This is a genomic window from Flavobacterium lindanitolerans (assembly GCF_002846575.1).
Lineage (GTDB): Bacteria > Bacteroidota > Bacteroidia > Flavobacteriales > Flavobacteriaceae > Flavobacterium > Flavobacterium lindanitolerans.
Window position 1 is genome coordinate 346029 of record NZ_PJND01000008.1, and the last position, 115343, is coordinate 461371.

General features: G+C 38.9%; 101 protein-coding genes and 1 other RNA gene (2 of these 102 cut by a window edge). 61 read left to right on the top strand and 41 right to left on the bottom strand.

The features are described 5' to 3' along the window. Positions 1 to 3706: the 3' portion of a choice-of-anchor I family protein gene (locus tag B0G92_RS11450; RefSeq protein WP_245867829.1), read on the top strand. It extends 242 nt beyond the left edge of the window; 3706 of the gene's 3948 nt are visible here — the last part of the coding sequence; the start codon falls outside the window, past its left edge; it ends in the stop codon at positions 3704 to 3706. Positions 3707 to 3971: 265 nt separating this feature from the next. On the opposite strand, the gene B0G92_RS11455 is transcribed toward B0G92_RS11450, so the two are convergent. Beyond that, the gene (locus B0G92_RS11455; RefSeq protein ID WP_101472289.1) at positions 3972 to 5189 is read right to left on the bottom strand and encodes a porin; all 1218 of its coding nucleotides are present in this window, start codon (positions 5187 to 5189) and stop codon (positions 3972 to 3974) included. A 178-nt stretch (positions 5190 to 5367) separates the two neighbouring features. Here B0G92_RS11455 and prmA point away from each other — a divergent pair, with 178 nt between their 5' ends. The 3 genes from prmA to B0G92_RS11470 are packed head-to-tail and all read left to right on the top strand — an operon-like array spanning position 5368 to position 6989. Then, entirely contained in the window at positions 5368 to 6201 is an 834-nt protein-coding gene (gene prmA / locus B0G92_RS11460) for a 50S ribosomal protein L11 methyltransferase (protein ID WP_101472290.1), read from the top strand. Positions 6202 to 6215: 14 nt separating this feature from the next. Then, positions 6216 to 6491, top strand: a complete 276-nt coding sequence (locus tag B0G92_RS11465) for an ATP-dependent Clp protease adaptor ClpS (protein ID WP_056065742.1) — start codon at positions 6216 to 6218, stop codon at positions 6489 to 6491. A 21-nt stretch (positions 6492 to 6512) separates the two neighbouring features. Further along, positions 6513 to 6989 carry a DUF1572 family protein gene (locus B0G92_RS11470; protein ID WP_101472291.1) on the top strand — a complete coding sequence of 159 codons (477 nt, stop codon included), beginning with the start codon at positions 6513 to 6515 and terminating at the stop codon, positions 6987 to 6989. 54 nt (positions 6990 to 7043) lie between these two features. Here the strand turns inward: B0G92_RS11470 and B0G92_RS11475 are convergent, their stop codons facing one another. Further along, a complete protein-coding gene (locus B0G92_RS11475) occupies positions 7044 to 7475 on the bottom strand; it encodes a lipocalin family protein (protein WP_143395025.1) in 432 nt (143 codons plus the stop codon). 135 nt (positions 7476 to 7610) lie between these two features. Here B0G92_RS11475 and B0G92_RS11480 point away from each other — a divergent pair, with 135 nt between their 5' ends. The 13 genes from B0G92_RS11480 (at position 7611) to B0G92_RS11540 (ending at position 31236) form a co-directional block, all read left to right on the top strand. Further along, positions 7611 to 10412 carry a triple tyrosine motif-containing protein gene (locus B0G92_RS11480; RefSeq protein WP_281254383.1) on the top strand — a complete coding sequence of 934 codons (2802 nt, stop codon included), beginning with the start codon at positions 7611 to 7613 and terminating at the stop codon, positions 10410 to 10412. 253 nt (positions 10413 to 10665) lie between these two features. Next, positions 10666 to 13731, top strand: a complete 3066-nt coding sequence (locus B0G92_RS11485; protein WP_056065734.1) for a SusC/RagA family TonB-linked outer membrane protein — start codon at positions 10666 to 10668, stop codon at positions 13729 to 13731. 12 nt (positions 13732 to 13743) lie between these two features. Continuing rightward, positions 13744 to 15219, top strand: coding sequence for a RagB/SusD family nutrient uptake outer membrane protein (locus B0G92_RS11490; protein WP_101472474.1), 1476 nt, complete (start codon positions 13744 to 13746; stop codon positions 15217 to 15219). A gap of 12 nt (positions 15220 to 15231) precedes the next feature. Continuing rightward, on the top strand, positions 15232 to 16788 hold the full coding sequence (locus B0G92_RS11495) for a PKD domain-containing protein (RefSeq protein ID WP_101472293.1): 1557 nt from the start codon (positions 15232 to 15234) through the stop codon (positions 16786 to 16788). A gap of 5 nt (positions 16789 to 16793) precedes the next feature. Beyond that, positions 16794 to 18443, top strand: coding sequence for a glycoside hydrolase family 16 protein (locus tag B0G92_RS11500; RefSeq protein ID WP_101472294.1), 1650 nt, complete (start codon positions 16794 to 16796; stop codon positions 18441 to 18443). A gap of 85 nt (positions 18444 to 18528) precedes the next feature. Then, positions 18529 to 20823: a beta-glucosidase BglX gene (gene bglX / locus B0G92_RS11505; RefSeq protein ID WP_101472295.1), complete on the top strand. Its 2295-nt coding sequence runs from the start codon at positions 18529 to 18531 to the stop codon at positions 20821 to 20823. Between the two features lie 10 nt (positions 20824 to 20833). Then, positions 20834 to 21601, top strand: a complete 768-nt coding sequence (locus tag B0G92_RS11510) for a glycoside hydrolase family 16 protein (protein ID WP_101472296.1) — start codon at positions 20834 to 20836, stop codon at positions 21599 to 21601. Positions 21602 to 21844: 243 nt separating this feature from the next. Next, positions 21845 to 22387 carry a helix-turn-helix domain-containing protein gene (locus B0G92_RS11515; protein ID WP_101472297.1) on the top strand — a complete coding sequence of 181 codons (543 nt, stop codon included), beginning with the start codon at positions 21845 to 21847 and terminating at the stop codon, positions 22385 to 22387. Between the two features lie 116 nt (positions 22388 to 22503). Further along, entirely contained in the window at positions 22504 to 23106 is a 603-nt protein-coding gene (locus tag B0G92_RS11520; protein WP_056065716.1) for a TetR/AcrR family transcriptional regulator, read from the top strand. Positions 23107 to 23524: 418 nt separating this feature from the next. Beyond that, on the top strand, positions 23525 to 24667 hold the full coding sequence (locus B0G92_RS11525) for an efflux RND transporter periplasmic adaptor subunit (protein ID WP_082482133.1): 1143 nt from the start codon (positions 23525 to 23527) through the stop codon (positions 24665 to 24667). Between the two features lie 12 nt (positions 24668 to 24679). Further along, entirely contained in the window at positions 24680 to 27844 is a 3165-nt protein-coding gene (locus B0G92_RS11530) for an efflux RND transporter permease subunit (RefSeq protein WP_101472298.1), read from the top strand. Between the two features lie 2 nt (positions 27845 to 27846). Beyond that, positions 27847 to 29262, top strand: coding sequence for an efflux transporter outer membrane subunit (locus B0G92_RS11535; protein WP_101472299.1), 1416 nt, complete (start codon positions 27847 to 27849; stop codon positions 29260 to 29262). Between the two features lie 114 nt (positions 29263 to 29376). After that, positions 29377 to 31236 (top strand): monovalent cation:proton antiporter-2 (CPA2) family protein, encoded by a 1860-nt coding sequence (locus tag B0G92_RS11540; protein ID WP_218971858.1) that lies wholly within the window; start codon positions 29377 to 29379, stop codon positions 31234 to 31236. A gap of 49 nt (positions 31237 to 31285) precedes the next feature. Here the strand turns inward: B0G92_RS11540 and B0G92_RS11545 are convergent, their stop codons facing one another. Then, positions 31286 to 31699, bottom strand: coding sequence for a DUF6691 family protein (locus B0G92_RS11545; protein WP_056065705.1), 414 nt, complete (start codon positions 31697 to 31699; stop codon positions 31286 to 31288). 77 nt (positions 31700 to 31776) lie between these two features. Next, positions 31777 to 32334 carry a YeeE/YedE family protein gene (locus B0G92_RS11550; protein WP_101472300.1) on the bottom strand — a complete coding sequence of 186 codons (558 nt, stop codon included), beginning with the start codon at positions 32332 to 32334 and terminating at the stop codon, positions 31777 to 31779. A gap of 119 nt (positions 32335 to 32453) precedes the next feature. On the opposite strand from B0G92_RS11550, the gene B0G92_RS11555 reads away from it, so the two are divergent. The 10 genes from B0G92_RS11555 (at position 32454) to creD (ending at position 39018) form a co-directional block, all read left to right on the top strand. Then, positions 32454 to 32927: a DUF4199 domain-containing protein gene (locus tag B0G92_RS11555; RefSeq protein ID WP_056065697.1), complete on the top strand. Its 474-nt coding sequence runs from the start codon at positions 32454 to 32456 to the stop codon at positions 32925 to 32927. Next, a complete protein-coding gene (locus B0G92_RS11560) occupies positions 32924 to 33385 on the top strand; it encodes a 2-dehydro-3-deoxyphosphooctonate aldolase (protein WP_101472301.1) in 462 nt (153 codons plus the stop codon). The genes B0G92_RS11555 and B0G92_RS11560 overlap by 4 nt, the downstream gene beginning before the upstream one ends. Positions 33386 to 33559: 174 nt before the next feature. Continuing rightward, the gene (gene kdsA / locus B0G92_RS11565) at positions 33560 to 34378 is read left to right on the top strand and encodes a 3-deoxy-8-phosphooctulonate synthase (protein WP_101472302.1); all 819 of its coding nucleotides are present in this window, start codon (positions 33560 to 33562) and stop codon (positions 34376 to 34378) included. 42 nt (positions 34379 to 34420) lie between these two features. Further along, positions 34421 to 35284: a hypothetical protein gene (locus B0G92_RS11570; RefSeq protein WP_101472303.1), complete on the top strand. Its 864-nt coding sequence runs from the start codon at positions 34421 to 34423 to the stop codon at positions 35282 to 35284. A 99-nt stretch (positions 35285 to 35383) separates the two neighbouring features. After that, positions 35384 to 36007: a hypothetical protein gene (locus tag B0G92_RS11575; RefSeq protein WP_101472304.1), complete on the top strand. Its 624-nt coding sequence runs from the start codon at positions 35384 to 35386 to the stop codon at positions 36005 to 36007. 118 nt (positions 36008 to 36125) lie between these two features. Next, positions 36126 to 36413 carry a hypothetical protein gene (locus B0G92_RS11580; protein WP_143395026.1) on the top strand — a complete coding sequence of 96 codons (288 nt, stop codon included), beginning with the start codon at positions 36126 to 36128 and terminating at the stop codon, positions 36411 to 36413. A gap of 1 nt (position 36414) precedes the next feature. After that, complete coding sequence (locus B0G92_RS11585) at positions 36415 to 36711, top strand: winged helix-turn-helix domain-containing protein (RefSeq protein ID WP_056065667.1); 297 nt, start codon at positions 36415 to 36417, stop codon at positions 36709 to 36711. Positions 36712 to 36761: 50 nt separating this feature from the next. Further along, positions 36762 to 37217 carry a hypothetical protein gene (locus B0G92_RS11590; protein ID WP_101472306.1) on the top strand — a complete coding sequence of 152 codons (456 nt, stop codon included), beginning with the start codon at positions 36762 to 36764 and terminating at the stop codon, positions 37215 to 37217. A 2-nt stretch (positions 37218 to 37219) separates the two neighbouring features. After that, on the top strand, positions 37220 to 37648 hold the full coding sequence (locus B0G92_RS11595) for a cytochrome c oxidase assembly factor Coa1 family protein (protein ID WP_101472307.1): 429 nt from the start codon (positions 37220 to 37222) through the stop codon (positions 37646 to 37648). 44 nt (positions 37649 to 37692) lie between these two features. Next, complete coding sequence (gene creD / locus B0G92_RS11600) at positions 37693 to 39018, top strand: cell envelope integrity protein CreD (protein WP_101472308.1); 1326 nt, start codon at positions 37693 to 37695, stop codon at positions 39016 to 39018. Between the two features lie 95 nt (positions 39019 to 39113). On the opposite strand, the gene B0G92_RS11605 is transcribed toward creD, so the two are convergent. Beyond that, on the bottom strand, positions 39114 to 39494 hold the full coding sequence (locus B0G92_RS11605) for a hypothetical protein (protein WP_101472309.1): 381 nt from the start codon (positions 39492 to 39494) through the stop codon (positions 39114 to 39116). A 91-nt stretch (positions 39495 to 39585) separates the two neighbouring features. Further along, entirely contained in the window at positions 39586 to 40788 is a 1203-nt protein-coding gene (locus B0G92_RS11610; RefSeq protein WP_101472310.1) for an NAD(P)-dependent oxidoreductase, read from the bottom strand. 310 nt (positions 40789 to 41098) lie between these two features. Between B0G92_RS11610 and B0G92_RS11615 the strand changes: the two genes are divergently transcribed. Further along, positions 41099 to 42295, top strand: a complete 1197-nt coding sequence (locus B0G92_RS11615) for a serine hydrolase domain-containing protein (protein ID WP_101472311.1) — start codon at positions 41099 to 41101, stop codon at positions 42293 to 42295. 188 nt (positions 42296 to 42483) lie between these two features. Then, positions 42484 to 42702 carry a hypothetical protein gene (locus B0G92_RS11620; RefSeq protein ID WP_101472312.1) on the top strand — a complete coding sequence of 73 codons (219 nt, stop codon included), beginning with the start codon at positions 42484 to 42486 and terminating at the stop codon, positions 42700 to 42702. A gap of 86 nt (positions 42703 to 42788) precedes the next feature. Here B0G92_RS11620 and B0G92_RS11625 read toward each other — a convergent pair whose 3' ends face one another. Further along, entirely contained in the window at positions 42789 to 43160 is a 372-nt protein-coding gene (locus tag B0G92_RS11625; protein WP_310793701.1) for a DUF4260 domain-containing protein, read from the bottom strand. A gap of 244 nt (positions 43161 to 43404) precedes the next feature. Between B0G92_RS11625 and ssrA the strand changes: the two genes are divergently transcribed. Further along, positions 43405 to 43801: a transfer-messenger RNA gene (gene ssrA / locus B0G92_RS11635) on the top strand. A 760-nt stretch (positions 43802 to 44561) separates the two neighbouring features. Here the strand turns inward: ssrA and B0G92_RS11640 are convergent. Next, positions 44562 to 45308, bottom strand: a complete 747-nt coding sequence (locus B0G92_RS11640; protein WP_101472314.1) for an SDR family oxidoreductase — start codon at positions 45306 to 45308, stop codon at positions 44562 to 44564. A gap of 137 nt (positions 45309 to 45445) precedes the next feature. After that, positions 45446 to 46345, bottom strand: coding sequence for an AraC family transcriptional regulator (locus B0G92_RS11645; RefSeq protein WP_101472315.1), 900 nt, complete (start codon positions 46343 to 46345; stop codon positions 45446 to 45448). A 234-nt stretch (positions 46346 to 46579) separates the two neighbouring features. Here B0G92_RS11645 and B0G92_RS11650 point away from each other — a divergent pair, with 234 nt between their 5' ends. The 6 genes from B0G92_RS11650 to B0G92_RS11675 all read left to right on the top strand — a co-directional run bounded on the left by B0G92_RS11650 (position 46580) and on the right by B0G92_RS11675 (position 55296). Next, positions 46580 to 47575 (top strand): IS3 family transposase, encoded by a 996-nt coding sequence (locus B0G92_RS11650; protein WP_101472316.1) that lies wholly within the window; start codon positions 46580 to 46582, stop codon positions 47573 to 47575. Further along, positions 47550 to 47732 (top strand): IS3 family transposase, encoded by a 183-nt coding sequence (locus B0G92_RS16860; protein WP_425432915.1) that lies wholly within the window; start codon positions 47550 to 47552, stop codon positions 47730 to 47732. The genes B0G92_RS11650 and B0G92_RS16860 overlap by 26 nt, the downstream gene beginning before the upstream one ends. Positions 47733 to 48199: 467 nt before the next feature. Beyond that, complete coding sequence (locus tag B0G92_RS11660) at positions 48200 to 50932, top strand: tetratricopeptide repeat protein (protein WP_101472318.1); 2733 nt, start codon at positions 48200 to 48202, stop codon at positions 50930 to 50932. A gap of 281 nt (positions 50933 to 51213) precedes the next feature. Continuing rightward, a complete protein-coding gene (locus tag B0G92_RS11665) occupies positions 51214 to 52380 on the top strand; it encodes an anti-phage 6A-MBL system MBL-fold protein (protein ID WP_101472477.1) in 1167 nt (388 codons plus the stop codon). Further along, positions 52367 to 54646 (top strand): anti-phage 6A-MBL system cap2_3 protein, encoded by a 2280-nt coding sequence (locus B0G92_RS11670; protein WP_180326433.1) that lies wholly within the window; start codon positions 52367 to 52369, stop codon positions 54644 to 54646. Before B0G92_RS11665 ends, B0G92_RS11670 begins: the two co-directional genes overlap by 14 nt. A gap of 11 nt (positions 54647 to 54657) precedes the next feature. Beyond that, entirely contained in the window at positions 54658 to 55296 is a 639-nt protein-coding gene (locus B0G92_RS11675; RefSeq protein WP_101472320.1) for a hypothetical protein, read from the top strand. Positions 55297 to 55903: 607 nt separating this feature from the next. On the opposite strand, the gene B0G92_RS11685 is transcribed toward B0G92_RS11675, so the two are convergent. From B0G92_RS11685 to B0G92_RS11695, 3 genes are all read right to left on the bottom strand, one after another. Then, positions 55904 to 56494: a hypothetical protein gene (locus B0G92_RS11685; protein ID WP_143395028.1), complete on the bottom strand. Its 591-nt coding sequence runs from the start codon at positions 56492 to 56494 to the stop codon at positions 55904 to 55906. 33 nt (positions 56495 to 56527) lie between these two features. Continuing rightward, entirely contained in the window at positions 56528 to 56725 is a 198-nt protein-coding gene (locus B0G92_RS11690; protein WP_143395029.1) for a hypothetical protein, read from the bottom strand. A 254-nt stretch (positions 56726 to 56979) separates the two neighbouring features. Continuing rightward, on the bottom strand, positions 56980 to 58014 hold the full coding sequence (locus B0G92_RS11695; RefSeq protein ID WP_101472324.1) for a hypothetical protein: 1035 nt from the start codon (positions 58012 to 58014) through the stop codon (positions 56980 to 56982). Between the two features lie 647 nt (positions 58015 to 58661). Here B0G92_RS11695 and B0G92_RS11700 point away from each other — a divergent pair. Genes B0G92_RS11700 through B0G92_RS11720 form a run of 5 tightly spaced genes read left to right on the top strand, consistent with a single transcriptional unit; the run spans position 58662 to position 61375 of the window. After that, positions 58662 to 59450 (top strand): SDR family oxidoreductase, encoded by a 789-nt coding sequence (locus B0G92_RS11700; RefSeq protein WP_101472325.1) that lies wholly within the window; start codon positions 58662 to 58664, stop codon positions 59448 to 59450. A gap of 2 nt (positions 59451 to 59452) precedes the next feature. After that, positions 59453 to 59887, top strand: coding sequence for a DUF2147 domain-containing protein (locus B0G92_RS11705; protein ID WP_101472326.1), 435 nt, complete (start codon positions 59453 to 59455; stop codon positions 59885 to 59887). Between the two features lie 5 nt (positions 59888 to 59892). After that, entirely contained in the window at positions 59893 to 60093 is a 201-nt protein-coding gene (locus tag B0G92_RS11710) for a hypothetical protein (RefSeq protein ID WP_101472327.1), read from the top strand. A gap of 6 nt (positions 60094 to 60099) precedes the next feature. Continuing rightward, positions 60100 to 60453: a DoxX family protein gene (locus B0G92_RS11715; protein ID WP_101472328.1), complete on the top strand. Its 354-nt coding sequence runs from the start codon at positions 60100 to 60102 to the stop codon at positions 60451 to 60453. 13 nt (positions 60454 to 60466) lie between these two features. Next, positions 60467 to 61375: a helix-turn-helix domain-containing protein gene (locus B0G92_RS11720; protein WP_056065612.1), complete on the top strand. Its 909-nt coding sequence runs from the start codon at positions 60467 to 60469 to the stop codon at positions 61373 to 61375. Between the two features lie 185 nt (positions 61376 to 61560). Here the strand turns inward: B0G92_RS11720 and B0G92_RS11725 are convergent, their stop codons facing one another. Further along, positions 61561 to 61911, bottom strand: coding sequence for a winged helix-turn-helix transcriptional regulator (locus B0G92_RS11725; protein ID WP_056065610.1), 351 nt, complete (start codon positions 61909 to 61911; stop codon positions 61561 to 61563). Positions 61912 to 61996: 85 nt separating this feature from the next. On the opposite strand from B0G92_RS11725, the gene B0G92_RS11730 reads away from it, so the two are divergent. Then, positions 61997 to 62755: an SDR family oxidoreductase gene (locus tag B0G92_RS11730; protein ID WP_101472329.1), complete on the top strand. Its 759-nt coding sequence runs from the start codon at positions 61997 to 61999 to the stop codon at positions 62753 to 62755. Positions 62756 to 62991: 236 nt separating this feature from the next. On the opposite strand, the gene B0G92_RS11735 is transcribed toward B0G92_RS11730, so the two are convergent. After that, on the bottom strand, positions 62992 to 64965 hold the full coding sequence (locus B0G92_RS11735; RefSeq protein ID WP_180326434.1) for a sensor histidine kinase: 1974 nt from the start codon (positions 64963 to 64965) through the stop codon (positions 62992 to 62994). 465 nt (positions 64966 to 65430) lie between these two features. Between B0G92_RS11735 and B0G92_RS11740 the strand changes: the two genes are divergently transcribed. Continuing rightward, positions 65431 to 65874: an SDR family NAD(P)-dependent oxidoreductase gene (locus tag B0G92_RS11740; RefSeq protein ID WP_101472331.1), complete on the top strand. Its 444-nt coding sequence runs from the start codon at positions 65431 to 65433 to the stop codon at positions 65872 to 65874. 6 nt (positions 65875 to 65880) lie between these two features. Here B0G92_RS11740 and B0G92_RS11745 read toward each other — a convergent pair whose 3' ends face one another. Further along, positions 65881 to 66954: an alpha/beta hydrolase gene (locus B0G92_RS11745; RefSeq protein WP_101472478.1), complete on the bottom strand. Its 1074-nt coding sequence runs from the start codon at positions 66952 to 66954 to the stop codon at positions 65881 to 65883. A gap of 302 nt (positions 66955 to 67256) precedes the next feature. Then, a complete protein-coding gene (locus B0G92_RS11750; protein ID WP_245867834.1) occupies positions 67257 to 67817 on the bottom strand; it encodes a YoaK family protein in 561 nt (186 codons plus the stop codon). Positions 67818 to 68123: 306 nt separating this feature from the next. Here B0G92_RS11750 and B0G92_RS11755 point away from each other — a divergent pair, with 306 nt between their 5' ends. From B0G92_RS11755 to B0G92_RS16625, 3 genes are all read left to right on the top strand, one after another. Then, positions 68124 to 68954: an AraC family transcriptional regulator gene (locus B0G92_RS11755; RefSeq protein ID WP_056065596.1), complete on the top strand. Its 831-nt coding sequence runs from the start codon at positions 68124 to 68126 to the stop codon at positions 68952 to 68954. A gap of 79 nt (positions 68955 to 69033) precedes the next feature. After that, positions 69034 to 69396, top strand: coding sequence for a hypothetical protein (locus tag B0G92_RS11760; protein WP_101472332.1), 363 nt, complete (start codon positions 69034 to 69036; stop codon positions 69394 to 69396). Between the two features lie 362 nt (positions 69397 to 69758). Beyond that, positions 69759 to 70157, top strand: coding sequence for a hypothetical protein (locus tag B0G92_RS16625; RefSeq protein WP_143395030.1), 399 nt, complete (start codon positions 69759 to 69761; stop codon positions 70155 to 70157). Between the two features lie 276 nt (positions 70158 to 70433). On the opposite strand, the gene B0G92_RS11770 is transcribed toward B0G92_RS16625, so the two are convergent. After that, a complete protein-coding gene (locus B0G92_RS11770) occupies positions 70434 to 71933 on the bottom strand; it encodes a T9SS type A sorting domain-containing protein (protein WP_101472334.1) in 1500 nt (499 codons plus the stop codon). Between the two features lie 221 nt (positions 71934 to 72154). Here B0G92_RS11770 and B0G92_RS11775 point away from each other — a divergent pair, with 221 nt between their 5' ends. Both B0G92_RS11775 and B0G92_RS11780 read left to right on the top strand, forming a co-directional pair. Continuing rightward, on the top strand, positions 72155 to 72667 hold the full coding sequence (locus B0G92_RS11775; protein ID WP_101472335.1) for a low affinity iron permease family protein: 513 nt from the start codon (positions 72155 to 72157) through the stop codon (positions 72665 to 72667). A gap of 10 nt (positions 72668 to 72677) precedes the next feature. Further along, positions 72678 to 73166: a CinA family protein gene (locus B0G92_RS11780; RefSeq protein ID WP_101472336.1), complete on the top strand. Its 489-nt coding sequence runs from the start codon at positions 72678 to 72680 to the stop codon at positions 73164 to 73166. A 19-nt stretch (positions 73167 to 73185) separates the two neighbouring features. Here the strand turns inward: B0G92_RS11780 and B0G92_RS11785 are convergent, their stop codons facing one another. Next, the gene (locus B0G92_RS11785) at positions 73186 to 74754 is read right to left on the bottom strand and encodes an FAD-dependent oxidoreductase (RefSeq protein WP_101472337.1); all 1569 of its coding nucleotides are present in this window, start codon (positions 74752 to 74754) and stop codon (positions 73186 to 73188) included. A gap of 41 nt (positions 74755 to 74795) precedes the next feature. Next, positions 74796 to 75098 (bottom strand): hypothetical protein, encoded by a 303-nt coding sequence (locus tag B0G92_RS11790; protein ID WP_101472338.1) that lies wholly within the window; start codon positions 75096 to 75098, stop codon positions 74796 to 74798. Positions 75099 to 75327: 229 nt separating this feature from the next. On the opposite strand from B0G92_RS11790, the gene B0G92_RS11795 reads away from it, so the two are divergent. Further along, a complete protein-coding gene (locus B0G92_RS11795) occupies positions 75328 to 75873 on the top strand; it encodes a 2'-5' RNA ligase family protein (protein ID WP_101472339.1) in 546 nt (181 codons plus the stop codon). 16 nt (positions 75874 to 75889) lie between these two features. On the opposite strand, the gene B0G92_RS16710 is transcribed toward B0G92_RS11795, so the two are convergent. From B0G92_RS16710 to B0G92_RS11805, 3 genes are all read right to left on the bottom strand, one after another. Further along, a complete protein-coding gene (locus tag B0G92_RS16710) occupies positions 75890 to 76051 on the bottom strand; it encodes a hypothetical protein (protein WP_180326435.1) in 162 nt (53 codons plus the stop codon). 96 nt (positions 76052 to 76147) lie between these two features. After that, positions 76148 to 76888, bottom strand: coding sequence for a DUF72 domain-containing protein (locus B0G92_RS11800; RefSeq protein WP_101472340.1), 741 nt, complete (start codon positions 76886 to 76888; stop codon positions 76148 to 76150). Further along, the gene (locus B0G92_RS11805) at positions 76885 to 77616 is read right to left on the bottom strand and encodes an endonuclease (protein WP_101472341.1); all 732 of its coding nucleotides are present in this window, start codon (positions 77614 to 77616) and stop codon (positions 76885 to 76887) included. The genes B0G92_RS11800 and B0G92_RS11805 overlap by 4 nt, the downstream gene beginning before the upstream one ends. A gap of 294 nt (positions 77617 to 77910) precedes the next feature. On the opposite strand from B0G92_RS11805, the gene B0G92_RS11810 reads away from it, so the two are divergent. Then, complete coding sequence (locus B0G92_RS11810; protein ID WP_101472342.1) at positions 77911 to 78216, top strand: SemiSWEET family sugar transporter; 306 nt, start codon at positions 77911 to 77913, stop codon at positions 78214 to 78216. Positions 78217 to 78237: 21 nt separating this feature from the next. Here B0G92_RS11810 and B0G92_RS11815 read toward each other — a convergent pair whose 3' ends face one another. Next, the gene (locus tag B0G92_RS11815; RefSeq protein ID WP_245867840.1) at positions 78238 to 78687 is read right to left on the bottom strand and encodes a response regulator; all 450 of its coding nucleotides are present in this window, start codon (positions 78685 to 78687) and stop codon (positions 78238 to 78240) included. 716 nt (positions 78688 to 79403) lie between these two features. Here B0G92_RS11815 and B0G92_RS11820 point away from each other — a divergent pair. Beyond that, positions 79404 to 80582, top strand: coding sequence for a sensor histidine kinase (locus B0G92_RS11820; RefSeq protein WP_101472343.1), 1179 nt, complete (start codon positions 79404 to 79406; stop codon positions 80580 to 80582). Positions 80583 to 80647: 65 nt separating this feature from the next. Here B0G92_RS11820 and B0G92_RS11825 read toward each other — a convergent pair whose 3' ends face one another. From B0G92_RS11825 to B0G92_RS11840, 4 genes are all read right to left on the bottom strand, one after another. After that, positions 80648 to 80896: a hypothetical protein gene (locus B0G92_RS11825; protein ID WP_101472344.1), complete on the bottom strand. Its 249-nt coding sequence runs from the start codon at positions 80894 to 80896 to the stop codon at positions 80648 to 80650. 2 nt (positions 80897 to 80898) lie between these two features. Further along, positions 80899 to 81495: a DUF4142 domain-containing protein gene (locus tag B0G92_RS11830; protein WP_101472345.1), complete on the bottom strand. Its 597-nt coding sequence runs from the start codon at positions 81493 to 81495 to the stop codon at positions 80899 to 80901. A gap of 132 nt (positions 81496 to 81627) precedes the next feature. Beyond that, positions 81628 to 81858: a hypothetical protein gene (locus tag B0G92_RS11835; protein WP_245867842.1), complete on the bottom strand. Its 231-nt coding sequence runs from the start codon at positions 81856 to 81858 to the stop codon at positions 81628 to 81630. 6 nt (positions 81859 to 81864) lie between these two features. Then, complete coding sequence (locus B0G92_RS11840; RefSeq protein ID WP_101472347.1) at positions 81865 to 84042, bottom strand: hypothetical protein; 2178 nt, start codon at positions 84040 to 84042, stop codon at positions 81865 to 81867. A gap of 200 nt (positions 84043 to 84242) precedes the next feature. Here B0G92_RS11840 and B0G92_RS11845 point away from each other — a divergent pair, with 200 nt between their 5' ends. The 3 genes from B0G92_RS11845 to B0G92_RS11855 all read left to right on the top strand — a co-directional run bounded on the left by B0G92_RS11845 (position 84243) and on the right by B0G92_RS11855 (position 85479). Next, positions 84243 to 84494, top strand: coding sequence for a hypothetical protein (locus B0G92_RS11845; RefSeq protein WP_101472348.1), 252 nt, complete (start codon positions 84243 to 84245; stop codon positions 84492 to 84494). A gap of 77 nt (positions 84495 to 84571) precedes the next feature. Next, on the top strand, positions 84572 to 84823 hold the full coding sequence (locus tag B0G92_RS11850; protein ID WP_101472349.1) for a hypothetical protein: 252 nt from the start codon (positions 84572 to 84574) through the stop codon (positions 84821 to 84823). After that, positions 84820 to 85479 (top strand): MgtC/SapB family protein, encoded by a 660-nt coding sequence (locus tag B0G92_RS11855; RefSeq protein ID WP_101472350.1) that lies wholly within the window; start codon positions 84820 to 84822, stop codon positions 85477 to 85479. Before B0G92_RS11850 ends, B0G92_RS11855 begins: the two co-directional genes overlap by 4 nt. 22 nt (positions 85480 to 85501) lie before the next feature. Here B0G92_RS11855 and B0G92_RS11860 read toward each other — a convergent pair whose 3' ends face one another. After that, positions 85502 to 86341, bottom strand: coding sequence for a mechanosensitive ion channel family protein (locus B0G92_RS11860; RefSeq protein ID WP_101472351.1), 840 nt, complete (start codon positions 86339 to 86341; stop codon positions 85502 to 85504). 110 nt (positions 86342 to 86451) lie between these two features. Then, a complete protein-coding gene (locus B0G92_RS11865) occupies positions 86452 to 87207 on the bottom strand; it encodes an SDR family oxidoreductase (protein WP_101472352.1) in 756 nt (251 codons plus the stop codon). 191 nt (positions 87208 to 87398) lie between these two features. On the opposite strand from B0G92_RS11865, the gene B0G92_RS11870 reads away from it, so the two are divergent. The 4 genes from B0G92_RS11870 (at position 87399) to B0G92_RS11885 (ending at position 89867) form a co-directional block, all read left to right on the top strand. Beyond that, positions 87399 to 87632, top strand: a complete 234-nt coding sequence (locus tag B0G92_RS11870) for a hypothetical protein (RefSeq protein ID WP_143395031.1) — start codon at positions 87399 to 87401, stop codon at positions 87630 to 87632. Then, positions 87616 to 87894 carry a hypothetical protein gene (locus tag B0G92_RS11875; RefSeq protein ID WP_101472354.1) on the top strand — a complete coding sequence of 93 codons (279 nt, stop codon included), beginning with the start codon at positions 87616 to 87618 and terminating at the stop codon, positions 87892 to 87894. The genes B0G92_RS11870 and B0G92_RS11875 overlap by 17 nt, the downstream gene beginning before the upstream one ends. 251 nt (positions 87895 to 88145) lie before the next feature. Further along, positions 88146 to 88595 carry a response regulator gene (locus tag B0G92_RS11880; RefSeq protein ID WP_101472355.1) on the top strand — a complete coding sequence of 150 codons (450 nt, stop codon included), beginning with the start codon at positions 88146 to 88148 and terminating at the stop codon, positions 88593 to 88595. Between the two features lie 213 nt (positions 88596 to 88808). After that, positions 88809 to 89867 (top strand): 3-oxoacyl-ACP synthase III family protein, encoded by a 1059-nt coding sequence (locus tag B0G92_RS11885; RefSeq protein WP_101472356.1) that lies wholly within the window; start codon positions 88809 to 88811, stop codon positions 89865 to 89867. A gap of 58 nt (positions 89868 to 89925) precedes the next feature. Here B0G92_RS11885 and B0G92_RS11890 read toward each other — a convergent pair whose 3' ends face one another. From B0G92_RS11890 to B0G92_RS11900, 3 genes are all read right to left on the bottom strand, one after another. After that, positions 89926 to 90117 carry a cold-shock protein gene (locus B0G92_RS11890; RefSeq protein WP_056065551.1) on the bottom strand — a complete coding sequence of 64 codons (192 nt, stop codon included), beginning with the start codon at positions 90115 to 90117 and terminating at the stop codon, positions 89926 to 89928. Positions 90118 to 90132: 15 nt separating this feature from the next. After that, a complete protein-coding gene (locus B0G92_RS11895) occupies positions 90133 to 90567 on the bottom strand; it encodes a cold shock domain-containing protein (protein WP_056065548.1) in 435 nt (144 codons plus the stop codon). Between the two features lie 168 nt (positions 90568 to 90735). Next, complete coding sequence (locus B0G92_RS11900; RefSeq protein ID WP_101472357.1) at positions 90736 to 91011, bottom strand: RNA recognition motif domain-containing protein; 276 nt, start codon at positions 91009 to 91011, stop codon at positions 90736 to 90738. A gap of 350 nt (positions 91012 to 91361) precedes the next feature. Here B0G92_RS11900 and B0G92_RS11905 point away from each other — a divergent pair, with 350 nt between their 5' ends. The 3 genes from B0G92_RS11905 to B0G92_RS11915 all read left to right on the top strand — a co-directional run bounded on the left by B0G92_RS11905 (position 91362) and on the right by B0G92_RS11915 (position 97429). Further along, positions 91362 to 93269, top strand: coding sequence for an ATP-binding protein (locus B0G92_RS11905; RefSeq protein ID WP_101472358.1), 1908 nt, complete (start codon positions 91362 to 91364; stop codon positions 93267 to 93269). Positions 93270 to 93539: 270 nt separating this feature from the next. Next, complete coding sequence (locus tag B0G92_RS11910; protein ID WP_101472359.1) at positions 93540 to 96581, top strand: histidine kinase; 3042 nt, start codon at positions 93540 to 93542, stop codon at positions 96579 to 96581. An 83-nt stretch (positions 96582 to 96664) separates the two neighbouring features. Next, the gene (locus B0G92_RS11915) at positions 96665 to 97429 is read left to right on the top strand and encodes a LytR/AlgR family response regulator transcription factor (protein WP_101472360.1); all 765 of its coding nucleotides are present in this window, start codon (positions 96665 to 96667) and stop codon (positions 97427 to 97429) included. Positions 97430 to 98816: 1387 nt separating this feature from the next. Here B0G92_RS11915 and B0G92_RS11920 read toward each other — a convergent pair. From B0G92_RS11920 to B0G92_RS11960, 9 genes are all read right to left on the bottom strand, one after another. Next, positions 98817 to 99716 carry a hypothetical protein gene (locus B0G92_RS11920; RefSeq protein ID WP_143395032.1) on the bottom strand — a complete coding sequence of 300 codons (900 nt, stop codon included), beginning with the start codon at positions 99714 to 99716 and terminating at the stop codon, positions 98817 to 98819. Between the two features lie 38 nt (positions 99717 to 99754). Continuing rightward, complete coding sequence (locus tag B0G92_RS11925; RefSeq protein ID WP_143395033.1) at positions 99755 to 100684, bottom strand: hypothetical protein; 930 nt, start codon at positions 100682 to 100684, stop codon at positions 99755 to 99757. Between the two features lie 27 nt (positions 100685 to 100711). Beyond that, the gene (locus B0G92_RS11930) at positions 100712 to 101617 is read right to left on the bottom strand and encodes a hypothetical protein (protein ID WP_101472363.1); all 906 of its coding nucleotides are present in this window, start codon (positions 101615 to 101617) and stop codon (positions 100712 to 100714) included. Between the two features lie 277 nt (positions 101618 to 101894). After that, positions 101895 to 102797 (bottom strand): hypothetical protein, encoded by a 903-nt coding sequence (locus B0G92_RS11935; protein WP_101472364.1) that lies wholly within the window; start codon positions 102795 to 102797, stop codon positions 101895 to 101897. A gap of 39 nt (positions 102798 to 102836) precedes the next feature. After that, a complete protein-coding gene (locus tag B0G92_RS11940; protein ID WP_143395034.1) occupies positions 102837 to 103733 on the bottom strand; it encodes a hypothetical protein in 897 nt (298 codons plus the stop codon). Positions 103734 to 103760: 27 nt separating this feature from the next. Beyond that, entirely contained in the window at positions 103761 to 104657 is an 897-nt protein-coding gene (locus B0G92_RS11945) for a hypothetical protein (RefSeq protein WP_101472366.1), read from the bottom strand. 273 nt (positions 104658 to 104930) lie between these two features. Continuing rightward, positions 104931 to 105776, bottom strand: a complete 846-nt coding sequence (locus tag B0G92_RS11950) for a hypothetical protein (RefSeq protein WP_143395035.1) — start codon at positions 105774 to 105776, stop codon at positions 104931 to 104933. 61 nt (positions 105777 to 105837) lie between these two features. Further along, positions 105838 to 106722 carry a hypothetical protein gene (locus B0G92_RS11955; protein ID WP_143395036.1) on the bottom strand — a complete coding sequence of 295 codons (885 nt, stop codon included), beginning with the start codon at positions 106720 to 106722 and terminating at the stop codon, positions 105838 to 105840. 148 nt (positions 106723 to 106870) lie between these two features. After that, on the bottom strand, positions 106871 to 115343 hold the 3' portion of the coding sequence (locus tag B0G92_RS11960; protein WP_101472369.1) for a beta strand repeat-containing protein. It continues 749 nt past the right edge of the window; only the last 8473 of its 9222 coding nucleotides appear in the window; the start codon falls outside the window, past its right edge — the gene reads right to left on this strand; it ends in the stop codon at positions 106871 to 106873.

Here is a 115343-nt window from a genome sequence, read left to right on the forward strand (position 1 = left end):
AAATCTGAATGCCAGAAATAATGACGCTTCAGGTACACATTTACGTTTTAACGACCCAATTGGCGGTGCGTTGCAATTTGCATTACCAACAACCGGTTATGAAAACATCATCGTAAAATTTGCCACACGCCGTTCAGGTTCCGGGGCCGGAAATCAAAAATGGTCCTATACGGTTGACGGAACTACTTTTGTTCCTTTTACTACCATTGCTCCAAACAACGGAAATCCGGCGTTAGAAACCTTAGATTTCAGTGCTATTGCAGCAGCAGACAATAATCAAAATTTCAAATTAAAAGTAGAATTCGAAGTTGGAGCCGGCGGAACAGTTGGCAACAACCGTTTTGACAATTTTACTGCTGAAGGTAGCCCTCTTGGTGGTGGTGATACTGTGGCTCCAACCGTAACTTATGTTCCTGCCAATTCCAGTACCAATATTGCTGTAGATGCCAATATTACCATAAACTTTAATGAAGCTATCCGATTAGTTAATGATGCCGCTATTGACAATACGAATGTGGATGCTTTGGTCGAATTGCGTCTGAATAACGTATCAGGAGCTTTAGTTCCATTCGATGCTACTATTTCAGGAAATACCATCACGATCAACCCTACTTCAAATTTGGCTAATAACCAGACGTATTATGTTGCCTTGCTTCCAAATACGGTAGAAGATCTTAGTGGTAATGCAGTAACAGCGGTTACTTCAAGCTCATTCACTACCATTGCGGTACAAACTCAATTCCAGGCCGGAGATTTGGCCTTTGTGGGTTATAGAATGAATGCTTCCGGAACAGAAGACGAAGTTGCTTTTGTTACTTTTATAGATATACTTCCGGGTACTTTCCTGACTTTTACAGATTCAAAATATACCGCTAACACCCAGCCACAATGTCCAAACGGAATTGTATGGACTGTAGGTGCTAACGAATGTATACCGGCCGGTTCTGTAGTGAAAATCCAAACCTCTGCTTTAATTGCCAGCAAAGGAACCGTTACAGGTTCTGGTTTTGGATTAAGCTCCGGTGGCGACCAGGTAATTGTGTATTCAGGAACGGCCACTGCCCCTAATTATATCACCGCTCTAAGTTCAAATGGTTGGGCTGCTTCAAACACTTCTTGCAGCGGAAGCATATCGATGCTACCAGCCGGATTGATTGACGGAACTAGCGCACTAAACACTTCAACTGCTCCAGGCAACGATGCCGGAAATGCAGTAAACGCTTATTATAATGGTGTACAGACCGGAACTGCAGCTACTTTAAAAACAGCAATCCTGAATCCTGCTAATTGGGTAGCTATTGCCGGAGGTACAGCCCCTCAAACGTGGCCGGTTTGGAATTTCCCAAGTTCCTTACAGGTACAGAATGCTGTTGTAATAAACAACACTACTCTTCAGATTACATTTAACGCCAACCTGAATGTTGCTTCGGCTTCTAACGTTGCTAATTATACCGGAGTTGCTAACCTTAGTTCGGTTAACGTATCAAACAACATTGCTACTTTAACTTTCTCAGTTCCTTTTGCTCCTGCTACAAATTATGCATTAGTCATCAGCAATATCCAGGATGCTTTCGGTATTGCTATGGCTTGTCCTTATACTTACAACTTTAGCTTTAATGCTACCTTATCATTGGCTTCTAATTTTATTACTGTTAATGAAGATGCCGGAGTTTTAAATTTTGTTGTCAATCTTGCTGCTGCAGCAACGGGTTCTGTTGACCTGGTTGTAAAATCGGCTCCGTTCAGTACAGCTGATTCCAATGATTTTACGTTCACTACAAGAACATTAAACTTTACTTCTGCCAGCACTTTGGCACAGACAATTCAGATTCCGATTATTGACGATTCAACTCCGGAACAGCAGGCAGAATATTTCGTATTGAGCCTTGAAAACCCTGTTGGATATACGATTACCGGAAATCCGATGGCTACCATCTATATCAAGGATAACGACAGAACTGCAAAAGTTCCGAACAACGATATACAGTTAAATTATATTGGAAGTTTTGACCCGTCAGGAACCAATAGCAGCACTTGCGAAATTGTAGTACACGACCCTGCTTCCCAAAGATTGTTCACAACCAGTGCCGTGGCAGGTTATCTTGACATTATTGATTTCTCAAATCCAACAGCCTTGACGGTAGTGAACTCCATCAACATGAATCCTTATGGAGGTGTGACCAGTGTTGCCGTTAAAAACGGAGTTGTTGCCGTAGCATCACCAAATGCAAACGAAGCATTAAACGGTTCTGTAGTGTTTTTCAATACTGACGGTGTTTTCCAGAAACAGGTTACGGTTGGTGCACTTCCTGATATGATTACGTTCACACCGGACGGCACAAAAGTACTAACGGCTAACGAAGGACAGCCTAATGCTGATTATTCCGTTGACCCGGAAGGTTCTGTAAGCGTAATTGACATTTCTGGCGGTATTGCTTCTCTTTCGCAATCTAACGTAACTACGATGCTGTTTACGCAGTTCAACAGTCAGGAATCAGCTCTTATTGCTAGTGGTGTCAGAAAATTAAAAGCATCGAGCACACTATCACAAGACCTTGAGCCGGAATATATCACTATTAGTGCTGATTCTCAAAAAGCCTGGGTTGCCTTACAGGAAAACAACGCTATAGCTGAAATTAACCTGACAAACAATACGTACACTTCTATTTGGGCATTAGGCACAAAAGACATGAGTGTAGTTGGAAACGGAGCCGATATTTCTGATAATAACGGACAAATCCTGATTGCTAACTGGCCAATAAAATCATTCTACCAGCCGGATGGAATAGCTACGTATGCTGCCGGAGGTACTAATTATATCGTAACCGCTAATGAAGGTGACGAAAAAGAATACACAGGATTCGTTGAGCGTATTACTATCGGAGCGTCAGGTTACGGATTGGATGCTGTTGCTTATCCACAGGCAGCTATACTAAAAGAAAGCTATAATGCAGGTCGATTCAGAGTGTCCGCCTTTTCAGGCAATACAGATGCTGATGCCGATTTTGAGCAAATTTATGCTTTGGGAGGACGTTCCTTCTCAATCTTTAATACAGATACCAAACAGCTTGTTTTTGACAGCGGTGACGATTTTGAAATGTATACTGCTTTTACACCATCTATCAATCCTATCTTTAATGCCGATCACGAAGATAACACACCAAAAGGAAGAAGCCGAGCCAAAGGTCCGGAACCGGAAGGTGTTACGCTTGCTGAAATTGCAGGAAAAACTTTTGCTTTTATTGGCCTGGAAAGAATTGGTGGTGTTATGGTATATGATGTTACCAATCCAAACGACGTGAAATTCGTAGATTATAAAAACAGCCGCAGCGTTTCTGCTTATGCCGGTGACCACGGTCCGGAAGGCATTACGTATATCAAAGCAGCAAACAGCCCTACCAATAAAGATTATATTGTAGTAGCTAATGAAATCAGCGGTACGTTGACTTTGTTTGAAATAAACACAGAAAACCTTTCTGTACCTGGATTCGAAAATGAACCTAAAACGTTCGTATTGTTCCCGAATCCGGCAGTTGACGGAATCGTATACTTTAACAGAATAGCTGATATCGAAGTTTTCGATTATACAGGAAAATCAATTCACAAGGCAAAACAAGCCCTGACAATAGATACTTCATCATTCGCATCAGGTATTTATCTGGTAAAAACTTCAGAAGGAATTACAAAGAAACTTGTTGTGAAGTAATCCTTCTTTTACCTTCCTTTTTCAAGAGCCGGTTTCGTCCTGAAACCGGCTTTTTATTTGCTGACTCGAATAAGATTGTATCATAAAAAAAGCCTATTCATATCCGAACAGGCTTTTCTTAGCGTCTTAGCGCCTTTGCGAGCTGTTCACGCAAAGGTGCAGATCCGCAAAAAAATAGTAGTAAAATTATGTTTTATGAGGTTTAGAATTAAAAAAGCTGGCTTCTACATTTTGAGCCAGCTTATTAACTATATATTTTTTATTCTTAAATTCCTATTTCTATCTGAAATCTCAAATACCAGTTTTGTTTAGTTCTTCCGTCAAAATAATTCAGATCGTCGAGTGTCAGCTCTCCTTGTAATTTAAAAGCATGTTCCCAGATATATTTTGTAAGACCAATGCTGTATTGTTTTGCATTAGGTGCATATTGTCTGATATCATCATGTACTTTTTGTGTAGAGAATCTTCCAATAATTTCATAATTGGTTGGGAAAAGATAACTCAATTGGTAGTCCATTCCGCTTCCGACAAATACATACTTTATGTCCTGAACATCTTCGGGATTCACCGTAACCGGATTATTGGCAGTTCTTGACATATAGCTTGACATGGCGGCCCAACCGTCATATTTTACGATGGCATCCAACATGACTGATTTCATGGTTCGCTGTTCAAACAAGTCGTCACCCAATTGTCCTTGCGTTCTTCGGGCGTGGTTGTTTTGCTGGAAAGCCGCAGAAAGCATCAGTTTTGGCTTTTTCTCACGGGCAATATCGCCTTCAAAATAAACACCGTCTTTTGTAAAAGCTCCAAATGGGAGAATTTCTACTTTTCCGGTAAGAGCTACGCCATTGTCGTTGCTTTTTGTCCAGTTTCTTCCTTCACCGGTACTAACGGCTGTCTTAACATTATAAGAGAACTTTTCGGCATAATCATTCAGATAATGAGCCTGGAACCCAAAATCCCTGTCAATAGTAAACTTTGCATTATTGATAGAACGGTCCGTTAGTTGCAAACCTCCGGATGAGTTAACCCTTTGCCTGTTTCCCGGAAGTTTGGTCTGCCCAAAACTAAAACTCCAGCTTTTGTTAGGCCTGTAATAGACTACCGCATCACGGATAATATTAATGTTTTCACCTTCTTCAATTTCACCAACATCGCCCGGAGCAAAGGATAGCTGTAAGGCATACAGGAATTTCGGGTTTCCTACATAACCGTCAAAACGCAATCTCAATCGTCTGATTTGCCCGTCATAAGCCGCATCTTCCCCTTCATTCTGTATATATGTTACCCTGTTCTGCATCCTGAAACGGATATTCAGTTGGAAAAGGCTGTCGGGAGACGTTAATCCCAAACCGCGACCGAAATTATAATAGGGTAAGGTGGGAAGTTTCAGGTCATTGTCTTTTGTAGTAACTTTAATGTCCTGTGCTTGTGCAGACAGTCCTAAGAACAATAGAAAGAGAGGAAAAATTTTCTTCATTTTAAGTTTTGATTGGTATAATTTTCGACAAAGGTAAATTCACATTTTGGAAACACTTAGGACACAAATATTATTTTTCTTTGTGTAAAAATACACATACGTTATCATAGCGCAAACTTAATATTAATTTTAACCGCCGAATGTTACGATAATATTACCTTTGCAAAAATTTTATGTTATGGCAAATACCTATCTTGGATATCACTTCAAAGTAGAACCAAAAGAACTGGGTTCGGAAATTCTTGTAGCTGAATTGGGCGAAAAACCTTTTGAAAGCTTTATCGAGACTGAATTCGGAGTTACGGCTTATATCCAGAAAGCACTTTGGACCAAAGATGTCCTTGAGGATATTTTTATATTGACTTCACCTGAATTTACCGTAAGCTATACGATAGAAGAAATTGAACAGGTAAACTGGAATGAAGAATGGGAAAAGAATTTCGAAGCAATTGATGTTGATGGAATTTGTCATGTACGTGCCCCATTTCATGAAAAAACGGATGCCCAATATGATATCGTTATCGAACCTAAGATGTCTTTTGGTACCGGGCATCACGAAACAACACACATGATGATTCAGCATCTGCTTGAAACGGATGTAGCGGGAAAGAAAACGTTGGACATGGGCTGCGGAACGGCAATTTTAGCCATTTTGGCTGAAATGAAAGGTGCACAACCTATTGATGCAATAGACATTGACAATTGGTGTTACTTAAACTCTATTGAAAATGCCGAGCGCAACAATTGCAAACACATTACCGTTTATGAAGGTGATGCCGCTTTACTTGCAGGACGCAATTATGATGTAATTATTGCCAATATCAACCGAAATATATTGTTGGAAGACATGCAGCAATATGTAGACTGCCTGAATCCCGGAGGAACTTTATTCCTAAGCGGCTTCTATGAAGAAGACATACCGGTGATTGATGCTTCATGCACAGAAAAAGGACTGACCTATGTTAAAAAACATCAAAAAAACAACTGGGTGGCCCTGAAATACGTAAATTAGACAAAATTTTGAATATGAGTACTAAAGAAAAAATTTTAGAAGAAGTACTGGTTGAAGAACTGACTTCCTTAAACAATGAAATTATTCTTTATAATGACGATGTGAATACCTTTGACCATGTTATCGATACGCTGATACGTGTCTGCAATCATACTTCCGAGCAAGCAGAGCAATGTTCCATCATTGTGCATTATAAAGGAAAATGTACAGTGAAAACCGGTTCGCTGGACGAATTGAAACCACAGTGTACCCAGTTGTTAGAAGCCGGACTAAGCGCTGAGATAGTTTAAATAAAACAAGTTGTCCAAGAGATGAGTAGTCCAACCAAACTTGCCAACAGATTTCGCGAAGTAATTTTAAATGGTACCTGGATTGCAAATACCAATTTTAAAAATGAATTAGACGATTTAGATTGGGAAATTGCTACTGCAAAATTTCAAAATCTGAATACGATTGCTATTCTTGCTCAGCATATCCATTACTATATAAATGGAGTAAAAAATGTATTTCTTGGCGGACATTTAGAAATAAGCGACAAATACAGTTTTGATTTTCCTGACATTAATTCCCAACAGGAGTGGAAAAATTTTATTGTAAAATTTTGGGATGATTCTAAAGAATTTGCGCAATTGATTGAAAATTTGGATAAGGAAAAACTAAATGAACCTTTTGTCGACGAAAAATATGGAACTTATTTGAGAAATATTGACGCAATGATTGAGCATTCTTATTACCATTTAGGACAAATTGTTTTAATAAAAAAAATTATTCAAAATAGTCGAGTCTAAACCTCGCCTGATTAGATAAAAAAAGGCTCCCGATGGGAGCCTTTTTTTATCTAATCAGTTTTTGGTAAAAACTTTTACGACTTTCACCGGAACGCCACTCACGTCAACCGTATTTTCATACCGCAATTCTGAGCCGTTTAATTTTGTAACCTGATACGTATCTGTCCCAATCGTTAGTGTATTCCCATTTTTAGCCCATGTCGACTGGCTGGCGTCTTCTACACAGGCATTGTTCTGGTCTTTGTTCATCAAAACATTTCGGAAAACGCCTCCTTCTTTAAACTCAACGTGGTCTTTTTCACAGCCGTTTTCATGACCAACATAACTTTGGTCAGTCGGAGTGCCATTTCCTGTTGTTACGATAGTTTTGTTATAATTCCATTTACCAACAATAGTTCTTTCGAAACCACCATCATCTGAATTACAGGATGCGAATAATAAGCCTGTAACGGCAGTCATGCAAAACAAAATTTTATTCTTTCTCATAGGGTTGTGTTTTGAAAATATAACTAAAAAACCGGCTAAAAATTGTGATATAGTGGCAATACATCCAAAAGAGGCTTGCAAAGTTTTCATTTCAAATCGTATATTCGTAATACTAAAACCTAACCCCAACACATTTTGTCGAAAAAATTACTCCTATTAGTCCTGTTCAGTTATTTTCTGGGTTTTTCTCAGGAACTCCCTCCTATTCTGAAATATGCCTCCAACATGTATGGAGCAGGCAACCAAAACTGGATGATAACCCAGGACAGTAACCAGTTTATCTACTTTGCCAATAATGAAGGACTCCTGGAATTCAATGGTGCCAACTGGACACTTTATCCATCGCCAAACGAAACCATTATCCGGTCAGCAAAATCCATCAATAACAGGATTTACACAGGTTGCTATATGGAGTTTGGTTATTGGGAGAGGAAAAAAGACGGCTTATTAAAATATACTTCGCTAAGCAAACCCATAATAGACAAAATGCTGGACGATGAACAGATTTGGAATATCATTGATTATGACCAATGGGTCATCTTCCAATCGCTCAACCAGATTTTTTTATACGATACCAAAACCTCCAAATTCAAGATTATTTCTCCGAAAGGAGCCATTTCAAGAGCTTTTAAAGTTAATGATGCTATCTATTACCAAACCTACACAGAAGGTCTTTTTGAAATTGAAAATGGCGAAGGCAAACTGATTTCCAATGACCCGGTCCTGTTAAAAAATAAAATCGTAAACATTTTTTCCCGAAATGGCAGCTTGTTATTACAAACGCAGTTCAACGGTTTTTACACCTATTCCAACGCCCGGTTCGAAAAATGGCATACCGAAGCAGATGCAGACCTTTCTGCCAGCAGTATTTACAGCAGCCAAATTCTTTCAGACGGAAGCTTTGCCCTGGGTAGCGTTTCCAATGGCATATTTATCATCTCCAAAGAGGGAAAAATGTTGTATCATATTACCCAAAACAAAGGATTAAGCAATAACACGGCACTTTCTATTTTTGAAGACCATGACCATAATATCTGGATTGGACTCGATAACGGAATCAATTGCATCAATATCAATTCGCCCGTGCGTTCTTTTGCAGACGATACCGGAATATTGGGCACCGTCTATACTTCCATTCTCCACGATGGAAAATTATATGTAGGGACCAATCAGGGATTATTTTATAAAAATTACGGTTCGGCAGAAGATTTCAAATTCATAAATGGCACCAAAGGGCAGGTCTGGACGCTCTATTCTTATAAAGGCACTTTGTTCTGCGGCCATGATTCCGGTACATTTATCGTTAATGGAAACACGGCAAACTCTATTTTTATTACTTCCGGAACCTGGAAGTTTGAAAATGTACCGGGTCGGGAAGATTTATTGCTTCAGGGCAATTATTACGGAGTTTCTGTCATCGAAAACAAAAACGGACAATGGATTTTCAGAAACAAAATAGAGGGCTTTGACTACTCCTCTAAACATTTCGAGATTACGAAAAACTTTGAAATATATGTAAGCCATGAATACAAAGGTGTTTTCCGTTTTCAGGTTGACCGCGACCTGCGAAAAACAAAGGAATTCATCACCTATTCCTATCCAACAAAAGGGAAAAATGCCGGACTGACAGAATTTAACGGCAGTATTTACTACTCCTATAAAAGCGGTATTTTTAAACTTGATCCAAAAACAAAGAAATTTGAAAAGGATACGGTTTTAAGCCGTGTTTTTGAAAAAGACGGTTATACATCGGGCAAATTGATGGTCGATAATTCAAACAGGCTGTGGTTCTTCACTAAAAATTACATCAATTATTTTTCTTACGGAAAATTGAGCAGCCAGCTTAAGCACAATATTATTCCTATACCGTCTTCCCTTACTAACTCAATGCTGGGTTATGAAAACATTACCCAGATTTCTGATTCTGTTTACCTAATCGGGACTACAGACGGTTATTATACCATCAATATTGATGACCTGAAATTCAGCAAATACAAAATTTTCATGTCGGGCATTATGGTCAACAAGTCCAATGAAAGTCCAAGGCATGCGTTGATAGACGGGCATTCCGACTTTAAATTTGCCGACAACAATATTACCTTTTCATATACGGTTCCTGAATTCAATAAATATATTAATGCAGAATACCAGTTTCTTCTTGAAAACTATCAGGACCAATGGAGTGAGTGGAGCAATAAGCCAACCATAAATTTTAAAAATCTTCCACCCGGTGATTATACTTTTAAGGTTCGTGCCAAAATAGGCAGCGAATTGTCTGAAAACACCATTTCTTATACGTTTACTATCCTAAAGCCCTGGTACAGGACTACCCTGGCCGTTATTATCTACATCATCATTTTTATTGTGATGGCCTATTTCATTAACCGTGCCTATAAAAATTACTACCACAGGCAAAAGGAAAAACTAATCGAAGAAAATAACCGATTACTCGAAATCAAGGAACTGGAAAGCCAGCAGGAACTGATGAAAATCAAAAACCAGCAGCTTGAACAGGACTTTGAAAGCAAAAACCGTGAACTGGCGGCTTCTACAATGAGCCTCATCAAAAAGAACGAATTGTTAAGTCTCATTAAGGAAGACCTGAAAAGAACTTCGGAAGAAGGAAACAGGAATATCAAGTCTGTCATTACCACTATCAACAAAAACATAAGCGAAGAAGACACCTGGAATATTTTCAAGGATGCATTTAATAATGCTGATAAGGATTTCCTGAAAAAAGTTAAAAACCTACATCCTTCCTTAACGCCAAACGACCTGAGACTTTGTGCCTACCTCCGGTTAAATCTTTCTTCAAAAGAAATTGCCCCTTTACTTAACATTTCTGTACGAAGTGTTGAGATAAAACGATATCGTTTGCGCAAAAAAATGGATTTATCGCACGAAGATGGACTTGTAGAGTATATACTTTCGATATAACAAACCACAACAAACAGTAAATTTACCTATACATTACCACAACAACAACGTTGTAATTGGCTTTTTAGCAGTAAGAACGAAGGTGTTAGCGAAAGTTTAAAAATCTCTTAAATTACTGTTAATGCTCGTTTCTTTTTGTCAATAACGAAATTAAAGTCATATTTTTTTGAATTGTATATTTTTTGTTGTGGTTCTATTTGCCATATTCTCAAACAAGACTTCCTAATTTTAGATATCACAAAAAACAAAATATATGAAGTCAAACTTTTTCCTCATTGCTTTCCTCCTGATTTCATCTTTCTGCTATTCGCAGGAGTATGAAATAAGTGGTAAGGTAACTGAAGCTCAAACAGGACTGCCACTACCTGGAGCAACTGTCGTCGTAAAAAACGGGACATTACAAACAATAGCGGATTTAGATGGAAACTTTCAGATTTCCGGCGTTCCATCGGGTGCTACTTTAGTATTTAGCTACGTTGGATTCACTAAATATGAATTCAAGGTAACTAAAAACGAAACAATCACGGTAACACTGAATCCTGATGCGGAATCACTCGAAGAAGTTGTGGTGATTGGTTACGGAAGCCAAACCAAAAGAGAAGTAACAGGAGCTGTTGGAGTTGTAAGCAGCAAAAATCTTGAAGATTTGCGTCCGGTGAAAATCGAACAGGCTTTACAGGGAACTGTTTCCGGAGTGAATGTAACTACACAATCCGGAAGACCCGGCGGAAATCTTGATGTCAGAATCAGGGGTATCGCCACAAACGGTGAAAACAGACCAACCTTTATAGTAGACGGTAACATCATTAAAGATATCGGATTGCTGAATCCGAATGATATTGAAAGCCTTACCGTATTGAAAGATGCACAGGCAGCCATTTACGGAACTATTGGTGCCAATGGTGTTATCCTCATCACTACCAAAACAGGGAAGAAAAACTCAAAAACAAGAATTTCCTACAACACTTACATGGGTTCACAGGAAACCAGCAGAAAACTTCCATTATTAAATGCAACAGAATACGGACTGTTATTGAATGAAAGCTATGCCAATGCGGGCAGTCCGCTACCATTTCCTAATGTTTCTGCACTTGGAAAAGGAACCGATTGGCAGGACGAGGTTTTTGACACCGGAGTACCAATCGTTAGCCACGACCTTTCGGCCAGCGGTGGTTCAGACAAAGTTACCTACAACATTAGCGGCTCGCATTTAGATCAGGGCGGTATCATTGGCGGCTATAAATCCAATTTCTTGAGAAATACAGCGCGTTTGAACCTTAATGCTGACCTGACAGACAAATTAAGAGCCAAAGCAAACGTAATGTACCTGTATACCAGTTCACGAACTTTCAACGAAAATGCTTTGGGTTCGGTTTTATTTAATGCAATTAACACACCTTCCATCTATAAGCCTTATGACCAGAACGGAAATCTTACCCTATTGCCAAGCGGCGATGTGAATATTCCGGGTAGTAATATCGGTTTTGAGGTTATTAACCCATTAGCACAGATTGAAAACACTTTTAATTCCTATAACCTTAAAAGAGTTAGCGGTTCCTTTGCTTTGGAATATGACGTAATTAAAGATTTGACTGTTACGGGCCGTATTGGTTTTGAAACGTCAAACAGCGAAGGAAAAACCTTTAATAAGCTTATCAATTATGGTCCGGGAAAAGTCTTTAACAATCCGCGAAGCAGCGTAGACCAAAGTGCAGTCAATGACAACAGCTATACGTTTGATTTATTTGCAACTTATAAAAAGACATTGGCCGAAAACCACAATTTTGCACTAACAGCCGGTACAACCGTTTTTAAAGAATATGGAAACGGATTGAACGCAACCGGATTTGACGTACCAAACAATTCATGGCAATTTGCCGATATTTCTCTGACAACTGGTTATGTTGACAGAAAAGCAGCAGGTTCCTATGCTTATGACGAAAGAAGATTATCACATTTCGGAAGATTGCAATACGATTATAAAGGTAAATATTTATTATCTGCCATGATTCGTAGAGATTTGTCTACCAAATTCGGACCTTCCAATCGTGTAGCTTATTTCCCTTCTTTCACGGCGGGCTGGGTGATTTCTGACGAAAGCTTCTTTCCTGAATCAAAAACTATCAATTTCCTGAAATTAAGAGGAAGTTACGGAACCCTTGGTAACGACCAGATTAAATCAAATGCTTATATCTCATTATTGGGTGGCGAAGCCACTTACATCTTTAACGGTCAGCTCGTTAACGGAAATGCTATTGGATTACTGGCCAATCCGGATGTTAAATGGGAAGAGGCCAGAAAATTCGATGTAGGTTTGGATTTCCGCCTATTCAACAATAAAGTTGAAATCGCTACCGATTATTTTATCGATACCCGAAAAGACCTTCTGATTGTAAATGTGCCTATTAGTGCCATAACAGGTATTGCAGCTCCTGGAGCATCTTCGCCTGTAATCAATGCCGGAAGTGTTAGAAACAAAGGTTTTGAATTTGCAATAAACTATAGAGAGCAGGTATCAGACAACTTCTCTTTCAACATCAACTATAATGTTACCACACTAAAGAACGAAGTCACTGAAGTCAATAACGGCACCGGATTTATTGAAGGTGGTCTCTTCGGAACAAGCACCCTAACTTCAAGAATGCAGGTTGGTCACGAAATGGGATACTTCTACGGTTATAAAACCAACGGTATTTTCCAGAATCAGGATGAAGTTGACGCGCATCCGTCACAACTGGCTTTAGGAGCAGAAGCAAAACCGGGTGACCTGCGTTTTGTAGACGTCAATGGCGATAACAAAATCGATGCTAATGACAGAACTGACCTGGGAAGTCCAATTCCGGACGTGACAATGGGACTGAACTTCAGCCTGAACTACAAAGGTTTTGATTTCACTGCTTATGCTTTCGCATCTATCGGAAACGACATGGTAAGAGCTTATGAAAGAACCCAGAATGACGTTAACAGAATGAACTATACATTAGGCAGATGGACAGGCGAAGGCTCAACCAACAGCGTTCCCAGAGTAACTACGGCGGCTACAGCCAACAATGTATTCTCTGACTATTTTGTTGAAGATGCTTCGTATTTGAGAATCCAGAATGTACAATTAGGCTATACGATAAATTCAGCCTTTACAGAAAAGGCAGGAATATCCAAATTGAGAATTTATACCGGCGTTAACAACCTTTACACTTTTACAAAGTATATGGGTTATGACCCTGGAGCTTCAAATGGAAATCCGATTGGCGGTGGTGTTGACAATGGGTTCTACCCAATACCAAGAACGTATTTGTTTGGTGTAAATGTTAATTTTTAATTGATGACAAAAATGAAAAAGAATATAATCACAGCCTTTATGGCACTAACGCTCCTCACTACCGTTTCTTGCGGAGATGATTTTATTGACAGGGAAGTTCCCTATTCTATTGGGGCAGACAATTATTTCAATAATGAGCAGGAATATCACAATGCGCTGATAGCTGCTTACGATATATTACAATCTACCTATGTGAATGTTTTGTTGGGCGAAATTGCTTCAGACAATACGTTGTCCGGTGGAGAAAGTGCGAATGACGTTATCGGATTCCAGCAGGTAGACGAAATGATACATACGCCTGTGAATGCCAACGTAAAAAACATATGGGACTGGATGTTTGCAGGAGTCAACAGAGCCAGCTACATCATGGAATTCAAAGACAAGACTGATTTCCCTAACAAACCTCAGATTATTGCGGAAGCCCGTTTCCTGAGAGCCTATTTTCAGTTTGAATTGGTAAAATGGTTTGGAGGTATTCCATTGAAACAGGATGCACGATTTAAACTGGGTGATGAAAAGACCATTCCAAGGTCATCAAAAGCAGAAGTATACGCTTCTATTGAAAATGACCTGATTTTGGCCATTGCCGATTTAAGTCCGACTGCTCCACAGGTGGGACGTGTTACAAAAGGTGCGGCTCAGGCTTTATTAGGAAAAGTATACCTCTATCAGGACAAATTTGATTTGGCTGCCCAGACATTGGAAAATCTGATTACGGTAACCGGAGGCTATTCACTAATCTCAAACTACGATACTATTTTTGAAGAAGCACAGGAAAACGGGGTTGAATCTGTTTTTGAAATACAGTATACTGATGTTGAAGGTGCAGGATTCGAATGTCTTCAATGTAGTGAAGGAAACGTTGCCGTAGGATTCAACGGTCCAAGAAATTATTCCGGACCAAGATTTTCATCAGGATACAGCTTTAATGTGCCAACACAGGAAGCGGTAGACATTTACGAAGCAGGCGACCTGAGAAAAGATGTTGCAATTTTGGATATTGCAGCCTGGGCTACAGCAACAGGGGCTACCTACGGTGTAGGCTACAAGCATACAGGATATTTTAACAAAAAATACATTCCAAGAACCCGAAGTGCCAATGCAGCCGGAGACTTGAACCTGACCAACCCAAACAATTACAGAGCTATCCGTTATGCTGATGTGCTTTTGATGGCAGCAGAAGCCTTTAACAGAGGCGGAATTGACGATACAAAAGCAAGATTCTACCTTAACCAGGTAAGAAGACGTGCCTTTGGAGATACCAACCATGATATCAACGGAACCGGAACAACGCTTACTTCACTGATATGGCAGGAAAGAAGAAGAGAACTTATGGGCGAAGGACACCGTTTCTTTGACCTTGTAAGAACCGGAAGGGCAGCAATTGAAATCGACGGCTTTACTGCTGACAAAAATGAAGTCTTCCCTATTCCTTTCGAAGAAATTCAGTTTTCAGCCGGAAACTGGCAGCAAAATCCCGGATACTAAAATTTAAGACTTATGAAAAAATTCAAATCAATAATAAGCTTAGTGTTGCTGACAATCCTTATAGGATGTTCCGGCGACGATACGAGCCTTGATTCTGTTACAAACGCACCAGCACCAACCAACCTCTCAGCATTGTTTACCATCACACAGGACAACTCCGGATTGGTAACCATCGCGCCAAGAGGTGAAGGACTGGTTAAGTATGATGTCTATTTTGGCGATGCTACGGCAGAGCCGGCAGAAGTTAATGTTGGAGGAACTGTAGACCACACTTACGCAGAAGGCCAATACAATGTGAAAATTGTAGCGACAGCCATCAACGGACTTACAAGCGAGGTTGAACTTCCTTTAACGGTTGCCTTCAGGGCTCCTGAAAATCTGGATGTAACTATCACTCCGGTAGTTGGAGATTCCTTTTCCATAGGCGTCACAGCTTCTGCCGATTATGAAACTTTCTTTGCAGTCACTTTTGGTGAAGACCCGCAACAGGAGCCTGTACAATTCATGCAGGGCGACCCTGCTGTAACGCATACTTATGCCAACACGGGTACGTATACCGTAACAGTAACGGCCTACAGTGGTGGTGTTGCTACTACAACCTATACTGAAAACGTGATTATCTCCAACCCTATCTTGCTACCCTTAACTTTTGAAAACGCAGCATTGAACTATTCTTTTAGCGATTTTGGAAACGTTACTACCAGCAAAGTAAATAACCCGGATGTTTCAGGAATCAACCTAAGCTCTAAAGTAGGAAGAACAGTAAAAAACAACGGAGCAGAAACCTGGGGAGGAACTACTATGGTTTTAGATAATCCGATTGACTTCTCAACTTTAAACAAATTCAGAATCAAAGTATGGTCGCCTCAGGTAGGCGCTGTTGTGAAGCTGAAAATAGAAAACCTTACAGATGCCGGAATCAACCATGAAGTGGACCAGGTTACTACAGTAGCGAATGCGTGGCAATATCTTACCTACGATTTTTCAGGAGTCAACACCTCACAATCGTATTCAAAAGTCATCCTGTTTTTTGACTTTGGAAACCCGGGTAACGGAGCAAGCTATTACTTTGATGATATTTACCTGACAAACGGTGATGAACCTAAAACACTGCCATTGACATTTGAATCTTCCACAATCAATTATGGATTTGGGGATTTTGGAGGTGCTTTTGCCACAAAAGTTACCAATCCTAACCCTTCAGGAATAAACACCACGGCAAATGTTGCCCGTGTCGTGAAAAATGCCGGGGCAGAAGTTTGGGCCGGAACAGCAATTACGCTTACAGAGCCAATCGATTTCTCAGTATACCATAAAATAAAAATCAAAGTATGGTCGCCTCAGGCAGGAATACCGGTACTGTTGAAACTCGAGAATTCGACAAATACAAACATCAACATCGAACTTCCGGTTACAACAACTGTTGCTAACGGTTGGGAAGAACTGACCTATGATTTCACAGGAATCAATACTAATAATGCCTATCAGAATGTAGTGCTCTTCTTTGATTTCGGAACCAACGGTACCGGGGCAACCTACTACTTTGACGACGTCAAACTTTCAAATTAAAAGGGATGAAAAACATACTAAAAAATATCGGAAAATTAGCCCTGCTGCTAGCTATGGTCAGCAGCTGCCAGGATGACGACAAGACTTTTGGCAGTCTCGATGCTCCAAAAAATATAGAATTAACCTATGAAATCGTAGGTAAAGATGCAGAACATCCGGATGGAGACGGTTCCGGAAAAGTAATATTAAAAGCAACCGCAGATAATGCTGTCAGCTTCAAATATCTTTTCAGTGACGGAACATCCCAAAATGCTCCGGGTGGGGTTTACACCAAAACCTTTACCCGCAACGGAGTAAACACCTACACCGTTAATGTAGTTGCTTTCGGAAAAGGCGGAACAGCCAGTAATACCTCATTTGAAGTTACCGTATTCAGTAATTTCTCAGACCCGGAAGCCATCACGCTTTTAACAAACGGAAGCTCCAAGAAATGGTATTGGGCTGCAGCCGTACCGGGCCATTTGGGTGTTGGTCAAAATGACGGGGATATTACGAAAAACTTCTATCCTAACTACTATGCTGCGGCTCCTTTTGAAAAAGCAGGTTCTCCGGACAGTAGCTGTCTGTATGACAATGAACTTCGTTTCTTCGTAGAAAACGGCGTTTTGAAATATGAATTAAATAATGGCGGTAAGACCTTCTTTAATGCTGCATTCTTAGGTGTTGGAGGTGGTTCAGGAGGCTCAGACCTTTGCCTGAACTACAATACCAGCGGTGTCAAAACAGTTGCCCTAAGTCCTAGTGAATCGCTGGTACCGGCAGATAAAAAACGTGGTACATCGATGACCTTCTCTGACAATGGATTTATGGGGTACTACATCGGACAAAGTACTTATGAAATCATGGAGCTTACAGATAGCAAATTGGTTGTAAGAGCTGTTATGGGAGGCAATCCTGCCTTAGCCTGGTATCATACTTTCAGTAACCAGCCACCGGTTCAGGGAGGCGGAAATGACCCGGATTACACCAATATGGTTTGGAGTGATGAATTTAATGTTGACGGCGCACCAGACCCTACAAAATGGTCTTACAATCTTGGCGCCGGCGGATGGGGCAACAGTGAGTTGCAACATTATACTGACAGACTGGACAATGCGGTTGTTCAGGGAGGCGTATTGAAAATCATTGCTAAAGCAGAGAATTTCTCCGGTTCCAACTATACTTCTGCCCGATTGGTTACAGAAAACAAATTTGAGTTCAAATACGGTAAGGTTGAAGTAAGAGCCAAATTGCCTTCGGGCGGAGGAACATGGCCTGCTATATGGGCACTTGGTGAGAACTACGCTACCAATATCTGGCCGGCTTGCGGAGAAATTGATATCATGGAACACAAAGGCAATTCACCTAACACAATACACGGAACCCTACACTATCCGGGACGTTCTGGCGGAAATGCCGATACCGGAACCACAACGGCCAGCAATGTCTCATCAGAATTCCACATATATAAAGTGATATGGAGTCCAACGTCAATTAAATTCTATATTGACGACCAGCCGGCTTACCACTCATTTGTAAACTCGGCCTCTACCCCATTCAACAGTGATTTCTTCCTGATACTGAATGTGGCTATGGGAGGAACCTTTGGCGGAACTGTCGACCCTGCATTTACTCAATCTGCAATGGAAGTCGATTACGTAAGAGTCTACCAGTAATCCAACTCTTACGCTTCTAATCAGGGAGGTTAGCTTTGCTGGCCTTCTTGATTATTGCCTATCATAAAATTTCGAAACCAATAAAATGAAATACAAAACAATACGATACGGATTTGCCGCAGCCGTGCTTTTGGCTATGGGATGCAGCAGCTCCAGACAACATAACTTTTCAGAAAAAAACAGGCTTCCCATAGACCGGAAAGTAGACTCTGTATTAAAGCTGATGACTTTGGAAGAAAAAGTCGGTCAGATGAACCAATACAACGGCTTTTGGGATGTTACCGGACCGGTTCCTAAAGACGGGCAGGCTGCAAAAAAATACGAAAACCTCAAAAAAGGACTCGTAGGCTCCATGCTCAACGTCCGTGGAGTTAAAGACGTAAGAGCTTTGCAGAAAATTGCGGTAGAAGAAACCCGCTTAGGCATTCCGTTAATTTTTGGCTTTGATGTCGTTCACGGTTATAAAACCATTAGTCCTATTCCATTGGCAGAAGCCGCTTCATGGGATTTGGAAGCCATGAAAAAATCAGCCGAGATTGCCGCAGCAGAATCTGCCGTAGCCGGATTGAACTGGACTTTTGCTCCTATGGTTGATATTTCCAGAGATGCCCGTTGGGGACGTGTTATGGAAGGTGCCGGTGAAGATCCTTACCTCGGAAGCCAGATTGCAATAGCCCGTGTGAAAGGATTCCAGGGCGACAAATTCAATGAATTCCGCCTGGCTGCCTGTACAAAACACTTTGCAGGATACGGTTTTGCCGAATCAGGCCGTGATTACAATACGGTTGACATCAGCGATAATACGCTGCACAATATCATTTTGCCACCGTTTAAAGCAACCGTTGATGCCGGTGTGTTGACTTTCATGAACTCGTTCAACGAGTTGGAAGGAATTCCGGCCACCGGAAACAGCTATCTCCAAAGAGAGCTGCTTAAAAAAGACTGGAAATTTGATGGTTTTGTGGTTTCAGACTGGGGCTCGCTGGGTGAAATGATTCCCCACGGTTACGCAAAAGACCTTAAAGATGCTGCCATGAAAGCCGCCAATGCAGGTTCAGATATGGATATGGAATCTTACGGTTATGTAAGCCATTTGGCAGATTTGGTCAAAGAAGGTAAAGTTTCTGAAGACAAAATCGATGGTGCCGTGCGAAGAATCTTAAAAGTAAAATTTGAATTGGGGCTTTTCGACAATCCTTATAAATATTGCGATGAAAACCGCGAAAAAGAATACACTGGCAAAAAAGAATTCCATGAGGGTGTTCTGGACATGGCAAAAAAATCAATCGTGCTCCTGAAAAATGAAAACAGCCTGCTTCCTCTAAAAAAACAAGGACAGAAAATTGCGGTTATCGGGGCATTGGCTAACGACAAAACCAGTCCGTTAGGAAGCTGGAGAATTGGTGCCGACGACAATACTGCCGTTTCTTTCCTGGAAGGGATGGCCAACTACAAAGGCAACCAGATTATTTATGAAAAAGGAGCCGATGTAGCTCTTGGTGAGCCGAGATTTATGCTGGAAACAAAAATAAATACGACTGACAAAAGCGGTTTTGAAAAAGCCATAGCAGCTGCAAAACAAGCCGATGTGGTTATTATGGTATTAGGCGAACACGGACTGCAAAGCGGTGAAGGACGAAGCCGAAGCGACATTACGCTTCCGGGTGTACAACAGGAACTGCTGGAAGCAGTTTACAAAGCCAATCCGAATATTGTACTCGTATTGCAAAACGGACGTCCACTGGCTATTCCATGGGCCGCAAAAAATATTCCCGCCATTGTTGAAGCCTGGCATTTAGGAACACAAAGCGGCCATGCCATTGCCCAGGTATTGTATGGAGATTATAATCCTAGCGGCAAACTGCCAATGACTTTTCCTAGAAATGTAGGCCAGCTTCCTATCTATTATAATTATAAAAACACCGGAAGACCGTCTACAGACAATCCGGAAAGCGTATTCTGGTCACATTATACAGATATTGAAAACACGCCGCTATATCCTTTCGGATACGGACTGAGCTATTCTAAATTTGAATATTCGAACCTGAAACTTGATACAAAGACATTACATAAAAACGGAAAAATAAAAGTTTCTGTCGATGTAAAAAACAACAGTACGGTTGACGGAAAAGAAGTCGTACAATTATACATCAGAGATTTGATAGCCAGTGCTACGCGACCTGTAAGAGAATTGAAAGGTTTTGAGCTTACCGAAATAAAAGCAGGACAAACCAAAACTGTCACGTTTACCATTACCGAAAAAACCATCGAATTCTATTCAGCCAGAAAAATATGGGAAGCCGAACCCGGAGACTTCCAGTTATTCGTAGGTGGCAGCTCTATGGCGACATTACAGGCCGATTTCAATTACAGCAACTAAAAAAATCATCATGAAAAAAACAGCAATCCTACTACTGCTCACCGGCTGTTCCGTTTTTGGACAGGTCAAAAAAGGAAAACTCATTTGGGAAGAAAATTTCAATGGCAACAAGCTAAATGAAAAAGTCTGGAACTATGAATTGGGTGATGGTTGTCCAAACATCTGTGGCTGGGGAAATAACGAACGCCAGATTTATACCAAAGAAAACCATAAAATTGTAGATGGCAAATTGATTATCACGGCAAAAAAAGATGGTGACCAATACACCTCTACCCGAATTACAACTGCCGGAAAAAAAGAATTCAAATACGGCTATATGGAAACACGCGCTAAAATTCCTGTTGGTCAAGGCATCTGGCCTGCTTTCTGGATGCTCGGTTCCAATATAAAACAGGTTGGATGGCCTAAAAGCGGTGAAATTGACATACTGGAATATGTTGGTAAAGAACCACATATGGTTTATACGACACTACACACCAAAGCCAATCACGGTGACAACGCCAGTTCACACAAAACCCGGTTCGATAACATCGAAGAAGGCTTTCATACATTTGGTGTTGACTGGACCAAAGACAAAATGGATTTTTATGTAGACGATACTTTAGTCTTTACTTTTAATCCGTCAGATAAAAACGAAGACGTCTGGCCTTTCAACCAGCCATTCTACTTTATACTGAATGTAGCCGTTGGCGGAAACTTTGGCGGGCCTGAAGTAGACGATACCATTTTCCCTCAAGAATTTATCATTGATTATATAAGGGTTTACTCCAATAAATAATTAGTTTAAGTTTTGAGTTAGTAGCAATCGCAGGGAATTCGTTTCCTGCGATTGTTTTTTATAAAATGACCATTTTTCATTTTGCGCCTTTGCGCCTTCGTGTTTTTGCGAGAAATTATTTTCACGCAAAGACGCAGAGCCGCAAAGCCTAGAGTCACATTTATGGCCTCTATTTTGATGTATAGTTTTCTATAATCATCTCTTTTCATTTAACTTTGTAATGCAAAAGCAGAAACCCGGCTTATGATGAACAACGTTAAAACCCTAAGAGAAGCAAAGAACCTCACCCAAACAGAACTTGCTGAAAAATCCGGACTTTCCTTACGAACCATCCAAAGGATTGAAGCCGGGAGTATTCTCAAAGGTTTTACATTAAAAGCAATTGCACAATCCTTAGAAACCCAGCCGGAAAATCTGATGGTTGACACCGATGAAAATACCGGAATCGACAGGGCGAAACTAATCAACCTTTCCGCTTTATTTGGACTTATATTTCCCTACGGAAACGTTATACTTCCCTTAATCCTGACTTATAAAACCAAAGACGCAAAAAATAAAGAATTAGGGAAAAATATAGTAAGTATCCAAATTGTTTTATCGGTTATCGTATCGCTACTCATGATTGTAAGTCCGTTCCTTCAAAAAGCTTTTTCGCTACGGTTTCCGCTCTTCCTTATTTTTTTAATAGCGATTATAGGCATAAAACTAATAGTCATCATACAAAACGGAATCAATCTGAATCGAAAAAGCGACCTCTATTTTAAGCTTAAAACCAGCTTTTTATAAGGAAACACTATGTCATTTATAGTTGCATAAGAAAATTTTATAATTCGCTTGTTTCATATTATAAAAAAGCTGTAATTTTGCTTAACGGTGTTAAACCATTTAATACCCAATAAAAAATGGCAAGCAAAGATCGAATTTTACGACAAAAAGAAGAGACCCGGAATAATATTCTGGATGCTGCCTATTATATTGTGAAAGAAGAAGGCTGGCAAGGCCTCAGCATGCGTAAAATAGCAGACCGCATAGAATATACTGCACCAATTATTTACGAGTATTTTTCCAATAAGGAAGCTATACTACAGGAACTCACCAAAAAAGGTTTTTTATGCCTGACAAAAGACCTGGAAAAAGCAAAAGCAGTTTCGGCAGACCCTGCAGAACAGCTTGAGGCAATGTGGATGGCTTATTGGAACTTTGCCTTTGCAGACAAAGAACTTTATCAGGTAATGTTTGGAGTAGAAATGACTTGCTGTATGCAGCGTGTTCCTGAAGCCGAAGGACCTTTTCAATTATTTACGCAAGCAATTGCCGAAATAATGAAAGGACAAAAACCTTCTGACGACGTTATAAAGCAAAAATATTTTACTTTTTTCTCAGTTATCCACGGACTGATTTCTATCAATATCGTAGGCAATGGGTTAGCATCTAATATCAATAATCAAATATTGAAAGATGCCATCGGAGGGATAATTAAATCAATTCAGGTAGTAGAAGTCTAATTTTTTTGACATCTACTTAACACTGATAAATGATTTAATAAGAATAATTTAATAATGGATTAATCACGAAAAAATTTTTAATCCATTACTTAACAGTGATAAATAATTTAATGCCAATCTGTAATTAACAGTTTGGCCTGAAAATCTATACCTTTTTTCGTTTACTTACTTAACAATGTTAGATTATTTAATTCAGTTATGACTATTAAAAACAAACTAATACCAATGGCAATGTAGCGCGCTGGAAACCCGTGTTGCTGTTCTCAGGAAGAACACCTCACACCAAACAAAAAGCTGACTTTCAGGCCGTCGGCTATAAACAATTATAAAATGAATCAGCATGTTAAACGCTAAAAAAATGCAAAGCAAAAAACAGAAATCAATCAAAATGTCCAACAAATTCAAAAATCATAAAACAATGAGAAATACGATTCTAACCAGCCTTCTGCTTGCAGCCATACTGATAGGATGTTCCGATAAAAACCAGGGTCAGGCTGCCCCACCTCCCCCAACTTTGCCGGTTTATGCTATCCAAAGTGCTACCACTACTACAGATTCTGAATATCCCGCTTCCATTCAGGGAACCGTTGATGTTGAAATTCGCCCACAGGTGAGTGGAAATCTGGAAAAAATTTATGTTGACGAAGGGGCTTTCGTTACTAAAGGTCAGCCGTTGTTCAAAATAAACGAACAGCCTTTTCGTGAACAGCTAAACAATGCGCTTGCCAGCCTTCACGGTGCTGAAGCGGCTTTGATAAATGCGCAGTTGGAAATTGATAAGCTAACGCCTCTTGTTCAAAACAAGGTTGTTTCTGAATACCAATTAAAAACGGCCAAAGCTTCTCACAGAATCGCCTCTGCCAATTTAGACCAGGCAAAAGCAATGGTAGGTTCAGCAAAAATCAATTTGGGCTATACTACCATTACAGCACCGGTTAGCGGTTATATTGGAAGATTGCCAAAGAAACAGGGAAGTCTGGTTTCTGCAACCGATATTGAACCATTGACAAAACTTTCAGATGTTCATGAAGTATATGCTTACTTTTCATTGGGCGAAACCGATTTTATCAATTTCAAAGCACAATATTCCGGAAACACTATCGATGACAAAATCAAAAAGCTGCCACCGGTTTCATTAGTGCTTGCAGACAACAATGTGTATGCCCAAACTGGAAAAATCGACATGGTTGACGGCCAGTTTGACAAAAACACAGGCGCCATCACACTTCGTGCTACTTTTCCTAATGCAAACGGGACTTTGCGTTCCGGAAATACAGGTAGAATCCGTTTAGGAATCCAACATGACGATGCAATTCTGGTACCACAATCTGCTACAATGGAAATGCAGGATAAAGTTTTCGTCTTTACAGTAAATAAAGAAAACAAGGTAACCAAAGCACCAATCACCATTATTGGTAAAAGCGGTAGCAACTATCTTATTAAAGACGGTGTAAAATCAGGTGACCAAATTGTACTAAGCGGCATTGACAAACTTCAGGAAGGTCAGGCAATTCAGCCTGAAAAATCGAATAAAATTGCTCAAGTAATTAACAAAAAATAATTAAAGCTAAAAATGTTCAAAATATTCATACAGCGACCTGTACTGGCCACTGTTATCTCTATCCTATTGGTAATATTGGGTCTGCTGGGACTTTCGAAATTACCCCTACAACAATTTCCGGATATTGCCCCACCGTCGGTTTTAGTAACGGCGGTCTATCCGGGAGCCAATGCTGAAACCGTCTTACGTTCGGTAGCACCTTCTTTGGAAGAATCCATAAACGGTGTCGAAAACATGACTTACATGAGCTCAACAGCCAGTAATGACGGTACTCTGGCCATTACCGTTTTCTTTAAATTAGGTACAGATGCCGACCAGGCTGCCGTTAACGTACAGAATCGTGTGGCACAAGCTACAAGCCAGTTACCGGCCGAAGTCGTACAGCAAGGTATCATTACGGCAAAACAGCAAAACAGTTTTATTATGGCAATTGGTATGTATACCGAAGACGAAGCCAAATACGACCAGACTTTTGTTGCCAACTATGCCCAAATCAATATCATTCCGGAAATTAAACGTATTCCCGGAGTAGGTTCTGCCGCTATTTTTGGAGGAACGAAAGACTATTCTATGCGTGTCTGGTTAAATCCGACACAAATGGCAACTTACAATGTAACGCCAAACGAAGTTATGGCTGCGATTCAGGACAAAAGTTTAGAAGCCGCGCCGGGTAAATTTGGAGAAAGAAGTAAGGAAGTTTTCGAATATGTTATCAAATACAAAGGAAAACTGACCAAACCGGAAGATTACATGAACATTGCAATCCGTTCCAATGCAGACGGTTCTATCCTGCGCCTGAAAGATGTTGCCAGAGTCGAGCTTGGTGCCTATTCCTACAACAGTTTGACCCGTTTGAACGGTAATAAAGGAGTCGTAATTGGTATCATCCAGTTGGCGGGGTCCAACTCAAACGATATTCAGATTGCGATTAACAAACTGATGGAGAAAGCCTCCAAAGATTTCCCAAAAGAAATAAAGCACAATATATTTTATAGCACAAAAGTATCTCTTGACCAGTCAATTGCTCAAGTTCAGCATACTTTACTGGAAGCATTCATACTGGTATTTATTGTCGTATTCCTGTTCCTTCAGGATTTCAGGTCGACCTTAATTCCGGCTATTGCAGTTCCGGTAGCCATTTTAGGTACGTTCTTCTTCATGCAATTATTTGGATTCTCCATTAACCTGCTGACGTTGTTCGCCTTGATTTTAGCGATTGGTATTGTCGTCGATGACGCAATTGTCGTCGTCGAAGCCGTACACGCCAAAATGGAACACAAGCATTTGTCTCCAAAAATCGCAACGCATGAAGCCATGCACGAAATTACCGGAGCAATCATCTCGATTACGCTGGTCATGGCGGCGGTATTCCTGCCGGTTGGTTTTATGGAAGGTTCAACGGGAGTTTTCTATCGACAGTTTGCCTTTACAATGGCCATTGCAATTGTAATTTCTGCTGTAAACGCCTTAACATTAAGCCCTGCCCTTGCCGCTTTATTTTTAAAAGACAATCATGAAGCGCATGACAAGGAAAAGCCCTATTCCAAACCTGGATTCAAGGAAAAATTCTTTATCGGATTTAATAAAAGTTTTACCGCTTTAACCAATCGTTATGTGGGCGGATTAAAGTTCTTAATCCGTAACAAATGGGCTAGTTTGGGTGGTCTGGTTGTAATTCTGGTTGCAACAATTGTCATGGTTCAAAGAACCCCAACAGGATTTATTCCAACAGAAGACCAGGGATTTATTGCCATTGCAGTAAACACACCTTCCGGAACCTCTTTAGACGGAACCCAAAAAGTAATGACCGAAGCCGAAAATACGTTAAAAGCTTTGGAATCATCCCGATTTGTAACCGCCATTTCAGGTTTTAACCTTTTGACAAACTCCACGAGCCCATCATCTGCAGTTGTTTTCGTATTGCTGAAACCAAATGAAGAACGTGGCGCTATTAAAAACATTGATGAGATAATGAATCAGGTTCGCGGCCAATTAGGCGCCATATCCGGAGGTAATTTCTTTGTATTCAGTTTTCCAACCGTACCTGGATTCAGTAATGTGGAAGCTCTGGATTTAGTATTGCAGGACAAAACAGGCGGCAAACTGGATAAGTTTAGCGGTGTTTCTCAAAACTTCATCGGAGAATTAATGAAACGTCCTGAAATTGCTGTGGCCTTTACCTCTTTCAAAGCAGATTATCCGCAATTGCAATTGGATATCAATGATGAAAAAGCAGACCAGTTAGGCGTAAAAGTAAAAGACATTTTGCAAACAATGCAGGCTTATTTTGGTAGTGCCCAGGCTTCTGACTTCAACAGATTCGGGAAATATTACAGAGTAGTGGTTCAGGCCGATATTGCAGACAGAGCCGACCCGACAACTATTGACCGTGTATTTGTAAAAAATAAAAACGGTGAAATGGTTCCTATAAATACTTTGGTAAAACTAACCCGTATTTATGGTTCTGAAACCGCTTCGAGATACAACCTGTTTAATTCGATTTCGATTAATGCGATTCCGAAACCGGGTTTCAGTTCCGGAGATGCCATCAAGGCCATTGAAGAAGTAGCTGCACAGCAGTTGCCTGCCGGTTATAGTTATGAATTTTCAGGACAAACCCGTGAAGAGATTTCATCCGGAGGACAATCAACAACCATTTTCCTATTGTGTCTGGTGTTCATTTATTTCCTGCTTGCGGCACAATACGAAAGTTATATCCTGCCATTGGCGGTAATCTTGTCCATCCCAACCGGAATCTTTGGAGTATTCGTAGCTATTGGTTTGACCGGTATTCAAAATAACATTTATGTACAGGTTGCACTCGTCATGCTTATTGGGCTTCTCGCCAAGAATGCTATTCTAATCGTGGAATTTGCGGCACAAAAAAGAAGGTCCGGCCAGGCATTGGGCAAAGCGTCAATTGATGCGGCGAAACTACGTTTACGACCAATCATCATGACTTCGCTGGCCTTTGTTGTGGGATTGATTCCAATGATGAGTGCCACAGGTCCATCAGCACAAGGTAACCATTCCATCAGTATTGGTGCTGCCGGAGGTATGCTTTCAGGAGTAATTCTTGGTTTATTTATCATCCCGGTTCTATTTATCATATTCCAGTATTTACAAGAAAAAGTTAGTGGAAAACCAATAGCCGTAATCCATAACGAAGAAAAATAAAAATGAAACGAAACATCAATAAATATATAGCTGTACTGGTTTTAATCACCACACTGACAGCATGTAAAGTTTCGAAAGATGTCGAAACTCCAAAAGATGCCTTGCCCGAAAACTTCAGGAATGTTAGCTCGCAAGACACTACCAGCATTGCCGACCAGAGCTGGAAGGAATTCTTTACAGAACCTTCGCTCCAAAAACTGATAGACAGTGCTATTGTCAGAAACAATGACCTGCTTATCGCTCAAAAAAATATTGAAGCGGCGCAATGGCAACTCACGCAGTCCAAATGGGGAAATGTTCCGAAGCTCAACTTTGAGGCTACGGCCACATCAACCCGGTTGTCTGACAATAGCCTGAACGGATTGAGTACCAGTACATTTCTGAAAAAGAAACATATCGAAGATTATAATGCGGCACTCAACCTGTCATGGGAGGCAGATATCTGGGGTAAAATCAGAAGCCGTAAGAAAAATGCTTTGGCGGAATACCTCCAATCTGAAGAAGCCAAAAAAGCATTGCAAACTACTATTGTAGCGAATGTTTCTACAGGATTCTATAATCTTTTGATGCTGGATGCCCAATTGGAAATAGCCAGAAAGAATCTTGCGTTGAATGACAGCACATTGTTTGTCATCAACCTGCAATATGAATCCGGACAGGTAACTTCTTTGGCTAAACAACAGGCAGAAGCGCAACAGTCTGTAGCTGCACAGCTTATTCCTGAACTGGAACAGGCCATCGCCTTGCAGGAAAATGCGCTAAGCATCATTACCGGAAGCTTTCCGGGTGCTAAGGAAAGGAAAACTACGCTTGGGGCCATCGCTTTAAAAGAAAATGTATCTGCCGGAATTCCTTCTTCATTAGTAAGCAGAAGACCCGATGTTAAAAATGCAGAACTGGCTTTAAAAGCGGCAAACGCAAAAGTAGGCATTGCCAAGGCATCACTATATCCAAGCCTGAACATTACGGCTGCGGGCGGACTCACCTCTTTTAAATCGAGCAACTGGTTTAATACTCCCGCTTCGCTTTTTGGAACTGTAGCCGGAAGTCTTGCACAGCCATTGCTAAACGGAAGAAGTCTTAAAGCCCAATACGAAATTTCAAAAATCGAAAGAGAAAAAGCCGTACTCAGCTTTAGGCAATCGGTTCTTGTAGCCGTTGGCGAAGTAGCAGATGCGCTTGTAAAAGTTGAAAAACTAAAAGAACAGCAAGCAATAGCTGCCAACCGCGTTACTACATTGCAAAATGCAGTAAAAAATGCAGACATGCTTTTCAAAAGCGGTATGGCTACTTATCTTGAAGTGATTGTGGCACAAGGAAACCTGCTGCAAAGCGAACTGGAACTTGCCACATTAAAACGCACTAGCCTTGAAGCCGATGTTGAGCTTTACCGCTCCTTAGGTGGCGGCTGGAAATAACGGCTACCCATGGCCCTTTGAAATCAATTGCCTGGAAATTCATTCAGGCAGTTGATTTTTTTATTTCCAAAAACCAAAATCTTTTTTCAAAATAGCTATTTTTATATTAAGTAAATGAATCACATGCAGGACACTTTCTTTTTTCAGGCCATGATTTATCTGGCAGGAGCCGTTATTATGGTTCCCATTGCCAAAAGACTTGGCCTGGGTTCCGTGCTGGGATATCTTCTGGCAGGAATCATCATCGGGCCGGCCTTTTTAGGACTCATAGGAACCGAAGGACATGACATTATGCATTTTGCCGAATTTGGTGTTGTTATGATGCTATTTGTCATTGGACTGGAACTCGAACCCGAACGTCTTTGGAGAATGCGGAAAAAAATAGCCGGCATGGGAGGTTTGCAGGTTGCCGGGACAACACTCGTCCTTACAGCTGCTGCACTGGCCTTTGGATTGGACTGGAAAACCGCATTGGTTTTGGGAATGATAATTTCCATGTCTTCTACCGCTATAGTCATGCAGACCCTTAATGAAAAAGGCTGGATTAAAACCGTAGCCGGACGGAATTCCTTTCCCGTATTGCTTTTTCAGGACATAGCTATCATTCCTATGTTGGCACTGTTACCCTTGCTCGCCAGTAAGGAATTACAACAAGCAGCGGTAACCGCGCATCCCACTTTGATGGATGGTTTTTCGAAATGGACACAGGCTCTTTTCGTACTTTCTTCAATAACCATAGTATTGCTTTCCGGAAAATACCTCTTACGTCCTATTTTCCATACCATGGCAAAAACAAAGCTAAGTGAAATGTTTACCGCAATGGCATTACTTGTTGTGGTAGGTATTGCTGTATTGATGACCTCCGTAGGATTAAGTCCTGCATTGGGTGCTTTCTTAGCCGGGGTTATGCTTGCCAACAGTGAATATAAACACCAGCTCGAAATTGCCATCGACCCTTTCAAAGGACTTTTGCTGGGACTTTTCTTCATTTCTGTAGGCAGTTCGATAGATTTTCAGCTTTTGCTGTCAAAACCATGGCTTATTATGGGACTCGTGGTAGGTATTATCATCATCAAAATTACAGTATTGTACCTTCTGGGTAAATTCTTCAGAATTGGACATACCCAAAACTTTATTTTTAGTTTTGGACTTAGTCAGGTGGGCGAATTCGCTTTTGTGCTTTTGAGTTTTTCATTACAGGAAAACATCCTCAGCAAAGAAATCACAGACCTTATGATGGCTGTGACCGCACTGAGCATGGCCTTTACGCCGCTGCTGATGATGTTTAATGAAAAGGTACTCATGAAATCCAAATGCTCTATGAGCGGAAGCGAAGAAGAAGCCGAGAGTGATGTTGATTCTGAAAGCAATCCTGTTATTATAGCCGGATACGGTCATTTCGGGAATACTGTTGGACGATTTCTAAGAGCCAATAACATACAGGCTACCGTACTCGACAATAACAGCGATAATGTAAACATGCTGCGAAAACTCGGATTCAAGGTGTATTATGGCGACGCTTCCCGACATGATTTGCTGGAGATAGCCGGAGCCGGCAGAGCGCAGATTATCATTATTGCCATAGGCAATCGCGAAAAAAGAATGGAAATGATAGAAATGGTCAAAAAACATTTCCCGAATCTTTACATACTCGTACGTTCTGAAAACAGAGACGATGCCTATGACCAGATGAATGCGGGGATTATGCACATTTACAGGGAAACTCTCGACACGAGCCTGCGTGTGGGTATAGATGTCATGAAACTATTAGGACACAACACTTATGAAGCCACACGTTCTGCCAGAACTTTTTTTACACACGACGAAAAAACGCTCAAGTATCTCGCCAGTATCCGCAATCAGGACGAATACATCAGTGCGGTGCGTGAAAAAATCGAAGAATTGGAACAGGTCATCCTTGCCGACAGGGAAGCCATGTCACTGGAAAATACTGAAAAATCAATGATTGCATAAAAAAACGCCCCGGTAAATCCCGGGGCGTTTTTTATTTTTTAGTCTCCAATTAATGAGGCAGCTTATTTTTTAATAACCCGTAAAGGAACGTACCAATCAAGGCGCCTAAAAGTACAATCCCAATACTGTAAAAACCGGCTCCAATCAGTATAAATATAGGTCCAGGACAAGTTCCAATCATGCCCCAGCCCAATCCGAAAATGGTTCCGCCAATAATGTAGTTTTTAAATCCTTTATCCTTATCGGCAATCTGAATCTGTTTGCCATCAAGCCCAACCACTTTATTTCTTTTATAAATCTGGATTCCAACAACACCCACCGCAATAGCTGTCATGATAATTCCAAACATATGAAAAGATTCAAACTGGAACATTTCATAAATTCGGTACCAGGACACGGCTTCCGATTTGGTTAATACAATCCCGAAAAGAATTCCAACAAGTAAATATTTTATAAATTTCATCGTACTGATATATTTTATTTTCCGTTTCACCCTGCCAGGGTTTAAAATCCTGGCAGGGTGAAACGGAAAATATTAAACTAAAAAATCAAAGGCAATAAAAAGTGAGCCGCAATTAATCCACCGATAAAAAAACCGATTACGGCTATCAATGAAGGCAACTGCAAATTACTCATTCCGGTAATGGCATGGCCGGAAGTACATCCGCCCGCGTATCTGGAACCAAATCCAACCAAAAGTCCACCAAAAAGCAGGAATCCGAATATTTTTGGCGTAAAAACATTTTCAGCAGAAGTAAACAATTCCGGAATCAGTTTTCCATTTGGCGCATCAATATTCATTTCTTGCAATTTGGCTACCGTAGCCGGATTCAGATTCACTCCGGAACCATCACTTAAAAAATGTACGGCTATAAAACCGCCAATCATGGCTCCAAGTACAACTACCAGGTTCCAACGCTGCGCCTTCCAGTCAAACCTGAAAAAATCAGAAAATTTTCCCGCTCCGGAAATGGAGCAAAGTGTGCGAAGATTGGACGACATTCCAAATGTCTTTCCAAAATAAATCAGTAGAAGCATTACTGCTCCGATTAAAAAACCGGAAACATACCAGGGCCAGGTGCCATAAAAACTATACATAGCTCAAATTATTTGCACAAAAATAAACATTCGCTCCCATACCTCGTAATATTCCCGTCTAAAATATAGCCCAATTAAAATAATCATTTAATTTTGACTCTGAATTATATCCACACATAATGAAAAAATTTGCGATTGAAATCAAATGGGGCATCCGGTACATCTTTTGTTATCTGGCATGGGCTATTTTGGAAAAAACGTTAGGCATTTATGGCGAAAACATGAGCTTTTATATGTTGTCTTCCCTATTGTTTTACATTTTCGCCGGACTTATCTATTCGCTGGCATTAAGAGAAAAAAAGACTAATTATTTTAACGGACACATGGACTGGAAACAAGGTTGTGCCACCGGACTTTACATGACCATTGTTATAGCCTTATTGATGCCTTTAGCCCAGGCTTCCTTCCATGAACTGATTGCACCGGAGTTTTTTGAAAACATGATTAATGCTTCAAAAGACAAAGAAGCTGCCGCCAACTATTTTAATTTAAGGAGCTATATCATACAGAGTATCTTTTTTACGTTATCTATAGGAATGGTAATCTCGGCTATCGTAGCCTATTTTGTTCAAACAAAAAAGCAAACTAAATGAAAATCAGAAGCCTTATCCTGGTCATATTAACAGGAATCCTTGCCGTTTCCTGTATCAGTACCCGTTCAACTATCAAGAACATTGATGACAACGCACCGGAACCTATCATTACAAAAAATGGCTGGTTTTTGCTTACAGAATACAGTAAAGACAAAAAATACGGCTACGACAAGGACTATCCTATCAATGTATATTACCGAAGCATAGCAGACGAAGACATAAATCCAAAACGCTTTTTAGATGCCCTGACCGGACCAAAAGGCGAAACCATAACGTATAAAAAAATTGAAAGCTGCTGCCCTTTCCCAACTAAAAGAAATGAAATGGGCGCCGGATTATTAGATGTTTATGAAGTCACCTGGCCCGGAATTACAAAACCCATCCGCCTGTATTTTAATATCTTCGAAAAAGGATATCTTTATGTACCGAAAGGATTTGGATTAAAGAAAAACGAATAAAACAACAAACACGAAATCAACGCCCTGATTCGTGTTTTTTTATACCCTAAAGAAGCGTTGGAAAAAAGAAAAAAGACAGCCGATAAATCCCTGTGTTTTTGCTTCTTAAAGTTTTAACAGAAATTATCTTTCGATTGATATAATTTGTAAATTTGCGCTTTCAAAAAACAACATATGAATTTACAAGATATCCCAAAAATAAAGCACCTCGACAGCAATAACTTTTTTCTTCTGGCTGGTCCATGTGCCATAGAAGGAGAAGAAATGGCTCTAAAAATTGCCGAAAGACTGGTTGAAGTTACCAGCAAATTACAAATACCTTACGTTTTCAAAGGTTCTTTCAAAAAAGCCAACCGTTCCAGAATCGACAGTTTTTCAGGAATTGGCGATGAGAAAGCCCTGAAAATCTTACGAAAAGTTTCTGAAACCTTTGATGTCCCAACCGTTACCGATATCCACACCAACGAAGATGCAGCTATGGCGGCAGAATATGTAGATGTGCTTCAGATACCTGCTTTTTTGGTTCGCCAGACAGACCTTGTCGTCGCGGCTGCCAACACCGGAAAGACCGTAAACCTGAAAAAAGGTCAGTTTATGAGTCCGGAAAGCATGAAACATGCCGTACAGAAAGTATTGGACTGCAACAACCAGAAAGTAATGGTTACTGACAGAGGAACCATGTTTGGATATCAGGACATGATTGTAGATTACAGAGGTATTCCTACCATGCAGCAATATGCTACAACAGTCCTTGACGTAACCCACTCTTTGCAACAGCCAAACCAAACGGCAGGTGTAACCGGTGGAAGACCTGACATGATTGAAACCATCGCTAAAGCAGGAATTGCAGTTGGCGTTGACGGAATTTTTATTGAAACCCACTTTGACCCTGCCAATGCAAAAAGTGACGGGGCCAATATGCTGGACCTGAAATATTTCGAGGGACTCATGACCAAGCTGGTAGCCATTAGAAAAACCGTAAATAATTTTTAAACCGAATAACCTAAATTTTTTAATAATAAATAATTCCCAATTTTGAAACATCCATTAATAGTGGGTGTACTTACTTTTTTTTGTGCTTTTTCACAGTACACCTTCGCCCAAGAGCTGGCAACGAGTCCTGAAAAATACACTGCCCACAACAAAGGAAAATTCTTTATCTATTGGGGTGGCAACAGAGAATCTTACACAAAATCAGACATTACCTTTAAAGGCGATGGTTACAATTTCACAGTAAACGATGTGAAAGCGCATGACAAGCCTAAAGGGTATCACTTAGATTACCTGAATCCGGCCAGAATGACTATTCCGCAAACCAATCTTAGGATTGGCTATTTCATCAGTGACCATTATAATGTTTCCATTGGTGTTGACCACATGAAATATGTAATGACTCAAGGCCAAACTGCCAATGTAACAGGAGAAATTAATCTTCCGGCATCAGAAGCAGGAGCCATACACAACGGTACGTATAACAATACACCAACTGTTATGTCTGAGGACTTTTTAAAATTTGAACACACGGACGGTCTTAATTATGTGCATGCACAAATCAACCGTGTGGATGATATTTCCAAGCTTTTCAGAATCTGGAATACAGACAAAATCCAGATTAACCTGACAGAAGGTATTGGGGGCGGACTTCTCTATCCAAAAACAAACGCAACCCTATTGAGCAAGAAAAGACATGATGATTTCCATATTTCCGGATACGGAGTATCTGCCCAGGTAGGTTTGAACCTGACTTTTTTCAAGCACTTTTTTATTCAGGGCGAATTAAAAGGCGGTTATATTGACATGCAGGACATTAAAACAACTTCCAGCAATGCCGATAGCGCTTCACAACACTTTGGGTTCTTCCAAAGAATAATTACAGTAGGCGGAATCTTCAGGCTATAAGCACTTTAGAAAAATAATTTAAAGTCCCCCGAAAATTTCGGGGGATTTTTTTTGCCATTTCATTTTTATTATCTTACTTTGTTATTCAAAGTACTTTATATGGAGACAAACAAATATCTCAATGACATTTCAGAAATCAAGAACATGATGAACCGTTCTTCAAGGTTTATTTCCTTGAGCGGTCTGTCTGGTGTTCTGGCCGGTGTGTATTCCCTGATTGGTGCCTGGATGGCTTATAAGACCATTTATAGTGACAGCTCTGATTTAGGTAGTTATAAAAATCTGGTCGTTTCAGAAAGTTCCATAAAGAGACTTTTCGCTATTGCCATTATTGTTATACTCCTATCCATAGCAACGGGAATTTCTTTAAGTATCAAAAAGGCAAAAAAAGAGAATGAAAATATTTGGGATGCCTCTTCCAAAAGGCTGTTGATTAATTTTGCCATTCCTTTGGCAACCGGAGGTTTTTTCATACTGTTTCTCATTGAAAAAGAAATCTACGGATTTGTAGCTCCCCTAACCCTCATTTTTTATGGTCTTGCCTGTGTCAATGCCAGTAAATATACTTTGGGCGACGTTCGTTATCTGGGTATTACATTGATTATCATTGGCCTAATTTCTTCCTATTTCATTGGATATGGATTGTTGTTTTGGGCACTTGGTTTTGGTGTCTGCCATATTTTTTACGGGTTTAAGTTGTATTTAAAGCATGACAAGAATTAAAATTATATTTAAAGCGCTACAAATACTATCTTTGGCAGCGTTGTTTTCATGCGGAGGAACCTGGGAAAATGACGAAACGGTTTGGTAAAAGACTTTTAATGCGGAAAAGCCAAAAGAGGTGACTATAGTAAATTCAAAAATTTGGGTTTCGTCTCACTGGAGCTATGAATTTCAATCCTTTATGGAAGTAAAATCGAATAAAAAACTGTTGGATGCCTTTGAGAAACAGTATGAGTTGGAAGACAGTCAGGAGTTTGAAGTTATAGAAATAACAGAAAAACCAAAATGGTTCACCCCTAAAACAGAAGAACATTATATCATAAAAAAAAGCAATCTTTATAATGACTTCAGGATTTTTATTGATAAGCAAACAAAGAATCTATTTATAACCTGTTCACAATTATAGTTTGAAAAATATCATCCAAAATATAAATAAGGCGTTCGACCACAGAATCCGACTCGGGATTATGTCTGTACTGATGGTCAACGAAGCTGCCGATTTTAATATGCTGAAAGAGCTTTTGGGTGTCACCGACGGCAATCTGGCCAGCCACACTAAGGCGCTGGAAGCTGAAAATTACATTTCTATTGAAAAACAGTTTATTGGGAAAAAGCCAAACACACGTTATATTGCCACAAAAGAAGGAAAAAAAGCCTTTAAGGAACACATTGACGCCCTTGAAAAACTAATTCAGAAAAGTTAAGATTTTTTTTATCTATTTACTTTGAAATACAAAGTACTTTTAAAAATAATATGAGAGATTTATTTATCGAAAAACTATACGATATCAGTAAGAAGCCTTATCAAAAGTTTTTGAAAAAGAACGAACCCTGGAAAATTACCCACGCAGAACTGCTGCTTATGCCAAAACAAACTTTGGGATTCCATCTGGGCCATTTCCTATCCAAACACGGCTTTGAAATACAATCCAAACTCGAAGACCATGACGTGTTTCATGTGCTTACCAATACAGGAATTACAGTTCCTGAAGAAATAGGCATGCAATACTTTTTGTTCGGAAACGGTAAACGGAGCCTGTATCTGTACATGGTAATAGCCACAGGAACGCTTTTCTATCCTGATAAAATTGGCTATTTCGAAAATCAGTACTTACGGGGTAAAAATGCGTTCCAATTCCATAATCTGGATTATTTCAAGATGCTTTCGATTCCTTTAAAAACAATACAAACCACTTTTAAAATCAAATAATTATGAAAAAACAAACAACCTTAAAAAACTGGTGGAAGATAAATTACAAATGGTCGCTTTCTTTGGCCGCCTTTATTATTGCCTGCTTGATACTGGCCTACAACATAAGCCGGGGCAGTTTCAAAGACGTGGCCCAGGCCTATGCAGACCCTACCCTGTTTCAGAATGCCATAACCAAAGCCAATGAAAACACGAAAGTAATACAGGTTTTTGGAACGCTTGAGCCTATAGACAATCTGGCTATACTTGAAGGCAACACAAAATATTCAAACGACAACAAGGCAATTGAGGCCACAGTAAGGGTAATCGGAAAAAAAGCACAGGGCAAAATGGACATTTCTGCCCAAAAAACCGGTTCAGAATGGACTTATGGACTTATTAAACTTAGGGTTGCAAAAACCAGACAGGAAATAACCGTCATCAAATACTAAATATTCCAATTTTCAAAATCCGTTAACTTTAAAAATCATTTTTTATGAAAACCGAAATTTCTTTTCTTCAATCAACAACAGCCCGATTAATCCTGATAGGTGTACTTACAATTGTTCTGTTAATTCCATTGACATTTGTACAGGATTTGATTACCGAGCGTTCTTTTCGAAAACAGGAAGTCATTTCTGAAATTACAGCAAAATGGGGCGACAGCGTCCTGCTTTACGGACCAATAATCAAAATTCCTTACACGGTGCATTATCCAGTAAAGAATACGACAGAAACAGTTTCCGAAACCGAATATGCTTATTTTTTTCCGGAGCAGCTTAATGGCCATATCGATGTAAATACGACTGCGAAAAAAAGGAATAATTATGAAGCAGTGGTTTTTAGTTCGTCCATGAAGTTTGATGGAACTTTTACCAAACCCGATTTTAGCTCAAAAGGTATTGCTACAGAAAATATACAATGGGATAAGGCTACTTTACTAATAAGGGCCAACAATCTTAAAAGTATAAAAGACGGTATGAAAATAAAACTGGGAGATAAAACCATGTCTTTTGAAACGGCTACCAGCGACCCTGCAACGTCAGTTTCTACTTTAGAAACACCCAACTTTACTATTTCTGAATATTTTACAGACGAAAAACTGAATTTCAATTTTAATGTTGCCTATGATGGAAGCCAGGAATTAAAAATTGTTCCAATTGGGAAAACAACTTCTGTAAGTATGAAATCCAACTGGAAATCTCCGAAATTTACAGGCTATTTTTTACCGGGCGGCAATTTAAAAAAATCGGACGATACCGGTTTTGAAGCCAGCTGGAAAATTCTTGATTTCAACAGGCCTTTCGCTCAAAACTATTTTGGCGACTTCCCGGAATTGAAAAATTATTCTTTTGGGGTTGATTTTATTATTCCGGTTGACGAATACCAAAAGAATGAACGTGCTTCAAAATATGGCTTTCTGGTAATAGGTCTTACATTTCTAATCTTTTTTGTCATCCAATCCATCAGTAAAATCAGTATCCATATTTTCAATTACACCATGATTGGATTGGCTCTGGTTATGTTTTATACGCTTCTGATATCTATCACAGAACATAGCAGTTTTCTGAAGGCCTATTTAATTGCCGGAATTTCTGTAGTACTGATGATTTCGCTCTATTCTGTTTCCATATTAAAAAGTAAAAAGTTTGCGGCTTTTATAGGTCTTTCACTAACAGGTCTTTACTCCTTTATTTTTGTTATTATCCAACTTGAAAACTATGCGCTTTTGGCAGGCAGTATCGGGCTTTTTGTTATTCTGGGATTGGTAATGTACTTTTCAAGAAAAATTGATTGGAATGCGGTAAAAGAAGAAGTTTAACTAGGAGTTAAAACTTAGCGTCTTAGCGACTTTGCGAGACTATTTCACGCAAAGTCGCTAAGACGCAATGTATTGAATGTTATACTTATTAAATATTACTTCTCTAATTCCCGAACCGTAATATAATTATCATCTTCCATTTTCCAGGAATTGCCTTTTATTTTAATCGTTTCGCCTATGGCTACTGTACGGTATTGTTTCGGGTCTTTCAGATTAGGAATACTGATTGTGGCATAATAAATCTTTCCGTCTTCCGCGGTCAGAATGGCCGTATAGCCGTCTTTCCCCTTGTTGATTTCATTAACTTTGCCCTGTACGGCAATCGTGTCGTTTTTTTCTTCTTTTCCTTCTTCCGGCGTCCTGATTTTCACGACTTCCGTTCCGTCTTCTTTAATAGTTGCCTGTTTGTTGGAATTACAGCCGGAAACAGCAATTGCCGCCACAAGCATAAATGATTTTAAAAATAGTCTTTTCATAGTGATATAATTTCCATAAAGATAAAGATAGCATCGTTAAAAAAGACAAAATAAGGCATAAAAAAGCCCTGATCAAACCAGGGCCCTATTTTTATTTACCATCAACAAAAGGTTGGAGGTATTCAAATCTTTTGGTTAGTTTTCCATTTTCGGTTATTTTGGCACGTTGCAATATGCCGTCCTTGTCGCCATTAAAAAAGGCAGGAATGACATGTTCCATAAACATTTCACCAAAACCTTCGCTGGCATCTTTTGGCAGTTCACATGGCAGGTTATCAACCGCCATAACTACAATAGCCGCCGGATGATAAATCTCAACTTCCTTGTGCTCACTTGGCAAATAACCATACAATGGCTCAGCAATGGTTGAAGCTTTGATGGTTGACGCAATCGGACCGTCAACATCACAAGAAATATCGGCTACAATCTTAATTTTATTGTCTTTTGAATTAAGCATTTCTCTGGTCAGAATAACCGGAGCGCCGTTACCGTAGAAATGTCCGGCCATAAAAATATCTGCAACTTTTGAAAAACGCTCAAAATCTGAGGTATAGTCTTGCGGGTTATTATAAAAATCTTCTTTATCGATAACCTTTCCGTCAATACGTTTGTTATAATCCAGCACATCAATTTGGGTATACACAGGTTGGGTGTATTTTTTGGACAGAAAATCTTCCGGTGTTACTTCCTTTACCTTCATCCCGTCAAGGATTTCCTTAGCTCCCATGCCCACTTTTCCGTGTCCGGTCAGAACTATTTTGATTGGAGGCAATATTTGTCGCTTTAATCGTGCCACCAAATCACTTTTTCCTGAAAGTGTTTCTGCTTTTGGCAGGTTAAACAATTCAAACTTAATTCCAAATGCCCTTATTCCATTATAGGCTCCAACTATTCCCGCATATCTTCCAAAACCTATAAGCCGTCTGTTATCGGTATCAACTATCGTTTCATGGTCATACAAATCGATATTTTTTTCCAGAATGGCCTGTAAAAGTTTGCGGTTATGGGGTTGTTTTTTTATGGTATGGGAAAAGAAAAAATACTTTTTCCCAGGAATCAATGCCTCAACAGGAACCTCTTTTACGCCAAAAAACACGTCACAATCTGAAATATCATCAGTTACATTCAAGCCTTGCGACCTGTATTCATCATCATTAAATATTCTGATATCAGAGCTTTCCACTTTCAGCTCCACTTCCGGGTGTTCTTTTAATAATCTTGAGGCTTCTTCCGGGGTAAATACTACTCTCCTGTCGGGTGGGTTTTTTCTTTCCTTAATAATTCCGAATTTCATAATAGTTTTTAAAAAATAAAGGGTGGTGTTTAGGTTAATTTCAGAAATGATTGAAAGTTTCTCAATATTTTAACAAAATCATTTCTTGGATTACAACTTTGTAACTACAACGTTATAATTTGTTCCAAATATAACATTAACCGCTAGCCCTCCAAAACTTTTATTCATAAAATATTGAGGATATTTTGTCATTTATACCCTAAAATGTTAAAGGAATATAACAATACAATAAGTTGCTTTTTATTTTGTTAAAGTAGAAACCATAATGTGCCTGTTTTTCTATATTTGCTTCCCAACCATTATAATTACAATGACATTTTCAAAATATATATACCCTTTGCTTGCTTCGGCATTGTTGCTTACATCATGCCAGGAAAAAAACAAACAGATTGCCTCTAACGAACCCGTTGAAAATAACACCGATGCGCTTTCACCTTACAGTATAAAATCAAAAAAACTTCCGGCCAGCTATGTTACTCCCAAACAGGAAAGTCTGGAAAAATTTTATGAAAAAAACTGGCCCAACAACTCTATGAACGGCGGTTTTCTGGTAGCCAAAAACGGGCAGATTATTTTTGAAAAATATGAGGGAAAGTCTAATTTTTCTAAAGATGAAGACATTAGCGCCACTACTCCGCTGCACATCGCTTCGGTTTCCAAAGTATTAACGGCTACAGCCATATTGCGGCTTATAGACCGGGAAAAATTACACCTGGAAGACAAGGTGAATGCTATACTGCCTTCCTTTCCTTATGAAGAGATTACTATTAAAATGTTGCTGAATCACAGGAGCGGCCTGCCTAACTATGCCTATTTTGCTGATGATACTAAAGTATGGAACCGTTCCAAAATGCTGCACAATCAGGATATTCTTGATTTGCTGGCACAGCACAAATTCGGCCTGTATTTCAAACCTGACAGAAAATTTGGCTACTGCAATACCAATTATGCCATTCTTGCATTGGTTATTGAGAAGATTACGGGAAAAAATTACCGTGAGGCCATGAAAGAGATGATTTTTGAACCGCTCGGTATGAAAAACACTTATGTTTATGATTATTCAAAAGACAAAGAAACGGCAAGTCTTTCCTATAAAGGCAACAAAGTACTTTATGAACTGAATCATCTGGATGATGTGTATGGTGACAAGAATATCTATTCTACACCTCGCGATCTGCTCAAGTTTGATATGGCAACCTATTCTGACAAGTTCCTGAATCCGGTACTTGTTAGCGAAGCTTTCAAGGGTTACAGCTATGAACACCGCGGTACTAAAAATTACGGTCTTGGTATTCGTATGCTGGAATGGGAAACCGGAGAACAGCTGTTTTATCATAACGGATGGTGGCATGGAAACACTTCTTCTTATGTAAAGCTGAAAAAAGATACGGTAGCCTTGTTTGCCATTTCAAACAAATACACCCAAAAGACGTATAAAATCTGGAAATTGGCCCCTCTTTTTGGTACCTATCCTATTAAACTTGACAAAGACGACGTAATTAATTAGTAAAATATATTCTTTATTAAATTTTGTTGAAATGGCCTTGCATATTCAAAGGTTAATCTTTTATAAAATATAGTAAACGTGAAAAGCTAGTATATTACAAAGTAGTAAAGCTTTTACTAAAAAGCGTCGTTTTAATACAATTCTATAAAAAATATCGGGTTTAATTTTGTTTTGTAATATCTCATATTATGAAAGTAGCACAAAACAAAATATCCTTATTTGCCCTGTTCATCCTTATTGTTTTTTTACTTTCCGATTGTCCAAGTAATGATAAGGATTTTCCAATAGATGCATATTGCAAAATTGTCGGAAAAGACGAAGTATTTACAGGTCCTTTAGTCAACATGATTACCTACGGTCATAATTCATCGTTCACAACGTTTTCGGATGCCAAAAGCGAACATTGACTGGTCTTGAAAATTTAAAAGTACCAATGTATATCTTCTGGAAGTAAAATCACAATATAGCGTTAAGGCAGATACTACCAAGATTTTCAATATTCTTTTTTGCCTATCTGCCCCAGATGAGTATTCTTAAAACTGTCATTATATTTTAATCCGTAGCCCAAAATCCTGTCCATTGATGAATGGGCTAATAGAATTATTCCAATCAACACGAGCACGGAATTATTATACCAATACCCTATAACTATTACAGCAATTGCTATTAATTTATGATGGAAAAAATTATAAATCAAAGCACCCGTTCTGGAGCCAAAAAGGTAACCAATCATGGAGAAATCCGGAAGCAACAAACAAGCCGGAAAATACCACCAGGAATAATCCAATTGAGAGAATAAGGCTATTGAGAGTAAAAACTGGCCGGCCTCTTCCAGTTTCAAAAGATTTTTCATTCCATTTGTCATAAGTTACTGAATTTATGAATGCTCATACAAAAATGCAAAACTTTAAAATCCTGACACTGATAAAAACAATAATTTTCAATGGTATTTTTAATTCACCGTGCCATTCAAAAGACTTAAACCTGAAAGAATTTGATTTTCTTTCAGTACTTATTCACAGATTCAAAATCAAGGATTGGAAATGTATTTTTTTTAACTACTTTTGCGGTATGGTTTTTGCTTTATAGCAAGAGTTCTTAAACATATTGGGGTCGACTGGTTTTGACAGCGAGTCGAATTGAAAAGTAAGCACGTCGAGAACTGGGACAATTCTCGTTACTAAATGGTCCTACACTTTTACACGGCGAAAATAATTACGCTTTAGCTGCTTAATCTGAATTATAGTACGATTTGCCTAGTTCCTGCAAGGCAGGAAAGCTAGATTCTCCTTGAAAGCCTTGGTTTGTGGCGTTCTTAAAAGGGGAACCGTAAAAATAAACCTAGAAACAGTCAAGCTTCGGGGCTGTTTTGACAACTAAGAAGATAAGCATTGTGTGGCTGTTCCTGGCCTTGCACAATGACGAAAATCCAATCAGGAACTAAACGTGTAGAAAGCCTTTTGGTTGCTTGTTTGGACGGGAGTTCGACTCTCCCCGACTCCACAGTGTACTTTGAAAGGCCAATAGTTGAACTGTTGGTTTTTCCAAAAAACTTCCCTAAAACCGCATGGAGCCTGCAATTTTAGAAATTGCGGGCTTCGTCGTTTCTAACCGGCAGCACACAAAATTTACAAAAATGCCCAAAAAGTTTGTGGCACTTTAAAGTTGGAGTTGCTACCTAATTTGCTACAAAAAGCTAAGGCAATATTCCTCCCCTCTAGTTCATCTAGATGTGTTCTGGATAGGTGTGCTGTTTGACGAACGAAATCGATTCTTGATGGAGGGAAAACCGCTTTAAAAGAAAATCAAACTTGGACTGCTTATCTATTTTCCAAGTACTATTCTTAGAGTGCTTTTGGTAGCTCCTAAGTGCTTTTGCGAAGCAAAAGGAGCCTTTCTTCAGGGTTACTGATGAAGGGGTAATAAAGGGGCAACAAGAATCTGGTGTTCTACGAGAGGTAAGCGTCAGACTACAAATCCATAGTGTCTACTGAACAGTTTGGAACGTACAGGGAAGGATAGTATTTCCGAAATACACAACTTGACTATTCTGATATTCAAAATCATTCAAAAGGCTTAAAAAAGGCAATAAGGGTTGCACTTCATTACCTCGAAGCCCACAAAAAAATCCTCATCAAATTGATGAGGATTTTTTTTATGAAACTAATTATTAAATATTTCTAACCGATAATTCGTAGCCACCTTTCTATAGCAGCTCTGGCCTTTAGAAGCTAAAATATTTCAAACGTAACAATGATTCTGTAATTCATTTTAGATTTTGAGTCCATTCATCAAAATGGATCTTACCCTTTTGGTGATCTCCTTCGGGTACCAAACCTGATTTAGGAAAATCATAGAACATATATTTATGCTCGTTGTCCGAAATTACGGTTTTATGCTGCCCAGTAACTTTTATATACCTTGAAACAAATTGATCCATAGGGGCAAGCTCAGGACCAGCAATTTCAATGGTTCCGTTTTTAGCTGTCTCTAAAGCAAACTTCACGACAAAATTGGCGACATCTTCAGCTGCTATAGGCTGGAAATCAAGTGTAGAAACATTAACAACATCCTCTTTTCCCTGCACTGCTATAATTGTAGAGACATGCTCATGAAATTGCGTCGAGCGAATGATGGTATAAGGAATACCAGCGTTCTTGACAATATCCTCCTGATTTTTTTTCGCACGCATGTATCCAATATACTGTACGCGGTCTATACCCACAATCGATAAAACCACATGATGCCTAATTCCTGCCAATTTTTCAGCTGCTACTAGGTTCTTTCCAGCCGTCTCAAAAAAATTAAGGGCGTTTTCTTCTTCAGGGGATGAAGAATTTGAAAGATCAATCACAATATCGGTACCTCTTAACGCTTCAGAAAGTCCTTCTCCAGTGATGATGTTAATTCCATGTAAAGGTGAGCCTATTACGACTTCGTGTCCTTGGTTATTTAATTTGCCTGCAACATTGGCCCCTATTAATCCTGTCCCGCCTACTACTAGTATTTTCATTTTTTATGTGATGTGAGTTAAAATTTTAATATGGAATTCGTTAATGCAAAGTTGAATCATTTGCATACACGAGAAAACACACAAACCACAGCAGAAGGTGGACAAATGGCATTAACTTAGAAAATAATCCGCAACAATTATAAAAGGAAATCGCTGGGCGGAGCATTGTGTTTTCTATATTCCGTAGGAGAAAACCCAGTTTTCTTTCTAAAAAGCCGCATGAAATACTTTTCATCTTCGTAGCCCAGCAGATCAGATATTTCCTTGACGCTGTGATCGGTGTAATAGAGCATTCGCTGCGCTTCCCTTAAAATCTCCTTTTGAATAAGCAAAGATGCTGATGAGTTGGTTGTTTTTTTTATGGTATCATTTAAGTAGCTAACGCTGATATGAAGTTTTTCGGCATAATCTGCAGGCCTTTTAAGGTGATGGTAATTATGCCTGACAAGATTCATAAATTTCTTCGTAATCATTACCGAACGGGACGCAAAGTTCGCCGTACTCCCCATCGGTTTGCTTTGGTAGCTTAGCCCCGCCTGGGCAACAAATGCGGATAGCAAAGGATGGGAAACATCCTTATATGTTGTACTATTGATCTCTTCGAGTGCCATAATGGATTGTATGACAGACTTGAACCAATCAAATTCTAAATCTGTAAGCCCTACAGATATCATCTCTTCCAAACATTTGTCAAGCGTAGCTCGTACAGATGCTTCGATCAGATTATTTTCAAAGGAAATATACCACCCGCTGCCTTTTGAAACACTAAGTACTTGATGGACCTGCCAAGGAGGCGAAATGAAAAGTGTTTTGGCTGGCATTATAAAATGCTCAAAATCTAAAAGCACTTCAAGCGCACCATCTTCGATCAGCATACAGGTATAATGGTCATGCCTGTGAGGATGAAGCGCATCTGTGAAGTCATCTGATAATTCATCCCATGCCTTAACTATAAAACCTTCGATGCCTTGCAGCCTACGCAGAATAATGGGCACACCTTTATCCGATTTGTTTACTTCTATAGAAAAATTTGCCATGCTTCAACGACTTTTAGAGAAATATCAATGATAAAAGTAAGAAATAAAAATTTCTCTCTTTTTTCACATTGGAGTTGCAACATTTTTACCATAAAAAGGTAAGGCAAAATTGGAGTTGCTACCTTTTTTGCCGCAAAAAGTTAACGCACTTGTCCGAAGCATATCGATTAAGTAAAGAACGAAAAGCTTACCTTTCATTAATTGGTAAAGTCAACTGTCCTTAACTTTTTTTATATGAAAAAAAATAGAAAAAAATTCACCAATGAGTACAAAATCTTTGCGGCCAGCGCAAGTATCCAATATGGCAGCATAAGCCATGTGGCCGAAGAGCTCGGCTTAAGTAAACGTATTCTCCATCATTGGAAGAAGCTTTTTAAAGAAGGCAAACTTAGTACCCAAAGCATTATCGATACAGACACAAAAAGGAAAGAGCTGACAGGGCTAAGAAAGGAAATCAAAAATATTAGCGTCGAACGCGACATCCTAAAAAAAGGGGCTAGCCACCTTCTCCTAGGCAGACAGGAGCGATATAAATTCATAAGCGAGAATAATGAGATATTTCCCATTGGGAAGATGTGCCAAGTTTTTCATGTAAACCCAAGTTGTTATTATAGATGGATAAAGAGAAGGCAGACCAACAGGTCACAGCGTAAAATTTTAATAATATCCGAAATCCGCAGAATATACCACGCGAGCCGGCGCACTTATGGGAGCCCAAGAATCACAAGAGAATTGTCGTCTATTGGTATAAAGGTTTGTCGATCTTTTGTCGCTAAGATAATGCTAGAGCATAATTTGCGAAGCGTTTCAAAACCGAAATTCAAAATAACGACTATTTCCTCACTCAAATACCCCGTTGCAGACAACATTCTAAACCGGAACTTCAAAGTGGGAAAACAGAATGAAGTATGGGTATCAGACATGACCTATATCCATACAACAGAAGGCTGGGCATATCTCACTACAGTCATAGACCTTTTTGACAGGAAAGTAATAGGCTGGTCGCTGAGCAAATCGATGAAAGCTAGCGATACCAGTATCCTCACACTTAAAATGGCAATTCTTAATCGACCTTTGGTAAACAATCAAAAATTAATATTCCATTCGGATCGTAGAGTTCAATATGCATGCAAAAAATTTGTCAGCCTATTAACCAAAAATGGTATTACCCAGAGCATGAGCAGGAAAGGCAATTGCCATGACAATGCAGTTGCCGAAAGCTTTTTTTAAGACATTGAAAATAGAACTTGTTCATCATAGAAAATATTCAACTAGAAAAGAAGCAAGCGAATCCATTGCTGAGTATATAGAAAATTTTTATAACAGTGGTCGCAGACATTCCGCTCTTGGAAATTTCACAATAGAAGAATTTCAGAATCAGTCATAATACGCTATCACTCTGTATCAAAAAAATTATTGATCTTCATAAAATCAACCAATAGCCATAGTTAATTTTTCACCTATCTGTTCTCTAATCTAAATAAATCCGATAATAGGCGGAACTAATGCCCTATTAGAACAATTGCATGTATGACGGGCCATCACCAAGCACCTTGTCTCCCATGTGGCAAGGCGTACCTTTGCCGGGATGGCTATCGATAAGATCGATAACCCAATGATTAAGATGGAGCTTATTGGGGCTTACTCCCCTAGCCATACATCACCATTACCTAAATGATCTTAGACAGGAAGAAATCTTAGATGACGCTATTGACGATATATTCTCAATAGAATAGAAAACATACAAAAAGCCAATGAACATTATTGCTATCAATTTTTAACGAGAAAAAAATCGCTAAAAATTTTGACGATAAAAAAATTGTCATTATATTTGACAAAAAAAATATCGTCATCATGGAAAATAAGGATATATTGCTTAGAAACAATACTGGAAACAAACCCAAATCTGCTATTGTAGATGGATTTGTTATCCGCACCAATGAATTTGATTACATTCAAAGCTCATTGACAAACGCCATCGAAGACAACAAATTCTCTAATTATGTTATTATTGGACAACGTGGCGCAGGCAAAACAACCCTATTGCACAGGTTGAACTACGCAATTTTAGATGAAGAAAAATTAGCAAATAAATTTCTGCCCATAATGTTCTCAGAAGAACAGTACAACGTATCTGATTTAACTAATTTATGGGAAGCCGTTGCTATTGGTATTGAAGATAATTTTTACAAAGAAAATCTATCTGATTCAATAGACGAAATAATAGATAAAGAGACAAATTATGAGATATCAGCATTTAACCTTTTGGACAACTTTCTTAAATCTAAAGAGAAGATTGCAATTTTATTTATTGAAAATATAAATTTCTTCCTTAAGAAACTTAACGATACAGAGAAAAAAAGGCTAAAGACCATCCTCACATCAAACACATCGTTTAGAATATTCGGTTCTTCGACTTCATACAATGATGGAAGTATCGATTTTGGTGATCCATTTTACAAATTCTTCACATTAATACAACTCGATGGCTTGACCCAAGTAGACTGCGAGAAGCTTCTAATCAAGATAGGACAGCAATATGGGGAGGAGGAACAAATCAGAGAAATTATTGACAAATACCCGGGAAGAGTTGAAGCTTTACGAAGACTAACAGGAGGTGTTCCTAGAACTATATCCTACCTCTTTCAGATTTTTCTAGATAACGAAAACGGCAAAGCTATTAAAGACCTTTATCTACTTATAGATACTTTAACGCTATTATACAAGTCAGAACTGGACCAATTATCAACTCAACAGCAAAAAGTAATTGACGCTATCGCCAGAAAGTGGGATGCAATTTCTGTAAAAGAAATTACAAAGCGTACAAGATTAGAGAGCAAGAATATATCATCTATACTTTCATATTTAGAAAAAAATCAGCTAATCGAAAAAGTACCAACCACAACAAAAAACCATTTATACCGAATTAAAGAACGTTTTATGAATATTTGGTATTTAATGAGGTTCGGCCGAAAACATGATAAGGAAAATGTAATATGGCTAGTTAGGTTCTTTGATGCATGGTGTGATGAAAGTGAACTCACTAAGAGACTCAGGAGGCATATCAGGAATCTTAAAGATGGTAATTATGATGCCGCTGCCGCAATTGACATGGGCAATACTTTTTTATCATGTGAAAACATTCCTGAGAACTTAAAAGAAGAGTTAATTAGCACCACAAACTCCGTGCTGCCCGACAGACTTCTGAAAGGAGCCAAAACAACTAAAAAAGATGTCCTTAGCGATATCAAGACACTATTAAAAAATAGGAAATATAATGAAGCTGTTGAACGCTTAGAAGCCATAACAAGTAAAGATATCGATTACTATATGTTGATAATTTCAGCATATCTCATGCAAGGAAATCAGCAAAAAGCACTAGATGCGGCCAAAGCCGCATGGAAACTAGACAGCCAGGATTCATCTGTTTCTATCACTTTAGGGCTTATTTACGAACTATATTTACATGATCCTAACAAAGCCATTGAATTTTATGAAAAATCACTAGCTCTACCACATCCCCATCCTTACGCAGCTAATCGATTGGGAATCTTATATGCAAAAAATAAAGATTTTGACTTAGCAATAAAGTACCATAATCAAGCAGTATCAAAAAATTTCAAAAATTCTCTACTTGATCTTGGAAACTTGTATGCTGAAATGGAAGATCTTGAAAAGGCAGAAAAATATTTTAAGGATGCCGTTAAAGCAAAAATAGAAAAATCGAATACTGCATTAGCAGAATTTTATATAAAACAGAAAAGACGAAAAGACGCTGAAACAGTACTACTTAATGCAGTTGAAGCCAAAGAAGAAGAAAGCAACATTAATTTAGGTAAATTTTATCTGGAACAGAAAAAGTCAGATTTCAAAAAAGCAAAAGAGCATTTTACTTTAGCTATCGAAAAAGGAGAAATTGATGGTTATAATCAGCTTGGTAGACTTTACATGAGACTAAAGGAGACTGATAAGGCCCTATCTACCTACGAAGAAGGCGTAGCGCACAACGACCCTGAATCTGCTCACCAACTTGGTCACATTTTCGCCAGCCAAGGGAAGTTTGAAAAGTCTGATGAAATGTTTGGCAAAGCACTTGAATTAGGTGACATTTCAGTAGTTGGATGCTGGGTTCATAGTATTTTCAAGTCCAAAAGGACTGACAAATTAACTTTTGCCCTAGACCTTATTGAAAAATTTAAGCCAAAGGAAACTGATACCGCGATTGAATTACTTTATGCCAAAATACTTCTATGGAAAGGCGATGTAACCAAATCAATAGATATTGTTAAAAAGCATATTATCGATCTTCGCAACATACATGAAGATGATGATAATAGATATCGTGAATTTGCAGAGTTAGTAGAGTTTTTCCTTTTATTGATAGCAAAAAAAGAATATGAAGTTGCTTTAGATATGTTCAGTGAGTCCAATGCTTTCCAGCTTAAAACTATGCTTAAACCAATATACTACTTACTAATGGATGAACTCAAAAAAGATTTTCCATTGGAACATCTTAAAGCAGGAAAAGAACTTACAGAAACTATTAACGATTTAAAAAAGGAGGTGGAATATTTAAGAAAGAAATAAAACAAAATCAAAAATATTAGAATTTACTTCACCACAAAAAAGAATCCGACATCTTCTCGTGGCAAAGTATCTTACAAACAACTAATCAATTTTGAAATTAGAATTTGAATTATACTACGACAATACAAATGTAAATAAACTATCCATTTGTGCAAATATAATTGTCATTCTTTTTTCAGTTGGTTGTCCATCTGCCAGCTTCACTAATATTTTGCTGGACTAGGCATTTCATGGAAATGACTAGCAGATACTTCAACAAAATAACTTTAAAAAATAGAATAATGGCAAACAATGCTACAATTAAGTATTACCCAGTAGGAAACGGAGACACATCTCTCATAACACTGGAAGACAGTACAACCATTTTAGTTGACTGTAATATAAGGAACTGTGATAATGAAGACACTTACGATGTAAAAAAAGATTTACTACAAAGTGTACAATATGACAAAGGCATTCCTCACATTGATGTATTTATCCTAACTCACGGTGACCAAGACCACTGTCGAGGATTTAAAAAGCACTTTTACCAGGGCGCTCCTGAAAACTATTCGGAGACAGATAAAAAAGATGGCCTTATCAGAATTGACACAATGTGGTTCTCCCCTATGATAGCAGAAGAAAATTCCAACGATGACGAAGATGCCCACCAGAAGGAAGCAGAACGCAGATTGGAACTTCATCGCAAGAAAGACCCAAAGAAAGATAATCCAGGCAATAGAATAAAAATTATAGGTTATGATGGAAATAAAGACTATAAAGATTTGGACCATTTAAGAGCTAAGCCAGGTGATATCGTTACCCGATTTAATGATAAGAACCAAGTGTTGTTCTCCATCTTTATTCATGCACCGTTCAAAGAGCATTTGGAATCACTTGGGGATGACAAAAAAAACTCAACAAGTATAGTATTTCAAGCTAGGTTCAAGAACTCTCTCTACCAGCAAGATTTTTCTACATTAGCAATGTTTGGAGGAGATTCTGACCATACTTCATGGTGTATTATCTTAGAAAAAACAAAAAAATTCAAAAATGAGGAAGCATTAAAGTGGGATTTATTTCTCTCACCTCATCACTGCTCATGGTCATTTTTTAATGATAGGCCTCAGGAGGAAAATCCTACACCGAAAAAAACCTCACTAGAGGTATTGGATTACAGGAGAAATAATGCAAAGGTTATCGCTTCAAGTAAAAAGATTCTTGATGACGAAGATAATCCACCACATTACGAGGCTAAATCCGAATATATTAAAAAGGTTACCGAAGGAAACTTTCTTAACACAACCACTTACGATGTAATCAATAAGATTCCTCAGCCAATAATTTTTGAAGTAACGTCGTTGGGCATCGTCAAGCCAAAAAAGGTTGAAGGCGCAGCAAGAGTAGCTGGAGGCGCAGGTCTAGGCATTGTAAATAGTCCTTCAAAATATGGTAATGGAAAAGTTTAGCGACAGCTTATCCGTTTATAAAAATGATTTAGAGAATTCCGCACTGCGGGATTCTCTAAAATCATTAGATAAGCTTATAGGAGGTAAGGTGAAAATATTAGATTGGGGAAATAGCAAGATCGCTATTCCATTAGAAATCAATGTAGATTTACCTAGTTTGGGTAATTTTGAGAATTTAGACATTAGAACAACCGAGCCAATTATTCTAGTGTTCGATTTAATCAATTATCCAGTTTCTGCCCCAAGAGTTTATACTGACAGATCGGATTTTCCCAAGAGTAACTTGGCCCATTTGTATGTGGCGGTAAATAATCGACCTCCTGCGTTCTGTTATGTCAGAGGCAATCCCGATGAGTGGTATGCAAACAAAAGAATTGAGGATTTGCTGATTCGCATAAGCAATTGGCTCCATGATGCAGCAACAGGAGAACTAGCTGAAAATGGCGATCAGTACGAACCATTAAGGCTAGAGGGATATTCTGGAAATATAATTTATGATTATGACACGATTTTAAGTGTTGTTACAAGTAAAACCGCGCTTGTTGTCGGAGAAAACTTTTCCATTGCTTTATTTGAACAAGTGGGCCTTACTAATCGATCAACTTATAAATTTGTTAAATTAATCACGGATAAAAATGCGCTGGCGACAATCAAGGAAGTTGATGAGGAGCGAAAAAAAGGAAAAGAGGATGTCTCAAGAAGAAAATATTTTTTCGGTTTTATTTTATGGAATGAAGAAAATGAAATAAAAAGTGAGTATCAAGTAAATATTCCAAGATCATTTGAAGAATTCAAACTGTTTTGCAATTATTACGAAATTAAGTACGAAGAGTTTGAAAAATTTGTTGCTACTTTCAAAGAACTAAATGAGTATATTTATTTTCCTGTAATTGTTGCTATTCGCAGACCGAGTCAATTGACAGGCTATTCTTCAAATATTGAATTTATAAACTTACGATTTAAATTAGATTCTGATGATGTTAAAGATGAAACGATAGTAAACAATATATCAATAGATATATTGTCGCACAATCAACCATTGACTCAAAAATTAGCAAGACAAATTTCAGGGAGGAAAATAGACCTGAGCGGAAGGAGTGCAGTCTTCGGATGTGGCGCAATTGGATCAAAAATAATTATGCATCTTGCTAGATCCGGACAAACAAACTTAACACTGATTGATCCCGATTATATTTCTCCTCATAATTTGGTTCGGCACGTTTTATTCTCTGATAATGAAGGAGAAAATAAAGCTGAAGCTTTGGCTCAAAAAATAAGGAAATTCTATCCTTTTGAAATGACAGGAGTTATAAATGGACCTTCGTTTAAAGAAGGACTGATAGATAAGGAAGAAACATTTAAGACATATAATTGGTTATTAGATTTCACGGCTTCTGAGGCATTCTTTAACAAACTGGTTATGCTAAAAAGCATAAATAATAATCAGCTTGCCAGTGCCTCAATTTCCGATTTTGGGAATTTAGGGATACTGTATAAAGAAGGGGCAAATCGAAATCCTCGAATTGATGATTTGCAGGTTGAACTTTATAGCCTTGCATCTACCGATGAAAATATTCATAAGTGGCTCCAAAATGAGCAATTAGCCGCAAGTTCAAACAACTTAGTAGTTCAAGTTGGCGTCGGCTGTAATTCTGAAACAACAATTTTATCAGATGATAAAATATCTTCGCATGCTTCATATTTCTCTGGTGTCCTAAAGAAAGAAATGGAGAATTTATCTTCGCAAGGAAAAATATACCTTAACCGCATTTTAGATACCGGAGATTACAAGATAGAAACTGAAATAATAAAAGTTGACCCATTTGATATTTTTCAACCCGTAAACGATTCAACGTGGACAATCCGCTTTAAGTCTGGTGTTATTAAGCAACTTACTGATGAATTTCGCAATGCTGGAAAAATTGAAACAGGAGGCGTGTTTGTTGGAGTATGTAATTATAAAACAAAAACAATTCATGTAACCGAATCAATTAAAGCACCTATTGACAGCGAAGGAAATTCTATTCACTTTATTAGAGGATATAAAGGCTTACCAGAAAAAATTTCAGAAGTTGAAACTAAATCAGGAGGCCAAATTGGCTATATAGGAGAATGGCATACCCATCCAGACGGCCCTAATTTTTTAAGTCCTCAAGATATGAAGAGTGTACAATGCCATAAAGAAGAAACCGATAAATTACAACCGCCATTGCCTGTTTTTTTATCAATCATAACTCCCGATGGAATATTTCCCTATATATTTTAAATTGAAGTTATATGGACAAAGAAGTAAATCTAAAAGCAAAGAATACACCTATGTTGTGGATTCTTCTTTCAGCAAATATTTTAATTATCTGTGGCATATTTTATCCGCTATATTTTCAACAAGCAACAAATAAACTGAACATTGTTTTTATATTAAAAGGACTAGGCGCATCGATTGCCCCCTTACTTCTATTTTTGCTTAATGGGTTGCTATCCAGCAATCAAAAAGCCATTTTGATTTTTTGGAGGTTAAAAGATCCTTTACCAGGATCAGAAGCTTTTTCAAAACTTAGTAAACTAGATACAAGGATTAATAGAAAAAAATTGAAAGAGGAGTATGGACCTTTCCCTAAAAAATCTTCTGATCAGAATCGGCTATGGTATGAAATTTACAAACAACATGCGTTAGATATTGCGGTTTCAGAGAGTCATAGAGCTTTTTTGTTAGCAAGAGATTTAACGTCGATGTGTTTTCTCTTTGTAGTTTTTATTGGTGTCCCTACACTTTTAATTGTTAAATGGCCAATTAGTCTATATTACTTTCTTTTCTTGCTAATACAATATTTCGCAATAGTAATAGGGGCAAGAAATAGAGGTCGTCGATTTGTTATGAATGTATTGGCTGTTGCATCAAATAGTCGTCGTATTTAAATTAAAAAAAATGTTATGTAGCCTCCAGATACCAAATAAATAAGAAAACGTAAAATTACAGGTTACAATGTAAACACTCATCCTAAATAAAAAAATATGCCGATTTAATATTAAATAACTATCTTTGAATCAACTATTAGGATAATATCGTTCTTTCATATCAGATGGCTTCGTGCAGGGGCCTTTGCATAGATAAAACATTCAAATTTTCCATGGCACATTCGTGGCACATGTTGGAAAAAGCTAAAAAAATGGGGCTGTTGATATCAAAAACGGCATAGGTTCCGGACCCTTCAGCTCCACCAGGTAACCAAAATTTATCTTGCAAGGGAAATGCCGTCTTAACCGATGGCATTTTTGGTAAACGGAGTTTTTTATGGCACATTCGTGGCGCAGCACCTTTCTAAAAATCAGGAAATCAACGTTTATAGGGGCGCTAGGGCAATAGTTCGACTCTCCCCGACTCCACAACATGCGACGATTTAGCTCTATTAAGCTAAATCGTCGCTTTTTCAATTAAAACACTCAAATACCTTCCTCAGAGTATTTAATAGCGGCAGCCTGTTCCTCAGAATGATTGCTTAGACAGTTTTCAACTGCCAATACTTTAGATATTCTGCGATATCTTATCATTGATCATTTCATGTATTTTCCTGATATTGCCAATAGTTTCACTTTTTGTAACACTCAGTACAGGATTATTCTTAATAAAGGGTTTGGCTATCATTTTAAGCAAAAACGGCTGCCCCTTGAGCAGGCTGGTGGTATCTTTAAATGTCAACCTCATGAAAGGACTTTCGACAGGCCCCAACAGTTCAGCTTTTTTTATGTTTTCCCATGGTACAAACGCATTATAAAGCATTTGCTGGTTAATAAATATCCCATTACCGGCCACCCCAAATGAAGGCTTTTTAAGATCTTGCTTGAACCGCAAATAAAGATAGATAACCATAAAAGCAATGGCAAAACGACTACCCCACGTATATATGGTTGCAGGCCACCCAACGTCGGTTACGTACCGTAAATCTTTATATCTCCACGAGGTTACCAAGGCGCGGCGGGTATACTCCCAAAAAAACAGCCTGCAAATTGCAGCAGGAATGGCGCACACCAGTATGAGCACCGTAATATTTCGAAAGGATTTATTAATCGCTTGCCTGTTATGCGCAGCGGTTTCAATTAGATTCAGATTTTTCATTATACTGTTTATTTGGTTGATCTATATTCTCTACTACGTAATTTTAACCGGATCAGGAAAATCATTCTCCGTTAAATATGTCACTGTTATTTTTACTGGTTGCCATTGTAATTCCATACTTTGGAAATCTTCATCTGCTTCAACCTCACATAGAAAAGCTTCTTCCGAAATTGCATCGCCCAGAATAATCCAGGGATGTCCAAATTGTGTTTTCGCGTAGTAAATTTCCATTTTCGTATTTCCCCTAGCGGAATATAGTGCATCCCCCACCGGATAACCTTGGATTTCGCCAATTAATATAAGGCTTACCAGCGTTAGCAATTCCAAAAGTAAGAAACAAAAACAAAAGGTAAGCAGATAATAAACTAACGTTAATTTCCGTGATACAAACGTTGGATATCCGCTAACAACTGTTTTTGAAGCTGATATCCCTCTTGCCACAAAAGCTAACTTAGTAATCCAGTTTTCCTATTTACGGCTATTTTTTAGTTATTAAAGTGATTTCTTTCACTTTGCGAAACAAATACCGCCTTAGCTTCTGCATCTTTACTGCCATCAGTAAGGTTTGTCGCAACACCGTTTTTCCATATTTTGGCAATTTTTTTTGCGGCTGCATTCTCCTCATATCCTGCCATATATACATCATTACCTGCTGCATAAACAGACCAGGCACTTGCGTTATTGTTACCGTTAGTAAGATTGGTGGCTGTACCATTTTTCCAAAGTCTGGCTATGCGCTTCACTCCGCTAAATTCGTAACCTGCGACATAAGTATCAGTACCAAGTGCATAAACGGAAGCCGGAACAGTTTGACGGCTGCCATCTGAAATATTTTCCGCCACACCGTTTTTCCATAGTTTAGCTACTCTCTGGGACTCAGATGGTTCGTCGTAACCCGTTGCATAAACATCATTACCTGATACAAAAACTGACAATAAAAATGTATTACGGCTTCCGTCAGAAAGATTGGTAGCCGTACCGTTTTTCCATAATTTGGCTACATATTTAGTTCCATTACTTTCATGACCGCCAACATATATAGTATTGCCTGATCCGTGGACAGAAAAGATATAGGAACTAGTTCCATTGACAAGATTAGTTTCCACACCGTTTTTCCATACTTTAGCCATATCATGTATTCCGTTGTTTTCATAACCCGCTACATATACATCACTTCCTGCCACATACACAGACCGCCCAGCGGCGTTATAATTACCATTATTCAGATTGATGCCAGTACCGTTTTTCCATAATTTGGCTACATCTTTGGTCCCATTATTTTCATAACCTGTTACATATACATCATTACCTGCCACATAAACAGACTGGGCTGCGGCATTTTTGTTTCCATCAGTGAGATTGGTGGCTACACCATTTTTCCATAATTTGGCCACATTACCCTCGTAACCAACTACATATACATCGGTTTCCATTTCGTTAGACGGATTATTGTCATCGTCTTTGCTGCAGCCGGCTATTATAAAAATAGCAATCAGGCCTAATAAAAATTTAGTTTTCATATTCTGCTCTGTATTAAATTAAATAATTGCTAGGTAATAAACAGGGGAATTAAAAAATAGTACAGATGCGGCATATTCTAAATACTCTGGCTTCCAACAATTTTTTAACAGAATAAGAAGGATTGCTGCCATGACCACTAGAGTAGATTGTAAAAATTGCCTATACAATTCCCATACACTTTACATTGTTTTATATGATGTATTTTTAACCGTTCGATTAGAACAAAAATGTACAAATTGTTCTCATCAAAAAAATACTAATAGACAAACAGCATTTTAAATAGACCAGTAGCAAATGCGTTTCCGCAATGGTTATTAAGCTATCCCAAGCGGTATTTTTTTACCTACTTAAACAAAAAAAAACTATCACTGAATACTATGAAAGGAAATTTAATAATGACATCGGAAAATGCGGATGCCTTCGAGATGAGCATCGGCATGCCGGACAACACGATAAAGGAAATGCGTCGTGTACCTTTTGAGAGAAAACTTCTTTAAAAACTGTCAAGCAGTGTTGGCTGTTTTTTATATCTACTAAAATCCAATATTATTTAACCGACTGACGTACTATGGCTACAACATTGCGCCTTTCGGCTACAGTGCTCTATAGGTAATGACAGAACTTTGTATCATCAAATGTTATTACTATGGATTTAAAGAACAGTACTGTCCTCATCACAGGAGGAACCAGCGGTATAGGCCTCGAACTTGTAAAGCAGCTTACTGAAAAGGGAGCCCAGATAATTATTACGGGGCGCAGGCTTGAGGCTTTGAATGAAACAAAGAAGCAATTCAGTAACATCCACACTTTTCAGAGCGATGCGGGCAGTCCGGAAGATACAAGGCGGCTTTTTGAAGAAGTTACCCGACAATTTCCAGACCTTAACATCATTATCAATAATGCTGGCGAAATGCGGCTGATTGACATGTTGGACTCTTCCAAAAGCCTAGAAAACCTGATGCGTGAAATTGACATCAATCTTTCGGGAACCATCCGGATGGTACATCAGTTCCTGCCCCATCTAATGGAAAAACAATCTGCAGCTATTGTCAATGTCTCTTCTGCCATCGCATTTTTGGCCTATTCTTCGGCACCTGTCTACAGCGCATCAAAGGCGGGAGTTCACGCCTTCACCATGGCTTTACGCCTGCAATTGAAGGGAACGAATGTAAAAGTGCTTGAATTTATCCCCCCGGGAGTCAATACTAACCTGCAAAATGAATGGATACTACAGCCGAACCCACGCCAGATGATGGACGCAGACAAAGTAGTGCAAGTGGCTATTAAGGGACTAGAAAAAGATACGCTCGAAATCATGCCTGTTCTGGTAAAGATCATCAGGTTTCTGGGGCACATCATCCCTAAAGCACTGATGAACTTCGGCCACAGGGAATTTCAAAGATTCAGACAACTTAATAATCAACTAAAAACATAAAAATGAAAAAAAATGCTTTTGCAGTAATACTGCTACTCGTATCGATTACATCCTTTGCTCAGAAATTACCTGCCGACAAAATCGTAGGCGTTTGGCAGTGCGAAGATTATAAAATAGAAGTATTCAAATCAGGTAATACCTACTCGGCAAAGCTCTTGTGGTCCAAGGACATGTTCGAGACAGATGACAAAACACCCAAGAGAGATAGTAAGAACCCTGACTCAAAAATGAAAAACCGACCGGTACAGGGCATTACCCATATTACGGGATTGGTATATGAAGATGGCGCATATGTAGACGGAAAACTCTACAGCATACAAGATGGCAATACCTACAGCCTCAAAGGCAAGCTTAAGACCGCTGATGAACTTGAGACCAGAGGTTATAAGGGAGTGCCGATGCTTGGGAAAACTTTTAAATGGAATCGTATAAAATAAGTAAGATGGAAACAAAAAATAACGACACACTATCAAAGTTCTGGTTCATGGCTTCCAACACTGTTCCTCCGATAGGTTTTTTTCTGTTTTTCAAGCACAGGAACCGCCACCCGAACAAAGCACGCCAGGCATTGGCAAGTGCCGTAATTGGTGTGCCAATCGCAATAGCCATGGGCTATATAATGAATGCTTACCTCCTTAAATAATATAATATGGTTAAAAATATAATTTCATTAGTTCTGCTGATTATATCAGTAGCACTTAATGTCCGACATTCTTGGGATACGTTCAATTACAAGGGCAATCCGGAGTCTGTCAAAGCAATGGCGGATCTTGGCATAGGCGAATCCGCCGTTCCTTTCCTTGGGGCTCTTGCTCTGCTGATTGCGGTACTTTTACTGATTCCAAGGACATTTTTTCTGGGAAATCTGCTCAATGCTTTTGTAATTGTCCTGATTATGTCATTGGCATTGCGTGCTGGCAATTACAAGATGGCACTGTTTGAGATTCCGTTTCTTGTAATGCCATTAATTATGATTGGGTTGGGATACCCTTTCAAAAAATAACTTAACTTGCATTATGGCAAATTCGACACCTTACAGGATAAAATCAGTATCGGAAATACACCGCTTAATGGGGCTTCCCAGCCCCTGCCATCCACTTATCAGTATTGTTGACCTTAAAGGCCTTCGGAATGATACCGGTATTGATGCGGTTATCTTTGACCTTTATGTAATTTCTATGAAAAGGGGCTGTGATGGTTTGCACTACGGGCAGCAGAAGTATGATTTTGACGAAGGGATTATGGCCTTTTTATCACCAGGACAGGTGTTACGGGGCGAAGACGGCGGTGTGCCTCCCCATCTTGAAGGCTGGATGCTTTTTGTGCATCCTGATTTTTTATGGAATACCTCACTGGCCAAAAAGATAAAGAAGTATGAATACTTTGGATATTCGACCAGTGAAGCCCTGTTCCTTTCCGATAAGGAAGAGACTGTTATCAATGAAATTACAAAAAATATCAGGGACGAATACCATTCCAACATCGACAAATTCAGCCAGGACATCATCATTTCCAATCTTGAAACGTTGCTGAATTATTCCGAGCGTTTTTATGAAAGGCAGTTTATCACACGTAAAGTCACCAACCATAAATTGCTGGAAGGCGTCGAGGAGCTGCTGGAAGATTATTTTAGCACGAACGAACAGGCATTGCATGGCATCCCTTCTGTCGATTTCCTTGCCCGAAATCTTGCAATCTCTCCAAAATATCTCAGCAGTATGCTCAAGCAGCTCACCGGGCTTACGGCCCAACAACACATACAGATGAAGATACTTGAACAAGCCAAAGAAAAGCTTTCAACCTCTGGACTTACCGTCAGTGAGATAGCATTTAGCCTTGGGTTTGAGCATTCACAATCGTTCAGCAAGTTTTTTAAAGGTAAAACAAAACTCTCTCCTTTGGAGTTTAGGCGGTCGTTCAATTGAATACTTGCTACTTCCGTTTCTGAGAGCTATCAAGGCAGGCACACTACTTTCTGATTATTCGGAATACTCACTAAAAATGAAAATTTATAGAAAAATATCTCCTATTCACTTACTTAATATTCTTCCCAATTAAGTAAAACCAAGGTAATGGGGGCTGCTTATTCTGCTCATCACATTCCTAATGGCTAGTCACCCTTATCTTTCAACTTTTTTCGGTGGTTCCGTCCCCAGTCTCCCATAGCATTGGCTACTTCTTTCACGCTAAGCGCATATTCGGTGATCCTGTACTCTACTAATATTGGCGACGTGTCATGCACTTTCCTGGTGATCAGCTTATTGGCCTCGAGCGCCTTAAGCTCTGCGGAAAGTACCCTGTTGGTGATCTTTGGCACAAAATCCTTTATGTCCTTGAAACGGTGGTTTCCATGCTTGATTGCGATGATTATTGGCAGTCTCCATTTTCCGCCGATTACATATAATGTGTCCTGCACGTGCAGGATCAGCTCCTTTATCTGCAATGCTACTTCTTCCGTCATGTCGGTATCCTTTAGTATATCGATTACAAATGTATACTAAAAACCAGATACCTTTGCAGGAGTAATAATTAAAATTTTAAACAATATGAAAACAGCGTTCATTACTGGAGCGAATAAGGGAATAGGCTTTGAGACCGCAAGGCAATTATTGCAGCAAGGCTACCGTGTATTCATAGGCAGCCGCGACAGGAAAAGAGGAATTGAGGCCGTAGAAAAGCTTATCTCTGAAGGATTTTCAAATGCAGAATTTATCCAGATAGATGTCACAGATACCGAATCTGTTGAAAGAGCCCGGGCGTCTTTGGGTGAAAAAACAGACACCCTGGATGTGCTAATCAATAATTCGGGAATCAACGGTATCGAATTCGATGGAGACAAACCCCTGATGCATACGGCAACAGAAACCGACGTAACCAAATTTAGGGAAGTATTTGAAGTAAACGTATTCGGGGTTGTCAATGTAACCCAGGCATTTCTGGACCTGCTCAAGAAATCAGATGAACCCAGAATTGTCAACGTAAGCTCCAGCCAAGGTTCGCTTACCCTTCACAGCGATCCTGATTTTATCCATTACAGGCACAAAGGTGTCGTGTATCAGTCCTCCAAAGCGGCATTGAACATGTATACACTTGTACTGGCCTATGAACTTAGAGACCTGCCGTTCAAGGTCAATGCAGTAAGCCCGGGCTCGACAAAGACAGATTTCAACCATCAGCTCGGGCAGGGTTCTGTTGAAGACGCAGCCAGAAGAATTATAAAATATGCAACAATAGGCAGTGATGGCCCGACAGGCAAGTTTTTTTCCGAAGATATGAATCCTGAAACAGGGGAAATTCCGTGGTAAAACCAGCAGGTAATTTTAATTCAATAAAAAGATACCAATAAGGGCAGTTTCTTATTGGTATTTTGCTTACTGCACTATTTTTGGTTTCTTTCAATTCATTCAGCCTTTGTCATTTTAGTGCTGATTGATTTTATACAAAATGATTCCGCGATGCCAATGATCGTGCATTGTTACCTGTTCTTTGATAGCATTGGGTACTTCCATAGTCTTGGAAAAAATAATGGAAATTGGAAGTATTACCCCTCACCTGGCAGTACCACAGAAAATCTGATCCTGTTTTCCTTTTGATGGACCTGAAATGTGCCTCCATTATTTTTGACGTATTCCTGGCATAATATCAGGCCAAGTCCAACGCCCTGTTCATTTCCGGTACCACGTGTAGCGCTTGCCATCTTATTCCCAATCCTATTGTCGATATCTATTCCAGGATTATCCGCAACCTCATTTTCCGCCAAAAATTGTACGCCTTCGGGTATAGATTGCAGCGTAAACCAGATTCTTCCGCCTAAGGGGGTGAATTTAATTGCATTATCGATCAGATTTCGTAACACAAGACTGACCTGATTGCGATCAGCGCTAATGATGCTGTTGTCCTCAACCAACCGTTCCAATTGGATACCTTTCTGTTTAATCAGAGGAAGATAGAGCACCAATAATTCATCAAATACAGCCTTTAATTCAAAACGGTCCTTTTTGGTTATCAGACCGTCCATCTGGCTTTGCGCCCAATGCAAAAGGTTATCCATCGTATAACTGACTGATTTGATTGTTTTTTTATTTTCTTCGAGTAGTTCCTGCAATTCCTCTGGAGTCAACAGCTGCATGTCGCTCAGCGACAGTATACCTAAAAGGCTATTCAACGGGCTTCTAAGATCGTGTGCAATGATTGAAAACAGTTTGTTCTTGATGGCATTGGAACTCTCCAGCTCCTTGATCGTACTGTTGAGCTGTAACGTACGTTCGTGTACCTTTTCCTCGAGGCGTTGATTCTGTGTTCTTACCAAAAACAGATTTTCGTCCCTGACCTCTTGTTCTGTTTTAATAATCACTTTATACCGATCGCCCAGTGCGAAGGAAAGCAATAGCAGTTCGAGGGTCGAGCCAATAGGCACCAGTTGAATCGTGAATTCGCTGGACGGGATAAGTCTACCCAGGCTTAGCGTAACCATCGCTACAGTCACCCAGATAAAGAACCAGGCCACGATATAATACTTTGCAGGTCGGTGTCCGTTCCGATAGGCAATTACACCTGCAATCCATGCCACTACGGCTACTGTTACCGTCAGGAATTGAGCAATAGTTGTTGCCGTGTGTTTGAATCCCAAAGCACTGACAAAAAAAAGAATCAGGCCAAGGCCGCCAATCCCATAGAAAATACCCAGCATCTTAGGTGCTCTTTGCCGCAGGTGGAGGAACTTATTGCAGAACAGTAACGAAGCTATTACCGAAAAGCTCAGGAGAACATGGGGATACTGATTAAAAAAGATCCTTATTTCATCTCCAAAAATAAAACCGTATCCCCTGATATAGATAAGCAGGTAGCTTGATAACGTAAGTACATATAGTGCGTAATAAAGATAAGTGATGTCCCTGACGCTGACATACAGGAACAGGTTAAACAGCAACAGCCCAATCAACAACCCAATATAGATATATTCGATTCCCTGTTTGAACTCCTGCCCCTGTATCACGCTTTCTGCCGTAGCCAACTTTATTGGTGCCAGCAAGATATTATTTGTCTTCAATCGTAGATAGATCGTTTTATTTTCAATCTTTGAGGTGACCGGAAGATTCAGCATAAAGTTGTTTCGGACGATTACATTGGGCTGGGTAGTCCTAAGGGATCCCGTCTTAAAAAGGACTGTTTGGCCTTTACTATCGGTTGTGTAGGCATCGATGTATTCGATATTGGGCGCATCAATGATGAGATACAGAGGCAAGTCCTGCTTTGCAGTGTAACTGATTTTTATCCACCATGCCGAAGAAGTGTTACCAAAATTCAGGATTTCGTCCTTCCCTTTTGTAAATTCGGTATCGGCTAGTTTTTTGACATCGGTTAATGACATCGCTGAACTTTTATCTTCCAGGTAGTAAAGTTCGTCACCTATATTTTGATAACTGAAATCATTGGTCGACTGTCCCTTGCAGCATACCGCGAAAAACATCAGGAATAAGGTTATTCCAATAGTGAAATGGATGTTTGACCTCAAGCTAATTCTATTCAGTAAACAGCTTATCAAAAAATCCCGTTGCAACATATTCCAAAATCTAAAATTAGCAGATGACAAAAATAGTACAAAACGGTATGTTCTTCGTAAGGTTCTACATCGAAGTTTTTGACATCTACACGGCACACAGTCATTTGTTGGTGTTACAGCTCTTTTCCTGGAAATTCTAGTATTAATATTAACAAAAACAAAACATTTGATAAGTTCAGATGTAAGGAATGATCCCTCAAAAGGCAGCTCGGAGAGTTATTGCTATTCAATTTTTACAAGCCTTTTTTAATACAATTCAACAGAAATCTCATCAGTATGCAGCTTGAATATAAATGCGGGCAATGTGACTGGCAACTTAGAAGCTTTCTCGATATAACTACAAATGTTCCTGATTTGGCTACATTCATAGCTAACAAAATCAGGAACTTTGTTATGTAAAATTTAAAAGATATAATTATGCATACAAATGAGAGAAAAACAGCACTGGTTTCAGGTGCTAACACTGGTGTCGGGTTCCAGATAGCCAAAGCTTTGGCTGATAATGGATACACGGTATATTTGGGTTCCAGAAACCTTAAAAAAGGAGAAGCGGCTGTTGCAGCCATCGGTGGCCTTACTAAAGCCCTTCAATTGGACATTACGGATAACGACTCTATACAAGCGGCAGTGAACGTCATTGAAAATGAATTCGGATACCTCACCGTACTTGTGAATAATGCTGCTATTTCAAATGCAGGAAAACCTGGACGGACTATGCAGGAAATTTTGTCAGCACAACTTGCCAGTATCACGTCGATAAATGAGATGAAGACCGTTTGGGAAACGAATGTCTTTGGAACTCTGGCAATAACGCAGGCGTTTTTGCCATGGAATTGCTCCCTTATTTGCCATAAAAACTGAAGACAATTATCGTAAAATTTTACTGCATTTTTTAATTTTAGTACGCAGTCTTTTCGTTACCTCTCTCATTTCCGATTTGGACAAGTGTTTATCCTTTGCTGTATTTTTTAATGCTTTCTGATAAAAGGATTTTGCTTCTGAAACACGGTTTAAATGGAACAATGCCTCTGCTTTTATTTCAAGATGACCCCAAAAATCCGGGAACTGCTTTAATTTATTGTCCTGTTCTTCCAGAATATTTATCCATTCCCATTCGTCATAAACAAAGCTAAGTCCTAATCCAAAGCCTACTACCGGAGTAGCATTGTGGGCAAAGCCTGTCAAATCATTAAAGCCAAAAGAAAGGTTCTTTTGATTTCTTAGTGTTTTTTGTACCTTAAATACGTTTTTTCTTAAGGAAATTTCATCCCATCTCTTATCACCAACGGCTAAGTAGAAGCTGCCATGAACAAGGCTTGCCTTTTCATGTAATAGTTCGATAACATCATTTTTGTTTGGCCAGTAAGCCGGACTAATTGCTATACAAGAATTAAAAACATCATTATCCTTCAGAAATGCGTACGTTGCAAAATATCCACCAAAAGAATGACCTGCTATGGTTATTTTATTTGCTTTCCCATACTTATCTTCAAGCAAAGGAATCAATTCTTCTTTAAGAAAATTTAGCAGCTTGTCTTTCTCCAAAAGTTCCGTATTCCTGTCTTCGTGAATTATTCCAATCAAATAGCTCTGTGGTATTTCTTTATTAGCGATTAAATTGTTGGCAGATTGTAGAAATGACCCATTGATATTTTGGTCATCTGCATCCATATATACAATATAGTTACTTTGTTTCTCCTCTGTCTTTGCAGGTGAGGGTTTTGTTATAATTACTTTTCTTTTGGCATCAAATACTTTTGAATGGATCGTTATTGTATCTGAAATACTCAAGTGTGAATAGCTTTGGGAAAAGCAAAAATTACAAGCAAAAAGTTGAATGAACAGAAAAATATTCCCTTTTGAAACAGTCGTTACCCAACCTGTTTTGAATGTTTTTTTAGCATTTCCTATAAAGTCTCCCAAAAGTGTAACGTATTGCATGGCATTTTTTTTATATTTCAAAACTAAGCGAAACAATAACGAAAAAATTGTAAAATTGAGACATTAACAATTTAAGGTTTTGCAATGTATTTCTTTTCCAAAACAGTTAGGTGGTAAAACAGAAATTCAATTGTGAACTCTTAATTTACGCCTGATGTGGTAGATTCTCAAAAGTATACTGTCATACCAAAGTGCCGCGGCCAGTAAGGCAACCGGAATGTATAGCGTCCTGATTCCAAGTTGGAGAAAAATAAAACCGCCCAAAAGTCCCCCTATAAAAAAGCAGCCGATAATTGCGGCTTTCAAAAGGATACTCTTTCTAAGATAGCACGCTCAGACAATCCTCTGTAAAATAGTAACTGTGAGAGCTCTATTCCCAAATCGGTAAATAATCCGGTCAGGTGGGTGGTCCGTACTACAGATTGGGAAACTTTGGTCACAAGCGAATTTTGTAGACCCATGGCAAATAGCAGCAGACACGAAAGGAAAACTTTTGAAGGGAACTGGTCGTTGTCCATAGGCGTATCAGCAAAGCTAACCACCAGAAGCACAATAATTTCCAAACTTATAGGCAATGCATAGGAATGGATTACATTGCGTCTGGCTGCGATTTCAATTAAGATACTTGAAACGAATGCCCCGGCTAAAAAGAACACAACATAGAAAAGATATACCCAGACAAGGCTGTAATTTTTTGTAACAAATTCTTCCGATAAGAAAGCAAAATGACCTGTGACGTTGGTCGTCAATGTGTTAAGACCCAGCACTCCGACAATATTTACAATACCCGCAACCGCTGACAAAAGTGAAGCCAGCCTGAGGTTGTGCAAATAGGTTCTACCCTTTCCCGTATGTCTAAACATCCTGTTAACGCTTTAAAAGCAAATTTATAAAAAAGGGGGCTAAAAGTGTGCTTAGGAGTGGATTGCAAGCTATTTTTAAAAAAACCAACAAAATTCTTCCTGTATAGACAACTCAACCTGAAAAGCCAAAAGATATACTCTCCTACTCAGTATGTTGATACTTGTTATGGATTATTCAATCTTTTACCAAAATATGGGCAAAAATCCCGCTAATAAAAATTTTGTAATTTTACATATGCTAAACATGAGTAGCTTTAATTAAAGTTCAAGAATGTCACGGGTATTTTCTCATAAATAAACAGATTTATGTATCACCAGTTACTTCCCATACAGCCTGCGTTGGGCAGATATATTGCAAACGCCTCATATTTTCAACAGAATCCGGAGGACTTTTGCGAATTTAAGATGGTTCCCCGGATTTTTTCAACATTATTTTTTGTGATAGAAAAGAAGCAGTCTCTTGAAATGTTGTATGGTACTGAAAATTATATATTCCGTCCCAATTCTGTTTACGCCTTTGGTGTGGGAAATCTTCCTGCTTCATTTCATGTTTTGTCTGAAATCGAAGTTATACTGGTCCAGATGCAACCTGGTATTTCCTGTCTATTCCACAATGATGATGCGCATATTTTTGCCAACAAGCGGTTTGATATAACAGATATCGATCAAAATACCCGAGACGTGAATGAAAAACTAGCTTATGCCGATTCAGTAGATTTAAAATGGCAGTTGGTACAGGAGTATCTTATCCGAAAATTTAGGGTAAATCTTCCCTTAAAATATGGCGCGGTTGCAAAAGCCATCAATATTCTGTGTCAAAAATCGGGTCATTTTCCTGTGGAAAACCTAAGCGAACAAGTGTTTACCAGTAACAGGAACCTGAATTATCTTTTCATGGAGTATATCGGTTTTTCTCCAAAAAAATATGGCGATATGATTCGTTTTAATTCATTTGTAAATCTTTACGCCCAAAATCCGGAAATACTGTTCGATATTGCACTGCGATGCGGCTACCACGATCTTTCTCACCTGAACAAGGATTTTATGCGATACATGGGGACTTCGCCGTCGGATTATTTTTCAAATACCCATTCCGACATCAATAATTGGTGTGAACTGGATTATCTGAAACCCTGAAAATTTCCGTTTTTTACAAACAATGATGCGTTGTGTAATCCTAATTTTGTTTTAAAGTATTAATAGAAAAACGAATGTTATGAAAAAATTGTTTGTCTCTTTGCTATTTCTTTCGCCATTCTTTATTGCAGGATGTTCAAAAGATGATGATAATGCTTCTATTGCAAACTGCGAAGCAAAAAATTACGGGGTTGTAAAAGTATCTTTTGGTGACATCAATATAAAGCACGGTATATTGGTAACTCAAATTGGCAGTGAAAGTATTACCCGAGAAAAAATAATTGAAGCAGGAAAAGGGAGTGATACCATCAGATTAGTACCGGGGAGTTATCATATTAATGTAGCAAGTATTAACAACTCCAATCAGGCTATAGAAGATCAGACTTTTACCAATAGAAACATCGTTCAGTGTCAGGAAATGAGTTTCCAGGTAGCATTTTAATCTAAAGATTTCAGTTTGGTTCTTATAAATTAAGATATTGGATCCGTTTATCAGCAAGCAGAATAACTATGAAGAACAACCAATTATTGATAGCATTCTTTTTTAGCGTGGTAGTAATATCCTTGGCAGGATTTTTCAATTCCTATATCCGTTTTTTACCGGATACAACTAAATTCCCACCGGTTATTCATATCCACTTTGCGGCCTTCATATGCTGGTTTGCCCTGCTGCTTGTGCAGCCGATTCTTATCTGGCGAAAGAAGTATGCGTTACACCAAAAGATTGGCAAAATCTCATATTTTTTGACCCCCGTTCTAGTAGTTACCATTCTTATACTGGTAATCCGCCAAACAAAAAGGGAAATGAACATCTCAGAAGACAAAGCTGCGATTACGGCCTTTATCGGACTACTGGATGCTATTTCGTTTTCGGCATATTACCTGATTGCAATGTTCAACAGAAAGAATCTCCGATGGCACATAGCTTTTATAATTGCGGCTTCCCTTATTATACTTAATCCCGGAATGTCAAGATTGCTTAACCATATAAAACCGGGACTGGGTCTGCCGGCCTCAGTTTTACTTCCTTTTATAATTTCAATAAGTATTGTACTCATAGAAAAAATCAGATGGAAGAAACGTGTTCTCCAAAGTCCTTACTTCCTGTTTCTTTGCTGCTGGATATTTGAAATAGTCTTGTTTATTACAATACCCAAGACTGACTTTTGGCATTCACTGATAAGAAAACTGATAAATTCATAATCATAGTATAGCCGATTTGTTTCCATATGCCGCGAAATAAAGTCCTTTAAATTGAAGTGTTAACCATTTTGTCAAGCTTTCTTTAAACTTTATTCTAATCCAAAAGGTTAATTTTTATATTCCTGTGAGAATCTGCAGGCTTTTTTATACTCCAATGAAATCAATAAAAACAGGACGGCTCTTTCAAAATCCGGTTTCCTCAATCCTGCTCTCTCAAGATGAATTGCCAAATATTTAAATGTACCGTCCTAAAGAAACAGACTAACTATTACTTTTTTATTCTTTTATAAATTTTGTTGAAACATAGCTACCATTTTCAAGGCTAATTCTTAAAAAATACATCCCTTTTAAAATTCCGGACACATCATAAGCATAAGGTGAAACCTGATTTACAGTTATTCTTTTTCCCGTCATGTCATAAACCGAAATTTCCTGTAGGGTTTTATTCGTCCGGATAGTAAGAATGTCTTTAACCGGATTGGGGAAAATGGTGGCTTCTACAGCTTTATTTTCCGGAAGTCGCAATCTACAGTCTTCAATATTCATATACGAATCTACCAACATTGGCGAAGACATTTCGGAACAGCCATTCACCGTAGTCAACACCCTGTAGGCTCTTCCGGGTTCAACCTGCAAGGATTGATTTGTTGCCCCATTTATTGGGCTTGTTTCATCATACCATTGATAGCTATCTGCAGGCTGTGTCCAAAGTGTTCCAGTTTCATCCGGGCAAAGTAAAAGGTTTGGGTAAATGGTATTCGTGTGGGCACAAAAATTTACGGTACGTTCAAAAACCGACTCTATATTCTGCCCTAAAAAACATTTGTAGGAAGTCAGTCTGATTGTATAAGTTCCATCCGCAGAATAACTATGTGTTGGCGTGCGGTCTGTTGCAGTTGTTCCGTCACCAAAATCCCATATAAAGGAATTTCTGTAAGTGGTTTCATTCCTGTTTATTTTTATTTCATTATGGCCGGTTCCTATTACATAATCAAAATCTGAAACCGGGACATATCTTCCTATATACCATTGTTCCATCTGGTCAAACACTAAAGTTTTAGCCGCATTTCTTATAATGGATGCCGTATTTGCATCCAAACCATAATTATTAGAAATCTGTCCGGGATTTTTTCTGAAAATAGTAGCATAAAAGCAACAGGCGGCAAGATAAGAACCGGCAACAGACGGATGGCTGCCATCAGCCTGATACAACTCTATGGAAGGGTAATTTTCCCTTATATGTTTCCAGACTACTCCTACAGGTGTAATTTCGGATTCGAACAAATCTGACATGCTTACATATCGGTTCGTCAATTGGGTCTGCATTCCGTCATAAGTACACACGGCTGGATTTGCAGAACAATTTTGAGTATCCCCGTTTTTATATCCCCAGGTCATAAAAGACATAACCTGTGCACAAGGCTTATTTGCTTTTATAAACGTTGTCAGGTTATTAAACCCGTTCATGAATCCGCTTGGAATTATAAATGCCGGCCGTTGGCTTTGCTCCTGTAATATGATATAATCCCAATTTTGTGACCTGATTTTGTTTAATGAAACAGTGCTTGCAAAATGGTCTTCCAAAGTATATCCTCCTATTAAGTGGCTGTCATAAACTAAAACATCGCCCACACTGGCAGCCAATTCAGAAATTATATAGGGCAGGTCATTTACATAAGTATAACTGTTCCCTAAAAACAACACCTTTCTTGTCTGATTCTGACCCGATGCTTTTACCATAAAAAGCAATAGTATTAAGAGGATTAATTTTTTCATAGCATGAAGAAGTATTAAATGGCCGCTAAAGCCAAACCGATTCAAAATTACATGTTTCTTTTTATATAAAATTGTACAGAAACGACATAAAGCTAATCCCTTATTTATAAAAGATACCGGATTTAAATTGTAAAAAATTCTGTAAGGCTTCTCAAAAAAAATATAACACCCATCAACAGGGTATTTATGAACTTTATACTAAAAGCTAACACAAAGACCCTATGGAATCAAAAAACAAAAAAAAGAAAGATTTTTTTGAAACTTTCGCTTCAAAAGTTGCCCATGCGACAGGCTCTACAGCCGCTTTTCTGATCGCTTTTGCTATAGTAGTAACCTGGGGAATATGCGGTCCTGTTTTTAACTATTCCGAAACCTGGCAGCTGGTAATCAATACCGGAACTACAATTATCACTTTTCTGATGGTTTTTCTTATCCAGAAATCTCAAAACAAGGATTCGCTTGCCATGCAGTTAAAACTTAATGAGCTTTTGGCTTCCAGCAAACTGGCCAGCAATCGCCTGGTAGATATTGAAGACCTTACTGAAGATGAAATGCTAATCATTAACAGGTATTACAGCAAGCTGAATGAATTGGCTAAAAAAGAAAGGGCACTTCACGAATCACATTCACTTGATGAAGCCAAAGAAGGACACCAATACAAAATACGCCTCAAGAAGCCCAAAAACAGCAAACGTTCTGTAGCGAAAAAGCCACAAAACCGTAAAAAAACTTAATTCTTACATCATGGCCATAGAAAGTATTTTAGAATGCAGCAAACTTATAGCCGGGAAAAAATTAAAGATTGCTTTTGCTGAAAGTGCAACCGCGGGATGGCTCGCGTCGGAATTTTCATTCGTCCCGGAATCCGGTGAGATATTTTTGGGTGGTATTGTTTGTTATGATGTTTGTGTAAAAGAAGAACTCTTCGGCATTCCTAAAGAAACCATTGAAAAATATACGGCAGAATCTTCTGAAGTAACAGAATTGCTTGCAGAAAGACTGGTGAAATTTTTCAGAAATGATATTTCAGTAGCCATTACCGGATTAACGTCACCTGGCGGTAGTGAAACTCCGGAAAAACCTGTGGGAACTATGTTTATCCATATCAAAATGCAGGACAAAAAATATATTGCCCATAGAGAAGTATTTACGGGCAGCCCAAAAGAAATCATATCCCAGACTATAAACAAGGTAGGACTTTTGCTTGTGGAATTATTAAAAGATCAGAAGTAATTCCGGAAGGCCAAATAGCCTATGTAATACGAATTTTTCGTAAATTTTCAATTGATGGTCCATTCACCACTTTGCCTTCATGCGTAAATCGGGAACCATGACACGGACAATCAAATGATTTTTCGTCATTATTCCATTGTACGATACAGCCCAGATGCGGACATACTGCATTAAAAGCACTTAGCTTATTATCATAATCGCGATATACCGCTATTTTACGTATGCCATGGGAAAGGACACCACCCTGCCCCGGTTCAAGGTCGGCAATATTTTGAAGGTCAGGTGTTCCTATCCAATCCATATATTGTACGGCCATATTGCCTGCTTCTTTTAAAAAATCGATGGCAGTGCTTAAAGTAATGCGGGAAGGACTGTACAATTCCTGCCATCTATTAGGAATGCCTCTAATGCTATCTGTGATAATCATTCCACCCAATGTGGCGTGTGTCATTCCGTTTCCGGAATCGCCTGTTATGATATAAATATTTTCATCACCCGGATTTTTACCCATAAATCCTAAGGAATCTACAGGTTCAATAATCTGGCCGGACCAGCGATAGGATAAATCTCCAAGCATAGGAAAACGCTCACGCGTCCAGGCTTCCAGTTTGTCATAACGTGCAGACTCCGAAAGGGACTCCTCATCTCCCTGCCCTGTTTTATGGTCTTCTCCACCCACTATGAGCAGGTCATTTTCTGAATCATATTCCGCTACTCGGGCATAATGATACGGTTGTGATACCCATTTGGAATCCATGTCGCCCGTATCCCACCATAACGCATAAGGAAGCAGACCTTTCCTGATTTTGCCGGCAATGACATAACTTCTGTAGGCATGCTGTTTGGTGTGCATCTTCAAAACATCATTCACAGGAGAATTTGTTGCTACAACGATGTGGTCTGCCCTAAAAGCAAATCCATTTACCGTAGCTCCTTCTTTAGTGATGTTTTCAGCATGTGCTTCTGTGTATATGATACCTCCATAACGTATTATCGCTTTTGCAAGTCCACTCAGATACTGAAGTATATGGAATTGAGCCTGATTAGGAAAAACAATACATCTTTGGTCACTACCTCCCGCCATAGTTGGAATTTTTGGCAACAGGATTGTGGAAAGTCCTGCTCTTTGTGAAGCTTCCAGTTCCTTATCAAGATTCTCTTCCTTGTCTGACGGATGCAGGAATAAATAACCATTTACTCTCCTGAATGCACAATCAATATGTTCTGTCCTGATAATTTTCTCAATTTCATCAATTGCCGCCGTGTGGCTTTCTGCCGCTAATCCAGCCGCTTCTTTTCCAAATATCCGTTCCAGATAATAGTAACGGTCATCAAGCGCATTACTTAAATGGGCCGTAGTTCTTCCGGTTTCACCGCTTCCTATAAATCCGTCTTCCACAACTATGACTTTTTTTCCTGCTTTTGAAAGAAGATAGGCAGTCGTAAGTCCTGCAATACCACCGCCAATAATCAACACTTCGGTTTTTGCCGAACCTTCCGGTTTTTTAAAAGAAATTATGGGCGTAGTGTCTATCCAAAAAGACACATTATCGCCTGAAGAAATGAGTGCATCGCTGAAATTATTCATAATATTTTATTCAATTAAGAGTACATGTATCTAAATGATTTTTATTGTCCGTCATTAGTGTCTCCTCCGGGTGAGGTTTTGCTTCGCGGACCATGTGCCCTGTTTGCCTTCTGGTTATTATAGCGGCTGTCTCCATTTTCAGGAACCTGACTGTCAACTATCGTCTTCCCTTTATTGAGCTGCCCATCTTTTGTGTTTGTTGTTTCATTGTCGTCAGAACCAAAATCACCGGAACCACTGTATTGATTACGGGCCGTATCTTTATCGTCTGTAGCTTTTGCAGCTGTTTTGTTAGTTGCCGGCATTTCTTTTTTTGATTGCTCTTTTTGATTATCTTTTTTCATGACTGTATTTTTAAGTTATCCATCTTATTCCATTCTGTCCGGAAAAAGATTGTCCTATTAAATTTCCAAATAAAAACTACTGTGGGCATTATATAATTCTAAAATAAACTTACATGACGTTTTTTGAACGCATCAGACCTTAAATTATATAATAATTTCTGAGCTTTTTAGTAGGTAAAAAAGACGGGGACAGATTAAATTTGGATACAGAAATATCTTTATTTTAATTATGAAGAAACGCATCCATAACCAGACTTCTTTGTTCGGGCCTGACTATGCCTATCTTGTCGTGCTTTCTCCTCCGGACGACATTAAGGCTGATATAGCCCTGATCAAGAAGGAACTGAATGCTATTGCGGATATTACGGAAAAGAATGTCCATTCTATCGCCCATATTACCCTAACAGACCGACGTACAGATGATGAAGCCTTACCCGAAATTATAAAGGAACTGACTTCCGGAAGCAAGCCTTTCCCGATAAGAGTGCAGGGTTGGGATTATTTTGACCACAAAAACAGCGTTACCGTTTATTTAAAAATCAATAATCCGGAACCTATTATAGAGCTGATGATTTCTGTGAAATCCAAAGCCAGGACTCCCCATATTAGCCTGGCGAAAAAAATTCCTCATAAAACATTTGAGGTACTAAGACCTTATCTTGAAAAATTGGAGTATTCTGCAGAATGGACCTGCAAGGAAGTTACAGTACTTAAAAAGCTGATGTCTAAAAAAGAACTTGGATTTAAGGACCGGGTGTCGATACCGCTGCAATAAGAGTGACTATTGCCCTCTATTCCAGTTCAATGACATGCAATTTCTGCCTGGTGTGAAAAAAATACAAATGCCATTTTTCATTAATAGCATAATAACGTTTGCCATCTGAAGTTGCCACACCTTCCACCTGATGGAAAGGAATTCTTAACTTAATATGTTTGTTCCATATTATCTGCAAAAATTGTCGTCTTTAGTTTCAGTAACAGACACTTTCATAGTAATTGATTTTAATGACTTGTTGTTTGGTTTCACGGCAGGATTTGGCAGACATTGGTCAAACCTGGTTCGATTTTAATAATTCCTTCATTTCAAGTGCATTTAAGACACCTGCTGTGCTGGCAGTATTGTTGAAATAGACGAATACTTCTTTAAATTTATTTGTGCTGAGAATCTCATTTTGAGCTTTTTCTAATATTTCCCGGTCATAGGCTGAATAAAATAATTTAGGATTTCCATGAAATCTTACATAGCCAATGTCAGAAGTCACCATAATATCCGAAGGCAGTTTAGGATAATTTACACTGCAAAAGGTTATGTTTCTTTGCTTTAAAGCATCAAATACTTCGGGTATCCACCAACTTTGATTACGAAATTCGACTACGTTTTTAAATTCAGGGTTCAGGCTGTTTACTATCAGTTCCAGACCTGAGGCACTATAATCAAAACCTGGCGGCAATTGGAATAAAACACAACCTAATTTCCCGGCAAGTCCTTCACTGCTCACCATATAAAAGTCTTCTATTAACTGTCTGCATTCTTTAAACCTGTGAATATGGGTAATCTGTTTGGGTGCTTTTATTGAAAACAGGAAGTTTTCGGGTGTTTTATCTTGCCATGACTGCAAACTTTTAAGTGTGGGAAACCTGTAAAATGTCGAATTGAGCTCGTAGGTAGAAAAATGTTCGCAGTAATATTCAAACCATTTGGTTTTAGGTAAGTTTTCCGGATAGAAAACACCTTTCCAGTCAGCAGTATTATAGCTGGAACAGCCTATGTATATATTTTTCTTTTTCATTGGTATAGTATCTGGCAATTCTCACAAAAAAAGCTCCTGCGTTTTTTCACTCCTGTATATTTCTTCAAAATTGGGAGGTCACAACGAAGACATGTTTTTTTGGTATGGGCAAGCCAATGTTTTTTAAGTTCAAACTTCTTTTTCCATTCCAAAAACTGAAAGCTGTAATTTCTGGCTTCTTTTATAATCTCGTCCCTCTTTTCTGATGGAATTTTTCCGACTAAGGATTCCGGGTGAACACGAACCCTGTACAGTACTTCATTTTTTATAATGTTGCCAACACCGGAAAAAATGTCCTGTTCCAACAGAGCATCGCAAATTTGTTTGTTCGGGATGTTTTTTAATTTTTCTCTGGCCTGTTTCGGATTCCAGCTTTCATTCATTACGTCTGCACTCCAGTCATAATGCAGGTTAACGTCACTTTCCAGTATTTTTATAGAGGAAGAATAGAAATTTATTTCTCCTGATGGAAAAGTCAGGTTCAGGCGAACAAGAGCATCCTTGGTCTCGTTAATTCTATAAGTTCCAAACAGCAGAAAATGGATACGGACTGTAAAATCTTTAAAACAAATCAGAAAGTGCTTGCCCCAGCTTCGGAAAGAAATTATCTTTTTACCTAACAGTCTGTTCTGGTCAATTTTGCTGTTTCCGGAAACGGAAATAATTTCCTGACCTCCAAACTGACTGGCTTCTTCTTTTAGAATGACTATACTTGGACCTTCTGGCATTTTCTTCTATTTAAATAATCAATCAGGATTGCCGTTTTCAACTCCGGATTACGTTTGTCTGCTTCTCGCCGGTCCAAAAGCTTCTAAAGCTTCATGCCGATACTTAAAATTAAGCACCTCATCAAAATAGTGTCTTATAGTATTCCAAGTTTTGTTTGTATGTTACTGCATGATTACAAGTGTATTGGAGCGTTCAATCCTACAACATTTTGAAGGAAAAATATAAGCCTCAATAATTTTTATTTTGGAAATTAGACAATACCATTCCAGTAAAATTTGATTTAAGCACGCCCGATGGAAACAATAACTATAATAGGCACCCTTGCGGCCATTTTCACTACTATTGCCAATATTCCGCAAGCTTATAAAATAATAAAAGATAAGACCAGCAAAGGTGTTTCTGCCGGAACTTATCTGGTTTTGCTAATCGGAACATCACTTTGGACAGCTTATGGCATCCTCAAGTCGGACTGGCCGCTTATTATTACGAATTCTATTTCTTCTTTACTGAGTATCATTATACTGATTCTCCACCAGATTCCTGACAGGAAAATAAAGAAAGTAAACAAGGTGCTTTCAAATTCTGGCAGCAAAAAATAAAATCCGGATATGGAATTGGTATCAGATTACAAATACAAATGTTTCCCTGTTTAATTCTGCCGATTGAAACTGCCAGTTCATTTTTATTACTTTCCTTAGGGTTTCTTTGAGTGTTTCAAAATCATTCGGTTTTTTGACATAAATATTGGCTCCGGCAATCAGTGAATCTTCAATATCTTTTTCAGCCGAGGATGTGGAATAAATTACTACAGACAGTTTTTGATATTTTTCATCTTTTCTTATTTCACGTAATATGTCTATACCTCCAAGGATAGGCATATTAAGGTCAAGAAAAACAATGTCCGGAATTTCTGTTGTTGTATACAGATAATCCAGTATTTCACGTCCATCTTTAAATATCGTAAGATTTTCGCCGGAATCCAGTTCATTGAATGCCTCTTCAAAAAGTAATCGGTCATCTGTATCGTCATCTACAAGTATAATTTGCATCAATTTGTCTGAGGTTTTCATTGTGTTTAGTTGATAGTGTTTAGTTTTTAGTGTTTAGTTTTTAGTGTATAGTTGATAGTGTATAGTGTATAGTGTTTGCTTCTATTCCAAAAAATACTATGGCATAAAAATTGCTACTATATAGTTATCCGAAGATTAAAAAAATTCAGTTAACGGAATAGCGTTGCCAGCTCTCTGATAGAAAGCATTTGCTAAATTGATGTTTAGGAATAAAATAGTCCGAAAGGACCTTGATGTAAAAAATCTCCTCAATTATGAGGGTAGGATAAAAGATTAACTAAGATAAGTATTGTTAAATAGAATTAAAAGAATTTAACACTTTATTTTTCAGGTTACCTGAGAAACGTATCTCTTTAGAACACAAAATATTGGAAAATTATTAAAATTTATATCCCGGCAAATTAAAAAAAGAACTCTCTTTTTATATATATTTGCTCCACAGTGCGCGTCACTTTGATTCATACATTTTACTTCACAAGCATATTGCTTACTGCTATATCTTCTTAGGTCCAGCGAGAATATTGATGTTTATTTATAAAACCTGTTCGTACAAAAACTACGTTACGGAAAGGAAAATAGCACCAAAAACTTTACAGAATTCAACCTAAATCTCAAGGTGGGGTATCAGATTACGATTCCTCCATTTGATGCAATAACAATTTGACTTTCCGGTAAAATGTGTTTCGGTAAAAAAGGCGCACAAGTCATAACCAAGAATGAAGAAAAAAACAGATGAAGGCTATATGTCTCATCTCGAAAACGAGTTGAGACAACGAAATGCGGAATTGGAAAAAAACAGAGAGCTCTTGCAGGCTACTCTGGACAGTTCATTGGATATGGTTCAGGTATTTGAAGCTGTCCGTGATGAAAAAGGTAAAATAATAGATTTTATATGGGTCCTGAATAATTATACTTCAGAAACCTATTATGGTGATGTTATAGGCCAAAGTCTGTTGAAAAACAATCCGGGTGTTGTGCATACCGGAATATTTAACAGTTTTGTTGAGGTAACCGAAACGGGCATACCTCAACAATATGAGAAGCATTATGTAAATGAGCAGTTTGACGGCTGGTTTTACCAATCTGTTGTAAAACTGAATGATGGAGTGGCAACTTCAACTTCTGATATAACGGCACGAAAATTGGCCGATGACAGAATAAATGCGCTCAATAAGGAACTCAGCCAGAAAAACCGTGAACTTGAATCCTTAAACTCAGAGCTAACTACATTTAATAATATCGCCGCAAATGATTACAGGGAAACCTTGCAATCATTATATATGTATCTGGAATTTATTATCAAGACAGATGCCCCCAACATTAGTAATGCCGGAAAGGCCAACATTAGAAAAGCCCAGGGCGCCATACAGAAACTAAAATTGCTGACAGAAGACATCGTTTCGTTCTCCAGGATTCCGGCCATGGACAGCAATCTGACATCTGTTGATTTGGAAGAGCTGCTCAATGCACTTCTTTCAGATATGGCACAAAAAATTAGTGAAAAAGAGGCAATTATCACACGTTCCGGGATATTACCGGCCATTACAGGATATCCTTTATTACTGTCGCTTCTGTTTTATCATTTGATTGATAACGCGCTAAAATTCCTGCCGAAAGGGAAAAATCCGGAAATTAAGATAAGCAGTTCTGTATGTTCTGAAGGAGCATGCAAAGGAATGTATGAAATATGCATTGAAGATAATGGTATCGGGTTTGACCAAAATCAGGCAGAAAATTTATTTGCCATTTTTTTCAGATTGCATGACAGGAGTATATATAAAGGTTCCGGAATTGGATTGGCTGTCTGCAAAAAGATTATGGATTTGCACAACGGGCATATTGTTGCCATATCTGATGGAAATGGGGCGGTTTTTAAATGCTATTTTCCTGTTTAAGTAAGCATAAAAATATATAAAGCCCGCGTTGCGGGCTTTATACTATTCTGAAAAAACAGACCTGGTTAATCTGACCTTCGCCTGCCTTCTTCGAGTGCAGCCGAATCTCTTTGTGTCGGACCTACAGTTGTTCCCGGCTTGTTCATAGTATCTTTTGTACCACTACTGATGGTTCCTTCATTGGTAAACGTTTCCTTTTGGCTGGCTCCATCAGATTCATATCGGTTGGTATTGTTATCCCTGCATGACAATATCATAACCATACAGGCTATAAGAATGAGCAGGAATATGTATTTATCACTATTTTTCATCATACTTATTTTTTACGGTTGTCTATTTTTTCCTTAAGGCTTTTTGCGTGTTCAAGGTGTTCCGTCAGCGTTGGTATTTTGTTGGTTGCCCAATATCTGATTTCTTCATCTGCCGCTTCTTCAGCCGCCTCAGTCATTTTATCGATTGCCTTTTCATGACCTTTAACCATCATTTCGGCAAATTTTTTATCAAAATCCAATCCGCTCTTTTTATTAAGGTCGTCATATTCTTTTCGCGCCTCTTCCGTCATTGAATCCGGCAATGAGATATTTTTTCTTGCAGCCAGTTTCTTGACATCTCCGGCAGCCTGGGTATGGTCGTCTACCATCATTTTTCCAAAAGCCTTAACATCCGCGTCGGTACTCTTTTCCTGGGCAAGTTTTCCAATTTCAATTTCCTTACTGTCTGTTTCTGCCGCCTCTACCAAATAACGGGAATCTTTTTCATCCTGTTTGGAATTATCAAACTTTTCTTCATTTTCTTCCTGTGCAATTTCTTTGGTATCTATGTTTTTATCCTTTTTGCAGGAATTAAAGACAAAAGCAAATAAGATAATCGTTCCCGTAAAAAATAGATTCTTAAGAATTTTATTCGTTTTCATAGTTTTCTTTTTATTGATTATGGTTAAACAACTAATTTACAAATTGTTATTGGCGTAAAATTTACAGGATAGTTCTTAAAATATTACATCATTAATTATTTCAACCTGACTCTTCAAAGATTGGTCTGTTATTCAGCGTAGTCTTTTTTCAAATTTGTCCTGAACATTTTGTGAAATATAAGTAGCCAGTTTTTTACCCGAAACAGCCAGCTTTTTCATTTTTTCAACAGCCTCTTTTCCTGTACTGGCATAAGTATAAAGATAGATGTCACCATCCATAAACTGCACAGCAATACCTTCCGGTACTATTTCGTATGCCTTGATTCCGGATTGTCCGCTGCTATTTTTATAAGTAACCATCATAATGAATTACCAACTGATTTTGACCTTGCTGTTGCCTGTGATTGCGTATTGCATCAGCCCTGGTGCTATTGATTTTGAGGCAACAGTATCAGTATGTGTGCTAACCTTATGCTCCCGATGACCAATTATATAGACATGACAAGGCATCAATGAAGAACCTAATGTATGGAAGTGCAAATTATTGCTGATTTTTCGGAATCCTTTAACCGGGTAGTCTACAAAAAACAGAAGGTCTTCTTCCTCCAGTCTATAATATTGCCTTGATACAACGGCAAAAGGCAATCCGGCCCCATATACTTCCTGTCCTACCTGCCCCGCTTTTTCCCATCCGTCATTAAGGTCTTCCAACGGAATCCAAAGCGAATGCTGCAGTTCTCCTGTTCGGACTTCGTCAGATAAAATGTCGCGTGGTAGCATTGGCGGATAGTAGTAGGGCATTCGTGACAGCGAATATTTTATAAATTCAGATAGCAGCAATAATAATCCTGACGGCATGGTAATTCCTTCTGAAGACAACACATAATCATAGAGCGCTGCATATACTTCAACTTCTTCATAAGCTGCCGAATAGGGTGCTTCATTGAGTGGAAATACAGTAAAAAAATTGGGATAATGCTTTGTGTTTCCATAATTGCATTCCGCAAGCCTCATATTTTTGAACAACCCTGCCAAACAGGCGAAACTTGATTCGAGATAATTCTGTTTTCCGGTCAGTTTGAACAATTCCAAAAGCGCCGTCGCCGCAAATGCCGTATTGTTGGCCTGGTAAAATATATCGAAACCCAATCCTTCCAGTTTCCTTGCTGCTTTTTCAGCTTCTCTAAAATAAAGCGGATTATCCGTAAGTTTCCACACCAACAACATTAAATGGGCATAGGAACCTGCCACGTCTCTCTCACCTCCTCTCCCCGGCTCTGTCTCTTTCCGTATCACTTCGAGGGTATCCATTTTATAAAATACAGGCCATTCATATTTGAAATGTCTGGCTACTTTAACTGCAAAATCAACAGACTTTAATAGTAATTTCTTAGAAATTTTATCACCCGCCAAAGCTAACCTTGCAAGATTCATGAGCGGATGATGCAGGTACCAGGAATCCATGACCATTTCTTTTTTCTGTTCCTCAGAATTGTCGAGTTCCTCACTAAGTGCAGGAAGCCATCGGACAATACTTTCAATACGGTCATCATAAAATTCCGGCAATGTACATTTCAACTCATTATATAATTCCGGTTTTATCTTTTTCCAGTCTGAAAACTCTTTTAGCGGAAGCAATACCGACAGCTGTACCATTATTTCAGGAGGAGTTTTATAGTCACATAAATAAGCATTCAGGTAAGGAATTCCGCCTGCCTGTGTCCAACAACCTTTATTATGTTGCAAGTCGTCCATTGCTTTTTGGCTGAGTGATAACCAGTCATGGTATTCCGTATCAGGTTTTGGCAGGTGTATATAAACATTCGCAAGATTTTCTATAAAAGATTGGGTAATTTCCGGCTCCGATACGGGAACTGTTTCGCTCAGCAATACAAACGCATCTGTCAACACTACTTTTTTTCCGGCTGGTAATGGATTTTCTTGCGATACCGGCAATTGAAACCCTATTTCCGGCCATTCACCACCTACGGTTTCGCCAATAGACGTTTGGGTAGCTTCGCAATAATCCGAAAGTGCACTTAGATTTTGAAAATAAAATACAGAGCCGGTTTTAGGCCGTGTCAGGCTGAAATAAATTAGTCCGGAACGCGTCCCAATCTGGCTGGTATGAATTTTTGCCGACGTATTTTCAAAGCTTCCTGTTTTAGTTAACGGAACAATATCTCTTGGCCAGAAGGGAATACAGAACGAAAAATCAGCTTCAAAAGTGGTAGTATATCTCACCAGATGTCCTTTCTTTTCAGGAAAGCTTACTTCTGTATTGTATTTTCCCAAACGGGTGTTGGCTCTGATTTGTAATAGGCCTTTGCGGTCTGTTACCACAACATTTTCAAAATGACCGTTTAATGCAAAAGCTATCCTGAAAGCAGTTCTTGTTTTATCAGGCCAAACGGCTACAATCCATAGGGAATCGCCGGTATTGAAAAGTTCAAAATTAAAACCGGATTGTAATGTTGAGGCAATCAGTTCTGCTGTTTCAATATCAGACTGCGCCATGGCTGTCCATGAGGTAAACTTTTTATCCATATCTGTTTTAAGGCTTTAGCAGTATAAATTTAGACCTACCCCTGTAAAGAGCTTTTATATAATCTCACACAGGATTTATATGTTAATTTTTTGTCTGAACCTGCCCTTATGGACTACTATATAACTTCTGTTCAGTATTATATAAGTAAGGAAAACATATTTTTTTGTCACTTTACATTATAACCATTTAAAAAAAACTTATGGAAAATTTAATCAATGAAGAAAGAGAAGAAGGAAAAGTCGCAAAGGCAATTGAGGAGCAGACTTCAAAACTGCCATCAGATTTATTCCTGTATGCCGGATTGGGTGCGATGGGCATATCTGCAACACTTAAAATAATGGGGATGAAACATACCAGCCTTTTTTTTGGCCAGTGGGTTGCCCCTTTCCTGTTGCTTGGCATTTACAATAAGATTGTGAAGGTTGAGGGACATGACAAAGCAGATGAGTAGCCACCTTAAAAAATCTCATAAACTTTATTTATTTGACCCGGCTATAAAGTCTTGTTTAATGGGCACACTGAAAAGGTATGGAAAAATTTAGAGAAGCTATCATTATCCTGTTTGCCAGCTATGAGATAAAGTATTCCTTGGAAAAAGGAAGAAGTAAGGATAAAACAGAGCATTTTGTTTTTGTGCAAAGCTTTTTGCAGGAGTTTGAAGAAAACCTGGAAAGTTTTGCACAAAAATATTTTAAAGACAATAATTTTAGTCCGGAGGCTATGGCTGAAGGGAAAAGATATATGGAAAAAATAATAGAAAAACTCGCTTCTAAAGTATGATTGCATGGTATGAAATAATAGCAAGGCTTTTGTTTGCAGCTCTTTTAGGTGGCATGATAGGATTTGAACGCGAACGAAAAGATTGGGCTGCCGGCATTAGAACGCACATGATAGCCTGTATGGGCTCTACACTGGTTATGCTCGTTTCCTGTTTTGGTTTTTCTGACATTTTGGGCTATCCTAATGTAGAATTGGATCCCTCGCGTGTTGCTTCTTCAGTAGTTATCGGTATTGGCTATCTGGGTGCGGGAATCATATTGATTCTTAAACGGGGAAACATCAAAGGACTGACTACCGCTTCCGGATTATGGGCTACCGCAGCTGTTGGACTTTCCATTGGTGGCGGAATGTATATTACAGGTCTTGTAGCCACCGTTATTACAGTACTCATCTTGTATGTTGTTCAAAAATTGCAGAATAAAAAGTCGCAAGTCCGTGAACACAGAATGACCGTCCGATTGTATAAAAAGGAAGAAGGTACGCTGTTGCTTGAAAAATTAATTTCGTACCACTTGAATTTTTCTCTTTTGGCAATGGAAAAGAAAAATAAAAAATATACCGTCAAAGCCCGTTTTGTTGGTGCAAAAACTGATGTTTTGCATTTGGCTAACGAATTGAAATTACTTCCTGTTGTTCAAAAAATCAGATTTAAATGATAAAGAATCTTTTTTTTAGCACTTATTTCTCTTTTGTATCCCGGTAGTTTTTAATTTCAATAATAATCTCGCGTTTGGGAGCCGGATTGCTAATGCCCTGTTCTTTAAACGATTTTTTAATATTTTCCAAAAAGTCAGAGACAACCCATCCGTAGTCTTCGTTTGTTGTCCACATCAATACAGACAGCAGCAGCGCATCTGCAGTAATGTCTTTAATCATAACCGCAGGTTCAGGCAGTTGAAGTATTCTTTTGTCAGAACGTATAACATTAAACAATAGCGCCTTTACGAGCGAAATATCACTGTCATGATTCACACTCAGCGTAATTTCGGCACGGCGTAACTTTTCCTTTGAAAAGTTTCTGATAATTCCATTAGACAAGGCTCCGTTTGGAAGGTAGATGGATTGATTGTTTCCGGTAATGATTTTTGTGCTAAAAATAAAAATTGCAGCCACTGTTCCTGCTTCTCCCTGGGCTTCAACATAATCACCAACACGTAGCGGTTTAAAAAGAATAATCAGCAAACCGCCGGCAAAGTTAGATAAGGAGCCCTGAAGTGAAAGTCCAATAGCAAGACCAGCTGCTCCAATAGCCGCTACAAAAGCTGATGTTTCTACACCAAGTTTGGTAATGATACTCACAAAAAGCAGCGCACGCATTGTCCATACTGCCACATCCATTACGAATTTAAGAAGTGTAGCGTCAAAACGTTTCTTCTCAATGAGCCTCATCATAAATTTCCGGAAAAGCCGGATAATTATGAATCCTACTACAAGTGTAATAATAGCTGATAGTAAATGTGGAAGAAAAGCCGTTGTGGTATGAACAGCCTTTTGGAAATATTGGTTCAAGGTTTCCATCAAGTGACTTTATAAAAAATTCAGGGCCGACATCGCAGCCATCTAACCCTATTACCCAAAATCATAAATCTAGAATCATAAATCTAAAATCATGATCTTCCTCCAAATGCTTATATAATTTGTTTAAGCGGACGAATCTGCATGCTTACTATATCACAATGACTGGGACGCGAAAGGCAAAAAGCAATAGCTTCTGCAATATCACAGGCATCAAGCATTTCCATAGCATCGACTTTCTCCTGGCGTTCTTCACCGCTTCCGGGTTGCATATCTGTATTTACGGCTCCGGGTTCTATCAGCGTAACCTTGATCTGGTCCGGATTGAGTTCTTTGCGCAATGCGGCAGTAAACCCCTGTATTCCTGATTTGGTTGCCACATACACGCTGCTACCGGTTTCCCGGATTTCGGCACTCATAGACCCGACATTAACAATTTGTCCTCCTTTTTTTGTTTTCATTCTGCTGATTGCCGCATTGGCACAAGCTATATATCCTAAAAGATTGGTATTGAGAATATAGCTCCATTCTTTATAATTGCCTTCTGCAGCACTGTTGGCAGACAAAGCTGCATTGTTGACCAATATGTCAATAGTGCCAAATTCTGATTCCATTGCCTGGAATACTCTTTCGATTCCCTCCTCAGAAGACAAATCAGAAGCAATACCCGATAGCATGGCATCCGGATAAATGGTTTTACCATCACGCAATGTTTCTTCTAATTGTTCCTGATGGCGTCCGGTAATGAATACTCTGGCCCCCAATGATGCCAAAAGATGGGCTGTAGCTCTTCCTATTCCTGTTGTGCCTCCTGTTACCAATATTACTTTATCTGACAAGGCAAGCGTATAAATATCTCTCTGTTTCATGATTGTTATTTTAAAATTTACTAAAATAAAATTCGGAATTTCCAGAGCAGCCTGCCTTATATAATTTTATTATTTGTTTGTAAATGCCCTTAAAAAGACTCTGGCGAGATATAACAATCTTTTGTAATAATATAAAACGGCTCTTTAAGAATTGTTTAACTTTACTATTGCACAATAATATACAAAAAGCCATGTCCCAATTAAAAACTATATGTCTGTTGCTAATTTTTTACTCCATCGTTTCCTGCAATAGACGAAAAGACGGTATTGAATCTGATATTAAAAACCCGCCAACCTCAGCCGATACTGTACTTCCTGCCACAAAACCGGAAGGCGATTCAATACAGAACGATGCTTCACGATTATCAACTGGTAAAGACTCTGTAAAGGGTGAAATAACACCACCCAATGCTAAAAATCAATAGTAAGGACATGAGCAGTACTTCTCTTTTTTATATCGAGACCCTCTTACTGTTAGGGATTCATGACCGAATTCCTATTGAATTGTACAATCTGGGATGTAATCAGGCATTTGAAGAAGAAGACACAAGTGTCAACATTGCTGTCTTGCAGCTGATTATGAAAGAATTGAGAATAGAAACACCAGAAAGAGAAAAATACCTGAAAGCTTTTTTGATGGGATATCTCGACGGATTTAAGATTTCCTTTCTCTCCTCAAAGAATTAAAAACTTACACTATACTTCGGATACCTTAGCTATTGCTTAAAAGAATTCGATGTTTGTCCTATGAACTCTTTCGACGAGCAAATTGTTCACGATTTTGCCATTACCCCACTGCGTACCGAAAGCTGATTTTTCTTTTTCCTATCCGGAAAAGCAAAGAAATGGCTGTATTTTTTACTATTTTTTTAGAAATAATTAACATTTGTTTAAGTAGTGGATTTATAATTTTATTTGTCCCTTAATTTGCACCAAGAATGAAAAACCTAAACGAAAAAATGCACATTATTCTTGTGGATGATGATGCGGAAGACCGTATGATTTTCGAAGAGGCATTCTCTCAGTTGAATTCCGGGAATCAACTCCTGATGTTCCAGAATGGCCTCGAGGTATTAAATTACCTGAATGAAAACGAAACTGTCCCGGACATTATTTTTCTGGACCTGAACATGCCCATTATGGGTGGTCTGGAAACATTACGGGAAATCAGGAAGAATGACCGCTACAGACAATTGTCTGTTGTAATCTATTCGACTTCATCCGCAGAAAAAGATATTGAAGATACATTGATTGCCGGTGCCAATGTCTATATTACAAAACCCAATAATTTTGAAACCCTAAGAGATACAATTGCCAAGGTAATTCATGTCAACTGGCAATTTCTTTCTTCGGGTCTGGACCGCGATACATTTGTATTTGTTACCTGATAGTAGTGCAAAATGAAGTAAACCTCTTCTAAATGGTAAATATACATTTACAAAAGACACACTATGAAAACTATTGACAACCATTAAAAACAGCGCATTGAAATACAAAAGAATCAGATAATAAAATAGCATATAATCTAAAATCATTATATTTACCGCATCACTTTAATTCTCTTCATAAAATGAAGTTACTGTAAAAAGTGACCTTTATTAATGACGAGTAAAATTATAGGTGTGGGAAACTATATACCTTCCCAGACCATTACCAATCTATTTTTTGACAAGCATCACTTTTTAGACCAGGCGGGAGATGCCTTAAAACAAGACAATGCAACCATTGCCAGTAAACTGAAAGAAATTACCGGTATTGAGGAAAGACGTTATGCGCATCCTAATCAGGTCGCTTCTGATTTAGGCTTTTTGGCCGCCCAATCTGCCATAGAAGATTCAGGAATCGACCCGGAAACACTTGATTACATTATTTTCGCGCATAATTTTGGCGATGTCCGTACAGGAACAATCCAATCTGATATGGTTCCAAGCCTTGCATCGCGTGTCAAGCATCTTTTAAAAATCAAAAATAATTTTTGTGTAGCCTATGATGTCTTGTTTGGCTGTCCGGGCTGGATTGAAGGCATGATACAGGCGCATGCCTTTATCAAATCGGGAATAGCCAAAAGATGCCTTGTTATTGGAGCGGAAACCCTTACGCGTGTAGTCGATGCGCATGATAGGGATAGTATGATTTATGCTGATGGTGCCGGTGCCGCTATTCTTGAAACCAGCAATGACGAATCGGGAATAAAATCACATCTCTCCGGTTCTTTTACCCTTAATGAGAAAGATTACCTGTATTTTGGAAAATCGTATAATAATGAAAACTGTCCCAATATACGGTATCTGAAGATGGATGGTAGGAAAATTTATGAATTTGCCCTTTTGAATGTTCCCGGTGCCATGCAAAAATGCCTGGATGACAGCGGTTATTCTATTAATGACCTCTCTAAAATAATAATCCATCAGGCCAATGAAAAAATGGACGAAGCAATCGTAAACCGTTTTTATAAAATTTACAAAACTCCGGTGCCCGAAAATATAATGCCCATGGTAATACACAAGCTTGGAAATAGCAGCGTGGCTACAATTCCGTCACTGTTAACCATGATTTTAAAAAACGAGCTGCCACAGCATTCAATCAAAGAAAACGATATTGTTCTTTTTGCTTCTGTAGGAGCCGGAATGAACATCAATGCTTTTGTGTACCGTTTTTAAAAATAAAAAGGTGTATAAATTAAATTTTATACACCTTCTTACAAACAAATACAGGTAATTATCTTCTTTTGACATTTACGGCCATCAAACCTTTTTGACCTTTTTCAATATCAAAAACAACCTTGTCGTTCTCATTAATTTTATCCAATAATCCGGTACTGTGGACAAAAATATCCTCGTTGCTTCCGTCTTGTGAAATGAATCCAAATCCCTTAGATTCATTAAAAAATTTTACTGTGCCTTCTTGCATCTCTTTTTTTATTTGTTATTTATTGCTTTTTATATCTGTTGCCTGATATCCTTTTGGTGTTTTTTCTTTTTTATAATGTACTACATCATGTTTTTTAACAGCTTCATTTAATTGTCCGTAATGGAAAAAAATATTTTCATTGCTGTTTTCTTCTGTAATAAAACCGTAGCCTTTCTCGCTCATATAGGAAACTATGCCCGAAAAAATTGTGTCTTCCGTAATCATTTCCGCCTTTTTAGATTGCCTGGCTTTAGCAGCATCCTCTTCCCTGTTCTGAGCGTGGGGTGGCAATGAAGTGAAATTTCCATTGATATCGACATAAACAATCATATCATCAAGCTCTTTCCCTTTATTGTTATTTGTTTTTCGTTCTTCTCTTCTGGAAATTTTATCCTGCTGCTTCTTTTGTTTTTTTTTATTGTTTTCTTTTTTAAAAAACGAATCTGCCATATTGGGTACTTTTTATTTAAATGGAAATGAGGATTTACTTTTAGGATGGAATTATCATTCCCATATAGTTCATTGCATGAACATAGGCTAATCATATCCGTTGGTTAAAAGCCTAACCATCCTTGAATCGTTTACAAACGAATAATGACCAAAATGAAATACTGATTTCTAATAGTGTTTTTTTCTGGAACGCGTATCGTTTTCTTTTGGCATTGCTTCTTTTACTGCCATTGTACGTGAGTCAAACTCAGAATCGTTCAGATTGTCTACAGCATTCTGCGCTTCGTCCTGTTCAGGCATTTCAACAAAGGCAAAGCCTCTGGAATTTCCGGAAAATTTGTCTGTAATGATTTTAACTGAAGTTACTTCTCCATAGGAAGCAAATAAGTCGAACAATTGTTCTTCTGAAGTCTTAAAACTCAGATTGCCAACAAAAATATTCATAAGTAAATAATTTTAAGATTAAAAAATGGCACCTGAGAAAGCAAAAACTGAGAGAGAGAAAAAGAGTGTTTTAAACTATTCCAGAGAAGGCAACAGAAACCTGTTATATAATATCGCAACAAATATAGTCAATGATAATTGATAATCAAATAAATATATTTTTTTATTTTAAAAATAAAAAGCTATTGAAATCAATTCAAGAAATTTCCGGCTTTTATTCGGAACATTATTTATAAAAAACTTCCTCTGTAACTTTCAATAAACAAGGAAAAATATCATATTATTATTCTTACTTTATCAAAAACCGCTTCGCATGATTTTAATCCTTATTTTTACAAAAAAATAAGAAGATGCCCAAATTATTCCCCTCAAAAAATATTTTGTTTTTGGCTCTGTTTTTACTCTGCATTTCCTATTCCCATTCCCAAACTCAGGAAATACAGAAACTTCAAAAGAGTCTGCCACATGTAAAGGACAGTATTTCATATGTCAATAAAATCAACCGTATTGGTATGCTGATGCATATGAAAAATCCGGACAGCAGTTTGATTTATGCAATGAATGCCCGTACTGTTGCCGGAAGAATCCGGTATAAAAAGGGAGCCGTTGATGCGGAAAATGTAATTGGAATCTCATTAGCCTTAAAGGGGCTTAGCAATGAGGCCTTAAAAATATTCGGCCAGGTTCTTGCCGATTATGAAAAAATGGGCGATAAACAAAATACGGTGCAACTCTACATGAATTTTGCGAGCCTACAGATGCAAATCGGAAACCAGCTTCGGGCCGTAGAATATAACAGGCAGGCTTTGAAAATAGGAAAAAGCATTCCGACAGACAGCATCATGAGCAGGGTATATGCCAATTATTGTATGGCAAATCCACAGCTTTCTGAAGACAGTGTTCAGTATTATCTGGAACGCTCCAATAAAATTGGTGAAAAAGTAAATGACCAGTCGCTTCTTATAGGCAACAAGCAAATTCTTGGTATTTTTTATATGATTCGGGGCGCCAGAGATAAAGCCTTACCGTTATTGGAAAGTTCGCTTCAGGAGGCGAAAGCAGCCAAACTTGAGCGATTACAGCTTCAGGGGCTCAACGCCATGGCTGAATTTAATGCTAACAACCCGGAATTAGCCCTGAAATATATGGAGGAGCAGATGACCATAATAGAATCTAACGGTTATGACGAATTAAAAGCCCCGGTCTTATTTTCGATGCTGCGGTTCGCAAAAATGAGCGGGAATATTGAAAAAGAGCGGGAATTAAGCGAAAAGATGATTGCCGCACAATTAAAGCGGCAAGCCAGTCTGGAAAAATTCATTGGAGATTATGTGCATTACTACCAAATCCAGGAAAATAACAAGGATTTGGAGCGGTCACAAAAAGCATCACGACAGACTATCATAATATTGACCGTCTTTTCAATAGTGTGCGGTATTTTGCTATTGCTATTATTCCGGGCGTATAAAAAAATCCGAAATGATTCTAAAAAGAAAGCCGCATTATATGAAATCATCGAAAAAAAGAATGCTTCCTTATCTGAAGCCGATGCCATGAAATCTAACCTGGTTTCTATTCTTGCACATGACTTCCGTTCGCCTCTTATTTCAACCCTCTATATGGTTAGACTCTTAGAGCGTAATACGGAACTTACCGAATCTGAAAAGGAATCTTTTTATCTGACAATCAGTAATGATATTTCCGGAACGCTGGAAAATTTTGATGCTACCCTGCAATGGATTAAACGCCAACTTGGAGAGTTCAGAATTAATTTTGAAACGGTGGATATTCGTTCGTTACTTGACGAAGCCATTAGCGGCTACAATGCGCAGCTCAATGAAAAAGGAATTACGGTTATCAATAATGTGCCGGAAGGTATTTTGGCCACATCAGACAAGGAAATGCTTCAATTTGTAAATCGAAACCTGCTTTCCAATGCCTTAAAATTTTCTCCTAAAGGTAAAACTATCGCTGTAGATGCATTTAAAAATGGGTCCGAAATTGTTATCTCCGTCAAAGATGAAGGGCCGGGATTATCACATAATCAAATCGAAAAACTGTTTTCTATAAGCAGTAAGGGTGGCTCAATGCATGAAGGTGCCGGCATAGCACTTTCGTTTAGTAAGGATTTTATAGTAAAACTAGGTGGAAGGATTTGGGCGGAAAATCGTAATACTGCCGGTAGCATCTTTAGTTATGCTGTTCCATCCAATCCCATTATTGATAAGGAAAGTATACAGTCAAAAATTGTGGCTTAATTATACCAGTTTGGGACAGGCAAAAAATAAAATTACTCCCACAATTTATTAATTTACCTGTCGCAGTAAACTGGTATAGGGTGCGTATTCCCCCATCTTTAATAGTCCAAAGGTTTGAATTCTTTTGCGAAACCTAAAGCAAGAAGTAACAAAAGGTCATATTTGGGAGTAAGTGGTTGAATTGGGGAGTAAGTGGTAAATTGCTTTCAAAAAACATATTGTTATTTATTTCCGTAAAATAACTATTTTAGTTGTGTAATTTATTTTTTCATGCATTTCCGCATATCTATACTCTTTTTGTTATTTAGCGTTCAACTATTTGGACAGGATTATGCATTGAAAGAAGCACAAATTCGCGACGGATACAATACTTACCTGCTTTCAAGTTCTGCCTTTGTTGACAAAGACCGTTTTGTTTGGTATGCCACCAATCGCGATGGGGATTTTTACAGATTTGACGGAAAAAACAAGCTCAGGTACCAGTTTTATAAAAATGAAAACAGTTATGGGGATAGTTTCTATATCTGTAATAATGCCTGGATACAAGACCACAAGAATAACATTTGGGCAGCCGAACTGGATAAAGCTTATATCATTACTCCTGATAAACTTCTGGTAGAACGCATCCAATATCCTTCGGAAAAATTAAGTTCCAAGTCATTTATTGCAAAAGACGAAGTTAATAACCTCTGGATTAGCAATGGTTCACGGTTCCTGATTAAAATTACACCTGACCGTCAGGTTATCCGGGTTACGCATCCCCTACTGAATGATAAAAATGAAATTGAAATAATTAAGGTTTTAGACAACGGGAGAATCATCGCAAAATCAGGATACAACATTTTTTATGTTGACACCAAAGGAATACATTTCTCTGCTAATATCCATACCATTGACAAAGCTATCAATTCTGAATTTGCTATTTTTGAGAACGGTAAAATTGTGGCCGAAAACAGCAGTGGTTATTATAAATACAACAATAGTTCCTACAAGTATGTCTATTTAAAGGAACTGAACATACAGCTATTTAATTATCCTTACGAAGAAAATTGTTTGTTAGGCAATTGTAACTGGAGCAATAGCACTTTGATTGCCGATTCAAAATTTCTTGTAACGGATAACTCCTCCCTTTTCATCAATCAAATTGACAAGAAAACTAATCAGATTACTACCACAGACACCCTACATTTTAAAAAACAAATTTCTATCGCCAATAACAAACTCCATTCTAACTTTATATGGATATCAGCTTATGACGAACTTTATAAACTACTTATAATACCAAATAATTTTAAAAGAATTTTACAATCTGATGACAAGCAGTATAGCACGAGGGGTATTGTTTCAGATTCAAAAAACAACCTCTATATAGGCACATACGAAGGTCTTTACAAACAGGAAAATAATAAAAAACCAGTACCATTTTTAGTCAAAGGAGAAAAAAACGGAGCTTATGACATTCTGATTTTAGAGAAAAATGATTCTATTTTATGGGGGTCGCAAGAATACAGCAGTCTCAAAAAAATAAATCTGACTACCCACACCAAAAAAGAGATAGGTCTTCCCAAAGGTTTCAAAATCGAATACATGAAAGAAAAATCTCCGGATGAATTGTGGATGGGTTCTAACAAAGGAATGTATGTTTTCAGTAAAAAAACAGAAACAATCAGTCCTTTTAATGAAAATGGATATTTTTTAGGTACTGTTCCGGTATTGGGTTTTATTGAAGCAAAAGATGGAAAAAAATGGTTCGCTACCCGGCAGGGACTTTTCCTAAAGGAGAAAGGAAAAGATTTTATAAACTATCAGAAACTGAATCCCACCTTTAATTTCAAAGACCTGCTCACACTACACGAAGACGATCGGGGCAATCTATGGATGAGTACCGGCGCAAAAGGAATTATTTTCTTAGACCCAAAAACAAACCGCTTTAAAAATTTGACACAGTCTGACGGACTTTCAAACAACACGGTTTGCGGAATATTGGAAAGTAAGGAAGCCATGTGGTTTTCTACCTACTACGGACTTACCCGATTTGACAAAAAAGAAGGTTTTTTTGCCTTATATTATAAAGAAGACGGACTGTCCGACAATGAATTTAATGTCAGGTCTAGCTATAAAAAAGATGAGAATACATTTTATTTCGGAGGTCTGAATGGCATTATCGAATTCAATCCAGCCAACATAAAACTCAGGGGAAAACATCCGCATACCATTTTTTTGTACAGTTCTACCTATTTTTCCAATGAAAGAAATAAAAATGTAACCGATTATTTAAGCCTCCATAAAAAAACAATCAGCCTTCCTTATAATAAAAATTATTTTTCGGCAGTATTCTCTATTAATGAATTGTTTTACATTGAAAAAAACACCTATCTCTATAAAATAGAAGGACTTAGGAATGAGTGGATAGATGCCGGAACATCCGGTCTTGTTGAGCTTCCCAGCCTCCCTCCCGGAGATTATGTATTACGGGTCAAAGGAAAAGACGCTAAAGGCATTGAGACTCTAAACGAAATAAAGATTAACCTCCATGTAGAACAGATTTTTTATAAAACACCATTTTTTATTATCTTGATAGCACTATTAGTGATTGGTTCAATCATCTATTTCTTTTTCAGGCGTAACCGAAGACAAAAAAGAATTTTTGAAAGAGAAAAAGAAATTAAAGAACTAAAATCCAGTGCCCTTAGGGCCCAAATGAACCCTCATTTTGTCTTTAATATTTTGAATAATATGCAAAGCGTCCTGATTTTAAAGGGAGAAGCCGAAGCAAACAAATATTTTGGTGCTTTTTCTAAACTTTTCAGGCAAACACTCGACATTTCAAGGCAGGAACTCATCACGCTCAAAAGTGAAATTGAATACCTCAACAATTATTTACTACTCAACAATCTGCAGCTCAACGATGAGTTAGAGTATTCTGTAAATGTTCAAAACAGCGTTGGGGATACCAGTACTATTTTTCTACCAGGCATGCTAATCCAACCTTTTGTAGAAAATGCCATACTGCATGGGCTTTCCCCAAAACAGGACAAAAAGCTAACCATCGATTTTTCTATGGAAGAAGGCTATTTGGTGGTTATTGTTGAAGACAACGGAATTGGCAGAACTATGGCTACAGAAAATACCCTGCACAAAAAAGAGGCACACAAATCATGGGCTACCACAATAGTTAATGAGCGAATCAACATTATGAATTATCGTCATAATACTACTAAAGCTGTTATTCTTAAAATAGATGATTTAGAGAAAAACGGAAATCCTTGCGGTACCCGTGTAACCTTAAAATTACAACAGCCTATGGAGTGATTCTTAATTTTTGCTTAATTATTCAATTTTACTGAAAAATTTGCAAAATATTCTTAACTTTAATCTCCTCCAATTTTAAACATATGCAAGCCCATAAAGCCCTGATAATTGACGATGAAGTCAACAATATTGCCTTATTAAAACATTTCGTCACCAAATACTGTCCGAGTATAGAAGTCGTTGGCGAAGCCCTGACCATATCAGAAGGCATTTCCGAAATCAGGGAGAAAGAACCGGATATTCTTTTTTTGGATATAAAATTAAACGAAGGCAATTCCTTTGAAATCCTGGACCAACTGGATAATCTTAAAGCGCAGGTAATTTTCGTTACTTCTTATGACGAGTATGCCCTTAAAGCTTTTAAATATAATGCTGTGGATTATATTCTAAAACCCATCATTATAGAAGATGTGATTTTGGCCGTAAACAAAGCTGTAAAGAACATCGAGCAGCAAGACTTTTTTGATTTTGGAAAACTTACATCCTTGCCTAACGAAACCACATCTTTTTCTGAAAACAAAGAATATATAGCCATTCCTTCTCTGGATAAGGTTGATATGGTCAAAAGCAGCCAGATTACCTATATTGAGGCAGATAATAAATATACTGTTTTCCATACCATAGAGGGTAAAAAATATACCTCCAGCAAAAATCTTTTAAGTTTTGAGGAAACACTGGACAAGGCCCGCTTTTTCAGAATACACCATTCTTTCATACTCAATATTGAGCATCTTGTTACGATTATCAAAAAAGACGGAAGCTATTGCGAAATGTCGGATGGTACATTATTGCCTATTGCCAGACGTAAGCTGGAAGATTTCCATCGGTTTCTCAAAATCAAAAACTAGACTTTCTTTTCTTATTTTTCTTTGACGAGAGTTGATTTTAATTGATTATCGGAAACTCTACACCAATAAGATTCTTATTTAGGTAAGGTAGGTTTTATAACTTGTCCTGTTTTGCGGCTCTTTGCCAATGTATGAAATAATGGCTCGCAAAGGCGCAGAGCCGCAAAGTAATTAAGCCTTATCAAAGAAAAAATTATGAAAGTAACCCTTTCGGGTTTTCTTTCATTTTATATAGATTCTTTAAATCTTTCTAATCATTTTAATCTGTGGCTAAATTCACTATTCTTTGATTTGCTATAAACTACCCGATAGTAATCCATTTTTAAATAATCCGGAAAACCACTTATTCCCATATTCTTCCAGTTATTCGCAATAACAACCAGTTATTACTTTGCGATTGGCTTTATTCTTATTATCTGCAATCTTTGTATAGGCAAACTTCAAGAAATGAGATTTTGCCAAAGGCAATAGCATATTCTATGTTCGTAGCTATAGTGTCTCTCACCAACAACGTTCTTATAAAAGTTTAGTTTAGATAAAAATCGAAAAACTAGAGAGACACTATAACTATGCTGCCTAAAAATAAAAAGCAAGTATTTATTTGAGATAAAACAACATGCTATAAGAAAGCGGACTCCAAATTTTTCATAATGGATTATTTTGATAAAAACGCAACAATTAGGAATAAATAAAAAAAGCCGCTTTCTTTTTTATCAATCGACAATAAATACACAACTTATAAAATAAACAAGTGCCTCTTATAACATTCTCAATCCTCAGATATGTTACTATGAATTGTAGATTTGGGCTTCTAATTATTCATAATATCTAGTTAAAGAGGCACTTTGTATTAAACAGGAGGTTTCCTTACCACTTTCACAAAAAATCATCATAGTTGTGTGAAAAAATACATCGTTATACAAGCATGCATTCGGTGACCTCCTTTATAATCTTTCATCAAAAGCAAAAAACTTCACATTGATTGCATAACCGTATTTATGAAATAGGCATTAATGTAAAATTCTCCGGAATAAGTAATTTAAATGATTATTGAACCTTTACACTAGAATAGATTTCAATAGGTTTATACTTTTTGTTTTGCGGCAGTGCGCCTTTGCGAACGATTCTTTTTAACGCAAAGCCGCAGAGCCGCAAAGTTTATTAAGAGAGTAGATTGAAGAGCTAACTTTCATCTAAAATAGATTTCATAAATCGTGTAATTTTATTTTAATTCGTGATAATCTGTGACTAAAATTCATAACAGAAAGTGGACCGGTCAAATCAGATTTTATTATTATAATATTGCAAGCAGCAAAAACCAAGGACTTTCTTATTATGGTTACTTGCTATTGAAACGAACATTCAAAACCGTTTTTTTGAGAATAAATCAATCCAGATATACCCCATCATAAACCACAGACAAAACCTTAAATGTCGGGACATATACATAACCGAGATCATTCCAACGGGTAATATTAAGCCAGATGCCATGAGGACCGGCAGATAAATTAAAGACTCCGGAAATTTTAAACTGCAACGAGGATTGTAGATAATGTTGCTGTACAATCTGGAAGAAATTTGTGGCTACTCCGTCAATAATTATTTCACAACGGAAATAAGGACTTTTATAATAGCTAGGAAATAAAACATCGCCAGCCAATCCTACAGCAATATTTAAAATTACGGGGCTGGCAACAGGCATGGTAAACATTGTCTGGCTTTCGGGAATAAGTGTAGGATTGCTGTCAGACAGTGTAAATGCTGATATATTAGAGCTTTCTCTCGCCATTCCGTACGCATAGTCCAACGCCTTTTTAACAGTCACAGATTCTGTTTTTCCATCCATAATTGCTAATAATTCCCAGGTACTGCCCGTGACTGTACCCCTACTGACTAATTTTGCATAATAACCCGGCGGCACCGTTACTGAAGACATATTGGCTGTTCCATATATAGTTTCCTGTGCCGGAGCAATAACGGTTAGCATGTAATTGCTGGTATTCTTTATACTGTAAACACGTCCTTTTAAAGAACCCGAGCCGGCCGGAGGCAGATGGACCGTGCCGTCTGTACTCCCGTTATAGGCCGTATAATAATCTGTAAAGCCCAGGACAGCATTTGCGTTTATAATTTTATAATCGCCCGCAACAGAGCCGTTAACTGTCAAGCGGCTGCTGGGGTTTTTGGTGTTTATTCCGGTATTTATTGTCATGTTTTGGGCAAAACTTCCGGTTGCCGAAGCAAAGAAAAACAGTAGTATGAAATATTTCGTATAGTGTAACATCATAATTTTTTTTTAAATCAGGGGCTAAAAAAGAGATTAATTTATGTCCGGGTTATGCTGTCAACACTTAGCAAGACCGATAAAACTCCTAACGCATGATTATTCGCAGACCCAAAACTATTCCAGGTAGAGATTTTGGCATGAATAGTATGCCAAAATCCTCCTGTAGCTGAAGGCACGAAATTGTATTTACCGGACAAGTTAAACTGCATGCCCTTACTATTCTCCTGCACAACCTGGAAAATGCCTGTGGGCATATCGTTTATAAAAAGTTCGCAACGATAATAAGAAATAACAGAACCCGGTGGCAAAACCGATGTACTGGAATCTACAAGAGCAAGCCCTACTGTAAAGTTTAGAAATAAAGCTCTGGGTTGTTTATCCACGAAAAACGAACCTCTGCTACCCGGAATTTCAACATCTACACTGCTTGAAGGCCCAATAGTAAATAGCGATTGATAACTGCTATTCTTTGGCACTCCTATTGCAACATTTAACAGTCGGGTCATTTTTGAAGACAATTTAGTAGGCACCAACATAGAAAGCTCCCAGGTAGTTCCGGTGGTAGTGCCCTTGCTAATCAATTCAGCATAATAGCCGGGAGGCACCACTATATAATCTACATCGCCTGTAGCGTCAATCTTCTCCAAACTCGGTGCTTCAGAAAAAACGAAAAGTTCACCCTGGGCGCTTATATTCTTAATTCCGTAAATGCGTCCTTTAAAATTGCCCGGCCCGCTAATGGCCTTAGGGAGTAGTATTGTACCTCTACCAATTCCATTAAAGGCAATATAAAAATCGGAATCATCTAATGTAACATCGTCACTAACTATCTTATAATCGCCTGCAAAAGAACCGTTAACAGTCAAGCGGCTGCCCGGATTTTTGGTGTTTATTCCGGTGTTTATCGCGCTGTTTTGAGACATCACGCCCGTGCTGTACAGCAACAGGATTAAAAAAAGCTGTTTCATAATAAAATCTTTTTGGCTCATAGTTCTTTAATTTATATATACGGCACTTAACAAAAGTGACAAAACTCCGAATGTATTGGTTCCCGACGAAACTCCTCCTCCAGACCTCCACAAAGAAAGTTTGGCATGGATAGTATGCTGTCCTGCAGGCAAATCGCGTACGCCAGACATGCTGAACTGTAATTGTGATCCTATATAATTTTGCTGTACAATCTGGAAAATACCCGTAGCCACATTATCTATATACAGTTCGCAACGGTAATAAGGCATCATAATAATCTGTCCAAATACCATAGATTCTAAATCGTCAATTCCTAACACAAAGTCTAAAAATACTGTTTTGGGTTCAGACAAAGTAAACGAATTACTGCTACCGGGAATTACAATGTCTAAAATACTGGGATTGCCTCTTACTATAGTAAATCTATCCTGAGAAGAGCTAACTGAATTCCTTGCTACAGAACTTGCAACATCTACCAGTTTGGTCACTTCAAAAGATGACACTGCGGGCACCCGCATAGAGAGTTCCCAGGTAGTGCCGGTGGTAGTACCCTTGCTAATGAATTCAGCATAATAGCCGGGGGGCAGCAGTATACTGCTTACATCTGTTACCGCATCTATTTTTTCCAAATTCTGTGCAGCAACCGTAAGATCCCGATTGCTGGTTGTATTCTTAATTCTGTAAATACGCCCTTTGAAGTTGCCAGGACCGCTAATAGCCACGGGCAGTTGAATTATGCCGTTGGTATTTCCATTATAGGCAATATAAAAATCAGAATCATTAAGGATAACATTTCCGGTCACTATTTTATAGTCACCGGCAAAAGAACCGTTAACAGCCAAACTGCTGCCCGGGTTTTTGGTGAATATACCAGTGTTTTGTGACATCATGCCTGTGCTGTAAAGCAACAGGATTAAAAAAATCTGTTTCATAAAAAATCTTTATGGCTTATAACTAAAATTTGCAGTCAATTTATGACTGCTTTGTATCTGGATTGTTATGATATCATTACTATGGACACAAATCTATCCAATAATAATGAGAAATTTTGAAGACCGGTTTAAAATCCCGAATTCCAAAAACTTTTTTTACTTTTTCTCCCTAAACAAGATTCCCACTAATTGCTTTAAACTTTTATTCATTATTCCGGCACCTTAATTTCTTTATCTTTACTAACCGCAAAGCATCTATTAAAACATAGGCTATTAATCAATCCAGATATACCCCATCATAAACAACAGACAAAACCATAAGACGTTGATTACCTGTATGACCGTCATCATTCCAACGGGTAATATTGACCCAGATGCCATGAGGACCGGCAGATAAATTAAGTACCCCGGAAATATTAAACCGTAACGAGGAACCTACATATTGTTGCTGTGCAATCTGGAAAAGATATGAGACCACTACTCCGTCAATAACTAAATCACAACGGTAATAAGGACTTTTTGAAAACACTCTCGGATAAGTATAATCAGCGAGCCCTATAGCAACATTTAAGAATACAGGCTTGGCAACAGGCATTGTAAACATTGTCTGGCTTTCCGGAAGAAACATAGGATTGTTATCTGCCACAGTAAACCCTGTCGGAGATATCGGATAGCCACCTATATCCATTCCAAAAGAATAGTCCAACGCTTTTTTAACAGTCACAGATGTCGCTTTACCATCCATAATTGCTAATAATTCCCAGGTACTGCCCGTGACTGTACCCCTACTGATTAATTTTGCATAATAACCCGGCGGCACCGTTACTGAAGACATATTGGCTGTTCCAGATATAGTTTCCTGTGCCGGGGCAATAACGGTTAGCATGTAATTGCTGGTATTCTTTATAGCATAAACACGTCCTTTTAAAGAGCCCCATCCGGCCGGAGGAAGATGGAGCATAGCGTCAGCATTCCCGTTATAGGCCGCATAATAATCTGTATAGCCCAAGACAGCATTTCCGGTTATAATTTTATAATCGCCCGCAACAGAGCCGTTAACTGTCAAACGGCTGCCCGGATTTTTGGTGTTTATTCCGGTATTTATTGCGGTGTTCTGGGCAAAACTTCCGGTTGCTGTAAACAAAAAAAGCAGTATGAAATATTTTGTAAATTGTAACATCGTAGAATTTTTTTTAAAATCAGGTGCTAAAAAAAGAGATTAATTCATCCTGACGGCATTTAGCAAAAGCGACAAAATTCCATATGTCATATTCCGCGGCTGCCCAAAGTCATGCCAGGAAGAGAGTCTGGCCTCAACAGTGTGTGTGCCTGCCGGCAAATCATATGCGCCAGACATGCTAAACTGAATACTCTTACTATGCTCCTGCACAACCTGAAAAATGCCTGTGGGTGTATTATTTATGAACAGTTCACAACGGTAAAAATGATAATAATCACCCGGAGAGAAAAAATTTATAAGACCAAGCCCTACTGAAAAGTTCAAAAATACAGTTTGGGGCTCATACGCGTAAAGCGAACCTCTGCTACCCGGAATTACAACATCTGTAACGTTTGGAGGACTTAAAGTAAATCTTGATTGTGGACTGCTATTCTTTGGCATTGCACTTGTAATGTTTAACAGATTCCTCACTGTTGAATTCTGTACAATAGGCACCAACATAGAAAGTTCCCAGGTAGTTCCCGTAGTAGTACCCTTGCTAATCAATTCGGCATAATAGCCATAAGGTACCTCTATAAAATCTACATCGCCTGCGGCGTCAATCTTCTCCAAATTCGATGCGTCAGGAAGAATCGTAAGACCAGTCTGGCTGCTTACATTCTTAATTCCGTAAATGCGTCCTTTAAAATTGCCCGGTCCGCTAATGGCCTTTGGGAGTCGCATTGTACCTTTACTATATGTACTATAGGCAATATAAAAATTGGAATCATCCAAAACAGTATTTTGGTCTGTAACTATTTTATAATCGCCTGCAAAAGAACCGTTAACAGTCAAGCGGCTGCCCGGATTTTTGGTGTTTATTCCGGTGTTTATCGCGGTGTTTTGAGGCATCATGCCCGTGCTGTACAGCAACAGGATTAAAAAAAGCTGTTTCATAATAAAATCTTTTTGGCTCATAGTTCTTTAATTTATATATACGGCACTTAACAAAAGTGACATAACACCAAATTGGGTGGTAAAAGCATAAGTTCCACCTACTAACCATAAAGAAAATTTGGCATGGATAGTATGCTGTCCTGCAGGCAAATCGCGAACACCAGACAGGCCAAACTGCAACTGGGAACCCTCTCCATCTAGTGGTACAATCTGGAAAAGCCCCGTAGCCACATTGTCTATATACAGTTCGCAACGATAAAAAACCACTAGCATCTGTACCGGTTGAAGAGTTGCTATATTATCGATTCCTGCTGTAAAGTTCAGAAATACTGATTGGGGTTCAGACAAGGTAAACGAAGTACTGCTATGGGGAATTATAGCATCTCTAATAGGCTGCAGATTTTCGTTTTTTATTGTAAACCTATAAGTGGTACTCGAATTCCTTGGTACAGAATATGCAACATCTACCGCTTTGGTCATTGATAAAGTTCGCACTACGGGCACCCGCATAGAGAGTTCCCAGGTAGTGCCGGTGGTAGTACCCTTGCTAATGAATTCAGCATAATAGCCGGGAGGCACCACTATACTGTACACATCTGTTACCGCATCTATTTTTTCCAAATTCTGTGCAGCAACCGTAAGATTCCAATTGTCGGTTGTATTCTTAATCCTGTAAATACGTCCTTTGAAGTTGCCCGGCCCGCTAATGGCCATGGGCAGTTGAATTATGCCGTTGGTATTTCCATTATAGGCAATATAAAAATCGGAATCATTAAGGATAACATTGCCGGTCACTATTTTATAGTCGCCTGCAAAAGAACCGTTAACAGCCAAACTGCTACCCGGGTTTTTGGTGAATATCCCAGTGTTTTGTGACATCATGCCTGTGCTGTAAAGCAACAGGATTAAAAAAATCTGCTTCATAAAAAATCTTTATGGCTTATAACTAAAATTTGCAGTCAATTTATGACTGCTCTGTATCTGGATTATTATAATATCATTACTATTGGTATAAATCTGTCCAATAATAATGAGAAATGTTTGAAGGCCGGTTTAAAATCCCGGCTCCCAAAATTTGTTTTTTTATTTATTCTGTATAAGAATATTTACTCTAATTGCTTTTAAATGTTCTTTTTTGCTTATTATTTCTTTGTTTTTACTAACCTGTCTATATTTATAAATTTACTGTTTTCCAAATCAATCCAAATATACCGCATCAAAAACAACAGACAGCGTTCCGAAGTTTTGATCACGGGTATAACCATCATTGTACCAACGCATGACAGCAGCATGGATAGTATGCGGACCAGCAGATAAATTACGAACACCCGAAATATTAAACTGTAACTGATACCCTATCTGCGATTCCTTTACAATCTGAAAAAGACCTGTGGGCATACCATCAATAAATAATTCGCAACGGAGATAAGGTTTTCTCGGATTATCAGTAGTGTAATCATCTATTCCTAACGCAAAACTTAAAAATATGGGCTTGGCAACAGGCATGGTAAACGTACTGCTGCTATTGGAAACAACGGCAAAACCGTTGTCGTTCACACTGAACCTTGTTGCCGCAACGTTTCCTTGCGGTATTGCATAAGAATTTCCGGACACCTGTACTATAGCATCTGTGTTGCCTTTAGCAAGCAGCAGTAACTCCCAGGTACTGCCCGTAGTAGTTCCCTTGCTGATTAATTTTGCGCAATAACCCGGTGGTATAATTACAGAAGATATATCGGCTATTCCGTCTATCATTTCTGTTCCATTTGCTACAACGGTAAGTGCAAAATTACTTGTATTTTTTATACTGTAAATACGTCCTTTGTAATTGCCTGAAAGAGCCGAGGGAAGTGAAATAGTACCGTTAGCACTTCCATTATAAGCGATATAATAATCAAGAACATCCATGTTATAGTCTCCCGTCACAATTTTATAATTAGTAGCAAAAGAACCATTTACAGTTAAGTTACTACCAGAATCTTTGGTATTTATCCCTGTAGTCTGAGCTCCGCTTTTGGTTGTCATAGCAAATGCAAACAGCATAAAATATCTTGTAAATTTTAGCATCATTAACAGTTTTTATAAAAATCTTTGTGCATAAAAATTAATCCATGTAGACTGCATCTACTACTAGTGACAAAATCCCAAAACTTTGATTTGTTGAAGAAGAAACCCCATTATTATGCCATCTGGTTATTCTGGTATCAATAGTATGTGTGCCTGCCGACAAACTTCGAACACCTGACATATTAAATTGAAGCTGATAACCAGTACCAATCTGTTGTACAATTTGAAAAAGACCTGTAGGCGTACCATCTATATACAGTTCGCAACGGAAGTAAGGAGGAGTAGTACTCGTCGCCGCTAGTTCATCCAGCCCAAGCGTAAGATTTAAAAATACAGGTCTGGCAACAGGCAAGGTAAATGAGCTACTACTGCCTGGGATTATGGTATAAGCCGAATTATTCACACTAAATGCTGATGCTGCAATGGCACCCTGAGGTGTTGCAACTGAAATATTTACCAGTTGATTCATTGTGGAAGCTATAGTAACATAGGCCAGCATAGAAAGTTCCCACGTACTGCCGGTTGTAGTACCCTTGCTTATCAATTCTACATAATAACCTGGAGGTACAATTACAGACGATATATCTGTAAGCCCATCTATCTTCTCTGTCCCACTCGGAACGATGGTAAGTTGTGAATTACTCGTGTTTTTGATTCCATAAATACGCCCTTTATAATTGCCTGAACCATTAATGAGCGCAGGAAGTGTAATTTCACCTGAACTATTTCCGTTATAAGCAACATAATAATCGGAAATACCTAAGGTCGTATTTTGTGTCACAATTTTATAATCAGCTGCAAAGGATCCGTTAACTGTCAATATACTACCCGGGTTTTTAGTATTGATACCGGTATTTTGGGACATCATAGTATTACTGCATAACAACAGACTGAAAAATAGAAAACTAAAAAACTGTTTCATAATAAAAATTTTATGGCTTATATAAGCAATGATAATTTTCTATTTGTATTACTAATGAATATTCATTAGTTCTATACAAATTTATCTCTATAGTAATAAGCAGGTTTTGGAGCCGGTTTGAAATGCCAGCTCCTAACACCTGTTATCTTTACTTATTCTGACTAAGCACTATTTTCTCTAATTGTTTTAAACGTTCGTCCATACTCTTTGTAGCTTCTTTCAACTGGTTTATTTCTTTATCTTTAGCTTCCAGTTGTTTTTGCTGCTCAATAGTATGCAGGTATAATTCTTCTACTTTTTCCAGGATTTGTATTGAAAGTTCAGACATATTAAAAATGTATTCGCCTTTATCATTTTGACGTAAGTCTTTGATGCTTGTAATACCAGGCAAATGTTTGTTTTCATTGATAAATGCTTCTACTTCTTTTATAGATTTGAAAGTATAGTCTTTTTTCAGTTCGGATGCACCGTTGAAATAGTCTTCAAATACATAGTCAGCATAAGTAGAATTGGCTGTTTCTATTGAACCGTTAACAGCAAGCAGCACATTTGCATTGGTAGTACCTAACATATTCTGGGTACCTATACCTACCTTTCCTGTACTGGAAACATGCACTCTGGAAGTACCATTGGTGATAAGTTCAACAGGTGTGGCCGAACCATTTGCCGTACCTACCAAAAGTCCTGTAGAAGTACCGCTTGATGTAAGTTGGGCACGGGAATTCAAATCCTGGTATAAATCTACCATACTACTTCCTGATGACACTCTAAAATTTGACCTTCCTGTTGTAGTAGCATTTGTTATGTAAGCTCCATTAGAGTAGTTAAATATGGTTTCTCTGGTTTCTGGTGAAGCTACCGGCAAACTTGTCGACCTGAATCTAAGAAATTTACCATTCATATTTACTGTTCTATCGCCTGCCAAACTACCGTCAGCCGTATAAATGTTATCCAGAGTGTTTTTGTTTACCCACGTTGGAACACCTGTTGCATCAGTAGTCAGAACCTGGTTGTTACCCGCATTGGCTATTTTGGCTACGGTTACTGCATCATCAGCTATTTTGGCTGTAGTTATGGAATTGTTTGCAATGCTTAATGCGGCATCTGCCAGAACGGAGTTTGCCAAAGTGTTGGCACTGTTCACCTGAATAATACCGTCTGTAGACAGTGTCTTGCCTAAGCCTGTTGCTGTCGTGTTCACCGAAAGCGTACCGTCTGCAGCTACTAATAAGCCTGTTCCCGGTTTTACAGCTCCTGTTGCGGAAGCCGTTGCAGGGCTTACGTTTACCGTATAGGCCGTATTGTTGCCACTTGTTGCAGAAGTTACCGTGGTTGCCGTTCCTGCTACTACAGAACTTGTCTTCTGGTTATTCTGAAGGGCCGTCGTGTTTACAGACAATGTTCCGTCTGCCGCGATGTTAATTGTCGGTGCCGTACCTGCTTCTTTTACAACTCCTAGGTTAGCACCGTTGGCTGTCGGTACGTTTACGGTATAAACAGGATTGTTAGGGTTGGTTGTATTGGTGGCTACCGTAACATTCGTACCTGCCGCTACTGTTGACGTCTTGTCATTGGCAGCAACTACCGGAGCAAGATTCAGTGCCACACTGGACACTCCATTTACCGTTGTAGTCAAATTTGAACCTGACAAGGTAGTGATAACGGCATTCACAGCAGCTGCCGAAGCCACTACCCCATTTACTGTTGATGTCAACGTATTGGTACCGTTATTAACCAAAGTGTTTGTGGTAGCAGGAACCAGGGCTGACTGGTTTACCCAGGTTGGTGCGCCTGTTCCATCTGTAGTCAAAACCTGATTGTTACCCGCATTGGCTATCTTGGCTACAGTTACTGCATCATCAGCTATTTTGCCTGTAGTTATGGAATTGTTCGCAATACTTAATGCTGCATCTGCCAGAACAGAGTTCGCCAAAGTGTTGGCACTGTTCACCTGAATAATACCGTCAGTGGTTAGTGTCTTGCCTAAACCTGTTGCTGTCGTATTCACAGAAAGCGTACCATCTGGAGCAATAGTCACTGTAGGATTACTTGCTGCTTGTTTTACAACTCCCAGGGTAGTACCAGCCGTTGGTACATTAACCTTATAATCCGTAGTATTGCCGCTTACTGTTGAAGCTACCGTAGTATTGGTCCCATTGCTTAATGTTGTCAACTTTTGGTTTGACTGAATATTTCCTGCCGTTACATCTACATTATATGCCGTGTTGTTTCCGGTTACAGAAGATGTTACCGTTGCCAGTCCGCTTCCTGTAACCGAAGTTGTCTTTTGACTTGACTGTACAGACGAAGGGTTTATTTCAACAGTATAGGCTGTATTGTTACCGCTGGTTGCCGAAGTTACTGTGGTAGTTGTACCGCTTACTACAGAACTTGTCTTTTGGTTATTCTGAAGTGCAGTGGTATTTACCGACAATGTTCCGTCGGCCGCGATGTTTATTGTCGGAGCCGTATTCGCTTCTTTTACAACACCCAAGGAAGTACCGTTGGCTGTTGGTACGTTTACAATATAGTTTGTAGTATTACCTGAAACAGAATTGGTTACCGTAGTATTGGTTCCAGCCGCTACGGTTGCCGTTTTGTCGTTGGCAGCAATTACCGGAGCCAAATTCAATGCCGAGCCAGACACACCGTTTACCGTAGTAGTTAAGTTTGAGCCTGATAAAGTAGTAGCGACTGTATTTACTGCCGGAGCTGTTGCCACTACCCCGTTTACTGTTGATGTCAAAGTATTGGTACCGTTATTAACCAAAGTGTTTGTGGTAGCAGTGACCAATGTTGATTGGTCAATCCAAGATGGCGTGCCTGAACTATTTGTTACCAAGACCTTGTTATTACCTCCGGAAGCCAGTTTAGTAACTGCTACATTTGCAGCAGCAGCGATATCAGCATTCACAATAGTACCGTCCAATATCTTGGCGCTCGTTACCGCTCCATCCTTAATGTTGGCAGTTACGGTAGTCAAGGTAGCACCACTACCATTAGTAATATCCAAGTCTGAAGATGTAAAGTTCTTACCTGCACCAGGATCCGTTGGCGTACCTGTTCCACTTAGGTTGACAGACAGCTCTCCATTAGAGTTAATTTTTATCGTTGGGTTGGTAACAGCCGCCTCTTTTACAACTCCTAAAGCAGTACCGTTAGCAGTTGGCACATTAACAGTATAAATAGGATTGTTAGGATTGGCATTATTGGTAGTTATTGAAGTGTTTGTACCTGCTGCTACTGTTGCCGTCTTATCGGATGCATTAGGAATAGTGTTAATATCAACATCAATTTTACCTGTGACGGTGTTTAATTTTAAACCCGCACCTGCTAAAGCCGTTGGACTTACATCTACCTGATAATTAGTTGTATTTGCAATTGGTGTAGTAGTTACCAAAGTGGTATATGTTCCACTACTTACTGTAGTATTTTTTTGATTACCTGGAATCAATACTGATTGATCTGTCCATACTGGAGTTCCAGATGCATTAGTTGTCAGTACCTGATTGTTTCCTGCATTGGCTATTTTGCCAGTTGTAATTGTACTGTTAGCAATATCTGCATTAACAATAGTACCGTCCAATATTTTGGCACTGGTTACCGCGCCATCCTTAATGTTAGCCGTTACGGTCGTTAATGTAGCACCATTACCATTGGTAATGTCAAGGTCTGTGGATGAAAAGTTCTTACCTACACCCGGATCTGTTGGCGTACCCGTTCCGCTTAGGTTAACTGACAGTTCTCCATTAGAGTTAATTTTTATGGTAGGATTAGAAGATGCTTCCTTTACAACCCCTAAATTACTGGCTGTGGCGGTTGGCACACTAACCTTATAATCAGTAGTATTTCCGGTTACTGTTGAAGCTACCGTAGTATTGGTACCATTACTTACTGTTGTCAACTTTTGGTTTGACTGAATATTTGCTGCCGTCACATCTACATTATATGCCGTGTTGTTTCCGGTTACAGAAGATGTTACCGTTGCCAGGCCGCTTCCTGTAACTGAAGTCGTCTTTTGACTTGACTGTACAGACGAAGGATTTATTTCAACAGTATAGGCTGTATTGTTACCGCTGGTTGTCGAAGTTACCGTTGTGGTTGTTCCATTTACTACCGAACTGGTCTTATCATTGGCAGCAATTACGGGAGTAAGATTCAATGCCGTGCCAGACACACCGTTTACCGTTGTAGTCAGGTTTGAACCTGATAAAGTAGTGGCAACAGTATTCACTGCAGGCGCTGTAGCCACTACCCCGTTTACTGTTGATGTTAATGTATTAGTACCGTTATTGGCCAAAGTGTTTGTAGTCGCTGGCACCAAAGCAGACTGGTTAACCCAGATTGGTGCACCTGTTGCATCAGTAGTCAGAACCTGATTATTACCCGCATTCGCTATCTTGGCTACAGTTACTGCATCATCAGCTATTTTGGCTGTAGTTATGGAATTGTTTGCAATGCTTAATGCCGCATCTGCCAGAACAGAGTTCGCCAAAGAGCTGGCACTGTTCACCTGAATAATACCGTCAGTGGTCAGTGTTTTTCCTAAACCTGTTGCTGTCGTATTTACAGAAAGCGTACCGTCTGCAGCTACTGATAAGCCTGTTCCCGGTTTTACGGCTCCTGTTGCGGAAGCCGTTGCAGGACTTACGTTTACCGTATAGGCCGTATTGTTGCCACTTGTTGCAGAAGTTACTGTGGTCGCCGTTCCTGCTACTACAGAACTTGTCTTCTGGTTTGACTGAACATTTGCTGCCGATACATCTACATTATAAGCCGTGTTGTTTCCACTTACAGAAGATGTTACCGTAGCCAAGCCGCTACCCGTAACCGAAGCCGTCTTTTGGTTGGACTGTACAGCCGAAGGATTTATTTCAACAGTATAGGCCGTATTGTTGCCGCTTGTTGCTGAAGTTACTGTTGTGGTCGTGCCGCTTACTACCGAACTGGTCTTGTCATTGGCAGCCACTACCGGAGCCAGATTCAATGCCGTACTACCCACACCGTTTACCGTTGTGGTCAAGTTTGAACCGGATAAGGTGGTAGTAACGCTATTCACTGCCGCTGCCGTAGCCACTGCTCCGTTTACGGTTGATGTGAGTGTGTTGGTACCGTTATTAACCAAAGTGTTTGTGGTGGCAGGTACCAAAGCAGACTGGTTCACCCAGGTTGGTGCGCCTGTTCCATCTGTAGTCAGAACCTGGTTGTTACCCGCGTTGGCTATCTTGGCTGTAGTTATGGAATTGTTCGCAATGCTTAATACCGCATCTGCCAGAACGGAGTTTGCCAAAGTGTTGGCACTGTTCACCTGAATAATACCGTCTGTAGACAGTGTCTTACCTAAGCCTGTTGCAGTCGTGTTCACCGAAAGCGTACCGTCTGCAGCTACTGATAAGCCTGTTCCCGGTTTTACAGCTCCTGTTGCGGAAGCCGTTGCAGGGTTTACGTTTACCGTATAGGCCGTATTGTTGCCACTTGTTGCAGAAGTTACCGTGGTCGCCGTTCCTGCCACTACAGAACTTGTCTTTTGGTTGTTCTGAAGTGCTGTCGTGTTTACAGACAATGCTCCGTCTGCCGCGATGTTAATTGTTGGTGCCGTACTTGCTTCTTTTACAACACCTAAGGCAGTACCATTGGCTGTCGGTACATTTACGGTATAAACAGGATTATTAGGATTGGCATTATTGACAGCAACCGTAGTATTTGTACCTGCAGCTACTGTTGCCGTTTTATCAGTTGCATTAGGAATGGTATTAACATTTACAGTCAATGTTCCATCAGCAGCTACGTCTAACCCGGCTCCTGCTTTTACCGCTCCGGTTGTTGTTGTGGTTGCAGGATTAACATTTACTTTATAGTCTGTTGTATTTCCAGCTGATGTGGAAGCAACAGTTGTATTTGTACCATTACTTAATGTCACAATCTTTTGGTTTGCCTGAACGATGTCTTGTATGCTGATGGTATGGGAAGTACCCGTATTGTCAACATAGGTAAAGCTGGCTCCGTTATAGTAAACGTTACCGCCCACCGAAGTGTTCGTAAGGTTCGTAATCAGCTGGTTCAGCACACTTGTATTGCTGATAATGTCATTGAAGTTGCTCACAACATCTGCAGGAACGTCAATAGTGACCTGCGTACCTGCCTCGTTCGTATAGGTATAGGTACCATCATTGTTATTCACTAATGTGGTTATCGTTTCGTTGCCCGTAACCAGTTGTGCCATGTCAAGCGTGGTCGTGTTGCCGTTCTCGTCCTTGTAGGTCAGCTTCTTGGTAGCCGAGTCATAGCCAAGGATTGTAAGCGTTTCATTAGCATCGATGATGTTCTTGATAATAGTGCTTACGGAACTGTTGTTCATGATGTCCTGAAAGTTTTGGATGACATCTGCAGGAATGTCGATGGTCGTTACGGTGCCATTTTCTGACGTATAAGTGTAGGTTCCGTTGTTATTGTCTACCAGCGTTGTTAAAGTCTCGTTACCTGCAACAAGCTGTCCTAAATCAAGCATGGTAGTATTACCGTTCTCATCCTTATAGGTCAGTTTTTTAGTTGCCGAGTCATAACCCAACACCGTTAGCGTCTCGTTCGCATCGATGATGTTCTTGATAATAGTACTTACGGAGTTATCGTTCATGATATCCTGGAAGTTCTGGATAACATCCGCAGGAACGTCGATGGTCGTTACAGTACCGTCTTCTGACGTATACGTATACGTACCGTTGTTGTTGTCTACCAATGTGGTTACCGTTTCGTTGCCCGTAACCAGTTGTGCCATGTCAAGCGTGGTCGTGTTGCCGTTCTCATCCTTGTAGGTCAGTTTCTTGGTAGCCGAGTCATAGCCAAGGATTGTAAGCGTCTCGTTCGCATCGATGATGTTCTTGATAATAGTACTTACGGAGTTATCGTTCATGATATCCTGGAAGTTCTGGATAACATCCGCAGGAACGTCGATGGTCGTTACAGTACCGTCTTCTGACGTATACGTATACGTACCGTTGTTGTTGTCTACCAATGTGGTTACCGTTTCGTTGCCCGTAACCAGTTGTGCCATGTCAAGCGTGGTCGTGTTGCCGTTCTCATCCTTGTAGGTCAGTTTCTTGGTAGCCGAGTCATAGCCAAGGATTGTAAGCGTCTCGTTCGCATCGATGATGTTCTTGATAATAGTGCTTACGGAATTGTCGTTCATGATGTCCTGGAAGTTCTGGATAACATCCGCAGGAACATCGATGGTCGTTACGGTGCCATTTTCTGACGTATAAGTGTAGGTCCCGTTGTTGTTGTCTACCAGCGTTGTTAAAGTCTCGTTACCTGCAACAAGCTGTCCTAAATCAAGCATGGTAGTATTACCGTTCTCATCCTTATAGGTCAGCTTCTTGGTAGCCGGGTCATAGCCCAATACCGTCAACGTTTCGTTGGCATCGATGATGTTCTTCACAATCGTGCTTACCGAATTGTCGTTCATAATGTCCTGGAAGTTCTGGATCACATCCGCAGGAACATCGATGGTCGTTACGGTGCCATTTTCTGACGTATAAGTGTAGGTTCCGTTGTTGTTGTCTACCAGCGTTGTTAAAGTCTCGTTACCTGCAACAAGCTGTCCTAAATCAAGCATGGTAGTATTACCGTTCTCATCCTTATAGGTCAGCTTCTTGGTAGCCGGGTCATAGCCCAATACCGTCAACGTTTCGTTGGCATCGATGATGTTCTTCACAATCGTACTTACCGAATTGTCGTTCATGATGTCCTGGAAGTTCTGGATCACATCCGCAGGAACGTCGATGGTCGTTACGGTGCCATTTTCTGACGTATACGTATACGTACCGTTATTGTTGTCTACCAATGTGGTTACCGTTTCGTTACCAGTAACCAGTTGTGCCATGTCAAGCGTGGTCGTGTTACCGTTCTCGTCCTTGTAGGTCAGCTTCTTGGTAGCCGAGTCATAGCCAAGGATTGTAAGCGTTTCATTAGCATCGATGATGTTCTTCACAATCGTGCTTACCGAATTGTCGTTCATGATGTCCTGGAAGTTCTGGATGACATCCGCAGGAACGTCGATGGTCGTTACGGTGCCATTTTCTGACGTATACGTATACGTACCGTTGTTATTGTCTACCAATGTAGTTACCGTTTCGTTGCCCGTAACCAGTTGCGACATGTCAAGTATTGTGGTCCGTCCGTCCTCATCCTTATAAGTCAGCTTCTTGGTAGCCGGGTCATAGCCCAATACCGTCAGCGTTTCGTTGGCATCGATGATGTTCTTCACAATCGTGCTTACCGAATTGTCGTTCATGATGTCCTGGAAGTTCTGGATGACATCTGCAGGAACGTCGATGGTCGTTACCGTACCGTCTTCTGACGTATACGTATACGTACCGTTGTTGTTGTCTACCAATGTGGTTACCGTTTCGTTGCCACGAACAATGTCCTGGATGTTGATGGTATGGGAAGTACCTGTATTGTCAACATAGGTAAAGCTGGCTCCGTCATAGTAAACGTTTCCGCCTACCGAGGTGTTCGTCAGATTCGTAATCAGCTGGTTCAGCACACTTGTATTGGTGATAATGTCATTGAAGTTGCTCACAACATCTGCAGGAACGTCAATAGTGACCTGCGTACCCGCT

What these genes read in the sequence shown, in the direction of transcription:
- B0G92_RS11455 (WP_101472289.1), bottom strand. Translation starts at nt 5,189, where the DNA reads ATGAAGAAAATTTTTCCTCTCTTTCTATTGTTCTTAGGACTGTCTGCA.
- prmA (WP_101472290.1), top strand. Translation starts at nt 5,368, where the DNA reads ATGGCAAATACCTATCTTGGATATCACTTCAAAGTAGAACCAAAAGAA.
- B0G92_RS11465 (WP_056065742.1), top strand. Translation starts at nt 6,216, where the DNA reads ATGAGTACTAAAGAAAAAATTTTAGAAGAAGTACTGGTTGAAGAACTG.
- B0G92_RS11470 (WP_101472291.1), top strand. Translation starts at nt 6,513, where the DNA reads ATGAGTAGTCCAACCAAACTTGCCAACAGATTTCGCGAAGTAATTTTA.
- B0G92_RS11475 (WP_143395025.1), bottom strand. Translation starts at nt 7,475, where the DNA reads ATGAGAAAGAATAAAATTTTGTTTTGCATGACTGCCGTTACAGGCTTA.
- B0G92_RS11485 (WP_056065734.1), top strand. Translation starts at nt 10,666, where the DNA reads ATGAAGTCAAACTTTTTCCTCATTGCTTTCCTCCTGATTTCATCTTTC.
- B0G92_RS11490 (WP_101472474.1), top strand. Translation starts at nt 13,744, where the DNA reads ATGAAAAAGAATATAATCACAGCCTTTATGGCACTAACGCTCCTCACT.
- B0G92_RS11495 (WP_101472293.1), top strand. Translation starts at nt 15,232, where the DNA reads ATGAAAAAATTCAAATCAATAATAAGCTTAGTGTTGCTGACAATCCTT.
- B0G92_RS11500 (WP_101472294.1), top strand. Translation starts at nt 16,794, where the DNA reads ATGAAAAACATACTAAAAAATATCGGAAAATTAGCCCTGCTGCTAGCT.
- bglX (WP_101472295.1), top strand. Translation starts at nt 18,529, where the DNA reads ATGAAATACAAAACAATACGATACGGATTTGCCGCAGCCGTGCTTTTG.
- B0G92_RS11510 (WP_101472296.1), top strand. Translation starts at nt 20,834, where the DNA reads ATGAAAAAAACAGCAATCCTACTACTGCTCACCGGCTGTTCCGTTTTT.
- B0G92_RS11515 (WP_101472297.1), top strand. Translation starts at nt 21,845, where the DNA reads ATGATGAACAACGTTAAAACCCTAAGAGAAGCAAAGAACCTCACCCAA.
- B0G92_RS11520 (WP_056065716.1), top strand. Translation starts at nt 22,504, where the DNA reads ATGGCAAGCAAAGATCGAATTTTACGACAAAAAGAAGAGACCCGGAAT.
- B0G92_RS11525 (WP_082482133.1), top strand. Translation starts at nt 23,525, where the DNA reads ATGAGAAATACGATTCTAACCAGCCTTCTGCTTGCAGCCATACTGATA.
- B0G92_RS11530 (WP_101472298.1), top strand. Translation starts at nt 24,680, where the DNA reads ATGTTCAAAATATTCATACAGCGACCTGTACTGGCCACTGTTATCTCT.
- B0G92_RS11535 (WP_101472299.1), top strand. Translation starts at nt 27,847, where the DNA reads ATGAAACGAAACATCAATAAATATATAGCTGTACTGGTTTTAATCACC.
- B0G92_RS11540 (WP_218971858.1), top strand. Translation starts at nt 29,377, where the DNA reads ATGAATCACATGCAGGACACTTTCTTTTTTCAGGCCATGATTTATCTG.
- B0G92_RS11545 (WP_056065705.1), bottom strand. Translation starts at nt 31,699, where the DNA reads ATGAAATTTATAAAATATTTACTTGTTGGAATTCTTTTCGGGATTGTA.
- B0G92_RS11550 (WP_101472300.1), bottom strand. Translation starts at nt 32,334, where the DNA reads ATGTATAGTTTTTATGGCACCTGGCCCTGGTATGTTTCCGGTTTTTTA.
- B0G92_RS11555 (WP_056065697.1), top strand. Translation starts at nt 32,454, where the DNA reads ATGAAAAAATTTGCGATTGAAATCAAATGGGGCATCCGGTACATCTTT.
- B0G92_RS11560 (WP_101472301.1), top strand. Translation starts at nt 32,924, where the DNA reads ATGAAAATCAGAAGCCTTATCCTGGTCATATTAACAGGAATCCTTGCC.
- kdsA (WP_101472302.1), top strand. Translation starts at nt 33,560, where the DNA reads ATGAATTTACAAGATATCCCAAAAATAAAGCACCTCGACAGCAATAAC.
- B0G92_RS11575 (WP_101472304.1), top strand. Translation starts at nt 35,384, where the DNA reads ATGGAGACAAACAAATATCTCAATGACATTTCAGAAATCAAGAACATG.
- B0G92_RS11590 (WP_101472306.1), top strand. Translation starts at nt 36,762, where the DNA reads ATGAGAGATTTATTTATCGAAAAACTATACGATATCAGTAAGAAGCCT.
- B0G92_RS11595 (WP_101472307.1), top strand. Translation starts at nt 37,220, where the DNA reads ATGAAAAAACAAACAACCTTAAAAAACTGGTGGAAGATAAATTACAAA.
- creD (WP_101472308.1), top strand. Translation starts at nt 37,693, where the DNA reads ATGAAAACCGAAATTTCTTTTCTTCAATCAACAACAGCCCGATTAATC.
- B0G92_RS11605 (WP_101472309.1), bottom strand. Translation starts at nt 39,494, where the DNA reads ATGAAAAGACTATTTTTAAAATCATTTATGCTTGTGGCGGCAATTGCT.
- B0G92_RS11610 (WP_101472310.1), bottom strand. Translation starts at nt 40,788, where the DNA reads ATGAAATTCGGAATTATTAAGGAAAGAAAAAACCCACCCGACAGGAGA.
- B0G92_RS11615 (WP_101472311.1), top strand. Translation starts at nt 41,099, where the DNA reads ATGACATTTTCAAAATATATATACCCTTTGCTTGCTTCGGCATTGTTG.
- B0G92_RS11620 (WP_101472312.1), top strand. Translation starts at nt 42,484, where the DNA reads ATGAAAGTAGCACAAAACAAAATATCCTTATTTGCCCTGTTCATCCTT.
- B0G92_RS11625 (WP_310793701.1), bottom strand. Translation starts at nt 43,160, where the DNA reads ATGACAAATGGAATGAAAAATCTTTTGAAACTGGAAGAGGCCGGCCAG.
- B0G92_RS11640 (WP_101472314.1), bottom strand. Translation starts at nt 45,308, where the DNA reads ATGAAAATACTAGTAGTAGGCGGGACAGGATTAATAGGGGCCAATGTT.
- B0G92_RS11645 (WP_101472315.1), bottom strand. Translation starts at nt 46,345, where the DNA reads ATGGCAAATTTTTCTATAGAAGTAAACAAATCGGATAAAGGTGTGCCC.
- B0G92_RS11650 (WP_101472316.1), top strand. Translation starts at nt 46,580, where the DNA reads ATGAAAAAAAATAGAAAAAAATTCACCAATGAGTACAAAATCTTTGCG.
- B0G92_RS16860 (WP_425432915.1), top strand. Translation starts at nt 47,550, where the DNA reads ATGCAGTTGCCGAAAGCTTTTTTTAAGACATTGAAAATAGAACTTGTT.
- B0G92_RS11660 (WP_101472318.1), top strand. Translation starts at nt 48,200, where the DNA reads ATGGAAAATAAGGATATATTGCTTAGAAACAATACTGGAAACAAACCC.
- B0G92_RS11665 (WP_101472477.1), top strand. Translation starts at nt 51,214, where the DNA reads ATGGCAAACAATGCTACAATTAAGTATTACCCAGTAGGAAACGGAGAC.
- B0G92_RS11670 (WP_180326433.1), top strand. Translation starts at nt 52,367, where the DNA reads ATGGAAAAGTTTAGCGACAGCTTATCCGTTTATAAAAATGATTTAGAG.
- B0G92_RS11675 (WP_101472320.1), top strand. Translation starts at nt 54,658, where the DNA reads ATGGACAAAGAAGTAAATCTAAAAGCAAAGAATACACCTATGTTGTGG.
- B0G92_RS11685 (WP_143395028.1), bottom strand. Translation starts at nt 56,494, where the DNA reads ATGAAAAATCTGAATCTAATTGAAACCGCTGCGCATAACAGGCAAGCG.
- B0G92_RS11690 (WP_143395029.1), bottom strand. Translation starts at nt 56,725, where the DNA reads ATGGAAATTTACTACGCGAAAACACAATTTGGACATCCCTGGATTATT.
- B0G92_RS11695 (WP_101472324.1), bottom strand. Translation starts at nt 58,014, where the DNA reads ATGAAAACTAAATTTTTATTAGGCCTGATTGCTATTTTTATAATAGCC.
- B0G92_RS11700 (WP_101472325.1), top strand. Translation starts at nt 58,662, where the DNA reads ATGGATTTAAAGAACAGTACTGTCCTCATCACAGGAGGAACCAGCGGT.
- B0G92_RS11705 (WP_101472326.1), top strand. Translation starts at nt 59,453, where the DNA reads ATGAAAAAAAATGCTTTTGCAGTAATACTGCTACTCGTATCGATTACA.
- B0G92_RS11710 (WP_101472327.1), top strand. Translation starts at nt 59,893, where the DNA reads ATGGAAACAAAAAATAACGACACACTATCAAAGTTCTGGTTCATGGCT.
- B0G92_RS11715 (WP_101472328.1), top strand. Translation starts at nt 60,100, where the DNA reads ATGGTTAAAAATATAATTTCATTAGTTCTGCTGATTATATCAGTAGCA.
- B0G92_RS11720 (WP_056065612.1), top strand. Translation starts at nt 60,467, where the DNA reads ATGGCAAATTCGACACCTTACAGGATAAAATCAGTATCGGAAATACAC.
- B0G92_RS11725 (WP_056065610.1), bottom strand. Translation starts at nt 61,911, where the DNA reads ATGACGGAAGAAGTAGCATTGCAGATAAAGGAGCTGATCCTGCACGTG.
- B0G92_RS11730 (WP_101472329.1), top strand. Translation starts at nt 61,997, where the DNA reads ATGAAAACAGCGTTCATTACTGGAGCGAATAAGGGAATAGGCTTTGAG.
- B0G92_RS11740 (WP_101472331.1), top strand. Translation starts at nt 65,431, where the DNA reads ATGCATACAAATGAGAGAAAAACAGCACTGGTTTCAGGTGCTAACACT.
- B0G92_RS11745 (WP_101472478.1), bottom strand. Translation starts at nt 66,954, where the DNA reads ATGCAATACGTTACACTTTTGGGAGACTTTATAGGAAATGCTAAAAAA.
- B0G92_RS11750 (WP_245867834.1), bottom strand. Translation starts at nt 67,817, where the DNA reads ATGTTTAGACATACGGGAAAGGGTAGAACCTATTTGCACAACCTCAGG.
- B0G92_RS11755 (WP_056065596.1), top strand. Translation starts at nt 68,124, where the DNA reads ATGTATCACCAGTTACTTCCCATACAGCCTGCGTTGGGCAGATATATT.
- B0G92_RS11760 (WP_101472332.1), top strand. Translation starts at nt 69,034, where the DNA reads ATGAAAAAATTGTTTGTCTCTTTGCTATTTCTTTCGCCATTCTTTATT.
- B0G92_RS16625 (WP_143395030.1), top strand. Translation starts at nt 69,759, where the DNA reads ATGAACATCTCAGAAGACAAAGCTGCGATTACGGCCTTTATCGGACTA.
- B0G92_RS11770 (WP_101472334.1), bottom strand. Translation starts at nt 71,933, where the DNA reads ATGAAAAAATTAATCCTCTTAATACTATTGCTTTTTATGGTAAAAGCA.
- B0G92_RS11775 (WP_101472335.1), top strand. Translation starts at nt 72,155, where the DNA reads ATGGAATCAAAAAACAAAAAAAAGAAAGATTTTTTTGAAACTTTCGCT.
- B0G92_RS11780 (WP_101472336.1), top strand. Translation starts at nt 72,678, where the DNA reads ATGGCCATAGAAAGTATTTTAGAATGCAGCAAACTTATAGCCGGGAAA.
- B0G92_RS11785 (WP_101472337.1), bottom strand. Translation starts at nt 74,754, where the DNA reads ATGAATAATTTCAGCGATGCACTCATTTCTTCAGGCGATAATGTGTCT.
- B0G92_RS11790 (WP_101472338.1), bottom strand. Translation starts at nt 75,098, where the DNA reads ATGAAAAAAGATAATCAAAAAGAGCAATCAAAAAAAGAAATGCCGGCA.
- B0G92_RS11795 (WP_101472339.1), top strand. Translation starts at nt 75,328, where the DNA reads ATGAAGAAACGCATCCATAACCAGACTTCTTTGTTCGGGCCTGACTAT.
- B0G92_RS11800 (WP_101472340.1), bottom strand. Translation starts at nt 76,888, where the DNA reads ATGAAAAAGAAAAATATATACATAGGCTGTTCCAGCTATAATACTGCT.
- B0G92_RS11805 (WP_101472341.1), bottom strand. Translation starts at nt 77,616, where the DNA reads ATGCCAGAAGGTCCAAGTATAGTCATTCTAAAAGAAGAAGCCAGTCAG.
- B0G92_RS11810 (WP_101472342.1), top strand. Translation starts at nt 77,911, where the DNA reads ATGGAAACAATAACTATAATAGGCACCCTTGCGGCCATTTTCACTACT.
- B0G92_RS11815 (WP_245867840.1), bottom strand. Translation starts at nt 78,687, where the DNA reads ATGAAAACCTCAGACAAATTGATGCAAATTATACTTGTAGATGACGAT.
- B0G92_RS11820 (WP_101472343.1), top strand. Translation starts at nt 79,404, where the DNA reads ATGAAGAAAAAAACAGATGAAGGCTATATGTCTCATCTCGAAAACGAG.
- B0G92_RS11825 (WP_101472344.1), bottom strand. Translation starts at nt 80,896, where the DNA reads ATGATGAAAAATAGTGATAAATACATATTCCTGCTCATTCTTATAGCC.
- B0G92_RS11830 (WP_101472345.1), bottom strand. Translation starts at nt 81,495, where the DNA reads ATGAAAACGAATAAAATTCTTAAGAATCTATTTTTTACGGGAACGATT.
- B0G92_RS11835 (WP_245867842.1), bottom strand. Translation starts at nt 81,858, where the DNA reads ATGATGGTTACTTATAAAAATAGCAGCGGACAATCCGGAATCAAGGCA.
- B0G92_RS11840 (WP_101472347.1), bottom strand. Translation starts at nt 84,042, where the DNA reads ATGGATAAAAAGTTTACCTCATGGACAGCCATGGCGCAGTCTGATATT.
- B0G92_RS11845 (WP_101472348.1), top strand. Translation starts at nt 84,243, where the DNA reads ATGGAAAATTTAATCAATGAAGAAAGAGAAGAAGGAAAAGTCGCAAAG.
- B0G92_RS11850 (WP_101472349.1), top strand. Translation starts at nt 84,572, where the DNA reads ATGGAAAAATTTAGAGAAGCTATCATTATCCTGTTTGCCAGCTATGAG.
- B0G92_RS11855 (WP_101472350.1), top strand. Translation starts at nt 84,820, where the DNA reads ATGATTGCATGGTATGAAATAATAGCAAGGCTTTTGTTTGCAGCTCTT.
- B0G92_RS11860 (WP_101472351.1), bottom strand. Translation starts at nt 86,341, where the DNA reads ATGGAAACCTTGAACCAATATTTCCAAAAGGCTGTTCATACCACAACG.
- B0G92_RS11865 (WP_101472352.1), bottom strand. Translation starts at nt 87,207, where the DNA reads ATGAAACAGAGAGATATTTATACGCTTGCCTTGTCAGATAAAGTAATA.
- B0G92_RS11870 (WP_143395031.1), top strand. Translation starts at nt 87,399, where the DNA reads ATGTCCCAATTAAAAACTATATGTCTGTTGCTAATTTTTTACTCCATC.
- B0G92_RS11875 (WP_101472354.1), top strand. Translation starts at nt 87,616, where the DNA reads ATGCTAAAAATCAATAGTAAGGACATGAGCAGTACTTCTCTTTTTTAT.
- B0G92_RS11880 (WP_101472355.1), top strand. Translation starts at nt 88,146, where the DNA reads ATGAAAAACCTAAACGAAAAAATGCACATTATTCTTGTGGATGATGAT.
- B0G92_RS11885 (WP_101472356.1), top strand. Translation starts at nt 88,809, where the DNA reads ATGACGAGTAAAATTATAGGTGTGGGAAACTATATACCTTCCCAGACC.
- B0G92_RS11890 (WP_056065551.1), bottom strand. Translation starts at nt 90,117, where the DNA reads ATGCAAGAAGGCACAGTAAAATTTTTTAATGAATCTAAGGGATTTGGA.
- B0G92_RS11895 (WP_056065548.1), bottom strand. Translation starts at nt 90,567, where the DNA reads ATGGCAGATTCGTTTTTTAAAAAAGAAAACAATAAAAAAAAACAAAAG.
- B0G92_RS11900 (WP_101472357.1), bottom strand. Translation starts at nt 91,011, where the DNA reads ATGAATATTTTTGTTGGCAATCTGAGTTTTAAGACTTCAGAAGAACAA.
- B0G92_RS11905 (WP_101472358.1), top strand. Translation starts at nt 91,362, where the DNA reads ATGCCCAAATTATTCCCCTCAAAAAATATTTTGTTTTTGGCTCTGTTT.
- B0G92_RS11910 (WP_101472359.1), top strand. Translation starts at nt 93,540, where the DNA reads ATGCATTTCCGCATATCTATACTCTTTTTGTTATTTAGCGTTCAACTA.
- B0G92_RS11915 (WP_101472360.1), top strand. Translation starts at nt 96,665, where the DNA reads ATGCAAGCCCATAAAGCCCTGATAATTGACGATGAAGTCAACAATATT.
- B0G92_RS11920 (WP_143395032.1), bottom strand. Translation starts at nt 99,716, where the DNA reads ATGATGTTACACTATACGAAATATTTCATACTACTGTTTTTCTTTGCT.
- B0G92_RS11925 (WP_143395033.1), bottom strand. Translation starts at nt 100,684, where the DNA reads ATGAAACAGCTTTTTTTAATCCTGTTGCTGTACAGCACGGGCGTGATG.
- B0G92_RS11930 (WP_101472363.1), bottom strand. Translation starts at nt 101,617, where the DNA reads ATGAAACAGATTTTTTTAATCCTGTTGCTTTACAGCACAGGCATGATG.
- B0G92_RS11935 (WP_101472364.1), bottom strand. Translation starts at nt 102,797, where the DNA reads ATGTTACAATTTACAAAATATTTCATACTGCTTTTTTTGTTTACAGCA.
- B0G92_RS11940 (WP_143395034.1), bottom strand. Translation starts at nt 103,733, where the DNA reads ATGAAACAGCTTTTTTTAATCCTGTTGCTGTACAGCACGGGCATGATG.
- B0G92_RS11945 (WP_101472366.1), bottom strand. Translation starts at nt 104,657, where the DNA reads ATGAAGCAGATTTTTTTAATCCTGTTGCTTTACAGCACAGGCATGATG.
- B0G92_RS11950 (WP_143395035.1), bottom strand. Translation starts at nt 105,776, where the DNA reads ATGCTGTTTGCATTTGCTATGACAACCAAAAGCGGAGCTCAGACTACA.
- B0G92_RS11955 (WP_143395036.1), bottom strand. Translation starts at nt 106,722, where the DNA reads ATGAAACAGTTTTTTAGTTTTCTATTTTTCAGTCTGTTGTTATGCAGT.